Source organism: Roseibium sp. (assembly GCF_051016195.1).
Lineage (GTDB): Bacteria > Pseudomonadota > Alphaproteobacteria > Rhizobiales > Stappiaceae > Roseibium.
Genome location: NZ_CP134616.1, coordinates 173,015 through 287,932, shown reverse-complemented (window position 1 = coordinate 287,932; position 114,918 = coordinate 173,015). Strand labels below are relative to the sequence as shown.

Annotated in this window: 108 protein-coding genes, 1 tRNA gene and 1 pseudogene (2 of these 110 only partly in view); 68 read left to right on the top strand and 42 right to left on the bottom strand. The window is 59.6% G+C overall.

Translation table 11 applies throughout. The features are described 5' to 3' along the window. A protein-coding gene (locus RDA78_RS01335) for an SDR family NAD(P)-dependent oxidoreductase (protein WP_434053576.1) crosses the window boundary here: on the bottom strand, positions 1–503 show its 5' portion. 256 nt of this gene lie to the left of the window's left edge; 503 of the gene's 759 nt are visible here — the first part of the coding sequence; it begins with the start codon at positions 501–503; its stop codon lies beyond the left edge, outside the window. A 125-nt stretch (positions 504–628) separates the two neighbouring features. Here RDA78_RS01335 and RDA78_RS01330 point away from each other — a divergent pair, with 125 nt between their 5' ends. Further along, positions 629–871, top strand: a complete 243-nt coding sequence (locus tag RDA78_RS01330; protein ID WP_434053575.1) for a (2Fe-2S)-binding protein — start codon at positions 629–631, stop codon at positions 869–871. Between the two features lie 15 nt (positions 872–886). Further along, positions 887–1,372, top strand: a complete 486-nt coding sequence (bfr, locus tag RDA78_RS01325; protein WP_420335614.1) for a bacterioferritin — start codon at positions 887–889, stop codon at positions 1,370–1,372. A 4-nt stretch (positions 1,373–1,376) separates the two neighbouring features. On the opposite strand, the gene RDA78_RS01320 is transcribed toward bfr, so the two are convergent. The 4 genes from RDA78_RS01320 to RDA78_RS01305 form a co-directional block, all read right to left on the bottom strand. Next, positions 1,377–2,090 carry an ATP-binding cassette domain-containing protein gene (locus tag RDA78_RS01320; protein ID WP_434053574.1) on the bottom strand — a complete coding sequence of 238 codons (714 nt, stop codon included), beginning with the start codon at positions 2,088–2,090 and terminating at the stop codon, positions 1,377–1,379. A gap of 6 nt (positions 2,091–2,096) precedes the next feature. Continuing rightward, positions 2,097–3,797, bottom strand: coding sequence for an ABC transporter permease (locus tag RDA78_RS01315; RefSeq protein ID WP_434053573.1), 1,701 nt, complete (start codon positions 3,795–3,797; stop codon positions 2,097–2,099). Positions 3,798–3,801: 4 nt separating this feature from the next. Beyond that, positions 3,802–5,019 (bottom strand): ABC transporter substrate-binding protein, encoded by a 1,218-nt coding sequence (locus RDA78_RS01310; RefSeq protein ID WP_434053572.1) that lies wholly within the window; start codon positions 5,017–5,019, stop codon positions 3,802–3,804. 126 nt (positions 5,020–5,145) lie between these two features. Then, positions 5,146–5,601 (bottom strand): Lrp/AsnC ligand binding domain-containing protein, encoded by a 456-nt coding sequence (locus tag RDA78_RS01305; RefSeq protein ID WP_434053571.1) that lies wholly within the window; start codon positions 5,599–5,601, stop codon positions 5,146–5,148. Between the two features lie 140 nt (positions 5,602–5,741). Between RDA78_RS01305 and putA the strand changes: the two genes are divergently transcribed. Further along, positions 5,742–8,882, top strand: a complete 3,141-nt coding sequence (putA, locus tag RDA78_RS01300) for a bifunctional proline dehydrogenase/L-glutamate gamma-semialdehyde dehydrogenase PutA (RefSeq protein WP_434053570.1) — start codon at positions 5,742–5,744, stop codon at positions 8,880–8,882. A gap of 278 nt (positions 8,883–9,160) precedes the next feature. On the opposite strand, the gene hrpB is transcribed toward putA, so the two are convergent. From hrpB to RDA78_RS01280, 4 genes are all read right to left on the bottom strand, one after another. Further along, the gene (hrpB, locus tag RDA78_RS01295; RefSeq protein WP_434053569.1) at positions 9,161–11,632 is read right to left on the bottom strand and encodes an ATP-dependent helicase HrpB; all 2,472 of its coding nucleotides are present in this window, start codon (positions 11,630–11,632) and stop codon (positions 9,161–9,163) included. A gap of 3 nt (positions 11,633–11,635) precedes the next feature. Then, on the bottom strand, positions 11,636–12,667 hold the full coding sequence (gene glk, locus RDA78_RS01290) for a glucokinase (RefSeq protein ID WP_434053568.1): 1,032 nt from the start codon (positions 12,665–12,667) through the stop codon (positions 11,636–11,638). A 5-nt stretch (positions 12,668–12,672) separates the two neighbouring features. Beyond that, entirely contained in the window at positions 12,673–13,104 is a 432-nt protein-coding gene (locus RDA78_RS01285; protein WP_434053567.1) for a methylglyoxal synthase, read from the bottom strand. A 183-nt stretch (positions 13,105–13,287) separates the two neighbouring features. After that, on the bottom strand, positions 13,288–14,139 hold the full coding sequence (locus RDA78_RS01280) for a DUF1194 domain-containing protein (protein WP_434053566.1): 852 nt from the start codon (positions 14,137–14,139) through the stop codon (positions 13,288–13,290). Positions 14,140–14,688: 549 nt separating this feature from the next. Between RDA78_RS01280 and RDA78_RS01275 the strand changes: the two genes are divergently transcribed. From RDA78_RS01275 to RDA78_RS01185, 19 genes are all read left to right on the top strand, one after another. After that, positions 14,689–15,672 (top strand): sugar-binding transcriptional regulator, encoded by a 984-nt coding sequence (locus RDA78_RS01275; RefSeq protein WP_434053565.1) that lies wholly within the window; start codon positions 14,689–14,691, stop codon positions 15,670–15,672. 69 nt (positions 15,673–15,741) lie between these two features. Beyond that, the gene (locus tag RDA78_RS01270; RefSeq protein ID WP_434053564.1) at positions 15,742–16,740 is read left to right on the top strand and encodes a BMP family lipoprotein; all 999 of its coding nucleotides are present in this window, start codon (positions 15,742–15,744) and stop codon (positions 16,738–16,740) included. An 88-nt stretch (positions 16,741–16,828) separates the two neighbouring features. Beyond that, the gene (locus RDA78_RS01265) at positions 16,829–17,824 is read left to right on the top strand and encodes a BMP family lipoprotein (RefSeq protein WP_434053563.1); all 996 of its coding nucleotides are present in this window, start codon (positions 16,829–16,831) and stop codon (positions 17,822–17,824) included. Positions 17,825–17,890: 66 nt separating this feature from the next. Further along, positions 17,891–19,441, top strand: coding sequence for an ABC transporter ATP-binding protein (locus RDA78_RS01260; RefSeq protein WP_434053562.1), 1,551 nt, complete (start codon positions 17,891–17,893; stop codon positions 19,439–19,441). Next, a complete protein-coding gene (locus RDA78_RS01255) occupies positions 19,438–20,544 on the top strand; it encodes an ABC transporter permease (RefSeq protein ID WP_434053561.1) in 1,107 nt (368 codons plus the stop codon). The genes RDA78_RS01260 and RDA78_RS01255 overlap by 4 nt, the downstream gene beginning before the upstream one ends. 2 nt (positions 20,545–20,546) lie before the next feature. Beyond that, positions 20,547–21,515, top strand: a complete 969-nt coding sequence (locus RDA78_RS01250; protein ID WP_434053560.1) for an ABC transporter permease — start codon at positions 20,547–20,549, stop codon at positions 21,513–21,515. Continuing rightward, complete coding sequence (locus RDA78_RS01245) at positions 21,512–21,904, top strand: cytidine deaminase (RefSeq protein ID WP_434053559.1); 393 nt, start codon at positions 21,512–21,514, stop codon at positions 21,902–21,904. The genes RDA78_RS01250 and RDA78_RS01245 overlap by 4 nt, the downstream gene beginning before the upstream one ends. A 16-nt stretch (positions 21,905–21,920) precedes the next feature. Beyond that, positions 21,921–22,727 carry a purine-nucleoside phosphorylase gene (locus RDA78_RS01240; protein WP_434053558.1) on the top strand — a complete coding sequence of 269 codons (807 nt, stop codon included), beginning with the start codon at positions 21,921–21,923 and terminating at the stop codon, positions 22,725–22,727. After that, a complete protein-coding gene (deoC, locus tag RDA78_RS01235) occupies positions 22,727–23,503 on the top strand; it encodes a deoxyribose-phosphate aldolase (protein WP_434053557.1) in 777 nt (258 codons plus the stop codon). Before RDA78_RS01240 ends, deoC begins: the two co-directional genes overlap by 1 nt. A 24-nt stretch (positions 23,504–23,527) precedes the next feature. Continuing rightward, the gene (gene deoA / locus RDA78_RS01230; RefSeq protein WP_434053556.1) at positions 23,528–24,844 is read left to right on the top strand and encodes a thymidine phosphorylase; all 1,317 of its coding nucleotides are present in this window, start codon (positions 23,528–23,530) and stop codon (positions 24,842–24,844) included. A gap of 78 nt (positions 24,845–24,922) precedes the next feature. Next, entirely contained in the window at positions 24,923–26,149 is a 1,227-nt protein-coding gene (locus RDA78_RS01225) for a phosphopentomutase (protein ID WP_434053555.1), read from the top strand. Positions 26,150–26,209: 60 nt separating this feature from the next. After that, positions 26,210–27,205, top strand: coding sequence for an adenosine deaminase (locus RDA78_RS01220; RefSeq protein WP_434053554.1), 996 nt, complete (start codon positions 26,210–26,212; stop codon positions 27,203–27,205). Between the two features lie 15 nt (positions 27,206–27,220). Then, positions 27,221–28,462: a DUF1688 family protein gene (locus tag RDA78_RS01215; RefSeq protein ID WP_434053553.1), complete on the top strand. Its 1,242-nt coding sequence runs from the start codon at positions 27,221–27,223 to the stop codon at positions 28,460–28,462. Between the two features lie 352 nt (positions 28,463–28,814). Further along, positions 28,815–29,693 (top strand): DUF2306 domain-containing protein, encoded by an 879-nt coding sequence (locus tag RDA78_RS01210; protein ID WP_434053552.1) that lies wholly within the window; start codon positions 28,815–28,817, stop codon positions 29,691–29,693. Positions 29,694–29,981: 288 nt separating this feature from the next. Continuing rightward, positions 29,982–30,611: a uracil phosphoribosyltransferase gene (gene upp, locus RDA78_RS01205; protein ID WP_306141257.1), complete on the top strand. Its 630-nt coding sequence runs from the start codon at positions 29,982–29,984 to the stop codon at positions 30,609–30,611. 245 nt (positions 30,612–30,856) lie between these two features. Further along, positions 30,857–31,369 (top strand): retropepsin-like aspartic protease family protein, encoded by a 513-nt coding sequence (locus RDA78_RS01200; protein WP_434053551.1) that lies wholly within the window; start codon positions 30,857–30,859, stop codon positions 31,367–31,369. Positions 31,370–31,430: 61 nt separating this feature from the next. Further along, on the top strand, positions 31,431–32,930 hold the full coding sequence (locus tag RDA78_RS01195; RefSeq protein ID WP_434053550.1) for a phosphomannomutase/phosphoglucomutase: 1,500 nt from the start codon (positions 31,431–31,433) through the stop codon (positions 32,928–32,930). A gap of 64 nt (positions 32,931–32,994) precedes the next feature. Then, on the top strand, positions 32,995–33,993 hold the full coding sequence (locus RDA78_RS01190) for an aldose epimerase family protein (protein ID WP_434053549.1): 999 nt from the start codon (positions 32,995–32,997) through the stop codon (positions 33,991–33,993). Positions 33,994–34,060: 67 nt separating this feature from the next. After that, complete coding sequence (locus RDA78_RS01185) at positions 34,061–35,089, top strand: histone deacetylase family protein (protein WP_434053548.1); 1,029 nt, start codon at positions 34,061–34,063, stop codon at positions 35,087–35,089. 12 nt (positions 35,090–35,101) lie between these two features. Here RDA78_RS01185 and RDA78_RS01180 read toward each other — a convergent pair whose 3' ends face one another. Further along, the gene (locus RDA78_RS01180) at positions 35,102–35,734 is read right to left on the bottom strand and encodes an HAD family hydrolase (protein WP_434053547.1); all 633 of its coding nucleotides are present in this window, start codon (positions 35,732–35,734) and stop codon (positions 35,102–35,104) included. Positions 35,735–35,823: 89 nt separating this feature from the next. Between RDA78_RS01180 and RDA78_RS01175 the strand changes: the two genes are divergently transcribed. Continuing rightward, entirely contained in the window at positions 35,824–36,753 is a 930-nt protein-coding gene (locus tag RDA78_RS01175; protein WP_434053546.1) for a phosphate/phosphite/phosphonate ABC transporter substrate-binding protein, read from the top strand. Between the two features lie 17 nt (positions 36,754–36,770). Here RDA78_RS01175 and RDA78_RS01170 read toward each other — a convergent pair whose 3' ends face one another. The 5 genes from RDA78_RS01170 to RDA78_RS01150 form a co-directional block, all read right to left on the bottom strand. Continuing rightward, positions 36,771–37,934, bottom strand: a complete 1,164-nt coding sequence (locus RDA78_RS01170; RefSeq protein WP_434053545.1) for an acetate/propionate family kinase — start codon at positions 37,932–37,934, stop codon at positions 36,771–36,773. Positions 37,935–37,936: 2 nt separating this feature from the next. After that, positions 37,937–39,349 (bottom strand): bifunctional enoyl-CoA hydratase/phosphate acetyltransferase, encoded by a 1,413-nt coding sequence (locus RDA78_RS01165; RefSeq protein ID WP_434053544.1) that lies wholly within the window; start codon positions 39,347–39,349, stop codon positions 37,937–37,939. Positions 39,350–39,467: 118 nt separating this feature from the next. Next, positions 39,468–40,082: a TadE/TadG family type IV pilus assembly protein gene (locus tag RDA78_RS01160; protein ID WP_434053543.1), complete on the bottom strand. Its 615-nt coding sequence runs from the start codon at positions 40,080–40,082 to the stop codon at positions 39,468–39,470. Next, a complete protein-coding gene (locus RDA78_RS01155) occupies positions 40,066–40,578 on the bottom strand; it encodes a TadE/TadG family type IV pilus assembly protein (RefSeq protein ID WP_434053542.1) in 513 nt (170 codons plus the stop codon). The genes RDA78_RS01160 and RDA78_RS01155 overlap by 17 nt, the downstream gene beginning before the upstream one ends. A gap of 68 nt (positions 40,579–40,646) precedes the next feature. Further along, positions 40,647–41,024 carry a pilus assembly protein N-terminal domain-containing protein gene (locus tag RDA78_RS01150; RefSeq protein WP_434053541.1) on the bottom strand — a complete coding sequence of 126 codons (378 nt, stop codon included), beginning with the start codon at positions 41,022–41,024 and terminating at the stop codon, positions 40,647–40,649. 527 nt (positions 41,025–41,551) lie between these two features. On the opposite strand from RDA78_RS01150, the gene RDA78_RS01145 reads away from it, so the two are divergent. The 10 genes from RDA78_RS01145 (at position 41,552) to RDA78_RS01100 (ending at position 51,627) form a co-directional block, all read left to right on the top strand. Continuing rightward, positions 41,552–41,800 (top strand): Flp family type IVb pilin, encoded by a 249-nt coding sequence (locus tag RDA78_RS01145; RefSeq protein WP_434053540.1) that lies wholly within the window; start codon positions 41,552–41,554, stop codon positions 41,798–41,800. A gap of 142 nt (positions 41,801–41,942) precedes the next feature. Continuing rightward, positions 41,943–42,458 (top strand): A24 family peptidase, encoded by a 516-nt coding sequence (locus tag RDA78_RS01140; protein WP_434053539.1) that lies wholly within the window; start codon positions 41,943–41,945, stop codon positions 42,456–42,458. Positions 42,459–42,917: 459 nt separating this feature from the next. After that, positions 42,918–43,685, top strand: a complete 768-nt coding sequence (gene cpaB / locus RDA78_RS01135; RefSeq protein WP_434053538.1) for a Flp pilus assembly protein CpaB — start codon at positions 42,918–42,920, stop codon at positions 43,683–43,685. 38 nt (positions 43,686–43,723) lie between these two features. Continuing rightward, on the top strand, positions 43,724–45,133 hold the full coding sequence (locus RDA78_RS01130; RefSeq protein WP_434053537.1) for a type II and III secretion system protein family protein: 1,410 nt from the start codon (positions 43,724–43,726) through the stop codon (positions 45,131–45,133). Between the two features lie 10 nt (positions 45,134–45,143). After that, the gene (locus tag RDA78_RS01125; RefSeq protein ID WP_434053536.1) at positions 45,144–45,857 is read left to right on the top strand and encodes a CpaD family pilus assembly protein; all 714 of its coding nucleotides are present in this window, start codon (positions 45,144–45,146) and stop codon (positions 45,855–45,857) included. Positions 45,858–45,865: 8 nt separating this feature from the next. After that, a complete protein-coding gene (locus RDA78_RS01120; protein WP_434053535.1) occupies positions 45,866–47,173 on the top strand; it encodes an AAA family ATPase in 1,308 nt (435 codons plus the stop codon). 30 nt (positions 47,174–47,203) lie between these two features. Then, positions 47,204–48,727: a CpaF family protein gene (locus RDA78_RS01115; protein WP_434053534.1), complete on the top strand. Its 1,524-nt coding sequence runs from the start codon at positions 47,204–47,206 to the stop codon at positions 48,725–48,727. A 7-nt stretch (positions 48,728–48,734) separates the two neighbouring features. Further along, positions 48,735–49,754 (top strand): type II secretion system F family protein, encoded by a 1,020-nt coding sequence (locus RDA78_RS01110; protein ID WP_434053533.1) that lies wholly within the window; start codon positions 48,735–48,737, stop codon positions 49,752–49,754. A 9-nt stretch (positions 49,755–49,763) separates the two neighbouring features. Continuing rightward, positions 49,764–50,747, top strand: coding sequence for a type II secretion system F family protein (locus tag RDA78_RS01105; RefSeq protein WP_434053532.1), 984 nt, complete (start codon positions 49,764–49,766; stop codon positions 50,745–50,747). A 181-nt stretch (positions 50,748–50,928) separates the two neighbouring features. Continuing rightward, on the top strand, positions 50,929–51,627 hold the full coding sequence (locus tag RDA78_RS01100) for an RraA family protein (RefSeq protein ID WP_434053531.1): 699 nt from the start codon (positions 50,929–50,931) through the stop codon (positions 51,625–51,627). Between the two features lie 53 nt (positions 51,628–51,680). Here RDA78_RS01100 and RDA78_RS01095 read toward each other — a convergent pair whose 3' ends face one another. Further along, positions 51,681–52,463, bottom strand: a complete 783-nt coding sequence (locus RDA78_RS01095) for a tetratricopeptide repeat protein (protein WP_434053530.1) — start codon at positions 52,461–52,463, stop codon at positions 51,681–51,683. A 184-nt stretch (positions 52,464–52,647) separates the two neighbouring features. Here RDA78_RS01095 and RDA78_RS01090 point away from each other — a divergent pair, with 184 nt between their 5' ends. From RDA78_RS01090 to RDA78_RS01080, 3 genes are read left to right on the top strand one after another with little or no spacing between them, the layout of a single operon-like run. Beyond that, positions 52,648–54,042, top strand: a complete 1,395-nt coding sequence (locus tag RDA78_RS01090; protein ID WP_434053529.1) for a leucyl aminopeptidase family protein — start codon at positions 52,648–52,650, stop codon at positions 54,040–54,042. 60 nt (positions 54,043–54,102) lie between these two features. After that, positions 54,103–54,453 (top strand): MarR family transcriptional regulator, encoded by a 351-nt coding sequence (locus RDA78_RS01085; RefSeq protein WP_434053528.1) that lies wholly within the window; start codon positions 54,103–54,105, stop codon positions 54,451–54,453. Positions 54,454–54,484: 31 nt separating this feature from the next. Then, entirely contained in the window at positions 54,485–55,375 is an 891-nt protein-coding gene (locus RDA78_RS01080; protein ID WP_434056086.1) for a C40 family peptidase, read from the top strand. Between the two features lie 34 nt (positions 55,376–55,409). Here RDA78_RS01080 and RDA78_RS01075 read toward each other — a convergent pair whose 3' ends face one another. Beyond that, positions 55,410–56,600: a DNA recombination protein RmuC gene (locus RDA78_RS01075; protein ID WP_434053527.1), complete on the bottom strand. Its 1,191-nt coding sequence runs from the start codon at positions 56,598–56,600 to the stop codon at positions 55,410–55,412. A gap of 125 nt (positions 56,601–56,725) precedes the next feature. On the opposite strand from RDA78_RS01075, the gene def reads away from it, so the two are divergent. From def to truA, 5 genes are all read left to right on the top strand, one after another. After that, positions 56,726–57,244, top strand: a complete 519-nt coding sequence (gene def, locus RDA78_RS01070; RefSeq protein WP_434053526.1) for a peptide deformylase — start codon at positions 56,726–56,728, stop codon at positions 57,242–57,244. Between the two features lie 21 nt (positions 57,245–57,265). Then, positions 57,266–57,898 carry a MarC family protein gene (locus RDA78_RS01065; RefSeq protein WP_434053525.1) on the top strand — a complete coding sequence of 211 codons (633 nt, stop codon included), beginning with the start codon at positions 57,266–57,268 and terminating at the stop codon, positions 57,896–57,898. A 108-nt stretch (positions 57,899–58,006) separates the two neighbouring features. Further along, positions 58,007–58,945, top strand: coding sequence for a methionyl-tRNA formyltransferase (gene fmt / locus RDA78_RS01060; protein WP_434053524.1), 939 nt, complete (start codon positions 58,007–58,009; stop codon positions 58,943–58,945). 23 nt (positions 58,946–58,968) lie between these two features. Continuing rightward, positions 58,969–59,508: a GNAT family N-acetyltransferase gene (locus RDA78_RS01055; protein WP_434053523.1), complete on the top strand. Its 540-nt coding sequence runs from the start codon at positions 58,969–58,971 to the stop codon at positions 59,506–59,508. Positions 59,509–59,523: 15 nt separating this feature from the next. Further along, positions 59,524–60,351, top strand: a complete 828-nt coding sequence (gene truA, locus RDA78_RS01050; protein ID WP_434053522.1) for a tRNA pseudouridine(38-40) synthase TruA — start codon at positions 59,524–59,526, stop codon at positions 60,349–60,351. A gap of 23 nt (positions 60,352–60,374) precedes the next feature. Here the strand turns inward: truA and RDA78_RS01045 are convergent, their stop codons facing one another. The 3 genes from RDA78_RS01045 to RDA78_RS01035 all read right to left on the bottom strand — a co-directional run bounded on the left by RDA78_RS01045 (position 60,375) and on the right by RDA78_RS01035 (position 64,274). Next, entirely contained in the window at positions 60,375–60,833 is a 459-nt protein-coding gene (locus RDA78_RS01045; RefSeq protein WP_434053521.1) for a hypothetical protein, read from the bottom strand. 111 nt (positions 60,834–60,944) lie between these two features. Continuing rightward, on the bottom strand, positions 60,945–61,724 hold the full coding sequence (locus RDA78_RS01040) for a DUF2189 domain-containing protein (RefSeq protein ID WP_434056085.1): 780 nt from the start codon (positions 61,722–61,724) through the stop codon (positions 60,945–60,947). Between the two features lie 306 nt (positions 61,725–62,030). Beyond that, entirely contained in the window at positions 62,031–64,274 is a 2,244-nt protein-coding gene (locus tag RDA78_RS01035; protein ID WP_434053520.1) for a mechanosensitive ion channel family protein, read from the bottom strand. A gap of 230 nt (positions 64,275–64,504) precedes the next feature. Here RDA78_RS01035 and RDA78_RS01030 point away from each other — a divergent pair, with 230 nt between their 5' ends. From RDA78_RS01030 to RDA78_RS01020, 3 genes are read left to right on the top strand one after another with little or no spacing between them, the layout of a single operon-like run. Further along, positions 64,505–64,930: a DUF805 domain-containing protein gene (locus tag RDA78_RS01030; protein ID WP_434053519.1), complete on the top strand. Its 426-nt coding sequence runs from the start codon at positions 64,505–64,507 to the stop codon at positions 64,928–64,930. A 46-nt stretch (positions 64,931–64,976) separates the two neighbouring features. Continuing rightward, positions 64,977–66,158: a succinyl-diaminopimelate desuccinylase gene (gene dapE, locus RDA78_RS01025; RefSeq protein WP_434053518.1), complete on the top strand. Its 1,182-nt coding sequence runs from the start codon at positions 64,977–64,979 to the stop codon at positions 66,156–66,158. Positions 66,159–66,163: 5 nt separating this feature from the next. Next, complete coding sequence (locus RDA78_RS01020) at positions 66,164–66,748, top strand: hypothetical protein (protein WP_434056084.1); 585 nt, start codon at positions 66,164–66,166, stop codon at positions 66,746–66,748. 51 nt (positions 66,749–66,799) lie between these two features. On the opposite strand, the gene dapD is transcribed toward RDA78_RS01020, so the two are convergent. Beyond that, positions 66,800–67,651, bottom strand: coding sequence for a 2,3,4,5-tetrahydropyridine-2,6-dicarboxylate N-succinyltransferase (gene dapD, locus RDA78_RS01015; protein ID WP_434053517.1), 852 nt, complete (start codon positions 67,649–67,651; stop codon positions 66,800–66,802). A gap of 261 nt (positions 67,652–67,912) precedes the next feature. Here dapD and RDA78_RS01010 point away from each other — a divergent pair, with 261 nt between their 5' ends. Then, a complete protein-coding gene (locus RDA78_RS01010) occupies positions 67,913–68,818 on the top strand; it encodes a DMT family transporter (protein WP_434053516.1) in 906 nt (301 codons plus the stop codon). Between the two features lie 14 nt (positions 68,819–68,832). On the opposite strand, the gene RDA78_RS01005 is transcribed toward RDA78_RS01010, so the two are convergent. After that, on the bottom strand, positions 68,833–69,882 hold the full coding sequence (locus tag RDA78_RS01005) for an alcohol dehydrogenase family protein (RefSeq protein ID WP_434053515.1): 1,050 nt from the start codon (positions 69,880–69,882) through the stop codon (positions 68,833–68,835). A gap of 65 nt (positions 69,883–69,947) precedes the next feature. Here RDA78_RS01005 and RDA78_RS01000 point away from each other — a divergent pair, with 65 nt between their 5' ends. Next, entirely contained in the window at positions 69,948–70,478 is a 531-nt protein-coding gene (locus RDA78_RS01000) for a TetR/AcrR family transcriptional regulator (protein ID WP_434053514.1), read from the top strand. Here the strand turns inward: RDA78_RS01000 and RDA78_RS00995 are convergent, their stop codons facing one another. The 5 genes from RDA78_RS00995 to RDA78_RS00975 form a co-directional block, all read right to left on the bottom strand. Beyond that, positions 70,479–71,351 (bottom strand): LysR substrate-binding domain-containing protein, encoded by an 873-nt coding sequence (locus RDA78_RS00995; RefSeq protein WP_434053513.1) that lies wholly within the window; start codon positions 71,349–71,351, stop codon positions 70,479–70,481. Between the two features lie 921 nt (positions 71,352–72,272). Further along, positions 72,273–73,016, bottom strand: a complete 744-nt coding sequence (locus RDA78_RS00990) for a pyrimidine 5'-nucleotidase (RefSeq protein WP_434053512.1) — start codon at positions 73,014–73,016, stop codon at positions 72,273–72,275. Continuing rightward, the gene (argB, locus tag RDA78_RS00985) at positions 73,013–73,900 is read right to left on the bottom strand and encodes an acetylglutamate kinase (RefSeq protein ID WP_434053511.1); all 888 of its coding nucleotides are present in this window, start codon (positions 73,898–73,900) and stop codon (positions 73,013–73,015) included. The genes RDA78_RS00990 and argB overlap by 4 nt, the downstream gene beginning before the upstream one ends. Before the next feature lie 106 nt (positions 73,901–74,006). Further along, the gene (yihA, locus tag RDA78_RS00980) at positions 74,007–74,654 is read right to left on the bottom strand and encodes a ribosome biogenesis GTP-binding protein YihA/YsxC (RefSeq protein WP_434053510.1); all 648 of its coding nucleotides are present in this window, start codon (positions 74,652–74,654) and stop codon (positions 74,007–74,009) included. A gap of 9 nt (positions 74,655–74,663) precedes the next feature. After that, positions 74,664–75,344: a CatB-related O-acetyltransferase gene (locus RDA78_RS00975; protein ID WP_434053509.1), complete on the bottom strand. Its 681-nt coding sequence runs from the start codon at positions 75,342–75,344 to the stop codon at positions 74,664–74,666. Positions 75,345–75,708: 364 nt separating this feature from the next. Between RDA78_RS00975 and RDA78_RS00970 the strand changes: the two genes are divergently transcribed. Then, positions 75,709–76,704 carry a hypothetical protein gene (locus RDA78_RS00970; RefSeq protein WP_434053508.1) on the top strand — a complete coding sequence of 332 codons (996 nt, stop codon included), beginning with the start codon at positions 75,709–75,711 and terminating at the stop codon, positions 76,702–76,704. An 81-nt stretch (positions 76,705–76,785) separates the two neighbouring features. On the opposite strand, the gene yidC is transcribed toward RDA78_RS00970, so the two are convergent. Genes yidC through rpmH form a run of 3 tightly spaced genes read right to left on the bottom strand, consistent with a single transcriptional unit; the run spans position 76,786 to position 79,237 of the window. Further along, positions 76,786–78,633 carry a membrane protein insertase YidC gene (gene yidC / locus RDA78_RS00965; protein ID WP_434056083.1) on the bottom strand — a complete coding sequence of 616 codons (1,848 nt, stop codon included), beginning with the start codon at positions 78,631–78,633 and terminating at the stop codon, positions 76,786–76,788. 9 nt (positions 78,634–78,642) lie between these two features. Next, positions 78,643–79,044 (bottom strand): ribonuclease P protein component, encoded by a 402-nt coding sequence (gene rnpA / locus RDA78_RS00960; RefSeq protein WP_434053507.1) that lies wholly within the window; start codon positions 79,042–79,044, stop codon positions 78,643–78,645. Between the two features lie 58 nt (positions 79,045–79,102). After that, entirely contained in the window at positions 79,103–79,237 is a 135-nt protein-coding gene (gene rpmH / locus RDA78_RS00955; RefSeq protein WP_006934271.1) for a 50S ribosomal protein L34, read from the bottom strand. A 324-nt stretch (positions 79,238–79,561) separates the two neighbouring features. Between rpmH and RDA78_RS00950 the strand changes: the two genes are divergently transcribed. The 4 genes from RDA78_RS00950 (at position 79,562) to RDA78_RS00935 (ending at position 83,736) form a co-directional block, all read left to right on the top strand. Continuing rightward, complete coding sequence (locus RDA78_RS00950) at positions 79,562–80,383, top strand: TVP38/TMEM64 family protein (RefSeq protein WP_434053506.1); 822 nt, start codon at positions 79,562–79,564, stop codon at positions 80,381–80,383. Between the two features lie 52 nt (positions 80,384–80,435). Continuing rightward, positions 80,436–81,866, top strand: a complete 1,431-nt coding sequence (locus RDA78_RS00945; protein ID WP_434053505.1) for a dihydrolipoyl dehydrogenase family protein — start codon at positions 80,436–80,438, stop codon at positions 81,864–81,866. Between the two features lie 97 nt (positions 81,867–81,963). Further along, on the top strand, positions 81,964–83,436 hold the full coding sequence (locus RDA78_RS00940) for a sensor histidine kinase (RefSeq protein WP_434053504.1): 1,473 nt from the start codon (positions 81,964–81,966) through the stop codon (positions 83,434–83,436). Positions 83,437–83,659: 223 nt separating this feature from the next. Beyond that, positions 83,660–83,736, top strand: a tRNA-Arg gene (locus RDA78_RS00935). A gap of 16 nt (positions 83,737–83,752) precedes the next feature. On the opposite strand, the gene RDA78_RS00930 is transcribed toward RDA78_RS00935, so the two are convergent. Then, positions 83,753–84,760, bottom strand: coding sequence for a LacI family DNA-binding transcriptional regulator (locus tag RDA78_RS00930; protein WP_434053503.1), 1,008 nt, complete (start codon positions 84,758–84,760; stop codon positions 83,753–83,755). Positions 84,761–84,876: 116 nt separating this feature from the next. On the opposite strand from RDA78_RS00930, the gene RDA78_RS00925 reads away from it, so the two are divergent. Together RDA78_RS00925 and RDA78_RS00920 are read left to right on the top strand one after the other, a co-directional pair. Next, positions 84,877–85,770, top strand: coding sequence for a phytanoyl-CoA dioxygenase family protein (locus RDA78_RS00925; RefSeq protein WP_434053502.1), 894 nt, complete (start codon positions 84,877–84,879; stop codon positions 85,768–85,770). Positions 85,771–85,898: 128 nt separating this feature from the next. Beyond that, complete coding sequence (locus tag RDA78_RS00920) at positions 85,899–86,555, top strand: HAD-IA family hydrolase (protein ID WP_434053501.1); 657 nt, start codon at positions 85,899–85,901, stop codon at positions 86,553–86,555. A gap of 152 nt (positions 86,556–86,707) precedes the next feature. Here RDA78_RS00920 and RDA78_RS00915 read toward each other — a convergent pair whose 3' ends face one another. Further along, positions 86,708–87,580: an NAD(P)-dependent oxidoreductase gene (locus RDA78_RS00915; protein WP_434053500.1), complete on the bottom strand. Its 873-nt coding sequence runs from the start codon at positions 87,578–87,580 to the stop codon at positions 86,708–86,710. 197 nt (positions 87,581–87,777) lie between these two features. Between RDA78_RS00915 and RDA78_RS00910 the strand changes: the two genes are divergently transcribed. The 5 genes and pseudogenes from RDA78_RS00910 (at position 87,778) to RDA78_RS00890 (ending at position 94,807) form a co-directional block, all read left to right on the top strand. Then, a complete protein-coding gene (locus RDA78_RS00910) occupies positions 87,778–90,450 on the top strand; it encodes an AsmA family protein (RefSeq protein ID WP_434053499.1) in 2,673 nt (890 codons plus the stop codon). Positions 90,451–90,683: 233 nt separating this feature from the next. Further along, on the top strand, positions 90,684–92,381 hold the full coding sequence (locus RDA78_RS00905) for an amidohydrolase (RefSeq protein WP_434053498.1): 1,698 nt from the start codon (positions 90,684–90,686) through the stop codon (positions 92,379–92,381). Between the two features lie 48 nt (positions 92,382–92,429). After that, on the top strand, positions 92,430–92,942 hold the full coding sequence (locus RDA78_RS00900) for a hypothetical protein (protein ID WP_434053497.1): 513 nt from the start codon (positions 92,430–92,432) through the stop codon (positions 92,940–92,942). Positions 92,943–92,994: 52 nt separating this feature from the next. Continuing rightward, positions 92,995–94,281: pseudogene (locus RDA78_RS00895) on the top strand (agmatinase family protein). Further along, positions 94,262–94,807 (top strand): DUF3299 domain-containing protein, encoded by a 546-nt coding sequence (locus RDA78_RS00890; protein WP_434053496.1) that lies wholly within the window; start codon positions 94,262–94,264, stop codon positions 94,805–94,807. Before RDA78_RS00895 ends, RDA78_RS00890 begins: the two are co-directional and overlap by 20 nt. 48 nt (positions 94,808–94,855) lie before the next feature. On the opposite strand, the gene RDA78_RS00885 is transcribed toward RDA78_RS00890, so the two are convergent. Both RDA78_RS00885 and RDA78_RS00880 read right to left on the bottom strand, forming a co-directional pair. After that, complete coding sequence (locus RDA78_RS00885) at positions 94,856–95,800, bottom strand: helix-turn-helix domain-containing protein (RefSeq protein ID WP_434053495.1); 945 nt, start codon at positions 95,798–95,800, stop codon at positions 94,856–94,858. Positions 95,801–95,874: 74 nt separating this feature from the next. Further along, positions 95,875–96,030: a hypothetical protein gene (locus RDA78_RS00880; RefSeq protein WP_434053494.1), complete on the bottom strand. Its 156-nt coding sequence runs from the start codon at positions 96,028–96,030 to the stop codon at positions 95,875–95,877. A gap of 185 nt (positions 96,031–96,215) precedes the next feature. Between RDA78_RS00880 and RDA78_RS00875 the strand changes: the two genes are divergently transcribed. From RDA78_RS00875 to RDA78_RS00855, 5 genes are all read left to right on the top strand, one after another. Further along, positions 96,216–97,967: an amidohydrolase gene (locus RDA78_RS00875; RefSeq protein WP_434053493.1), complete on the top strand. Its 1,752-nt coding sequence runs from the start codon at positions 96,216–96,218 to the stop codon at positions 97,965–97,967. A gap of 57 nt (positions 97,968–98,024) precedes the next feature. Then, entirely contained in the window at positions 98,025–98,876 is an 852-nt protein-coding gene (locus RDA78_RS00870) for a hypothetical protein (RefSeq protein ID WP_434053492.1), read from the top strand. 30 nt (positions 98,877–98,906) lie between these two features. Next, positions 98,907–99,674 (top strand): DUF3299 domain-containing protein, encoded by a 768-nt coding sequence (locus RDA78_RS00865; RefSeq protein ID WP_434056082.1) that lies wholly within the window; start codon positions 98,907–98,909, stop codon positions 99,672–99,674. 133 nt (positions 99,675–99,807) lie between these two features. Continuing rightward, on the top strand, positions 99,808–101,142 hold the full coding sequence (locus RDA78_RS00860) for a serine hydrolase domain-containing protein (RefSeq protein ID WP_434053491.1): 1,335 nt from the start codon (positions 99,808–99,810) through the stop codon (positions 101,140–101,142). Positions 101,143–101,178: 36 nt separating this feature from the next. Further along, positions 101,179–102,483, top strand: coding sequence for a carbohydrate porin (locus tag RDA78_RS00855; protein WP_434053490.1), 1,305 nt, complete (start codon positions 101,179–101,181; stop codon positions 102,481–102,483). Positions 102,484–102,524: 41 nt separating this feature from the next. On the opposite strand, the gene RDA78_RS00850 is transcribed toward RDA78_RS00855, so the two are convergent. Next, positions 102,525–103,550 (bottom strand): AraC family transcriptional regulator, encoded by a 1,026-nt coding sequence (locus RDA78_RS00850; RefSeq protein ID WP_434053489.1) that lies wholly within the window; start codon positions 103,548–103,550, stop codon positions 102,525–102,527. Between the two features lie 468 nt (positions 103,551–104,018). On the opposite strand from RDA78_RS00850, the gene RDA78_RS00845 reads away from it, so the two are divergent. Both RDA78_RS00845 and RDA78_RS00840 read left to right on the top strand, forming a co-directional pair. Continuing rightward, positions 104,019–105,371, top strand: a complete 1,353-nt coding sequence (locus RDA78_RS00845; protein WP_434053488.1) for an aspartate aminotransferase family protein — start codon at positions 104,019–104,021, stop codon at positions 105,369–105,371. Next, on the top strand, positions 105,368–106,453 hold the full coding sequence (locus RDA78_RS00840) for an anhydro-N-acetylmuramic acid kinase (RefSeq protein ID WP_434053487.1): 1,086 nt from the start codon (positions 105,368–105,370) through the stop codon (positions 106,451–106,453). Before RDA78_RS00845 ends, RDA78_RS00840 begins: the two co-directional genes overlap by 4 nt. Positions 106,454–106,487: 34 nt before the next feature. On the opposite strand, the gene RDA78_RS00835 is transcribed toward RDA78_RS00840, so the two are convergent. After that, positions 106,488–107,024, bottom strand: coding sequence for a winged helix-turn-helix transcriptional regulator (locus RDA78_RS00835; protein WP_434053486.1), 537 nt, complete (start codon positions 107,022–107,024; stop codon positions 106,488–106,490). A 40-nt stretch (positions 107,025–107,064) separates the two neighbouring features. Here RDA78_RS00835 and RDA78_RS00830 point away from each other — a divergent pair, with 40 nt between their 5' ends. The 3 genes from RDA78_RS00830 (at position 107,065) to RDA78_RS00820 (ending at position 109,387) form a co-directional block, all read left to right on the top strand. Continuing rightward, positions 107,065–107,436 carry a VOC family protein gene (locus RDA78_RS00830; protein WP_434053485.1) on the top strand — a complete coding sequence of 124 codons (372 nt, stop codon included), beginning with the start codon at positions 107,065–107,067 and terminating at the stop codon, positions 107,434–107,436. A gap of 233 nt (positions 107,437–107,669) precedes the next feature. Continuing rightward, entirely contained in the window at positions 107,670–108,677 is a 1,008-nt protein-coding gene (locus RDA78_RS00825) for a YncE family protein (protein ID WP_434053484.1), read from the top strand. 92 nt (positions 108,678–108,769) lie between these two features. After that, positions 108,770–109,387, top strand: a complete 618-nt coding sequence (locus tag RDA78_RS00820) for a GntR family transcriptional regulator (protein WP_434053483.1) — start codon at positions 108,770–108,772, stop codon at positions 109,385–109,387. Between the two features lie 33 nt (positions 109,388–109,420). Here the strand turns inward: RDA78_RS00820 and RDA78_RS00815 are convergent, their stop codons facing one another. The 6 genes from RDA78_RS00815 to aspT form a co-directional block, all read right to left on the bottom strand. Further along, positions 109,421–110,008 carry a pyridoxamine 5'-phosphate oxidase family protein gene (locus tag RDA78_RS00815; protein ID WP_434053482.1) on the bottom strand — a complete coding sequence of 196 codons (588 nt, stop codon included), beginning with the start codon at positions 110,006–110,008 and terminating at the stop codon, positions 109,421–109,423. Between the two features lie 24 nt (positions 110,009–110,032). Beyond that, positions 110,033–111,232, bottom strand: a complete 1,200-nt coding sequence (locus tag RDA78_RS00810; protein WP_434053481.1) for an aminotransferase class I/II-fold pyridoxal phosphate-dependent enzyme — start codon at positions 111,230–111,232, stop codon at positions 110,033–110,035. After that, entirely contained in the window at positions 111,229–111,867 is a 639-nt protein-coding gene (locus RDA78_RS00805; protein ID WP_434053480.1) for a helix-turn-helix transcriptional regulator, read from the bottom strand. Before RDA78_RS00805 ends, RDA78_RS00810 begins: the two co-directional genes overlap by 4 nt. An 87-nt stretch (positions 111,868–111,954) precedes the next feature. Then, positions 111,955–112,371, bottom strand: a complete 417-nt coding sequence (locus RDA78_RS00800) for an MAPEG family protein (protein WP_434053479.1) — start codon at positions 112,369–112,371, stop codon at positions 111,955–111,957. Positions 112,372–112,512: 141 nt separating this feature from the next. Then, complete coding sequence (locus tag RDA78_RS00795) at positions 112,513–114,102, bottom strand: bifunctional aspartate transaminase/aspartate 4-decarboxylase (protein ID WP_434053478.1); 1,590 nt, start codon at positions 114,100–114,102, stop codon at positions 112,513–112,515. An 18-nt stretch (positions 114,103–114,120) separates the two neighbouring features. Then, a protein-coding gene (aspT, locus tag RDA78_RS00790; protein ID WP_434053477.1) for an aspartate-alanine antiporter crosses the window boundary here: on the bottom strand, positions 114,121–114,918 show its 3' portion. The gene runs 912 nt beyond the window's last position; 798 of the gene's 1,710 nt are visible here — the last part of the coding sequence; its start codon lies off the right edge, out of view; its stop codon occupies positions 114,121–114,123.

Genomic DNA, 114,918 nt, shown 5'->3' with positions numbered 1-114,918 from the left:
TTGGAGGTTGCATAGGCGGTTCCCGCGAAGGGGTGAACATGCATCCCGGCGATCGAGGTGACATTGACGACCGATCCGCCAGCGGCCTTCAATTCTTCGAAGAGCCCCCGTCCCAGCATGATAGGCGCAAAGAAATTGACCTGGAAGACGGTCCTCCACGCATGCATGGTTGTGTTGATCGAGTTCAGACGCTCGCCCTCCGATCCCTTCGGACTGATGCCTGCATTGTTGACCAGTGCTTTCAGCTGTGAGCCGTTGGCTTCGAGCCTTTTTCGGATTTCCTGGATGGCGAATCCCAGGTTTTCGGCGTCGGAGAGGTCAACCTGAATATGATCTTCCGGCCCCATGGGCCAGGGGCATTTGTCCGAAAAGGCTTGTCGCGAGCAGGTGATCACGCGCCAGCCTTCCGCAGAAAACCGCTTCACGGTTGCATGTCCGATGCCGCGGCTTGCGCCGGTCAGGACGAGTGTCGGGCGGGTGTCGGAAGTGTCCTGGCCGCTCATTTCGGTTTCCTGTCATTTGATGGACGAGTCGGAAAAAGTTGACTCTTATAGTAGGGTTTCGTTATTGCGCATGAAACCCCAAATGCCAATACGGTCGGATAACCGGACCCTGTGCGAACCCTACAATGATCGTTTGCTCCTGTAATGTCCTTTCTGAGAAGCAGCTTCGTGAAGCGGCTGAGGAAATGCGCGCCGACCCGAACGGAAAGGTGCCGACGCCCGGCGCAGTGTTCCGTCATCTGGGCTGTCGGCCGAGATGCGGCAGCTGTTTTCCGTCCGTGATTGACATCATTCACGAAAAGGGGTCTGAAGAGACAGGTGGTGCCAAGGCCGAACCTGCAACCTTGAAACGCGCCGCGGGCCGATAGGAAGAGGAGAGCCTGATGAAGGGTGAAGCACAAGTAATCGAATACCTGAACAAGGCTCTGCGTCACGAACTGACCGCGGTCAACCAGTATTGGGTCCACGCACGCCTCCTGGCCGACTGGGGTTTCGGCAAGCTTGCAGACAAGGAACTGGAAGAAGCCGATGAAGAGCGGCAGCACGCCCAGGACCTCATGGACCGGATCATTTTCCTGGAAGGTTTGCCCAACCTTCAGACCCTTGATCCGCTCCGGATCGGGCAGAACGTCAAGGAATGTCTGGAAGGGGATCTGGCAGCGGAATATGTTGCCCGGGCTCTATACCACGAAGCGCGCGAAATCTGCCGTGATCTCGGTGACTACGTGTCCATGGCGATTTTCGAAAAACTGCTTGCTGACGAGGAAAGTCACATCGATTTTCTGGAAACACAGCTCGATCTGATCGAGCGCATCGGCATCGACAATTATTCACTCTTGCAGTCGAAATCGGCCGATCAGGCAGAGTGACCCGTCAGCTCTGAGCTGAGACCGGCTGCGGACGGATAATGCCCGAGCAGCCGGCTTCCTGATCCCTGCCGTCCAGGTAGTGGATCATGCCACCGGCTGCCGCGGCGTCTTCCTGATCATGGGTCACCAGCAGGACCGGCAGGTTTTTCTCCCGCGCAAGACGGAAGACCAGATCCCGGACGTCGGCTCTGCGGGTCTGGTCGAGGCTTGAAAAGGGTTCGTCGAGGAGCAGCGCCCTGGGATCGGCCAGCAGCGTTCGCATCAGTGCGACGCGGGTTTGCTGACCGCCGGAAAGCGTCGCCGGATCGCGCCCGGCGAAACCCGCAAGTCCGACGTCTTCAAGTGCTTTCTGGGCAATTTCCGCTCTCTGAGACCGCGAGCGGATCGAGGCCGGAAGCGCAAACAGAAGATTTTGCAAAACCGACATGTGCGGAAAGAGCAGGGGTGCTTGAAACATCAGTCCGATATGCCGCTCCTGTGCGGGCCGCTCGGTCAGGTCCTCACCGTTCAGCAAAAGCCTGCCTTCCGCTTGAAAGTCCGGCTTCAGGAAGCCGGCGATAAAATCCAGCAGACTTGATTTTCCGCTGCCGCTTTCCCCCATGATTGTCAGGATCTGTCCGGGTGGGATCTGGCAGTCGATGCTGATGAGCGGCTTGGCTTCCAGCCGCAGGCAGACCGAGTTCAGAACGAGGCCGGATGTATCTTCGTTCACGCGCATCCGTTGTTACCTTTCCAGCCGCATTGCGGCACGGTTCCTGAATACCAGAGAAGGCACCACGGCCGCGAGTACAAAAACGGCAAGCGGAATGGCCAGCTGGAGGACTGCATAGAGCGCCGCAACCTGACGATTGCCACCGCTTGCGAGCGCCACGCTCTCGGTCGTGACGGTGACGACACGTCCGGCGCCGATCATGAGCGTTGGCAGGTACTGCCCGACGGAAACGGCGGCGGCCACCGCGAATGTCACCAGGACAGGCCGGAGCAGAATGGGAAGCCGGATCTGCCAGAACACCCGGAACCTGGATGCGCCCACGGATGTGGCCACCTTGGCATAGCGCGGGTCCAGCCGGTTCCAGGGGTCGCTCAGGGCAAGAAAGGCGTAAGGAAACACGAACACCAGGTGTGTAAGCAGGACCGCCATGAAGGTCCCGCTTAGCCCGCCGAAAAGAAACAGCATCTGCAGCCCGAACAGGAAGCTTATCTGCGGAAGCAGCAGGGGCAGAAAAATCAGGAAGTTGAGCTTCCCCTGTGTTGACAGGTTGCGCACGCTGCGTTCATCGAGAAGCCACAGGGTAAGTGCCGTGGCGATGCCTGCGGCGGCGAATGCAAGAGCAAGCGTTGCTGCCAGTGCAGGTGCTCCCATGCCGAAGGCATCTGCCATGCGTCCCAGGCTCCATTTCTGCGGCAGAACGGCTGGAAACCACCAGGACCTTGCCACCGTCCACGTGGCAAGCAGCGCCATGGACAAGATCATGACCGCGATGATGAGGATCATCGGGTAGAGGCCTGCCTGCCGGGCAGCAACGTCGCGCCGGCGGCGGTGTCCGCTTGCGTATCGCGAGGTTTGCCAAAGTCCCGCGAGACGTTCGATGCCCAGATAGGTCAGCAAGGCGGATGCACTCACGAGAAGCTGCAGCAGGGCACCGGCGGAGGCCATGAGCCGTTTGCTCAGATCGGGATCGTTCATCCAGGCGACAAGACGCGGCGCGAGCGGCGGCGGTGTCGTGGGCCCAAGGATCTGCGCCACGTCGACCACCGAGGTTGAATAGGCGATCACCGCCAGCATGGGCAGGCGGATCAACGGGTAGATCTGTGGCAGGACCACCTTGAAAAAGACACTCATCCGGCCATAGCCGAGACTCGCACCGGCCTTGTAAAAGTCCTTGATATGCGGCCTGTTGAGCGCCGCGAGCGTCATCAGGAACAGGAAGGGGACTTCTTTTGCAACAAGCCCGAAGGTCATGGCGAGGCCAGCCGGATCGTTCAGAATGAGGAGATCCGGAGGCCGGGTCCAACCGGTCGCCCAGGGTGAGAACAGACGGACAAGAAAGCCGGAAGGCGCGATCAGGAAAGCAAGCCCGATCGCTGCCGCGGCATGCGGAACGGAAAGAAGCGGAGACAGGAAGCGCGTCAGACGCTGAAAAGTCCGGGTCCCGGACCAGCCTGCCGTGAAGACAAGCACAATCGAAAGCGACAGGATCGATGCTGCCAGTCCCGTGCCGAAACTGAGCAGCACCGACTTCAGAAGTCCGGGCATCTCGAAAAGACTGCGCAGCGGATCGAGAGAAAGCGATGTGTAGCCCAACACTGGAAGGTAGCCAAAGGCGGGCAGAAGGGTGCCGGCAAGTCCGGCAAAGACCGGGCCTGCCAGCAGGATCACCACGAGCAGTGTTGGTAAATCGGGTCTGCGGCCTTGCGCCGGCAATGGCTTATTCGCTGCCTGCGCCGTAGCGCGCGGTCCACTTCTCCTCCAGTGCGGCAACCCAGCTTGGATGCGGTTCCGGCAACACCGGTCCGAGATCCTCGGGTGCGAGTGTCGCGGGCCCCAGATCCATTGCATCGAACAGCGCTTTTTCATTCTCGGGCAGCGCCGCGACATTCAAGACGGTCGGATCGCCCCAGATTTCCGGTTCCTGTTTGCGTGTTTGAGCCATCGGGCTCAACAGGAAATTCGCATAGACTTTGGCGCCCGCCTGGTTGGAACTGTTGAAGGGGATGGCGACGAAATGGGTGTTGCCGATCGTGCCGTCCTCGAAAACGAACGTGCGCACTGTTTCAGGCAACTCGCCGTTCGCGATCGCGCCCGAGGCGTCACCCGGATTGAACGAAAAGGCGATATCCAACTCGCTGTCGGCGAGCAGTTGGCGCATATCGGCGGCGTTCTTCGGAAAAGCCTTCCCTTGTCTCCAAAGATGCGGATGCAGCTCGTCCAGAAACGCAAACAGCGGTGCAACCGTGTCCTCGAATTTGCTTTCGTCCACCGGAGAGGACAGGGCGCTCCGGTCTGCGACCGTGTCGGCAAGAGCCTGTTTCAGGAACGTCGTGCCGTAGAAATTCGGCGGCTGCGGGTATGAGAACCGTCCGGGGTTGTCTTTTGCATAGTCCAGGAGCTCCTTCAGATCGGACGGCGGCGTTTCCAGTCTGGCGCTGTCATACATGAACACGAGCTTGGCCATACCCCAGGGACTTTCCTGTCCATCGGTCGGAACGGTGAAGTCGATGGTGACCGTTGGCTTGTTTTCGATGTCCACATACTGCCAGTTGGGCAGGGTATCCGCCCAGCCCGGCGCGGCCAGCAGCCCGTTTTGCTTCATCGACGCGAAATTCTCGCCGTTGATCCAGATGAGGTCGACGGCACCGCCGTTCTCCTTGCCAACCGACTTCTCCGCAAGCACCTGGGAAACCACATTGGCCGTGTCGCTCACCTTTACATGGACGACACGGACGCCGTGGTCGCGCTCGACTTCACGCGCAGCCCACTGGATATAAGCGTTGATGCGCGGTTCCCCTCCCCAGGCATGAAAATAGACGGTCTGTCCTTTCGCCTCTTCAAGGACGGTCTGCCAGCCCTGATCCTGTGCGTGTGCCGCAAGGGGTGAAAGAAGTAATCCGGCAAGGCCGGCAGCGGTGGATAGAAGTCGCTTCATCCAAGTCCCCAGTTTGGTTCTTTTTTGCTGACAGTTCCCTCGCGCATCAGCCCCGCCACGGTCAACACAAGGCTTTGTGAATAAGGCATGTCGAAACCGCGCTTTCGGGTGCGCTTCGCGGGTATCTCAAACCGGCAGTATATGTGTGTCCTTGATTTCTTCCATAACGGCATACGTATGTGTTTCGCGGACGCCGGGAAGCGCGAGAACCACGTCGGATAGAAACGCTCTGTAGGCTTCCATGTCCTTGACGCGGCTCTTCATAAGATAATCGAACCCGCCGGCCACCATGTGACACTCAAGGATATCGGACGCGCGTTCGACCGCACGCTTGAACGCGTCGAAGATCTCCGGCGATGTTCTTTCAAGGCGGATCTCGACGAACACCAGAAGGCCACGCTCGATCTTCCGAGGATCGAGCGTGGCCGAGAAGCCTTCGATGTAGCCTTCGCGGACCAGACGCTTCATGCGCTCTGCTGTTGCAGTCGGCGAAAGGCTGACCCGTTCGGCGAGGTCCGTGTTGGTCACGCGTCCGTCTTCCTGGAGCACTTTCAGGATTCTGCGGTCAGTCGCATTCAGCATTGTTAAATTCTCTACAAAATTCTCATTTAGGAAGGAATAAACTAAAGTAATGCCAAAAAACAGTGAAAATAACCGATCAATTTCCATTATTCTAGAGAAATAGTCTGATTACGCTTGATAAAGCGTTTTGGGAGGTGCTCATGCCCGCCGCTGCTGCCGCAATGACAACGATGAACGATGCAGACCTGGTGCCGTTCCGGTCTGCCTATGCTCCGGATGAACGTAAAACGGTCGAGGCGCTTCTGAAGGAAGCAGCGGGTGATCCGGTTGTCGAGAAACTGATCGATCAACGTGCGCGCGGCTACATCCATGACATGCGTGCCGTACAGGTCGGTCTGGGCGGGGTTGAGGACTTCATGCGCGAGTTCGGCCTGACCACTCGCGAAGGTCTCGCCATGATGGTTCTGGCCGAGGCACTGCTGCGCGTACCGGATGCCGGTACCGCAGACAAGCTCATCGAGGACAAGCTTGCCGCTGCCCGGTTCGATGATCCGTCCGGCCACAAGTCCGATACCTGGCTGGTGTCCGCATCGTCTTGGGCGCTGGGTGTGACTTCCCGCCTGCTTCACCCGGGCGATACGCCGCAAAGCATCCTCTCCAGTCTCGTCAAACGCATGGGCATGCCCACCGTGCGTGTCGCGACGCGAAAGGCGATGACTCTTCTCGGACATCAGTTCGTTCTGGGCGAGACGATCGAAAAAGCGCTTGAGCGGGCGAAACTGCAGGAAGCCAAGGGCTACCGGTATTCCTACGACATGCTGGGTGAGGGGGCCCGCACGGCCAGGGACGCGGAGCGCTACTTCCAGTCCTACGCGAATGCCATCGCGGCCATCGGCAAATCGGCAGGTGATGAGGATCTGCCGAACCGGCCCGGGATCTCCGTCAAGCTTTCCGCCCTGCATCCAAGATACGAAGCTGTCAACGGCGAGCGCGTCCGGGACGAATTGCTTCCGAAGCTGCGCGAACTCGTGCAGATGGCGAAGGACCGCAATCTCAATTTCACGGTCGATGCCGAGGAGGCCGATCGCCTGGAGATTTCACTCGATGTGATCGCGGCGCTGCTCGCCGATCCGGTTACCGAGGGCTGGGACGGCTTCGGCCTTGCGGTGCAGGCCTACCAGAAGCGCGGGCCCGACGTGATTGACTGGCTTGTTGGCGCCGCCCGCAGAACCGGGCGCAAGCTGATGGTGCGTCTTGTCAAGGGCGCTTACTGGGACACGGAAATCAAGCGCGCCCAGGAAGAGGGTGTCGACGGATATCCGGTATTCACCCGCAAGACGGCGACCGATCTTTCCTATCTGTGCTGCGCCAAGCGGATGCTCGCGGCCAGGGACGTTCTCTACCCGCAATTTGCCACGCACAATGCCCTGACGGTCGCGCAGATCATCGAACTCGCCGGCGGGTCCTCCGAGGGCTACGAGTTTCAGCGCCTCCATGGCATGGGCGAAAGCCTTTACAGGTCCGTGTGCGAGCGTGACGGCTTTCCGACCCGCATCTATGCCCCTGTTGGCGGATACAAGGATCTCCTGGCTTATCTCGTGCGGCGTCTTCTCGAAAACGGTGCCAATTCGTCCTTCGTGACGATTGTCGGCGATGCGTCCGTTTCCGTTGAAACGATGCTGAAGCGCCCCGCCGAGATCCTCGACAACGGCCATCACGCAGTCAATCGTTCGATCCCCATGCCGGTCGACCTTTATGGGGACAGCCGCCGCAACGCCGAAGGGGTCGAATTCGGCTGCGCCGCCGAACGCACTGCGCTCGTCGACGGCATGGCCCGGACACGCGCACCGTTCACGGATGCCGGCCCGCTCGGCAAGGGGCTGTCCGCGACGGGCGAGGCGCACCCGGTTTTCGCGCCTATGGATGGAACCACGAAGGTTGGCACAGTTCGCTTCGCCGACACGCAGACGGCGCTGAGGGCCATCGAAGAGGCGCAGAAGGGCTTCGAAACATGGTCACGCAAACCTGTCAACGAAAGGGCGGCGGCGCTCGAAAGGCTCGGTGACCTGCTGGAGGAAAACCGGGACCGGCTGATGATGATCCTGTCGATGGAAGCCGGAAAGTGCCTGCCGGACGGCATTGCCGAAATCCGCGAGGCCGTCGACTTCTGCCGGTATTACGCCAGTGAAGCCAGAACGCTGTTCGGTGAAGGCCGGCTCATGCCGGGACCGACCGGCGAAGAGAACCGCTACCGCTATCGCGGCCGGGGTGTTTTCGTCTGCATTTCACCCTGGAATTTCCCGCTCGCCATTTTCCTTGGACAGATCAGCGCCGCACTTCTCGGCGGCAATGCGGTTGTCGCGAAACCGGCGGAGCAAACGCCGCTGATCGCCTTTGAAACCGCCAGACTGATGTACGAGGCCGGGATACCCGAAGATGCGTTTTTCCTCGTACCCGGCGAAGGCGATATCGGCGCGGCGCTGACATCGCACCCCGCCGTTGCGGGCGTTGCCTTCACCGGGTCCACCGAGACGGCCTGGGCCATCAACGGAACGCTTGCGGCCAAGCGCGGCCCGATCGTGCCGCTGATTGCCGAGACCGGTGGCATCAACGCCATGCTGGTGGATGCGACCGCTTTGCCGGAACAGGTTTGCGATGACGTCATGATGTCCGCCTTCCGCTCCGCCGGTCAGCGCTGCTCGGCGCTTCGCCTGCTCTATGTTCAGGAAGATGTCGCCGATACGTTGATCGCGATGCTCGAGGGCGCGGCAAAGGAACTAAGCCTGGGAGACCCGCGGCAGCCGTCCACGGATATCGGGCCGGTGATCGATGACGAGGCACGCGACAACATCATGTCTCACATACACGACATGAGCGACAGCGAGACACTACGCTTTGCCGGCAAAGTACCGGATGGAAGCCTTGCGAACGGCTCCTGGGTGGCACCGCACATCATTGAGCTCGACAGGGCGGAAGCGCTGACCCGCGAGGTTTTCGGTCCGGTGCTGCACGTCGTGCGCTACAAGGCGGGCGACATCGACAAGGCGCTCGACCAGATCGCCTCCACCGGTTACGGGCTGACGCTGGGTGTTCACAGCCGTATTGACGCAACGGTGAAAAAAGTCGTCGACCGGCTTTCCGTTGGGAATGTCTACGTCAACCGCAACACTATTGGTGCCGTAGTCGGGACCCAGCCGTTCGGCGGCTCGGGTCTTTCCGGAACCGGTCCGAAGGCAGGTGGTCCGATCTATCTGACCCGTTTCGCGCTGGAACAGGTGGTTTCCATCAACACCGCCGCCGCCGGCGGCAACGCCAGCCTCGTCGCCGCATCGGACGATTGAGAGGTCTCTGACCGGGGCCGGTTACCTCTCCCTTGGGAGAGGTCGGCGCGCATGCGCCGGGTGAGGGGACAAACTCCGGTTAGACATGCAGACGTCTGATCCCTCACCCTGACCCTCTCCCAACGGGAGAGAGGATTGTCGCTTCAGCCGGAAAGACGCGTCACTTGACTTGAGATCAGTTCAAAAGATCCATTTTGGACAAACCGAGCAGCTCTGGGTCAGATCCTGCATGACGGGCATCGTAGTTGAACCGGTCCTTTCGAGTGTTGCCTCCTCGCTCACTTCCCTCTTGGCTTCGCCCGCCTTGTCGCTTCTGCTTCCGTCGGATCGTCCGGCCAGGGGTGCTTGGGGTATCGGCCTTTCATGTCGGCTTTGACATCCGCCCACGATCCCGCCCAGAAGCCGGGGAGATCCCTCGTGACCTGGATGGGCCGTTGCGCGGGCGAGAGCAGTTCCAGGATCAGCGGGAGCTGTCCGTCGCAAACGCTCGGATGCTCTTTGAGGCCGAACAGTTCCTGTACGCGGATCGAAAGGGTCGGTCCGGCTGCTGCACCGTAATCGATTGGGACCTTGCTGCCGGTCGGGGCGCTGAAGTGCGACGGGGCAAGCGCGTCCAGCCGTACCGATGCGTCATAAGGCAGAAGACCGGCAAGCGCGTTCCCGAGGACTGCGGCATCGACGGCGCTGATCGTCGTCAGCCCGGACAGATAGGGCTGCAGCCAGTCTTCAAGTGTTTCGAGGAGGTGCCGGTCACCGAGCTCCGGAAGATCGGCTGCACCGTTGTCGCGCGCATAGGCGACCCGTTTGCGCAGGCGGGCCTGTTCCTTGCTCCAGGGCAGACGGGCCATGCCGCGGCGGCGGACCTCCTTGAGAAGCGCGGCCACGACGGCTTCCGGTGCAGCGGACTTGATCGCAGAGGCCTGAAGTTCCACTGCCTTGTAGCGGGTGACGCGCCGGGCCTTGAGCGCGCCGTCCGGCGTGAGCTGAACATCCTCCTCCTCGACGATGTCTCCGGCAAAGAGGTCCTCGATCTCTTCTTTCGAAATCGGTACGCACAGCTGAATGCGGCCACTCGCTGCCTTCCCCTGAATATCCGCAACAACGAGGAAACGCTCGCCGGCAAGGGCGTGTTCCTGCTCCAGCTCCGCTCCGCGTCCGTTGGCAAGCCGGAACCGGCCGGTCTGACCGCGTGCCTGTGCGACCCGGTCCGGATAGGCGAGCGCGAGCAAGAGCCCTGCGCTTTCAATGTCGGTTTCGCTTCCGCTGCCACCGGCCTGGTTTAGCCATCTTGCGGCAAGCGCCCGGCCATCTTTTGCACGTTGTCCCCTGTCATGTCGCAAGGCGCGCAGCCGGGTGCGCAGATCCGGATCGCGTCCGCCAAGTCCGGGTTCGGAGAGGCACAAGGCAACGAGCGCTGCCGTGAAGCCGAGGCCCCGATCAACGCCCGCAATGACCATATGCGCCAGTCGCGGGTGAAGCGGCAGTTTTGCAAGGGCCTTGCCCTCGCGTGTCAGATGACCGGCCGCATCGAGTGCATGAAGATCCGTCAAAAGGGATTTCGCCTCATTCCAGGCGGCCGCCGGCGGTGGGTCAGCGAAGGTCAGGCTGGCCGGGTCGAGGGTTCCCCACGCCGCGAGATCGAGAACGAGGCCGGTCAGATCGGCTTCCAGGATTTCGGGAGCCTCGGCAGCTGGCAGGGCCATCGTCTGGGCTTCGTCCCAAAGGCGGTAACAGACACCGGGCTCGGTCCTGCCCGCCCGTCCCCGCCGCTGATCCGCGGAGGCGCGCGAGACGCGAACTGTCTCAAGGTGGGTAAGACCGGTCTGGGGCTCATATCTCGGCACGCGGGCAAGGCCGCAGTCGATCACCACGCGAACGCCCTCGATCGTGAGCGACGTTTGCGCAATGGCGCTTGCCAGCACGATCTTGCGCGCTCCGTTTTCAGCAGGCCGGATGGCTTCGTCCTGGGCTTTCGCGTCAAGGCCGCCATAGAGCGGAGCGACCTTGCAGTTTGCGGGGATCTTGCCGGACAGAAGATCCGCGACCCGCCGGATTTCACCCTGCCCGGGAAGAAACACCAGCAACGATCCCGTCTCTTCCTGGAGTGCCTTGTGGATGGCGTTTGTGATCTGCGGTTCGATCCGGATCTTCGTATCGCGGCCGAGATAGTGCGTTTCAACCGGAAAGCTTCGCCCCTTGCTTTCCAGAACAGGGGCGGCGCCCAGCAGCTTCGAAATGGAGGCAGCATCGAGCGTTGCCGACATCGGGAGGAGACGCAGGTCCTCGCGCAGAGCTGCTTGAACATCCAGCGCCAGCGCCAGTCCGAGATCTCCGTCGAGCGAGCGCTCGTGAAACTCATCGAACAGGATGGCCGCGATGCCGGTCAGCTCCGGATCGTCGAGGATCAGCCGGGTGAACACCCCTTCGGTAATGACCTCGATTCGGGTCCTGGAACTGACCTTGGTTTCCATACGGACCCGGTAACCAACCGTGTCACCCGGCTTTTCGCCAAGCTCGCTCGCCATCCGCCGCGCTGCCGCCCGTGCGGCAAGCCTGCGCGGTTCCAGAACCAGGATCTTGCCATCCCGCCGCCAGGAAGCGTCAAGCAGCGCAAGGGGAACGCGCGTCGTTTTGCCCGCGCCCGGTTCCGCCACCAGGACAGCATTTGTGGTTGCCTCGAGCGTCTGCAGGAGATCCGGGAGGACCGCGTCTATGGGAAGGTTGGATGAAAATGTGCGGGACGCAGCCATCACCTAGCCTTTGGGCGATGCGCTGTCCGCTTTCCACTGACGTCCCTGCATGTCGACCGCAAACGAATTCGGTTCACGCGCAAAGGAGGCCAGCCCTTCGAGCGCCGGATCAGGATGGCGCACGATGAAGGTCGGTATCTTGCCCATGAGTGTTTCATGAGGCGATTTGGCCTCGAAAGCGGACCGGAAATCGCCGTCTGTCAGAAAACGTGTGATGCGGGGCGTAATGCCCCCGGTCAGGTAAACACCGCCCCGTGCAAGCACCGTAAGCGCGCAATCCCCGGCAACACGCCCCAGGCTTCTGGCGAAAATATTGAGCGTCTTCACGGCAACGGGATCATTGTTTTCCGCGGCCTGCGTGATTGTGGCAGGTGTGTCGAATGCCCGTTCGGCGTTCATCCATACGCCCACTGCCCGGGCCAGTCGTGGCAGGCCCGTGCCGCTGAGTAGCTGCTCCGCGCCGATGCGGCCGCCGACCCGTTCGATATGCGGCCAGATCTGGACATCCTCTTCGCTCACCGGCCCGAGTTCGACATGTCCGCCCTCGCCGGGAACGGGAACCCAGGTTCCGGCCGCGAAAATCATCGCTGCCGCGCCGAGCCCGGTTCCCGGACCGAGAACGAATTTGGCGCTGTTGGTGCGGATGGAACCGGTGCCGACCTGTTCGATATCCGCACCGCTGTATCCCGGCAAGGCGAGAGCCTGCGCTTCGAAGTCATTCAGAACAACGACTTCCTCAAGCCCGAGATCGGCAATCATCCTCAGGGGCTCGATCACCCAGGCCGCGTTGGTCAGGGGGATAGCGTCGCCGGTTACCGGGCCGGCGACTGCGATAATTGCAGTGCGGGGTTTTGCCTCGGCCTCGGGAAAGACAGCTGCGCGGATCGCGGAAGAAATGTCAGGGTGATCTGCCGTCGCGGTCTTGCCGCACATGCGAGTAGGCGCATCGCTGCTGTCGACCAGCGCGAAACGGGCATTGGTGCCGCCGATATCGGCGACGAGAACAGGATAGGCGAAGGATTTGGAACCTGGCATGCAAGTCATGACTTGGACGTACCGACCTCAGGCGTATCGGATGTTGTCTGAAGGCCCTGCAGGCGCGCGGAGCGAAGCAAAATATCTGCCGTGGACTGGTTGAGCGCCATCGGAATGTCGTAAACCAGCGCCAGCCGCATGAGCGCCTTGACATCAACGTCGTGCGGCATAGGGGAAAGAGGATCAGCAAAGAAAAACAGGCCCTGCAATTCCCCTTCGGCGATCATGGCACCCAGCTGTTGATCGCCACCCAGAGGACCGCTCTTCAGACGCGTGAGCGTGAGTTCTGGGCAAGCCTCCAGAACACGGCCGCCGGTCGTCCCCGTGCCGACAAGGTTGAATGCCGCGAGTTTCTCGCGGTGGCGCAAGGCGAAGTCCACCATCGCATCCTTTTTGGCATCATGCGCGACTAGGGCAAGTGTCGGGGTGGCTGGCATTCGGGATCCTCTCGCGGCAAGACGGACGGGCGGCTTGGTTATTAGCCGCAAACTCGGCACTACGCAAAGGGGGAAGCGCCAGAAGTGTGCGGAAAGGATCGTTACAGGCGAAAAAATTCGAGAGACAAAAAAGCCACGCCCCCTGTGGAGCGCGGCAGTCGATAGGGAGAAGACGTGGCTTGCTTAGTCGAAAAGGTTGCACCGGACCGGTTCGCGGCCTGAAACCCTCCGAAAATAAGGATCGGGTTCCTTCAGATGCAGTCCGGCAATTTCCAGGACGAGTTTCATGCGGATGGCATCCGCGAAACCTTCCTTCGACCGGACGGGAATGGCAAAGGAGCCCGGACCGCCGATCACGCAATCTTCGTAGTAGTGATCGAGGTTGAGCATCGCCTGCCAGGAGTTCTTGTTCGTCTTCATCATCAACGGCAGCCCGTTGATCGTCACGCCCGCAGCAACCATGCGATCCCGCATCTCGGTGACGGAGCCACCCTGGTTGTTCGGCCCGTCTCCCGAAATGTCGATAACACGGCGCAGCCCCATATACTGGTTGGTCTGAACCAGTTCGACGGATTTCTCCAGAGCCGACACGATGGAGGTCCGCTGTACTTGTCGCAAGGGAGCCTCGGCAATCTTGGAGGCAAAATGCGAAGCCGTGGCCGCGTCCTTGACGACGGTCCAGTCGGCGACGATGAAGTGTTCATCGACACCACCCCATTCCATATAGGTGACGGCGACCCGGCCGATCGGACCAATCTGAATGGCATCGATGAATTCCCGCGAGGTGAGAGCTGAGACATAGCCGGCCCGCTGGATTTCCTGTTCTTCGGTGTCCATGGATTGTGAGATGTCAACCGCGAGTACGAGTTCCACGTCGACCTCGTTGGCCGGATCGTATGAGAGATTTGCGGTCGAAGGCATCGCCGGCCGCAGGTCCCGGGCTTCGGCGGGAAGGATAAGCAGCATGGCTACTGCTGGAAGGGACAGTATCTTTGCAACTGTCAGTGCACAGTCTTTTATTATGTCGAGACGCATTGGTTTCTCCTTATTCCGGTCTTGCGACCGTGTTGCCACGTCTCCCCAGTGTTATTTTGTTGTTCTGCTACTCGTCTTTACAGTCCTTGTGATTCTTGCTGAGGCGCATGAAACGCCTTTGGTTAGCATCAGGATTTACTTAGCAAGCTACGTGCCAAACCTAGCTGAAATCAATTTAACTGGCAAAATCAAATGTGCACGGAGTGCGTATATTCCACAGATAGGAATTTTCTGCCGGATTACTAGGCAAATTTTGCCGGGCGCCGTCACATTTCCGACATCAAACGGCAAAATGTGCCGGGGCGGATTTTTCGGTTTATGCTGAGCCGATGCCCTGAAATGAAGCAGTCTGCTTAAAATTCGGGAGCTTTTTCTGTTGACGAGCGCGCCCTCGCTGGTCATGATCTGAATAAATTCTCACTAGGTGAAGAATTTTTCGGGATGAATTGAAGTGTCATGCCGAAGGACAAGAAGGGCTCGTTGAACGAGCCGGTTTCGTTGGCGGGTTCGGAGCATCCCTGATCCGGCCCTGGGAAGGTGTCGACGTATATGCAGGCGCACGAAGACGACTGGACATCCTATATGGCCATCCGCGCGGCGTGGCTGTCTTTCGTGGGCGGCCGCACCCAGGGTGAAATCGCATCTCAGCTCGGTGTATCGCCAGCCAAGGTGCATCGTCTGATCGCCCACGCCCAGAAGGCAGGTTACGTAAAGTTTCAGGTCGACGGCCGGCCAATGGAATGCCTGCAGCTGGAAAAGGAACTCTCGCGCTTTTTCGATCTCACCAATTGCATTATTGCGCCCGATCTTGGTGGCGGCGACGATGAGGGTGTTTTGCGCGCGGTCGCCGTCTCGGCGTCACAGTTCCTGACCGGTCTGCTGTCGGGGCCGAATGTCAAGCGTCTTGGCGTCGGCATGGGCCGCACAATGAAGGCGTCCGTGGAGGCTCTGCCCAAGACCGCGCGTCAGGATTTGGAGATCATGTCGATCTGTGGCTCGCTCACGCGCACGCTTGCCGCGAACCCCTATGACATCGTGCAGAAGATGCAGGAGCGCACGGGCGGCATCGGCTACTATCTGCCCGTGCCGTATTTCGCTGAAAGCCCCGATGAGAAAGCCATGTTCCTGACGCAGCGCAGTGTCCAGGACCTGATGGCGCGCGCGCGCCAGTCAGATGTCTTCCTGATCGGCATCGGCTCGGTCGAGAATGAGGGGCACCTGGTTCAGCGCGGCATGATCTCAAAGCAGGAACAGGAACAATTGATGTCTTGCGGTGCCGTCTGTGATTTGATGGGCCGCTTTTTGACGATTGAAGGAAAACTGGCTCCCAATTCTCTCGGCGATTGCGCCGTGGGTCTGCACTTCGACGAAGTGCGCGGGCGCCGCGTTATTGCGCTGGTGGGTGGGCAGAGCAAGGTGGATGCAACCCTTGCCGCACTTCGCACTGGTGTCATTACCGACCTTGTCACGGACGAGACCCTTGCGAGGGCCCTGAGTGCGCGGGTCGGATTGCAACTGGCACAGTCCGCATGACGCGGCTGGGTCACGAGGGGAAACGGGTCTGAAAGAAAAGCAGGCCCCCGCATGTCGGAGGACATAAACGTGAAGAAGCTTCTAACCATCGGCACGGCTCTTGCCGGACTGGCCCTTACCGCCGCGGCCGCAGCGGCTGACACCAAACCGGCCGTGCTTTACGATCTCGGAGGACGGTTCGACAAGTCGTTCAATGAAGCCGCCTACACTGGTGCTGAGAAATTCAAGCAGGACTACGGCATCGAGTACCGTGATTTCGAAATCCAGAACGACAGCCAGCGTGAACAGGCCCTGCGCAACTTCGCAAAGCGCGGCATGAACCCGATCGTCGCCATCGGCTTCTCGCAGGCTAACGCGGTTGAGAAGGTCGCCGCGGAATTCCCGGACACGCAATTCGCGATTGTCGACATGGTCGTCGACCTGCCGAATGTCCGTTCCATCCTCTTCAAGGAGCACGAAGGCTCCTACATCGTTGGCCTGTTGGCCGCCATGGCGTCCGAGACAGGCAAGGTCGGCTTCGTCGGCGGCATGGACATCCCGCTCATCAGCAAGTTCGCCTGCGGCTACAAGCAGGGCGTGGCTGCGACCAACCCGGATGCCGAAGTGTTCGAGAACATGACTGGCACAACCGGCGCTGCCTGGAACGACCCGGTCAAGGGCGGCGAACTGGCCAAATCCCAGTTCGACCGCGGCGCGGACGTTGTCTATCACGCAGCCGGCGGCACCGGTATCGGTGTTCTTCAGGCGGCGGCTGATGCAGGCAAGCTCGGCATCGGCGTTGACAGCAACCAGAACGGTCTGCATCCGGGCTCCGTTCTGACCTCCATGCTGAAGCGTGTCGACATTGCCGTCTATCAGGCGTTCGAAGATGCGGAAAACGACAGCTGGTCGTCCGGCTTTGAAGTCCTCGGCCTCAAGGAAGGCGGTGTCGACTGGGCGCTGGACGACAACAACGCGGAACTCGTGAATGACGAGATGAAAGCTGCCGTCGAAAAGGCGAGCCAGCAGATCATCTCCGGCGAAATCGTCGTTCACGACTACATGTCCGACGAATCCTGCCCCAACTGAGGGTTCTCGAAAATCAGCCTTCGCGCCGGGTGCGCGGAGGCTTCCACCTGATATCACCTGCCGCCCAATCGTTCTGCCGGGGGATCGGATGATCAGCTTGAAATCTGGACTGTTTACCGCGGCCTTGGCCGCAGCATTCGCCACATCCGCGGCATTGGCGGATCCCGCGATCGTTTATTCGGTTGGCGGCAAGTTCGACGGTTCCTTCAATGAAAGCGCCTATACAGGCGTGAAGCGGTTTCAGGAGGAAACGGGTGATCGCGTCCGCGAATTTGCGCTGGAGCGTGATTCCCAGAGCCTGCAGGCCTTGCGGAACTTCGCAAACCGTGGCGGCGAACCGGTGGTCGCGATCGGGTTCAACCAGGCCAACGCGCTTGGACAGGTCGCGCCGGACTTCCCGGAGACCGACTTTGCAATTGTCGACATGGTCGTCGATCAGCCGAATGTGCGCTCCTACGTTTTCAAGGAACAGGAGGGGGCCTACATCGCAGGGCTTCTTGCGGCCATGGCAACGAAATCCGGAACGATCGGCTTTGTCGGCGGCATGGACATACCGATCATTCAGAGGTTCCTGTGCGGCTACAAGCAGGGCGCGCAGGCTGCAAACCCGGATGTCAGCGTCATCTTCAACATGGCCGGCGACACGCCGGCCGCCTTCACCGACCCGGTGCGCGGCGGTGAACTCGCGATCGGTCAGATCCAGCGCGGTGCCGACGTGATTATCCAGGCTGCCGGCGGAACGGGGCTCGGCGTGCTGCAGGCGGCAGCGGACGCTGATATCCTGGGCATCGGCACGGATAGCAACCAGAACGGCCTGCACCCTGGTAAGGTTCTGACTTCGATCCGCAAGAGGGTCGACAATGCGGTCTTCGACAGTTTCAAATCCGCAAATGACGGAACCTTCACACCGGGCATTCAGGTGCTCGGACTGGCCGAGGGCGGTATGGACTGGGTGTTGGACGAAAACAATGCGGATCTCATCTCGCACGACATGAGAGCGGCAGCCGACAAGGCCGTCTCAGACATATCCGCGGGCCGCGTCAAGGTGCATGATGTGGTGACCGAAGGCGCGTGTCCGCTCTGATCCGGAGCTGCGCTGACAGGGGGCAGAAAGAATGACAGGGAACAACCGTCGGGCCTGGGGGAAGGCATGAGCGAAACGCCGGCAATCGAGCTCAGAAAAATAAACAAGCGTTTCGGCCCGGTTCACGCGAACAAGGACATCGACCTTGTCGTGAAGAAAGGGTCGATCCACGGCATCATCGGGGAGAACGGCGCGGGCAAATCCACGCTCATGTCTATTCTCTACGGCTTCTACCACGCCGATGATGGAGATATTCTCATCGACGGGAAAAAGCAGACGATCCCCGATTCCAAGGCGGCGATTGCCATGGGGATCGGCATGGTTCACCAGCACTTCATGCTGGTGGACAATTTCTCCGTTCTTGAAAATGTCGTGCTTGGCGCGGAAGACAGCCAGCTTCTTGCCGGAAGCCTCTTTCACGCGCGTTCCGAGTTGAAGCGCCTGGAGGAAGAATATGAACTGCGGGTTGATCCCGATACGCTGATCGAAGATCTTCCCGTCGGCCTTCAGCAGCGTGTCGAGATCCTGAAAGCCCTTTACCGCAGCGCCGAGATCCTCATTCTCGATGAGCCGACAGGCGTGCTGACACCGGCGGAAGCGGACCACCTCTTCAAGATCCTCGAAGTCTTGAGAAACGAAGGCAAGACCGTTCTCCTGATCACGCACAAGCTGCGCGAAATCATGGCAATCACCGATGCGGTCTCGGTCATGCGGCGCGGTGAGATGGTCGCGACCGTGGAAACGAAGGACACCTCCATGGAACAGCTCGCCGAACTGATGGTCGGCCGGTCGGTGCTGCTGCGCGTGGACAAGAAACCTGCGGAACCGAAAGCACCGGTGATGGAAGTGTCCAACCTGACAGTGACCGACAGCCGCGGCGTTCAGGTCGTCATGGATGTTTCATTTTCGGTTCGGGCCGGCGAAATCGTCGGCATTGCCGGAGTTTCCGGCAACGGTCAGTCCGAGCTTCTGGAGACGCTCTCCGGCATTCGCCGTGCGACCACCGGAACTTTGAAGATCCACGGTGAAACCATCGACCTGAGTACAAGCACGCTTGATGCTGCCGACATGCGCGAGAAGAGCATGGGGCACGTGCCCGAAGACCGGCACCGCATGGGGCTGATCAACAGCTTTACGGAATACGAGAATTCGATCCTCGGATATCATCGCGACCCGGCCTATTCGAAAGGCCTTTTGATGGACCTCGGAACCATCAAGAAAAACGCCGTTGCCGAGATCGAGAAATACGACATCCGCCCGCCGAACCCGATGCTGAAGACCGCGAATTTCTCGGGCGGCAACCAGCAGAAGATCGTATTGGCGCGCGAGATCGAACGGGACCCGGAAGTGCTGCTTGTCGGTCAGCCGACACGCGGCGTTGATATCGGCGCGATCGAGTTCATCCACCGGCGGCTGGTGGAGCTGCGCGATGCGCAAAAGGGCGTGTTGCTGGTCTCGGTTGAACTGGACGAGATCCGGGCGCTTTCCGACCGCGTCCTGGTGATGTTCGACGGCAGGATCGTCGGGGAACGCGGCGCGAACGCGGAAGAAGGCGATCTCGGGCTGCTGATGGCCGGCGTCGACAATACCCAGTCCGTCCGGGGAGGTGTGCAATGACAGCCGGTCAGCTTCCACGCTGGGTCGATCTCGGCCTTATTCCCTTCCTCAACCTAGCCGCGGCGTTTCTGGTGTCGGGCCTCGTGGTTGTCCTCATTGGCGAGAACCCGCTTGAGGCGGTTCAAATTCTTGTCTGGGGATCGCTCGGCTACGGTGAAGGCATCGGGTTTACACTGTTCTACGCGACCAATTTCATCTTCACCGGGCTGGCAGTCGCCGTCGCCTTCCATGCAGGTCTGTTCAACATCGGCGGCGAGGGGCAGGCCTATCTGGGCGGGCTTGGGGTTGCGTTCGCGTGTCTTGCACTCGACAGCGTCGTGCCCTGGTACATTACCTTGCCGTTCGCTGTCATTGGCTCGGCCCTGACGGGGGCTGCCTGGGCTTTCATTCCGGCCTGGTTGCAGGCAACCCGCGGCAGCCATGTCGTCATCACCACGATCATGTTCAACTTCATCGCGTCGTCGCTGATGGTCTATCTGCTCAACGGCATGCTGAAGGAACAGGGCTCCATGCAGCCGGAGACCAGAACCTTCGAAGACGGCGGACGCCTGCCCTTCCTGAACGACATTTTCCCGTCCTTCGGATTTGGGTATGCACCGGTCAACCTGTCGCTTTTCCTGGCGCTGGCCGCCTGTCTGCTTGTCTGGCTCCTGATCTGGCGCACGAAACTCGGCTTTGAAATCAGGTCGTTCGGCGCGAATGCCACGGCAGCAGTCTATGCCGGGATTTCACCGGTACGCACGATTGTCATCACGATGCTGATCTCCGGTGGCCTTGCCGGCATGATGGCGATCAACGAGATCATGGGGTCCCAGCACCGTCTCCTCATCGACTTCGTGACAGGTTACGGTTTTGTCGGGATCGCCGTTGCCCTGATGGGCCGCGCCCATCCGGTCGGTATCATTCTGGCAGCCATTCTCTTCGGGATGCTGTATCAGGGCGGGGCCGAACTTTCCTTCGAAATGCCCAACATCACCCGTGACATGATCATCGTCATTCAGGGCCTCGTGATCCTGTTCGCAGGGGCTCTCGAGTATATGTTCCGGCCCGCGATCATCAGGTTGTTCACGCCTTCCCAGGCACTCAAGGCAAAGGAGGCGTGATCATGTTTGAAGATTTCATCCTGATCCTCGATTCGACTGTTCGCCTGTCCACGCCGCTTTTGCTTGCCTGCCTTGCAGGGCTTTATTCGGAACGTTCCGGCGTGGTCGACATCGGCCTGGAAGGCAAGATGCTGGGTGCCGCATTCGGGGCAGGGGCAGTCGCCTACATCACCGCCAATGCCTGGCTGGGCCTGCTCGCCGGTATAGGTGTTTCCGTGTTGCTCGGACTTCTGCACGGCTTCGCGTCGATCTCGAACCGCGGCAACCAGATCGTCTCGGGCGTTGCCATCAACTTTCTTGCCGCCGGTCTGACGGCGCTTCTCGGCCAGACCTGGTTCCGCCAGGGCGGACGAACGCCGGCCCTTCCCGAGGGAGGCCGCTTCACCGATGTCGCCTGGCCAATGTCGGAGCAGCTGCGCGATGTCCCGGTGATCGGTCCGATCTATGCCGAGCTCCTGTCCGGCCACAACATCCTCGTCTATGCGGCTTTCCTCGCGGTGCCGCTGACATGGTGGATCCTCTTCAGGACCCGTTTCGGTCTGCGCCTGCGTGCCGTCGGTGAAAACCCGGCGGCGGTTGATACGGCGGGGATCTCGGTAACCTGGCTGCGCTATCGCGCGGTGATTGCCTGCGGCATCCTGTGTGGCTTTGCCGGGGCCTATCTCTCCATCGCGCAAGGTGCCGGCTTCGGGGTCAACATGACCGCCGGCAAGGGCTTCATCGCGCTCGCCGCGCTGATCTTTGCCAAGTGGCGCCCCGCAAGTGCGATGCTGACATGCCTCCTTTTCGGTTTCCTTGATGCTGTCGCGATCCGCATGCAGGGTCAGGAACTGCCCGGTGTCGGCGAGATCCCGGTCCAGTTCTTCCAGGCTCTGCCTTACGTACTGACAGTCATTCTGCTGGCCGGCTTCATTGGCAAGGCGATCCCGCCGAAGGCTGCCGGCATTCCTTATCTCAAGGAGCGGTCATGAGCGAACTGGACGCGCTTTTCGAGGCTGCGAAGGCAGTTCGCGAAAGGGCCTACGCACCCTATTCGAACTTTCTCGTAGGGGCTGCCTTCAGAACGCCTGACGGGACGGTATTCACCGGCTGCAATGTCGAGAATGCGTCCTACCCTGTCAGCGTCTGCGCAGAGGGCGGCGCGGTCAGCGCCATGATTGCGGGCGGTTACACGGAGATCGAGGAGGCCGTGGTTGTCGGCGACGCGGCCCTTTGTACGCCGTGCGGTGTCTGCCGCCAGCGTTTCGCCGAATTCGGCACGGACAATCTCGTTGTCCATGTCGCGGACCTGAATGGCATCAAGCGCAGTTTCACTCTGGAGGAACTGCTGCCTGCCGCTTTTGAACTTGAGCACAAGTAAGAAGGACTGACCCACCATGAGTGGTTACGGCCGTGAATGCGCTGACATCGTCCGTGCGGCCCGCAAGGGTTCCTACAAGATTGGCATGATCCTCGGTTCGGGCCTTGGCGCTCTTGCCGAAGAAGTCGAAGATGCTGTTCGCATACCATACGGACACCTGACGGAGTTTCCGGTGTCCACCGTGACGTCTCACTCCAGCGAACTCGTCGCCGGAACGCTCGCCGGCGTGCCGGTCGTGATCCTGTCCGGCCGGGCGCATTATTACGAAAGCGGCGATCCGACCGTCATGCGCACGCCGGTGGAGACCCTCAAGGAGCTTGGCTGCGATATCCTGCTGGCAACCAATGCCGCCGGGTCCCTCAGGGAAGAGGTCGCACCCGGTTCGCCGATGCTGATTTCCGATCACATCAACTGGTCCGGCAAGAACCCGCTGATCGGAGAAGAAGACGAAAAGCGTTTTCTGGATCTGAGTGCCGCCTACGACAAGGACCTGCAGGCCGCGATGAAGAAGGTCGCCGCCCAAACCGGTGACCCGATTGCAGACGGTGTCTACATGTGGTTCTCCGGCCCCTCGTTCGAAACGCCGGCGGAAATCCGCGCTGCAAGGACGCTGGGAGCCGATGCCGTCGGCATGTCGACCGTGCCGGAAGTCATTGTTGCCAGGTTCCTGGGACTGCGCGTGGTCGCCATGTCGATCATCACCAACTACGGCGCCGGCATGCAGACCCACGAACTGTCCCACGACGAAACCAAGAGCGTTGCGCTCACAGGCATGGAGCGCATGAAACAGCTGGTACGCGCATTCGTGAAGGAGGTCGGCTGATGAGCGACAGGATTGAAAACGCCAAGCGGGCCCTGGGTCTGGTCGACCTGACCAACCTGAATGACGATTGCACGCCGGACGACATTTCAAAGCTGACGGAACGCACCGTGACCGATCACGGCTCGGTTGCCGCTGTCTGCGTCTGGCCGCGTTTCGTCGCGCAGGCGGCAAAGGAACTGACCGGAACGGGCGTGAAGGTCGCAACGGTGGTGAACTTTCCCCAGGGCGGCGTGGACACGAGCGCTGTGGTTGGCGAAACGCTGAAAGCCATCGAAGACGGCGCCGACGAGATCGATCACGTGATGGCCTACGAGGCCTTTGTCGCCGGCCGCAAGGGGTTCGTTGAAGAGCAGATCATCAGGGTCAAGGAAGCCATTCCCGAAGCGGCGATCCTGAAGGTCATTTTGGAAACGGGCGAAATCAGGGACCCGCTGCTGATCCATGCGGCCTCGAATGTTGCCTTCGCCGCCGGGGCGGACTTCATCAAGACATCGACGGGAAAGGTCAAGGTCAACGCGACGCTGGAGGCGGCAGAGGTGATGCTCACCGCGATCGAGGAGGCGCGCCGCGACAATGCTGAGCGCGTGATCGGCTTCAAGCCCGCCGGCGGCATCAGGACAAGCGAGGATGCCGAGGCCTATCTCGCGCTTGCCGACCGGATCCTTGGGCACAACTGGGCCTCAGCCTCCACCTTCCGTTTCGGGGCGAGTGGCCTCCTGGACGCGCTGATCGCAACGATCGAGGGCACCGAACCCGCACCCACTCAGGGCTACTAACGGCACCAAAAAGGATTGAACAATATGCTGCCGCAGGAACTCATTCGGAAGAAACGCGACGGGGGTGCTCTCGACGCGGAGGAGATCGCGTTTTTCGTCAAAGGCCTCGCAGATGGCACTGTTACGGAGGGGCAGGTGTCCGCGCTGGCCATGGCTGTCTTCTTCAAAGGGCTCAGCATCGATGAACGCGTCGCACTCACGCTCGCGATGCGCGACAGCGGCGACGTCATGAACTGGCAGGAAATCGAGGCGCCGGTTCTGGACAAGCATTCGACCGGCGGTGTCGGCGACAACGTATCGCTGATGCTGGCTCCAGCGCTTGCCGCATGCGGCGCTGCGGTGCCCATGATTTCCGGGCGCGGTCTCGGACACACCGGGGGCACGCTCGACAAGTTTGACACGATTCCGGGCTACCAGACACAGCCCGACAACCTGCTGTTCAAGAAAGTGGTGCGGGACATCGGCTGCGCGGTGATCGGCCAGACGGGCAATCTGGCACCGGCGGACAAGCGGTTTTACGCCATTCGCGATGTCACGGCGACGGTCGAGAGCATTGATCTGATTACTGCGTCCATCTTGTCAAAGAAACTGGCCGCCGGCCTTCAAGGTCTCGTGCTGGACGTGAAATGGGGAACCGGTGCCTTCATGGCGTCTTTGGATGAAGCACGGGCGCTCGCGGAGAGCCTCGTTCTTGTGGCGAACGGGGCCGGGTTGAAAACGACCGCGCTGCTGACGGACATGAACGAACCGCTTGCCTCGGCTGCAGGCAATGCCGTTGAGATGCAGAATGCGGTCAACTTCCTGAAAGGCACGTCTGTCGACAATCGCCTGTGGGATGTCACCGTTGCCCAGGGTGGTGAACTTCTGGCGACCGGTGGCATCGCGCCGACGGCGGATGCCGGGGCGGAAATGATGCGTGAGGCGTTCGACAGCGGCAAGGCAGCGGAAAAATTCGGGCAGATGGTGCACGCCCTTGGCGGCCCCGCCGACTTCATCGAAAAAAGCGAACTCTACCTCGCCAAAGCGCCGGTCCAGGCGCCGGTCTACGCCGACACTGACGGCATCGTGACGGCGATCGATGCGCGCGCCGTCGGCGTCGCGGTGGTCGCCCTTGGCGGCGGTCGCAGGGCCGCGGCCGATGTGATCGACCCGTCTGTCGGTCTGACCGACCTTGCGGGGATTGGAAACACCGTGGATGCCGATGCGCCGCTTGCGATTGTGCATGCGCAAACCGAAGAAGAGGCCGAAGCGGCGGCAATTGAAGTCCGGAATGCCTATTCGCTCGGTTCGGCCATGGACGTTGAAGATCATCCGAGCGTCGTTGACCGCATCGCGCCCTGATCAACTGCTTGCCGGTTTTTTGTCCCGGCACCCCTCCGGTTCCGTTGACCGGCAAGAGAGAAAACTGAGGAGACACCCATGCCTCGAGCAATCCTGTGTGTGCTGGACAGTTTCGGCATCGGCGGCGCGGCGGATGCTGCGGCGTTTGGTGACGCCGGATCCGACACGCTGGGTCACATTGCCGAACGCTGTGCGCGCGGCGAAGGCGACATGGAGGGGTTGCGCAGAGGGCCGCTGTCCGTGCCCAACATGGATCGTCTGGGACTTGGTGCCGCCGGGCGGCTTTCAACCGGCAAGGACGTGCCGGGGCTCGACTATGCCGGTGACCCCGAAGCGCTCTGGGGCTATGCCGCCGAAGTATCGAACGGGAAGGACACACCGTCCGGGCATTGGGAGATTGCAGGTGTTCCGGTGCGCTTCGACTGGGGCTACTTTCCGGACACCATCCCGACATTCCCGGCCGACCTGATTGACCCGGTCTGCGCGGCAGCGCAGTTGGAGGGCGTTCTTGGCAACAAGCACGCTTCCGGAACTGAAATCATCGCGGAACTCGGCGAGGAACATGTCAGAACCGGAAAGCCGATCTTCTACACCTCGGCTGACTCCGTTATTCAGATCGCTGCGCATGAAGACCACTTCGGCCTGGAACGGCTTTTGAAGCTGTGCGAGACGACGCGGGAATTCGCCGACCCCTACAACATAGGCCGCGTCATTGCGCGCCCGTTCACCGGTGACAGTGCGCAGACCTTCGAACGCACTCCCAACAGGCGCGACTATTCCGTTCTGCCGCCCGAACCGACGCTGCTCGACCGCCTAACCGAAGCAGGACGCACCGTGATCGGCGTGGGCAAGATCTCCGATATCTTTGCGCATCAGGGTGTTGCGAAAGTACTGAAGGGAGCAGGCAACGATCAGCTTTTCGACCGGACACTTGAGGCGATGGAGATGGCCGAGAACGGGGACCTCGTCTTCTCGAATTTCATCGATTTCGATTCGCTCTACGGTCACCGGCGGGACGTGCCAGGCTACGCGGCCGCGCTTGAGCATTTCGACCGGCGGCTGCCGGAGATGATCTCCAGGCTCAAAGACGGCGACCTGTTGGTGCTGACCGCAGATCACGGCTGCGACCCGACATGGACCGGAACGGATCATACGCGGGAACATGTTCCGGTGATCGCCACCGGTCCGGGCCTCGCTGGCCGGAGCATCGGCGGCAGAAAGACCTATGCGGATATCGGCGAGAGCATTGCCGATCACCTTGGAATTGCGATAGGTCCTCATGGGTCGAGTTTTTTGAAAGCCTGATAACGGCAGGCAGGCCTGGCTCAAAAGGTCATGTCCCGATCTTCCGGAGATGAGTGAAACGTGAACGTTCCAAAGGCTGAATTGCATTGTCACATCGAAGGGGCGGCCCCGCCGAGCCTGGTCCGCAGGCTGGCCAGGCAGCATGAAGTCGATGTGAGCGAAATCATCGACGGCAAGGGAAGGTATGTCTGGTCGGACTTCACGAGTTTTCTGAAGGCCTACGACGTCTCCAGTTCCGTCTTCAAGACACCTTCTGACTATGCGCTGCTTTCCGAAACCTATTTTCGAATGCTCGCGGCCGAAGGCGCGATCTACGGTGAAATAACGATCTCGCCGGACCATGCCCAGGCTGCCGGGCTCTCCTACAGGTCGTATGTCGAGGGACTCGCGAGCGGCATTGAGCGGGCCAAGACGGAAACCGCGATCGAAGGACGCATGATCGCGATTGGCGTGCGCCACTTTGGCTCGGCCTCGGTGGAGCGTGTCGCAAAGGAAGTGATCGCGAACCCTCATCCGCTGGTGACCGGTTTCGGTCTTGCGGGAGATGAGCGTTCGGGCCATCCCGCCAACTTTTCCAGGGCCTTCCGCATGGCCGCAGACGCGGGACTGGGGACAACCGCGCATGCAGGTGAGTTCGGCGGGCCCGACAGCGTCATTGCGGCTCTGGAGTTTCTGCGGGTCAAGCGCATCGGACATGGCGTCCGGGCAATCGAGGACAAGCAACTGGTCAAAAGGCTGGTCGACGAGGAGATCGTGCTCGAGGTCTGTCCCGGGTCGAACGTAGCGCTCGGTGTCTTTTCTCACCTGCGCTTTCACCCGGTGAACATTCTGCGCAGGGAAGGAGTGAGGACTACCCTCAATTCCGACGACCCGCCGTTCTTCGGCACGACGCTCGGCAAGGAATACAGCTCCGTCGCGAAAACCTTCGGCTGGTCGTTCGAAGACCAGATCGCCGTTACGCGGACCGCGCTTGAAGCTGCTTTTTGCGATCCCGCCACCCGGAACCGGTTGCTGGTGAGACTGGACAGCGCCGCACGCGAAGACGGCGAGAACTGACGGAGGCGAACGCATATGACGAAGGAGAGTTCGGTACTGGCAGTCTTTGATCCGCGCGAAATTCGCCGCCGCGCGCATCATCTGCTCGATCTTGCCACCGACATGAAACTCAAGCATGTTCAGGTGGACTTGTCGCGGCTTGGCGATGCCCTGTTGACGCTGCTCGAAACCACCAAGGGTTCCTATCCCGATTTCCATATCCCGCCCTATGGTGTCTGGCGGGATTTCGAGGCGGGCGGCATCGACCGCTGGGCCGCTCTTGCGGATGCACGGGCGTTCGAAGGGGCGGAGCACATGCTGACCGCCGCCGCCGACCTTGCGATCCTGACCGCTTACATGAAAACGATGCACCCTCCCGGTTGGTTGTTCGAAGATCCCATGACGGGAACGCGCGTCTCCGGCAAACACGCATCGGCGCTCGCGGCGTTCCACATGTTCACCGCCGGGTCATTTTCGAGCGAAATGACGGACCCGTTCCGTGTTGATGCGGAAACGCTCATCCGCATGGAAAAGGACGAACTCGCATCCGGACTGCAATGGGACCTTCAGGACGACACGGATCTGTTGGAGGCCATGCAGACGCATCTCAAGCGCCTCGGAGAGGCGTTGGCGCTGCGGTCCGATCTCTTTTCGGAAGGCTACTTTACGCGACCGGGCCTGCTCATGGTTCGGGCAGCAAGAGAGGCGGACGGTGCTGTCAGCGCACAAAGCCTTTTGGACAGGCTGCTTGAATCGCTTGCACCCGTCTGGCCGGGCGGAGCGGAAAGCGGCAAGATCACGCTGGGAGACAGCTTTGCGCATTCGCCGCTGACGGGAGCAGATGGTGCGGTCGTCTATCCGTTTCATCTGGCGGCCCAGGAAATGGTCTATTCGCTCGTGGAACCCTATGCGTGGGCTGGTCTGGAGGTCGCGGATCTCGAGCTTCTGACGGCACCTGCGGACGACATGCATGCCGCATTGTTTGTCCGTTCAGGCGTGTTGAAGATCAAGGACGGCCCGGAAGCCCCGACGGAGGATGGCGTTCGCGACAGGATGGTTGAAATCCGCGGCGTGACCACAGCCTTGACCGACAGGCTCGCGGATCTCTTGAGGGCGGAGCTTGAGGTGCCGGAAGAGCAATTGCCCCTGACCTGCATTCTCGAAGGCGGAACAAGCCGTGCCGGCGAACGCGCCCTGCAGCAATCTGACGGGGAGTTGCAAAAACTCGGTCGTTTCCTCAATCCCGGGGGTGTTTTCTGGTTGCCCTTCGGGTCGTAGGTCCCCAAGACGGTTTGTAACGGGAGTGCTCCCGCTGACGGCGGGTTTTGTGCTGCCGGCAACAAGTCTCCCGTCACCGTATTTGCGTGTCACCCACTTGAGGTTTGCGCAGCGAGACGTGTCGGTCGGAATTTGCAGACAGGCAAGGCTTTCGCACGTCCGGCCGGCACGTTGACATGCAGTCTCCCGACGATCCGGGTTTCAGGCGTGTTTCTTCCTTAAATCGTGCCGCACCGGTTTCTTGGTACTTTTGGAGTGTCCCGCATCACAGGGAAACCGAGCCCTTATCGCACAGATTGACCTCAAGGACGGCAATTTGTCTGCCGCGTTGAACACCGACGAGGACATTCTGATGCGACCAGCACCTATCAGCTTCGCCAATTCTAGCGTTTTCATGTTGCAGAACCTGGCACCCAGGCAAAACGTCTTGCGGATCTTGGCGGCTCTTTTGCTGCTCTTCTGCCTGGTTTTCGCAGCCTTCATGATCTGGAAAATGGTCTTTTACGTTGGGTGGCAGTTGGGTGCCCAGGTAGAGGAAACTTTTCCACTTGTCTACGGAACGTCCATGTTCCTCAAGATGGCTGCGGCGCATCCGAAACTGCCTTTTTTTGCGCACGGTATTGCAGGGATCGTCGCCATGGTCAGCGGCGCCGTCCAATTCCTTCTGTTGCTGCGTGGAGGTACATCGCGCTGGCATGCGATCCTTGGAAAGGCCTACGTGATCGCGTCCGCTATCGCGTCTACGACGGCGGTCCCGCTGGCATGGAGCCTGCACCACGACATGCTGTTGACCAGCATTGCCTATACGGCCGGCGCTGCCGGTTGGTGCCTTGCAACCATCGTTGCCGTTCAGGCGATCATGTCCGGTGATCTGGAGCGGCACATTGCCTGGATAATTCGCAGCTATGCCTACCTTGCCATGGTCGTGACGGCGCGCCTTTTGCTGGCGTCCGGCGCAATTGCCGGATCGGCCGAATGGAGTTTTGAGGCCATTTCACTTCAATACGCCATCACAATTGTCGCGACATTCCTCATTAACTGGGGCATTGGCGAGTGGATCGTGGCGCGGGTGAGAGACCGAAGAGAAAGAACGTCCGCGCAGACAATCAGGACGCCGACGTCTGCAAGGCACCCAAGGGAAACGGGATACCCCATGCGGGCGATAAACCGCTCGCGGCAAGCATACTTTGCAATCGGCGAGCGGACACGGGTTTTGGGTTTTCGCGGATAGCGGTGCGGCCCGGTGATGTTCACCGGGCGCATGAGCTTTTTCACAGCTTGGGCGATGAGTTCCGTTTGCTGCTTTTTGTATTTTCTTTCCTCGTGCTACCAAGGTAAGAACGGCTTTATAGGGGTAGCTGTTGAAACTGCGGTCCGATACGCGCCAAGGTCACGTCCAACGGGTCGCTTTCGGCAATCGCAGGGGTTGCCAAAAGCAAAAAACAAAGCCGGAAAGCCATTTGACATCAATCTCTTGAGTTCGCAATTGGCGGCAAAGTGTTACGAAAGGTCTGCTTCTATGTCCGGAGCCAATGTCATCAGTCATCCGCTGGTCCAGCACAAACTCTCCATCATGCGCAACAAGGGAACGTCGACCCAGGGGTTCAGACGTCTTCTGCGCGAGATCTCAACGCTTCTGTGCTACGAAGTCACCCGTGATTTGCCGCTGGTTCGCCAGACCATCGAAACGCCGCTTGCCGAGATGCAGGCGCCGACCCTGGCCGGTAAGAAACTCGTCTTCGCCTCGGTTCTGCGTGCAGGCAACGGCTTGCTGGAAGGCATGCTGGAACTCGTTCCCTCGGCGCGGGTCGCGCATATTGGCCTCTACCGGGATCCCGACACGCTGCAGCCGGTCGAGTACTACTTCAAGGCACCGGAAGACCTGAACGAGCGCCTGGTGATCGTTGTCGATCCGATGCTGGCCACCGCAAATTCCGCGATCGCCGCGGTTCAGAAACTGAAGGAACGCGGCGCCAACAATATCCGTTTCCTGTGCCTTCTCGGGGCACCGGAAGGTGTTGCAAAATTCAACGAGATGCACCCGGACGTGCCGATCTACACAGCGGCGATCGACGAAAAGCTGAATGAAAAAGGCTATATCGTTCCAGGTCTTGGTGACGCTGGCGACCGGATGTACGGCACCAAGTAACCGGGCGGATCGGTCATGATCACGGTCTTTGGCTCCATCAATCTGGATCTCGTCGTGGCAGTCGAGCGTCTGCCGAAGGCGTGGCTGCGGGCGCGCTGGCCTGTACCGCGACCGGCGCATAGTCGAGCGCGCCGCGCCGCGAAGACATTCAAGGCCTCGCAGATCAAATCGTCTGAATTGGCTTTACAGGCCGCTAAGGAAACTGTGGTAAGCCGGGCGTCCGTTGGAAGGACCCTGGTTACCTCATGCTGCGATACCTCGTCATTCTGCTGTTGCTCGTCGGATTGGCACCCGTGGTGCCGAGCCTCGTTGAAGCGCGGCTCGGAGCTTCCGACCGGACTAAGCACGCCGAACGGGAGCGCGAAGACGAGGAAGAAAGCGCCGGCCCGAGACGCCACCGGATTTCCGTCGATCGACGCGGACACTATGTCGCCGACGCCTATCTGAACGGGCGCGGGGTGGATATGCTTGTCGATACCGGCGCGACCTTGACCGCCCTGCCTGCCTCGGTTGCCAGCGACATCGGAATTTTCCTGTCGTCATCCGACTACAAGCATCCGATCGGCACGGCAAACGGAACCGTTTACGGCGCACGAGCCGTTATCGACAAGATCAAGATTGGCGCTATCCGGTTCCGCAATGTCGATGCTATCGTTCTGAAGGACGACAGTCTCGGAGTGCCGCTGCTTGGCATGTCTGCGCTGGGCCAACTGAAGCGGTTCGATATTTCCAGTGGTACTCTCGTGCTTGTCCAGTGATGCTGCCCGGACGCCAGCATGCAGGTGCCGACCATAGTTTTTAATGCAATGTGAGGAATTGATGTTTCCCAAACCCCTCCCGAGCCTGACGCCGAACACGCTTGAATATGAAAGCTTGCCGATGGTGAAGCCGACGGGCTTTCGTGAATACGACGCGCGCTGGCTGTTTGAAAAAGAGATCAACCTGATGGGCATGCAGGCCCTGGGGATGGGGATCGGCACCCTTATTCACGAACGCGGCGTCCGTCCGGACATCGTTGTCGGTCACGATTTCCGCGGCTATTCCGCATCGATCAAGATGGCGGTCATAAATGGTCTCCTTGCTGTGGGCGTCAACGTGCACGACATCGGTCTCGCCTTGTCGCCGATGGCCTATTTCGGCCAGTTCGCATTGGATTTGCCTGCGGTTGCCATGATCACGGCCTCGCACAACGACAATGGCTGGACGGGTGTCAAGATGGGGATCGACCGGCCAATGACATTCGGGCCGGAGGAAATGGGTCGGCTGAAGGAAATTGTTCTGGAGGCGGCTTTTGATCTCAAGGGCGGCGGCAGCTACCGCTTCGTTGACGGGTTTGCCGATATCTATGCCAGGGAACTCACGGACCGGCCGAAGCTCAAGCGCCCGATCAAGGTCGTGGCGGCCTGCGGCAACGGCACAGCGGGCGCTTTCGCACCGAACATCCTGGAGGCGCTCGGTGCTGAAGTCATTCCACTCGATGCCGAACTCGACCATACCTTTCCGCGCTACAACCCCAACCCGGAAGACATGCAGATGCTGCATGCCCTGCGCGACAAGGTGTTGGAAGTCGGCGCGGAAGTCGGATTGGGGTTCGATGGCGACGGCGACCGTTGCGGTGTGGTCGATAACGAAGGTGAGGAAATTTTCGCCGACAAGGTCGGCGTCATGCTCGCGCGTGACATTTCTGCGCTTCACCCCGGAAGCCAGTTTGTCGTTGATGTGAAGTCGACCGGCCTCTTCAACACCGATCCCGTTTTGCAGGCCAACGGTGCGAAGACCGATTATTTCAAGACGGGACATTCCTACATCAAGCGCCGTGTCAACGAGCTTGATGCAATCGTCGGCTTCGAGAAATCGGGTCACTATTTCTTCAATGCGCCGATCGGGCGCGGCTATGACGATGGTCTGGTATCGGCAATCGCGATCCTGGACATGCTGGACAGGAACCCCGGCAAGTCGATGGCGGACCTGCGCCGTGCTCTTCCCAAGACCTGGGGCTCGCCCACCATGTCGCCGAAATGCGCGGACGAGGTCAAATACGATGTCGTCGACCGGGTCATTTCCCGTTTCAAGCAGATGAAGGAAAACGGGGAAACGATTGCAGGCAGGGCGATCACCGATCTGATCACCGTCAATGGCATCAGGGTCGTGAGCGACGACGGAACCTGGGGCCTGGTGCGTGCGTCTTCCAACAAGCCGGAGCTGGTCGTCGTCGTGGAAAGCCCGGTCTCTGAAGAACGCCTCCATGAGATGTTCAAGGCCGTGGACGGAATTCTTCGAGAAAACACCGAGGTCGGCGAATACAACCAGACGATTTAGGACTTGCTTTGCACTTCGGTCGCGGTCACTTTGCGGCGGGCAGACGGGTTTCCCGGGAGAATGCATGATCAGTGAATTCGGCACGTTGCCGGACGGCGCACCCGTTCGGGAAGTCACCTTGAAAAAGGGGCAACTCGAGGCTTCCGTGCTGACCTTCGGTGCGATCATTCGCGATCTGAAAGTCGATGGCCAGTCTGTTGTTCTCGGCTTTGAAAACCTTCAAAGCTATCTTGATCATTCCCCTTATTTCGGCGCGGTCGCAGGCCGGTGCGCCAACCGCATTGCCGGAGGCCGGATGGCAATTGACGGGACGGCGTATCAGCTGGACCTCAACGACGGCGGACAAAACCACCTGCACGGTGGAGCATCCGGTTTTTCGAGCCGGAACTGGCAGCTGGAACAGAGCGACAAGGCGAGTGTCTTGCTGAAACTCGTTTCTGAAGGTGGTGAGATGGGGTATCCCGGGTGCGTCGAGGCCCTGGTGCGATATACATTGACCGGAACGGGCGCGTTGCGGGTGAAGTTTACGGCGACCACCGACATGACCACGCCTGTCAACCTGACCCAGCATAGCTATTTCAATCTCGATGGCGGGCCTGATGTTCTGGGTCACAGTCTTGAAGTTGCCGCAGAAAACTATCTTCCGGTCGATGATGCCCTGATCCCGACGGGTGAGGTCCGGAGGGTTGAGTGGACGCCTTATGATTTTCGGGATGGGCGCAGGTTGAAACGCAGATCGGGCGAGGAGGATGTCGTTTACGATCACAATTTCTGTTTGGCGAATGAACCGCGGCAAGGTGTCGAGTTTGCAGCGGCTCTTGAGGACAAGGACGGCGAGCGACGCATGGAGGTCTGGACGACAGAGCCGGGACTACAGCTCTATGACGCTGCGCGCCTCGACATCCCCGTGCCCGGCTTGGGTGGCAAATCCTACGGAGCGCATGCCGGATTGTGCCTCGAGGCGCAGAGGTGGCCGGACAGCATAAACAGGCCGGATTTCACGCCGGTCCTGCTGCATCCGTCCGAAACCTACACGCATGTTACGGAATTCCGTTTTTCCTGAGATGGGTTACATTGAACCTGTCTGAGGCAGTGGCACACCGAAAAGTTGGCAACAGAAGGGACAGATCATGAAAACGGTTTTTTCTGACCTTCAGCTTGCGCATGCACCGCTGCAGGAAATCTCGGATGGCGAACTCAAACCGGCGGTCGAAATACCCTCCCGGGCCGAGTTCGTTCTCAAGGCGGTGCAGGAGCGCAACCTCGGTGAAGTCGTCCCTCCTGAAAACTTCCCGATGCGGTGTCTCCATCGGGTTCATGCCCCGCATTATGTTGCTTTCCTTGAGAGTTTCTGGGGCAAATGGACGGATGCAGGCCGGACCAAGGAAGCGTTCCCCTTCGTGTGGCCCATTCGAAGCCTGCGCCAGGATGTCGAGATCGAGCACATCGACGGACTGCTCGGCCGGTACTCGATGGATGCCGGAACGCCCCTGGGCGCGCACACCTTCGCCGCCGCCAGGGCTTCGGCGGATACAGCGCTGAGCGCGGCGAAACTATTGCTGGAGGGCGAAAGTTCTGCGTTCGCGCTGTGCCGTCCGCCGGGTCATCACGCAGGTTTCGACTTCTTCGGCGGCTATTGTTTTTTCAACAATGCGGCCGTGGCGGCCCAATATCTGCGTGACGGCGGAATGAACCGGATCGCCATTCTGGATGTCGATTATCACCACGGAAACGGCACGCAGGCGCTCTTTTACGATCGGCCGGACGTTCTGTTTCTGTCCATCCACGCGGACCCGAAGGTGGAGTATCCTTACTTCCTGGGATATGCCGACGAAACCGGCGAACATGCCGGAACAGGCTTTACCCGCAACTGGCCCTTGCCGCACGGAACACAATGGGAAGACTATGTTCCGGCATTGGAAGAGGCCTGCCGCTGGCTGCTGGTTTACAAACCCGATGCCATGATCGTCTCACTGGGACTGGACTGTTTCGAGAAGGATCCGATCGCCGGCTTCAGGTTCAAGAGCGACGACTTCTTCCTGCTCGGCCAACGTCTTGCGAAAGTGGGCGTACCAACCCTGTTCGTCCTTGAAGGTGGTTACGCCGTCGATGAACTCGGGACGAACTGCGTCAATGTGCTGGAAGGCTTTTCGGATTGAGAAAGCCGGGCTTCAGCCGGCTTCGCCGGCGGGCAGCAGTGCAAGCTGTCTGAGTTCATCCTCGAGCGCCGCTGCTGACTGGAAGTGGTGCACTGCCATGCCGACGCTCCGCGCTGCCTCGACGTTGGCGAGTGAATCGTCGATGAAGAAGCAGGTTTCCGGCACCAGCCCGTTGCGCTCGAAGAGCACGCGGTAAATCTGTGGATCGGGTTTCACAAGCCGTTCCTCTGCCGACACGACGATGTCCAGAAAGCTCGATTTGAGGAACGGAAACCGGTCCTGAGCCTCTACGAATTTTTCAGACGAGAAATTCGTGATCGCGTAAAGGGGTGTGCTGGCTGATTTCAGCTCCACAAGCAGTTTTCTGACGCCGGGCACTTCTCCCGGTACCATTTCATGCCACCGCTGTGAGTAGGCGGAGATCAGGTCAGCCTTGTCGGGATGCTCGGCTGACAGGGACTGGACTGCGTCCTCCCAGGTGCGGCCGAGGTCCTGCTGCAGGTTCCAGTCGGCGGTACAGACGGTATCGAGAAACAGCTTTCGGGCTGACGCGTCGGGAATGAGTTTCCGATAAAGATGTTCAGGATTCCATTCGAGCAACACATTACCTATATCGAAGACAACCGTCGTGATAGAATTGTTCATAAATCGATCCAATTTAGTGCTGTTTGAGTGAAAGACCGTACCGGGAATTTTTCGCAACTTACTCAAAGGTTTATGACAGGACTGTGGCCTTGCTGACCAGGTTTGTGAAAATTGTTGCAGTGATTCTTTGCACGTTTGGCTGGGCAAGTGCCGCAATCGCCGAGTCCCCCGAGGCGATGCCGGAACGTCTGCGTCTCGGAATTGTGGTAGCCGCTGATGAGACCGCGCGCGAGCGCGTGGAACCCTTTCGGCTTGCCATGGAAAACATCGTTGATCTGCCCGTCGATCTTTTTTTGCTGTCAACACTGGGAGATGCGATCGAGAGTATAGTCGATGGAAAGATCGACTATGTCCGTCTGTCACCGTCCGCATACGCGGCCGCGCACAGGATCTGTGAATGTGTCGAACCGCTCGTGACCGCCGGACCCGATGATTTTCCGGCTCGCTACTACGCAATTCTGGTCAGTCGGCGCGGTTCACAGAACACGTCGCTTGAAGCCCTGAAGGGAACGCGGCTTGCCGTCGGCCACAAGCATGCGGTGGCTGCCTATCGGGTCCCGCTTGCAAATCTGGCCGCGGATGGTGTGAACGCGCGCGCGCATTTTCAGACCCTGGTTGAAGTCCAGAACCCGCTTGACGGTTTGCGGGCGATCCTTGACGGTCGCGTTCAGGCCGCGCTTGCCTGGTCAAGCCTGGCGGGTGAGGCCAAAAACGGGTTCACGGCGGGAACGTTGAACGACTATTACGTGTCAGGCGCAAAGGGGTTCAGTGAGCTTGAAATCGTCTGGCGGTCACCACCCATCCCTTACTCGGCGCACGTGGTTGCCAAAAACCTGCCGGATGCGCTCAAGCGACGTCTTCGCGCCGGCCTGATGGATCTGCGCCGCGAAGCGCCCGACGCCTACCTTGCCATCGAACCGGATCTGCCCGGAGGGTTCGAACCGGTCGTGCACGCAGACTACAGGCCCGTGCTCAGAACCTACGAGGACGCATTTGCCAAGGTGCTCGCGCGCGATTGAGACCACGCCGCCAGCCTTTACATCAGTCTTTCGGTGTGCCTGCGGATCATTTCCTCCTCGTTCGTCGGAATGACAAGCACGTTGATGCGCGAATCGTCCGTACTTATGTCGATCTGGTTTTCGTCGTTCTTGCTTTCATCCAGTGCCATTCCGAGCCAGTCCTGATCCGCACACACGCGTGAGCGAATGTTCGCGGCGTTTTCGCCGATGCCGCCCGTAAAGACAAATGTATCGAGGCCGCTCAGAACCGCGGCCATGGCGCCGAGTTCCCGGCGGATGCGGAACACGAAATAGTCGATTGCTTCCTTGGCGCGCGGCTCGCTGCTCTGCGAGAGCTCGCGCATGTCCTGACTGATTCCGGACAGACCTTTCAGGCCCGAGTTCGTGTAAAGCAGGTCCGAAACCTCGTCCGGCGACATGCCCTTGGTCGTCAGCAGATACAGCACAACGCCCGGGTCCAACTGGCCGCAGCGTGTGCCCATGGGCAACCCGTCCAGCGCGGTGAAACCCATGGTGGAGCCGACGCTCTGGCCGTTTCGGATGGCGCACATGGACGCGCCGTTGCCGAGATGGGCGACGATGACCTTGCCGCTGTAGGCGTCCTTATCGGTTCGTTTCAGATAGTCGCAGATATATTCGTATGAAAGGCCATGGAAGCCATAACGCCTGACGCCTTCTTCGTAATACGATCTGGGGAGGGCGAATGTGTCGTTCACCCAAGGGTGCTTGCGGTGGAAAGCGGTATCAAAACAGGCAGTCTGCACCGCCTCCGGAAAGGCGTCCTGGGCAGCAAGAATACCGGCGATGTTATGCGGCTGATGCAAGGGAGCAAGAGGTTCGAGCTTTTTGAGCTCGTCAAGTATCTCCGCATCGATGCGCACCGGCTGGGTATGGCGCGTCCCGCCGTGCACGACCCGGTGACCGACGGCATCGACATGTCGTCCCTTCAGCGCCGCCTCCAGAAGCGGCAGCAATGCGGTGAGGGCATCACGGTGGCTGCGGCCCACGTCGGCGGCAAGTTCACGGTCAATTGACAATGCCGCAACGTGCGACTTGAGGCTGAGACGCGGGGTCGCACCAAGCCCGGAGACCTGACCCGACAGTTCCGTTCGTGTTCCGGCGTAGAGGTTGAACTTGATCGACGATGACCCGGAATTGAGGACAAGGATGACCGGGGCCATGTTCAGTCTGCCTCGCGGTCCAGGATCCCGGCGGGGCCGCCGGTTGTCTGCCAGTGCATGTAAAGCATTGCGAGTGCACACGAGGCAAGGCGCGCCCGCCCGTCGTCGGCGCGGCTGGTCAGCATCACGGGAACCTTGGCGCCGATCACCAGACCGGCGGCCTCCGCGTGTGCGATGAATGTGAGTTCTTTCGCGAGCATGTTGCCGGCCTCAAGGTTCGGCACGATCAGAACTTCCGCGTGGCCGGCGACGAGCGACGTAATGCCCTTGGTCCGCGCGGCCTGCACGTCAATCGCGTTGTCCATGGCCAACGGGCCATCCACGATCGCGCCGGTGATCTGTCCTCTCTCGGCCATTTTCGAAAGCACGGCTGCGTCGAGACTGGAGGGGATAGCCGGATTGACCGTCTCGATCGCAGACAGGATACCGACACGCGGCGTCTCAAGTCCGATGGAAAGCGCTGCGTCGATCGCGTTCTGAGTGATGTCCACCTTGGTGTTCAGATCAGGTGTGATGTTGATTGCGGCATCGGAGATCAGAACCGGTGTCTTGCGGCCCGGTATGTCCATGGCGAACACGTGGCTGATGCGGCGTTTCGTGCGCAGGCCGCCGTCGCGCTTCACGACGTGATGCAACAGGTGGTCCGTATGAAGATGACCCTTCATCACCGCCTTCACCTTGCCTTCATGCACAAGTGCCACGGCGCGGCCTGCGGCCTCCATCTCGTCTTCGATATCAATCAGCTCGTAGGCGCTGATGTCTTCACCGAGTTCTTTCGCCGCATTTTCGATCCTGTCCTTCGCACCGATCAGGATCGGGTGAATCAGACCTTCCCGCGCGGCCATCAACGCGCCATCAAGCGAGTTGGGGTCGTCGGGTGCCGCGACCGCGGTCGGCAACGCGGGAAGCGTTTTCGCGAGCTCGATCATTTTGTTGAAATGGCGATGCCGCTGAACCAGCAGGGCCGGGATGTTGCTCGAATCGAATTCGATGGTTTCGCTCGGAGCCTTGACTTCGGCAACGCCTTCCACCAGCCGGACACCATCGCCACGGGTAACCGTCAGATCGAAAACAATAATTTTGTCCGGCCTTTTTTCCGTGACCGTGACCTTGACGTGCAACTGATCGCCAACGGCGGCGGCACCGAGAAAACGGAAGGACTGGGAGCGGTAGACGGTGCCGGGGCCGGGCAAAATGTTGCCGAGAACAGCCGACGCCAGGCAACCGACCCACATCGCTGGTGCGACGGGCTTGTCGACTACTCCGTCGCCGGTCCAGTCGGTGTCAGGCAGGTGGATCGGATTGTGATTTCCGGAGGCATGCGCAAAAACCAGCAGATCGTTGCTCGAGCACTCGCGCACGATTTCCGCGGTATCGCCCACATTGATTTGTTCAAAGGTCTTGTTTGTCGGCATCGGTCGTCCCACTCAGGCTGTCGAAGGAATATTGCAGCGCAACATTCCTTGGTGAGATTAACCTGATTGTACGACGATACAAACACGCAAGTTTCGTTATCGGCGGATAACGCTCAGCTCAACAATTGCTGCAGGTCACCGTGCCGGTGATGCGCGGCGAAAGATAATAGGTGTCGCTGAGATCGAGCGCAGACGGGCTCCAGTTGAAGATTCCTGTGAACAAACCCGTAAAACTCGGTGTGTAGGTCAGGTTCGTCTGGCCCACAACGATGGAGGAGTTTGGAACTGCAACGGTCCCTGGAAGCGTGATCGGCGGCACGGCTCCCGAGGACCATGGCTCTGTACCGGCCGTGTCCCGGCTCCAGTCGACAGTGGCATCGCCATCTTCATCGAACGTGATGCTCGCCACGATGACCTGCAGATCGTCTGCGGGGTAGGGATCGAGGATTTTCTCGCCGATCACAAGCAGGGAGTCCAGGTCTCCGGTCGAAACGCCTTCTTCCTGGGCAATCAAGTCGGCGATTGAGTTGGCGATGCGGCTGACTTTCCGATCCTGGTTCAGCGCCTCTGCCAGTTCGGTCATGCCGATCAGTAGCAGGAACATGAAGGGCAGGATCATGGCGAATTCCACCGCGGAAACGGCGCTTTCGTCCTTGCACAGCCTCTTCGTGGTGCCGGATGCGATTTGCTTCGTGTCAAGGAAGCCTTGTCTGACATCATTCCCAGGGTTCATTGCGGAATACCAACGTTGAAGTGAGATAGCGTTCAGTGCCGTTGTCATCCAGCGCAAGGTTCAGCGCCGAGGTCATCATCGGCCACTTGTAGATCACCTTGACGATGACGATGTTTCCGGCGCCGCCGATGTTGTAGGCGAGATCGTCGTCATCCTTGAGGTTGCCGTCGGCATCGTAAAGGCTGTCGGTTGATCCCGCGTCAGCAAACGACCCGACGCTGTCGACTTCGATGACGATGCGGTCGGCATCGCACATGAACGACGGCATGAATTCGCAGATCTGGGTCTTGAATTGCTCTGCCGTCAACCCGCTGGTCTGCGCCTGGCCGGTCCTGATCAACCGGGCGGCGCTGATGACGGAGTTGTCGACCATACGGTTCACGAACATCGACACGCCGACTTCGATGATGCCGAAAACGATGATGAAGAATGGCAGAGCCACCATGGAGAACTCGACTGCGGTCACACCGTCCCGGTCCTTCGCGAAAGACTTCATCTTTCTTTTGCCGGGGAGGAGCATGTGTCTCAGTCTGCCAATCATCGTTCTCTCACGTTTCTGGGCGGTTATTCGACGCCTGCAGCCTCGGCCGCCAGCGAGTTCCTGTTGGTCGCCTGGTCAGCGGCGTTCTTGAAGGCTTCCAGGCCATCACCAAGTCGCAACGTCGGTTCGCAGCTTGGGCTGCAGGAAAGCGATGTGCGCATGGATTTGCGGTAAACGGCGACCACGTCGTCGTCCGCAGCGCGTACTGTTATGACTTCATCGACGATCGGTTTGCTGTCGGCGTCCAGGATGACGAGATTGGTCGTGCCGTAGCTCTTGCCGGTGACGACGACCGTGGTGTCGTCGAACAGCGAGACGTCCGCTATGAACGGGTTGCCGACAATCACGGCAGACGCCCCGTCTTCAATGCGGAAGATCTTGGCGCGGTCCACTGTAACCATTACCGGTCCATCCTGAGCCATTGCGGTGCTTGCTTGAACTGCCAACACAAGCACGCCAGTCCATCTGATTAGGTTCATAAACATGCTTATGAATACTCCATTTGAGTCGGGTCTTTCGAGATGATGCCGCAAACGTGGTGAACGATGTGCTAACGCGACGAAAATTGGAATTTGCGCGCAGGAGTGTGCAGATGCATGGCGTGTTCGAATTGTTTTGAGATGATTTTCGAAACAGATCCGAAAGAAATACGATCAAACGCGTGAATCCGATTCCCTATTCGTGTGGGGCTTTAATATTCAACACGTGACGCCTGGAGGAAATTTGAAATAGTAATCAGAAAGCGGGTTGGAAATAGAATACATGAAGAAAAAATTAAAAAGATTTACGGGAATACTTCTAGATCATGCATGCCTTAACTGTTTTTTATCTATACCAATTTTTAACTATAGTTAAACATATCACGATTAATGCCGGTTTCTGAGGTCACTTTAACTGGTTGGAAAGCTCTGAGCCCTAGGGTGAGTTCATGTTCGAACGGACCAAAAAAAGATCTGGCGAACTTGAAGCTGTCAACTCAGTGGTACTTGGAGCAAATACAATGAAATCTCTTATGAACCGTTTCGCAAAAGACGAATCTGGCGCAACTGCAATTGAATACGGCCTGATCGCTGGTCTTCTGTCCATCGTCATCATCGCCGCTGTTGCACTGGCCGGTACGTCCCTGACTGCCGTATTCAGCAACATCGCTGGCAAGCTCGACGAATCGATCAAGTAATCGTCGGCAGACTTTGCGGCACCATGTCAGGTGCTTTGAAACGAAAACGGGCGGTTTACCGCCCGTTTTTTATTGACCTGTCCGTCTTTCGTTAACCTGGCCCAAATACAATCGTCCCGTTGAAACAAGAAACGGGTGCTTCATGCTCGAAGCTGCACTTTTGGTCGTTTATCCGATGCTGGTCGCGTTCGGCGGCGCCTCGGATCTGCTGACAATGACCATTCGGAACCGGGTGTCCATTCTTCTTATTATGGGGTTTGTCCTTCTTTCCCTTGCGAGCGGCCTGCCGCTGGCAGCTTGGGGGACCCATGCACTCGGAGCACTTGTTGTTTTTCCGGTCTGCTTCTTGTTCTGGACGCTTGGCTGGATGGGAGGCGGTGACGCCAAATTCCTGACTGCGATCGCTCTCTGGATCGGGTTCACACCGGAACTCGCAGGTTTTGTGCTGCTCGTATCGGTTTACGGGATGTTCCTGACGATGGGGCTGCTCTATATGCGCACCAACGTCGTCTTGCCCAATCCGCTGGCAAGGCAGGAATGGATCGTTCGTCTCCATGACCGCAAGAGCGGGATACCCTATGGGATAGCGATTGCAATTGCCGGCCTTCAAATCTATCCGATGACGGCCTGGTTCCAGATGATCGGGTCTGGTCTTTAGAATCACCCCACAGGCTGATTGCAACTGCTGACAAGGCCTGTCCGTGTTGACTGAGATGCCTTGCAGGCGAATCATCAACATGAAATTCCCATGAAATGAAGCTGCTTTCGCACTGTCATCGCATCGGCGGCAGGCTTGCAGGTGCGGCATTCCGCAGGAATTGACGTTGTGAACATGCCGTTGAGGCACTTGACGCAAGTGTCACGCCCCCGGCTTTGCCCTCGCAGCGTTGCCTGACTGTTTTCCCGAAAAAGTGCCAAAGATGGCAGTTCATCGCTTCTGCGTATTCGATCCCGAGCGTCCAGTTTTTCGCAAATTGAAAGCGATTTAGATGATTTTTAGTAAAGTTAACGGAAATTAACCAAAAACTTCTACTCCTGATTAACCATGTTTTGACCAATTACCCGTCATCCTGTCCTCACGAAACGCAAATGCGCACAGGATCATTGGGTTTTTGCCATGAAATTCGCTCGAATCTTAGTACTGGTCGTCGCGGTGGTAGCAGGTCTGCTGGCATTCCGCATGGTCATGTTGTCTGGTGGCGGCGAACCCGCTCCCCAAATCGTTCAGGCTCCTGTCGAGACATCGAAGGTGAAGGTTCTCGTCGCGGACGTCGACATTCCGCTCGGCGGGAAACTGACCAACGACAACTTCGCCTGGGCCGACTGGCCTGAAGAGGCTCTCCCGCGGGGGTCCGTTACCAAGAAATCCGACCCGACTGCGGAGAAGGAATTCGTGGGCCGTATCGCCAAGGCGCCGATTTTTGCCGGCGAACCGATCCGGCCCGAGCGGCTGATCAACACCGACAAGGGCTTCATGTCGGCGATCCTGCCCAAGGGCAAGCGCGCGATTGCGGTCAGCGTGGAAGAGGAAACGACCGCCGGAGGGTTCATTCTTCCAGGCGACAAGGTTGATCTCATTCTGACGCGGAACCTCGACGATTTCGTCTTCAGCGAGACCATCCTTGAAAACAAGCGGGTCCTGGCGATCGACGCGACCACGGCCGGCGAGCAGGACCAGAAGAACCTCTCGCCCAAGAAGACGGCAACCCTGGAGCTCACGCTGGCGGAATCGGAAGTCGTCGCGCAGGCACAGCAGACAGGAACGATTTCCCTGGCACTGCGCAGCGCACAGGATTCGGCTGACGACGCCGAAGAAGACAAAGGCCGCCGTAACGATGTGAGTTACGTGAAGTACGGCATCACCAGCAAGAAGGTCTCGAGATGAAAGCGGATCGGACGAAGACCTCAAGCATGAGGGGCGCGATGAAAAACCTTGTTCTCAGACTTGCGGCAGCAGCTGTGATCGTGGCGGGCTCGCTATCGTTGACAGCACCGGCAGCGCAGGCACAAAGCAACTTTCCGAGTCAAGTTCATGTGGCCTCTGGAGAACGCGTAAGCGGGCGGATACTCAATGTCGGCATTGGCCGTTCGGTTGTTATCAATTTGGCCGAAGACGCTGCGGATGTTCTGATTTCCAACCCGGAAATCGCCGATGCGGTGCTCAGGACACCCCGGCGGATCTTCGTTCTCGGAAACACGGCCGGGCAGGCCAGGCTGGTCCTGTTCAGTCGCAGTGGCCGTGAGCTGGCAAGTTTTGATATCCGCGTGGAAAGCGATACATCGGACCTGGCCCGGATCATTCGGAAACTCATACCTGGTTCGAACATTTCAGCTGAATCGGTCAACGGCAACGTCATCCTGAGCGGCACTGCCAGAAGCACGCTGGAGGCGCAGCAGGCCGCCGACATCGCCGCGCGTTTCCAGGGCGACGACAATGCAACCGACGTCGTCAATCTCATTACCGTCGAAGGCAAGGATCAGGTTCACCTGAAAGTCACGGTGGCCGAGGTGGAGCGGTCGATCATCAAGCAGCTCGGCGTCCAGTTCAACGGAAGTGTCGGCACCGGCAACTTCACGCCGAGCTTCAGCAACCAGCCGGGTTTCAATGTCAATCCGTCGATCGTCAACCAGGCCACTGCAGGGGTAAGTTTTCTGAGCGGCGCCGCCTCGATCAACGCGGAAATCGAGGCCCTTCAAAGGGAAGGCGTCATCCGGACGCTTGCAGAACCGACGCTGACGGCTATCTCCGGCGAAAACGCAAGCTTCCTGGCAGGTGGCGAATTCCCGATCCCCATCGCCCAGGAAGACAACACGGTCACCGTGGAATTCAAGAAATTCGGTGTCGGTCTGGACTTCACGCCTGTCGTTCTTTCGGAAGGCCGCATCAGCCTGCGGGTCCTGACGGAGGTCAGCGAGCTCAGCAACGAAGGTGCGGTGAGTGCAGGCGGGATCACCATTTCCGCTTTGAAGGTCCGGCGGGCTGAATCAACTGTCGAGTTGCCGTCCGGCGGTACGCTCGTCATGGCCGGTTTGCTGCAGGAATCCTATCAGCAGTCGATCGAGGGCATTCCCGGACTGATGCAGATCCCGATTCTCGGAGCACTCTTCAAGAGCCGCGACTTCCTGCGCGATCAGACCGAGCTGACGGTTTTCGTGACGCCCTACGTGGTCCGGCCGATCGCACGGAACAAGGTCGTACGGCCCGACAAGAATTTGCTGCCGCCCTCTGACGCGGAAACCATCTTCTTGAACCGGTTGAACAAAATCTTCAATCCGACAGGTGACGTGGTTCAAAGCGAATACCACGGCCAGGTCGGCTTTATCTACAAGTGAGGACGGACGGATGAAGACGAAAAAGACAGTCCGGTTATCTGCCGTATCCAAATCCCTCCTCCTGTTCGCGGGATGCCTGGCTGTAGCAGGCTGCCAGAACAGGAACCAGAGCAACGCGGAGCTGCTCGCCTCGCATGACTACCGTTACAGGCACCCGATCGTCATTACCGAGGAGCCTGAGACGCTGGATCTTCCGATAGGGCAGAATACGCGCAATCTGTACGGCCCGATCGAAGGGACGATCACCGCATTCGCGGTTGAGTCCCGCAGAAAGGGAAACGGGTCTGTTGAAATTCTCGTGCCGTCGGGTGGTGCCAACGAAGCCGCCGTCCACGCGGTGACCGGTGACATCAGGCACGCTCTCCAGCGCGGTGGTGTCAGCAAGTCACGGATCTCGACACGAACCTACGCGGTGCAGGATCCCAAGGCAGAAGCGCCGATCCGCTTGTCTTACGCGGCGATGCAGGCGACCGCCGGGCCTTGCGGTGCCTGGCCGAAGAACATCGGCGGCGGCGTCGGTGAAAACACCGAATACGAAAACTTCGGTTGTGCGACGCAGTCCAACCTTGCGGCAATGGTCGATAATCCCTCGGACCTGTTGACGCCCAGAGCGTCAACACCGGCTGATCAGGCACGGCGCGCTGTCGTGATCGATAACTACCGCACGGGCTCCGACACGACCAGCACATACACGCAAGGTGTCGGGGCTGAAGTCTCAGAATAGGTGGAAGAATGAGCACGAACGCAGAATTACAGGACACGCCGGGCTATCTCGATCCTATGTCGGAACCTGCTGAAAACCAGTATGCGGGTACCGAGGAATCGGCGAATATTGGGTCTGTACCGAGGATCACCGTTCACGGTTTCTGTCTGACCGATGCGACCATGCATGTTGCCGAAACGGCCATGGAAGACCGCCGAATGGCGAAAGCGCATCTTAAGCTGGAAATGGGTGGCATACCCGCTGCAGTCGATGTTTTTGCGCAGGCGCCAACTCCCAACCTGATCATCGTGGAGACCAACGGCCAGCGCGAAGAGCTGCTGACGAGCCTCGACCAGCTGGCTGAGTATTGCGACGCAGGCACGAAAGTGATTGTGGTCGGCAACATGAACGACGTTGTTCTCTACCGCGAGCTGATCGCACGCGGCGTGAGTGAATATCTGATAGCGCCTGTGAATGTCTATCAGCTGATCGGCGCGATCGCGGAACTTTATGCAGACCCCGAATCCGAGCCCCTGGGGCGGGCAACGGCGTTCTTTGGCATCAAGGGCGGGTGCGGATCCTCCACGATCGCACACAACTGCGCTTGGGTGCTGGGACGAAACTTCCAGAGCGAAGTCGTCATGACGGATCTCGACCTGCCATTCGGAACCGCCGGTCTGGATTACAACCAGGACCCGTTGCAAGGCGTGTTTGAGGCGATTTCGTCGCCCGACCGGCTCGATGAAACCTATCTTGACCGCATCCTTTCCAAATGCAGCGATCACCTGAGCTTGCTGGCGGCGCCGGCAACCCTGGAAAGGACATATGACCACAGCGAGAAATCGTTCGAGCTGTTGTTCGAAACCATGCGTGCAAGTGTGCCCAATGTCGTTCTCGACGTGCCGCACACGTGGAACGCCTGGATCAAGAACACGCTTTTGAATGTGGACGAGATTGTTCTTGTTGCAGAACCTGATCTGGCGAATCTGCGCAACGCGAAAAACGCCGTCGACATGTTGAAGCAATTGCGTCCCAACGATCGCGCGCCGCATCTTGTTATGAACAAGGTCAATGTTCCCAAGCGGCCGGAAATCAAGCCGGACGAGTTTGCGGCCGCACTCGGGCTGACAGTTCAGGCGGCCATTCCTTTTGAACCGCAGCTGTTCGGAACAGCGGCAAACAACGGCCAGATGATCAGTGAAATGGACGGAAAGCACGCCGTATCGCGTCAGTTCGAGGAGCTGGCGAATGCCATTTCGGGCAAGGTCCAGCCGCCAAAGGTATCGCGGTCTGGGTTGGGTGGCTTGTTTTCTAAATTGAAACGAAAGTCCGGTTAACTGGTTCGTAAGCGGAGCTGAAAGAGCGCTATGTTTGGAAGACGCGGCAATTCATCGTCTGGAGCGCAGACAGCACGTCCGGGAGGCGTTCCCGGAGGCGTGCCGGAACCGTCTGCGGAAACGCCATCGCCGGCCCCGTCCGTTGAGCCGGAAGCCCAGGCCAAACCAGTGGAGAGCGAGAAAGCACCTGCTCCCGCGCCGGCGCCTGAGCCTGCACCTGCGCCCGAAGCCAAGGCGCCAGCACCTGCACCAAAAAAGAAGAACAACGAATACTACGAAACCAAGGCGCAGATTTTCAACGCACTCGTCGAGGCCATCGACCTGTCGCAGCTGGCCCGTCTTGATGCCGAAGACGCCCGCGATGAAATCCGCGATGTTGTCAACGATATCATCGCTCTGAAAAACGTCATCATGTCCATCGCCGAGCAGGAAGACCTGCTGGAGGACATCTGTAACGACGTTCTGGGGTATGGACCGCTGGAACCGCTTCTTGCGCGCGACGACATCGCCGACATCATGGTGAACGGCGCACATACGGTCTACATCGAAACCGCCGGCAAGGTGGAGCAGACGGGCGTCAATTTCCGCGACAATGCCCAGCTGATGAATATCTGTCAGCGCATCGTGAGCCAGGTCGGCCGACGTGTCGACGACGCCAGCCCGATCTGTGACGCGCGCCTGCCCGACGGCTCTCGTGTGAACGTGATTGCCCCGCCGCTTTCAATTGACGGTCCCGCACTCACCATTCGTAAGTTCAAGAAGGACAAGCTCACCCTTGACCAGCTCACCAAGTTCGGCTCGATAACCCCGGAAGGGGCGACGATCCTCCAGATCATCGGGCGTTCAAGGTGTAATGTTCTGATTTCCGGCGGTACCGGTTCAGGTAAGACGACGCTTCTGAACTGTCTCACCGCCTATATCGAGAGCACTGAGCGCATCATCACATGCGAGGACTCCGCGGAACTTCAACTCCAGCAGCCTCACGTCGTGCGTCTTGAAACGCGCCCGCCCAACCTGGAAGGCGAAGGCGAGATCACGATGCGCGATCTCGTGAAAAACTGTCTGCGTATGCGCCCTGAGCGCATTATCGTGGGCGAGGTGCGCGGACCGGAAGCCTTTGACCTGCTTCAGGCCATGAACACCGGTCACGACGGCTCGATGGGTACGCTCCACGCCAACTCGCCCCGCGAGGCTCTTTCCAGGCTTGAATCCATGATTACGATGGGCGGCTTCTCGCTGCCGTCCAGGACACTGCGTGAAATGATCGTGTCGTCCATCGACGTGGTTGTCCAGGCCGCCCGCCTTCGCGACGGGTCCCGCCGCATCACGCATGTGACCGAAGTGGTCGGAATGGAAGGCGACATCATCACGACGCAGGACGTGTTCCTCTACGACATTGTCGGTGAGGATCCCAATGGACGCATCATCGGACGTCACCGGTCCACCGGAATCGGGCGGCCGAAATTTTGGGAACGTGCGCGTTATTTTGGCGAGGAATCTCGTTTGGCACAGGCACTCGATGCCGCCGAACTGCCTGACTATGTAGCGGAATGAGAAGCGGATGTCCGGATTTGAAGACTTTTTGACCCCACAGGTGACCGGGATTGCCGTTGCCCTCCTTGTCATGTTCGCCGTTGGTGGTTTGATTTTCAGCCTGTTCGCGCCCTCGCTCTCCGGAACAAAGCGCCGCGACCAGCGCATGATGGCTGTGGCGGCGCGGCCGCAATCCGAAAAGCAGCGGAAGCAGATCCGTGACAATGACCGCCGCAAGAAATCGATCCAGGATCAGCTCAAGGACTTCGAGGAAAGGCAGAAGGCCAAACATCACAAACAGCAGAAGGTCGCGTTGAAGGTCAAGATGGAGCAGGCGGGTCTTGGCTGGGAAATGAAGCATTTCGTCGTCTTCAGCATTGTGTCCTGCCTGATTTTCCTGGTGGTCGGTTTCATTGCCACCGGCAATATCTGGATCACCTTCGCAGCCGGTTTCGCAGGTGGGCTCGGCTTTCCGCGCTGGTATGTCGGCAACAAGCGCAAGCGCCGGTTCAACCAGTTCCTGCAAGAACTGCCCAATGGCGTGGATATCATCGTGCGCGGCGTAAAGGCGGGTCTGCCGCTTGCGGACTGTATCAAGGTGGTCGCCCGTGAATCCCGCGAGCCGGTGGCAACCGAATTCCGCAAGATCACGGAAACGCAGGTCATGGGACTGTCGCTGGCGGATGCTGTGGCCAAGCTGCCCGAAAGGGTGCCGGTCGCCGAAGCGAACTTCTTTGCGATCGTCGTTGCCATTCAGCAAAAGGCCGGTGGCGGCTTGGCCGAGGCACTTGGCAACCTGTCCAAGGTTTTGCGTGGCCGCAAATCGCTCAAAGGCAAGATCCAGGCATTGAGTTCGGAAGCAAAGTCTTCGGCCATGATCATCGGTGCAATGCCGTTTGGTGTTGGCGGCATCATCTACCTGATCGCGCCGGACTATATCAGCCTGCTGTTCACCACGACGGGCGGAAACATCATCATTGGCGGATGTCTGTTCTGGATGTTCATCGGCATCATGGTCATGCGCCACATGATCAACTTCGACTTTTAAGGGGACAGCATGGATCTCGAATCAATTGCGTCGAGCCAGTTTCTTGCGGGGTTGCTCGCAATGGTCGCGGTCACCGGTACGATCTTTTCGCTTGTCGCCCCCATCCTTTCGCGTGACACGCTGAAGACCCGCATGAAGTCCGTCGCGTTGGAGCGCGACAAGATCAGGGCCAAGGAGCGGGCCCGTTTGCAGGCCAACCAGCAACAGGACGCGCGCGCATCCCTTCGCAATCAGCCGAAGGCGCAGATGAAGAGCCTGGTCGATCAGCTGAACCTCAAGGAAATGCTGTCGGACGAAAGTACGAACGACAAGTTGAGGATGGCCGGCTATCGCGGAACGGCGCCGCTCTATTACTACCTTACGGCACGCGTTGCCATTCCGGTCGTGCTGCTGGTCATAGCCCTGTTCTATTCGCTGGTGGTAATCCCTGACTGGTTGCCGACCGTGACAAAGGTGTGTCTATCCATTGCGGTTGCCGGCGTCGGCGCGTTTCTTCCGAACCTGTTCCTCAAGAACAAGATCGACAAGCGCAAGCTCAACATCCAGCGGGCCTGGCCGGATGCTCTCGACCTGATGCTGATCTGCGTCGAGTCGGGCATGTCCATCGAAGGTGCGTTTCAAAGGGTCGCGGAAGAGGTTGGTATCCAGTCCGTCGATCTGGCCGAGGAACTGTCGCTCACCACAGCCGAGCTGTCCTATCTGAGTGAACGCCGATCGGCTTATGAAAACCTTGCCAAGCGGACAGGCGTCGACGGTGTGAAGAACGTGATGATGGCGCTTGTCCAGGCGGAACGTTACGGTACGCCGGTCGGCACCGCCATTCGCACGATGGCCGATGACACGCGCGAGCAGCGCATGCTGTTTGCCGAACAGAAAGCCGCGTCGCTTCCGCCGAAACTGACGGTGCCGATGATCATCTTCTTTCTGCCGGTCCTGTTCTTCATCATCATGAGCCCGGCCGTCATGCAGGTCATGGACCTGGAGGGCTTCTAAAGGCAGACGGAGCCGCGCACAGGCGACTGAAATCCCGAAACAAGACAACTCCGCTGGATTCTGACGTCCGGCGGATTTTTTTGTTGCTGCCGTCCTGTGTTTCACTTCAAGTGGCTTGCCAATCCGGTGGCGGAATTCGACAACAGCCGATCATGCCAAGTAAACGGCGAAGGAGATCGAGATGATCGAAGCCCCTCCAGTCCTGACGATAAAGGCGTCCATGCGGCGGCCGACCGAGCAGCAGATCGCATCGTTTCAGGGCGTATCGACCGGGTTTGTGGTTGACGCGCTTTACGGGGGAGGTGCGTTGTCCCAAACCATCACGCCCATCGGATCTGGCCGTGACCTCAATTGCGTTGCCGCGGGACCTGCACTCACCGCCGACTGCGGCGCAGCCGACGTTCTGGCGGCCTTTGCCGCACTCAGATACATCCGGCCCGGAGACGTCGTGGTTTCGTCTTTTGCAGGTCATACCGGCTGCGCCGCAGGCGGCGACGGTCTGACCGGCATGATGAAGAACTGCGGTGCGGCGGGATTTGTGACCGACGGTCCGATGCGCGACTATGACGGCATTGTAAAGGTTGGACTTCCTGTCTGGTGCGCCGGCATCACGCCGGCATCTCCGCACATGTCCGGACCCGGTTCCGTCGGCACGCCGATCCAGATCGGCGGACAGGAAATCGAAACGGGAGACATGATCGTTGCCGACAGGGATGGTGTGGTGGTCATTCCGTTCGAAAGACTGGACGAGGTCATTGCCAATCTTGAGAAGGTGCGCGCCGCGGAGCAGGCCCAGGACAACAGGGTCGCAGGCGGACTGCGCTACCCCGACTGGGTCGGGGAGCTCCTGGAAAGCGATCGGGTGGTGATCAGGGACTGAAGATCGCTTGAAGGCGAAGGCAGAACCCGAGTGTTACGCCGTGCGCGTCCAAATCAGCTCCGCTGGCGCTGTTGCATCATCGTCTGCAGATAGGCGATGTTCGCCTTCGCCTGGCGCGGATCCAGTTCCGAGGTCGCAACCTCGACGGCTTCGTCGTATTTCCCTTGAACACCCAGGACCAGGGCCAGGTTCTGGCGGACACGGCTGTCTGCGCCCGGCAGGCTGGCGGCACGCCTCAGGGTGTACTCGGCGTCCGGCAGTTTGTTGGACAACAAGTAGGACAATCCGAGATTGTTGAGCAGGCTCGGGTCATCCGGCGCGATCTTGAGCGCCTGCTTGTAGAGGCTGCGTGCTTTTTCGTGCTTGCCGGTCTGGTCATAGATCGCCGCTTCCGCCGACATGATCTTCCAGTCAGGCAGATCGGGACGCTGCGCACGGCGGAGCACGTTGAGGGCTTCGTCGAAACGACCGTTCATCGCGAGAATCTTGCCGTAGGCGGAGGAAATCTCCCGGTCTTTCTGGTGCGCGATGACACCTGCGCGAAGGACTGCCAGCGATTGTTCTATCTGGCCGTTCTGGTTGAGAGCATTGGCATAGCCGAGGATTGCAGTCCGGTTGCTGCGGTCCTTTTCGTAACTTTTGGCCCACTTGGAAACCTCTGCACGCGCCAGATTGGATCCCGGGCTGACGGTGTGGGTCCCGTTGGCGGGAGAATAGGTGCCGGTGTTGGACTTGTTCGATGCGCATCCGGTCACCAGCGCAAGTGCAGTCAAGGCTACGAGCGCCGATGCCACTCTTTTGCGGCGTGAGACGGATCCTGTTCTGGGCGCTTGCATTTTCAACATCCTTGTTGTCCGCAGCTGTGAAGGTCCTTTAGAGAAATAAATAATTAACCCTAATGGATGGTTAAGCATCGTTGCGATTTGCAAGAAAGGCCGGTGCTTTTGCACCCGTATTGCGTCTTTCGCGAAGGCGGCTTACCTCTGGAGGCAGACAATCCCTTTTCACGGAGTTTCAAACGTGCGCGAATCCCTGGCCCGCAAATCCGACTTGCCCGAGGCAACCCCGATCATAGCGGTCACGGAGGCGTCGCTTGAAAGCACTCTTTCTGAGCTCGAGGACAGTGCGGGCGAATGGTGCAATTTCAACGCGTTCACCGGAAAACCGGCGTCATCCTTGATCATCCCGCGGGCAAAGGGCGACGGTGCGGTGGTTCTTTTCGGCGTCGAAGAGGGTGGATTGCCGCATCCCTTTGCGCTTGGTGCGCTCGTGAAAAGCCTGCCGAAAGGGGACTACGTCCTTGCAGGCGGATTTCCGGATCCCGAACAGGCAGCGCTCGGGTTCGGCCTGTCGTCCTACCGCTTCGACCGCTACCTGAAACCCTCCGGCAAGGTCTCCAGGCTCGGCGTCGGCGCTGATGTCGATCTGGACCGAATCGGCGTCATTCTGGATGGCGTGCAGCTTGCACGTGATCTGATCAACACGCCCGCGAATGACCTTGGGCCGGAGGAACTTGCTGCGGCCGTCGCAGACCTGTTTCACGAAAATGGCGGCACGGGCGGCATCGTGGTCGGTGACGACCTTCTGAAGCAAGATTTCCCGATGGTGCATGCGGTCGGCCGGGCCAGTTCGCGGGCACCGCGACTGGCCGACTTCACCTGGGGCAGGGAAACCGATCCCAAGGTGACCCTGGTCGGCAAGGGGGTCGTCTTCGACACAGGCGGATTGAACCTGAAGCCGGGCAATTCCATGTCGCTCATGAAAAAGGACATGGGCGGGGCGGCGAATGTGCTCGGGCTCGCCTCGATGATCATGGCCGCCGGGTTGCCCGTGCGCCTGCGTGTGATCGTGCCATGTGTTGAAAATTCGGTTGCTGGCAGCGCGTTCCGTCCGGGCGACGTGCTGGCAAGCCGCAAGGGTCTGAGCGTGGAGATCGGCAACACCGATGCGGAAGGCAGGCTCGTCCTGGGCGACGCACTCGCGCTCGCCGACGAGGAAACGCCGGATCTGATGATTGATATGGCGACCCTGACCGGCGCGGCACGCGTGGCCCTTGGACCGGATCTGCCCCCTTACTACACCAACGACGAGAGCCTTGCCGATGACATTGCCGTTTGCGCGGAAGCGTCGGCCGATCCCCTGTGGCGTCTGCCGCTCTGGCAGCCTTACATGAAATATCTCGACAGCAAGGTTGCGGATATCAATCACATCAACACGTCGGGCACGGGTTTTGCGGGATCGATCACCGCCGCCCTGTTCCTGTCCCGCTTCGTCGAGAATACCGAAAGCTGGGTGCACTTCGACATCTACGGCTGGGCACCGGCGGACAGGCCGGGCAAGACCGCAGGCGGCGAAGCGCAAGGGATCAGGTGTCTCTTCGACGTCATCTCCGAGCGATATGCCATCTCACAATAACGGGTCCGAAACGTTTTTGTGTTTCGATAGCCATGGCCAAGGAGTAAGATCGGTTCGGTCATGGTTGTCGACATACGCGCCTCTCAGGCACTGAAATTGTTGCACGAAGTCAACCTGGCGCTGGTTCGGGACAGCGAACAGGACCTTTCTGCGCGTCAATTGACGATCCTCCTGACGGTCTATCTCGAGCCGCCGCCGCACACGGTGCGTGGTCTTGCCGCCAAGCTGAACGTGACCAAGCCGGCCATCACCAGGGCACTCGATACGCTCGGTGGTCTGCGGTTGCTGTCGCGAAAGCGCGATGAGGCCGACAAGCGCAACGTGATCATCACGCGGACGGTCGAGGGCGCTCTTTACCTCGAACAACTCGGTGATCTCGTGGTAGAAAAGGCCAAGGAATTGCCCCGATAGATGTCTCTCCGGTCTGGATGCTGATTTGGATATGAAAAACCTCTTCGACCGCCGTTTTCACCCGGTTCGTTTCGATCTGGCCGCAATGGACTACCAGGGCCGGGTCGAAGCTGAACGCTTCGCAGAAGGCGAGGTTCTTCAGGTGACGGCGGATAGCCTTGCCGTCCGGCCGGAACCGCGCCCGGACCGGTCCATCGATACCGAGGCCCTCTGCGGCGAGTGGGTCACCGTTTACGAAAAAACCGCCGAAGGCTGGGCCTGGGGACAGCTTGACACGGACGGATATGTCGGCTGGTTCTCGTCGGACGGGCTTGGCCCGGTGACGGCGGCAACACACCGCGTGCGCGCTCTCAGAACCTATCGGTATCCCGGTCCGGATTTGAAATTTCCGCCATTGGGCTTCCTGTCGATCGGGTCAAAGGTGACGGTCGTCGGTGAAGCGGAAACACGCGGATTGAAATACGCCGTCCTGAGCGACGGCTCGGCGGTCGTTGCCAAACATCTGGTCGGGCTCGACCACGTCGAGAGTGACTGGGTCCGCGTTGCGGAGGAAATGCTGGGGACCCCGTACCTGTGGGGCGGGCGCACAAGCGTGGGGCTCGACTGTTCCGCGCTGGTCCAACTGGCTGCCCAGGCCGGCGGCATCGATGTCCCGCGCGACAGCGACATTCAGGAACAAAGCGCAGGCCATGAGATCCCGCACGAGGACCCGTCGGCATTCGAGCGTGGCGACCTGGTGTTCTGGAAAGGCCATGTGGGGATCGTCTCCGGACCCAACAGGCTGCTGCACGCAAACGGCTTCACGATGACCGTGGCGTATGAGCCGCTGGACAGCGCGATCGACCGTATCGCGGCAACGGAGTGGGGTGCGATGACCGGGGCCCGCCGCCTTGAGAAACCTGCCGAGAGTGTTCAAGCTTAGGTGGCAGCTTCAACAAAATGAATGGGTTCCGAACTTAGACTTTCGGAGCTAGCGACAGCTGGGGCTCGCGCGTCTCAGGCACCTCTTCGCGCTGGGCCTCCGCTTCTCCGAGTTCCAGATCCTCGATCTTGCGGCTTCGCTTGGTGATCTTGTCGGTTGAGATCAGGATCTGGTCGATATCCTTGTTGGCCTGCGCGAAGTGGGACTGCAGCTTGCCGACCCGGTCGTTGAGGCGCCCGACATCTGTGATCAGGTGACCGACTTCCGCCTGGATGAGATGGGCCTGTTCCCGCATCTTGGCATCCCGCAGGACCGACTGGATCACCTGGATCGAAAGCATCAGCAGCGACGGAGACACGATCACCACCCGGGACCTGTGCGCCTTCTGGATCAGGTCTTCGAAACCTTCGTTCAGCTCCGCGAACACGCTCTCGGACGGAACAAACAGAAATGCCGTGTCCTGTGTTTCGCCTGGCAGAAGATATTTCTCGCTGATGTCCTGGATGTGCTTGGCAAAGTCCCGCCGGAACTGGGACCGCGCGTATTTCAGCTGTTCGTCCGTTTCCGCGTCGCGCAGAAGGTTGAAGGCCTCGAGCGGAAACTTGGCATCGATCGCCAGTGACGGCGCGCCGTTCGGCATGTGAATGAGGCAATCCGGACGGCTGTTGTTGGAAAGCGTTGCCTGGAACGAGTAGGTGCTGGGCGCCATCTGGTCCTGGATGATCGCTTCCATCCGTCCCTGACCAAAGGCGCCGCGTGTCTGCTTGTTCGACAGGATCGCCTGCAGCTGGCCAACCTGTCCGGAAAGATCGGTGATGGTCCGCTGGGCCCGGTCGATCACAGCCAGGCGTTCATGCAATTGCCTCAGGCCGTCCTGGGTTTTCTTGGTTGTGTCGGACATGGACAGGCCGAGCTTGTGCCCCATGCCGTCAAGACGCTCGTTGACCGCGCGCATCATGTCCGACTGGCGCGTGCCGAACACTTCCGCCATCGTCTGCATGCGGCCCGTCATCTCGCCCTGGGATTTCAGAAGCTGGGACAGATGACTTTCCAGTTCGTGGATCCGCTCCGTCGCGGCGTTGTCCGCGTCCGCGCGCTCGCGGATCTGGCGCATGGTCTTCAGGACCAGCCAGACGATTAGCGCCAGCAGGAACAGGCCGCCTGCAATGGCGGCCTCAAGCACCGTCACCGGACGGCCACGCAACTCAAACAGGATCTCGTTCATGAAACAAACATAGAACGATTCGCCCGCAAGGCCCATCCGCAACCGAAACCGGAAACGTTGAAAACACGCCCGGAGTCCTTGATTTCCGCGTTGACCGCCGCCGCGCTATTGCCTATGTCAGGCGCATGACAAAACGCCCGATCATAACAATCCCGGACCCGGTCCTTCGCGAGGTCTGTGCGCCGATCGCGGCTGTCGATGATGACATCCGCGCGCTCTCTGACGACATGCTGGAAACCATGTACGACGCTCCCGGGATCGGTCTCGCAGCGAGCCAGATCGGCATTCTGAAGCGCATGTTCGTGCTGGATGTCGCCAAGGAAGACGCACCCAAGGAACCGATGGTGTTCATCAATCCGGAAATCGTCTGGTCGAGCGAAGACATGTCGGTCTATCAGGAGGGATGTCTGTCGATCCCGGAGTATTTCGAGGATGTCGAACGTCCGGCAGGGGTGACCGTGCAGTTTCTCGACCGGGAGGGCGCGCGGAAGGAAATCAAGGCCGACGGATTGCTGGCAACCTGCATCCAGCACGAGCTTGACCACCTCAATGGGAAGTTGTTCATTGACTACCTGTCGAAGCTGAAGCGCGACCGGGTCGTCAAGAAATTCACCAAGCAGGCGAAACTCGCCGGCAAGATCTGACAGCGGAAGGGGAGCGGACATATGGATCAGGAACTGTTCCTGAAAACCTTTGCTGCGCTCTTTGCGATCATGAGTCCGATCGCCAATCTGCCGGTTTTTCTTGCCCTGACCTCGGATCGCGGGCCCGCGTTCGAACGCAAGGTCGCCTTCACGCTGCTGATCAGCCTGTCGGCAGGCGCACTCGTGATCGGGCTGACGGGTGATATCATCCTCAAGGTATTCGGCATCAGCCTCGATGCTTTCCGCCTCGCCGGCGGTTTCCTGATCCTCCTGATCGCACTCGACCTGATCCGCGGTCAGAGCACGCCCGTGCACCATGGGTCGGACAAGGAAAAGGCGAACATGAAGGCGCAGGACAATCCGGCAATCTACCCGTTGACCGTGCCCATACTTCTTGGTCCCGGGTCGATCTCGACCATGATCATCTTTCGCGGGCAGGTGCACGATTTCAGCCAGGAAGTCGCCTATATCGCCGCTGTTGCCGCATCGATCGCCGTCCTGATCGCAACATTCTTCTCCGCCCCGTTTCTGCAGCGGTTTCTCGGCGAAACCGCAAACAGCGTCATGAGCCGCCTCATGGGCATGATCCTCGCCGCCATTGCCATGGAAATGATGACGGACAGTCTCAAGGTGCTGTGGCCGGGACTGGCCTAGGCGCGTTCGGACGGGGGCTGGTTTGATCATTGCACACTTGCCCGCATCGGCTTAAGGGGCAATAAGAGGCGCAAATCTCGCAAATACGGTGAAGCTCAAAGGAGCCACATGTCTCTTCGCGTCGTCTTTATGGGCACCCCTGAATTTTCGGTGCCGACCCTCATGGAAATTGTCGGACAGGGGCACGATGTCATTGCCTGCTATTCGCAGCCGCCACGCCCCGCCGGCCGGGGCATGGACTTGAAAAAGTCTCCGGTCCACGAGGCCGCCGAGTCCTTTGCGATTCCGGTCTTCACGCCCGATAGCCTGAAAGATGCAGCGGAGCAGGAGCAGTTCGCGGCTCTGGACGCGGATGTCGCGGTCGTCGTCGCCTATGGCCTCTTGCTGCCGAAGGCCATCCTTGATGCGCCGCAATACGGGTGCCTCAACCTGCATGCCTCCATGCTGCCGCGCTGGCGCGGCGCCGCTCCGATCAACCGGGCCGTGATGGCCGGTGACACCGAAACCGCCGTACAGGTCATGCGCATGGAAGAGGGTCTCGACACCGGTCCGGTCTGCATGTCCGAAACCGTCGCGATAGGCCCCAACATGACCGCAGGAGAATTGCATGACCAGCTGTCGGGACTCGGCGGCGACCTCATGGTTCGTGCCCTTGCGGCTCTGTCACGCGGCGCACTCGGCGAGCAGACGCAGTCGGAAGATGGTGTTACCTATGCGGCGAAACTTGTGAAACCGGAAACCAGGATCGACTGGTCGAAGACGGCAGAAGAGGTGCACAATCACATTCGCGGTCTGTCGCCCTTTCCAGGTGCCTGGTGTGAGATGCCGCTTGGCGGCAAGCCGGAACGCGTGAAAATTCTCAGAAGTTCCGTAGTTGAAGGTGCGGGAGAGCCGGGCACTGTCATCGATACGGGCGATGTTGCCGCAGTGGCCTGCGCGTCTGGAGCCGTCCGCCTGGAGCAGGTGCAACGGGCTGGCAAGAAGCCGATGAGCGGGGCCGAGTTCCTGCGCGGCGCATCCCTTCCTGAAGGGGCGCGCCTCGACTAAGATGCATGCGACAGGAGACACGCATGAGCGATGACACCACTGCCGGCACCCTCACGATCCGCGACGTGGAGACCGGGGACGAAGCCGAGGTCCGCAGACTTGTGGCAGCTGCCTTTCCGTCCGACATGGAAGCACGGCTGGTCGAGAAACTGCGTCACTGCGGCGCGCTGGTGCTTGAACAGGTCGCGGTGAACGCAGACGGCAGGACGGTCGGCCATATCGCCTACAGCCGCGTGACGCCGGCGGCGATCGGTCCGGGGCAGGGCCTTCAGGTCGCATGCCTCGCGCCGGTTTCCGTCTGGCCGGACAACCAGCGGCAGGGAATCGGCTCCGCCCTGATCACGGCGTCGCTGAACCGGCTGAAGGAGCTCGGGGAAGATCTCGTCCTGGTCCTTGGCCCGCCATCCTATTATCCGCGTTTCGGCTTCGATCCGGTTCTGGCACGCAAGGTTCAGGCACCTTATGCGGGCGATGCGTTCATGGCGCTGGCCTTGACGGAGGCAGGGTCCCGGGACCTTCCCATAGAAGTCGCCTTTGCCACTCCGTTCGAAGAATTTGAATAGACAGAGCTTTCCGGAATGCCGCGATACAAGCTGACCGTGGAGTATGACGGCCGCCCGTTTTGCGGATGGCAGCGCCAGGCCAACGGACCATCCGTACAGGCCGTGATCGAGCGCGCCATAAAGGCATTTTCGGGCGAAGAAGTTACGATCGGCGGGGCCGGGCGAACGGATACGGGCGTTCATGCGACCGGGCAGGTCTGCCATGCGGATCTTTCCAAAACCTGGCCTGTCAGGACGATCATGGGAGCGATGAATTTTCACTGCCAGCCGGATCCGGTGGTGATCCTGGATTGTGAAGAAATGCATGAGGGCTTTGATGCCCGCTTTTCTGCCATCCGCCGGTCCTATCGTTACCGGATCCACAACCGCGTTCCACCGCTCACCCACCAACTCGGTCTTGCCTGGCACGTCAAACCGGATCTCGACGCGGTTGCGATGAACGAAGCCGCGCAGGAATTTGTCGGCCACCACGATTTCACCACGTTCCGTCATGCACGCTGCCAGGCGAAGAGCCCGGAAAAAACGCTCGAGGACTTTCGCGTGTTTCGGGAAGGCGAATTCGTCATCGCGGAATGTTCCTCCCGCTCGTTCCTGCACAATCAGGTCCGGTCCATGGTCGGTTCACTGCGACTTGTCGGTGAAGGCAAATGGGGCCCAGGAGCCATCGCGGCAGCGCTTCAGGCCCGCGACCGCAAGGCCTGCGGCCCGGTCGCACCCGCTGACGGGCTCTATCTGACACGAGTCGATTACCGCCCCGCCGAAACGGACATTGAGCTCTTGCGCGAGTGGCGGGAGCGAAAGGCCGCAACGCAGACTGCGGAGGAAGACGCGGGGCAGGCGTAGGACGGCGTCCCGTTGCTTGTGCTCTAGCCAAAGCCGCTGAAGATATCGCCGAGATGGCCCAGGATGTACCCGATGATGATCACGCCCGCGATGATCATGACCGTCCAGACAAACAATTGAAAACCGATCGCAATGCTGCCGAATCCGACGGCGGCAACGGCCACGCGCCGGTTTTCCCGCAGGACGAAACTCACGATACCCAGGATGACCGCAAGTCCGGCAAGAATGTAGGCGGCTGTCGCGAGGGTGCGGTCGAGGCTCCACGGCCGCGCCTCGGGTTCCGGCAATTCTTCTCCCCTCAACCCCTTCAGAGCAGACGAGCGGATGTCCGCTGCAATTTCGCCGATCGATTGTCCGACGGTGGGCTGCGGGTCGAGAGGCCCGGCACTGTGCAGGAACAGCGCCAGGACAAGCGCGATCGCACCCAGTGCCATACCGGTCAGTCCTGACCAGGGTGTCCTGGCTCCAATCGCTTCGCTCATGCCCGTCCTCGCGCCGCTGGTGACCTTGCATAAAGACTATACTTTGCCACGACGAGACTAAGTTTGTCTTTAAGGGAGACCTGCCAATTCGCAGATCACTGCAAACCTTCGTTAATTCGCCGTGCTTGATTGGCCCTGTTCGGGGATCACCACACACTTCTTGTAAAGATGCCAGGTCGTGTGTCCGAGTACGGGCAGAACCACGATCAGGCCGAGAAATGCCGGCACCATCGATACGATCAGCAGCGCCGTGACGACAAGCGCCCAGCCGATCATCGGGATCGGCGACGTGACCACGGCGCGGACGCTGGTGATCATTGCTGTGATGAAATCCCGGTCTTCCTCCAGCAGAAGCGGAAAGGAAATGACGGTTAGCGAGAACAGGATCAGTGACAGGATGGCGCCGACGACATGCCCGACCGCGAGGAACATCAGGCCTTCCGGAGTGGTGATGACCTCCGTCAGAAACTCCTCAAACGTCGCGAAGGACTTGAACCCGAGAAACAGGGCCAGCAGCAGCCGGACCTGGTACATCCACATGATCTGGATGAAGAGCACGACAAACGCCATCCAGGAAAGCTCACGCCCCTTTTGGGCCCACATGGTTCCAAGGATGGCGGCCCAGGAAAGCTCCTCGCCGGTCGAAAGCCGCCGGCTCACTTCGTAGAGACCGACAGCGGCAAATGGACCGATCAACACAAACCCGGCGGCAGCCGGGTAGGACAGGTAGCTCATTTTCAGAGCGGCGGCGCTCAGGATGACGAAAAGGCCGCCGGCGGCAAAGAGCGCGCCGATCGCAAGGCCATAGACCGGCGCCTTGCGGAAGTCGGCAAGTCCGCTGGCCAGGGCATCGATCACATCGTCGGCGGTGATCTTGTTGACGATCGGCATCGGCCGGAGCCTGTCCTTCGCTGCGGATCCGGATGTCCCGGTGGCAGGTGCGGCATCGGTTCCATGCTTACCCGGGGTCGTCGTATTCTCGTTCATGTGCCAGCTTCCTCCCAAAAGCCGATTAAAAATTACTGCCCTCCTGCAGACAGCCGATTTTAGGCATGGAAGGCGGCATCGCTCAATGAGGAGAAAGGCTTACATTTCCCTGTTCCGCAGACCGGCACGAGGTTTTTTTCACGACACCGCCCCGGGTCCGGTCTGCCGCGAACCGGCGGCACCGGACCGCCGGTTCGAGACTTTTCGCCGCTATGCAGGCGGTTTGCCTGTTTCCGCCGCGGAGGCCGCAGCCGCGGCGGACGCCAGCGCTTCTTTCTGCTTGTCGTCCAGGTTGGTGTTTTCCGGAAGCTGAACCCGGACCTCTTTGCGCGCGAATTGGATGTCGTTTTCTTCAAACGCCTTTTGCACGCGTTTGTAGATTTCCTTCCGCACGCCGAACTGCTTGCCGGGTTTGGTCGTGAACTTGCCGCGTACGACGATACCGACATCGTCCACGTCGGCGACACCCTGCCCTTTGAAGGGGGCGAGCAGGTCGTCCCTGAACTCTTCCATCTCCATGATTTCCTGGCCGATCTTCTTGAAGAGCTTGCGGACCTTTTCGACATCCGTATCGAACGGAACCGTGAATTTCAGCTTCATGATCACCCAGTCGCGCGACAGGTTGGTCAGTTTCGGGATTTGGCCGTAAGGAACGATATGGACCGCGCCCTTCGTGCCACGAAGCTGCAGGGAGCGGATCGAGATCTTTTCGATTGTGCCCTGGGTGCCGCCTGTATCAATGAATTCGCCGAGCCGGAAGGCATCGTCCATCAGGAAGAACACGCCTGAGACCACGTCCTGCACCAACGTCTGCGCCCCGAAGCCGATGGCAAGACCGATCACGCCTGCACCGGCCAGAAGCGGCGTGATGTTGATCCCGAGCTGACTGAGGGCGAGCAGCGCGGTGAGGGTGATGATGGTAATCTGAAGGACCACCCGCATCAGCGGCAGGATCGTGGCAAGCCGCGATTTGCCCGCGCCGCCCATTTCCGCGTCATCGTCCTGGGATTCAGCTGGAGGCGAGTCCTTTGCCAGCTGATGCGCGACCCAGAGGTTCGTGATTTCCCACGCAAGATACCCGGCTGCCAGGATCAGGAGGAAAATGACGCTGTTGCGCGCAACAGCGGATCCGTCATCTCCGCCAAGCGCAAGCAGATTGAGCCCGTAAATGCGGCCAACGACCAGAACGAGAAACGCCAGCAGGGCGACGCGCGCGATGCGGACGTAGCTGTGGCGGGTCTGCATGTGGGCCGCTTCGGCAACGGGGCCTTCACCCTGCATGGGCGGCACGATATGGGAAACGATGCCGCGCACCATCGTGTCGAGAAACGGTGCAAAGACAACGAGTGCGATCACGGCCAGCGACCGGCCCGCGGTGAGTGCGTCAACGCCCATGCTCGCGGTGAACTGCACCAGAAGCCAATTGAAGGCAATGAAGGCCATTGAGAAATAGGGCCAGAACCGCGCCATCCGTTCGAGGCCGGAAGTCGGATCGTTCTCGTCGCCGAGGATAATGCTCGTCAGCCCGTGGCGGGCCTTCCAGATCACGGCAACGATCCAGGCATTGACGCCGAAACCGACGAAGAAACGGAAGGTTCCGCCCGCATCCGTGCCGGCGCCTTCCATGAGGTTTCGAAGGAAGAAGGCAACGCCGACCACGGCAAAGAGGGTGGTGAAACTGTGGTAGAGCGACTTTGCTGTCGGATCGTCGGCGGTGACAAGGCGCAATTCGCTCCGGTTGGGTGCCAGTGCGAAACGCAATAGCGCGGCGACAAGCCTCGGCATGAACACGATCCAGAAGACTGCCCCAAGTGCATAGGACCGGGTCACGGGATCAAAAACCGCGACTCGCGCGACAATGAGCGCAATCACGGCGAAGATGATCAGACCGCCGAGATCGAGACCGGCGCGGGTGGACACCAGCTTGACGGTTTCAAAGAGGCTTTCCGGTGACTTGTTCTGGATGGAGTCACGCCGGGTGGCCATCAGGCGGTTGACCAGGAACTCGCCCGCGAAGCCCGCAGCCAGAATGATGGCGATGGCACCGATCAGGAAATGTATCGGGCCCGCGATCGATCCGGCAAAAAGCGCTCCGATCGCCGCAAAGAGACTTGTGAACAGGTCGGGAAGGTTCTGGAAGTGACCGACGACCATGCCGCCGAATGCACCGGCTGCCATCTGCAGCTGTGCGATGAGCCCGGGGCCTTCGGGAGCAGCGTCCGCCGTTTCGCCCGCTGCGGCGCTTTGTTGCAGCAGGGTCATCAGATCCGTGAGCGCTTCCACCTGTTCCGGATCGAGGTCCGACACAAGTTTCTCCATGGCATCGGGCTGAAGCGGAGGCGGCAGCTCGGACGAAGCGTCCTGTGCCATCCCGGTTGAGGGTGTCAAAACGGTTATGGCAAAAAAGAGCGTTAAGGTGCAGGCGTATATGAGTTTTTGAAAAGCACCGGTCATGATGGGGCCCCCCGGACGGTGGTGTTTTTGAATCATCCTAAATTAGACATGCTTGCGGTGCATAATCCATAAAAATTCCGCGGCGTAAATTTCTGCATGTGGACACTTTTTCCATTCTTTTGAGGGCTCCTCCTGAGTTTTGCGGATGGTCTGCGGAACGACGGCGCTTGATCCCGGGCGCTTATGCGTCTACCTCCGTGTCCGGAACTAATTTACGCGAGCCGGTTTGAATGAACACACCCCAACAGAGCGCGAACATCGCGCCAGGTCCGGTATGGGCCCTCATGAGCCCTTTCGGCCGGATTGGCAGGGAGCCTTACTGGCTCTGTTTTGCGCTTGTCTGGGTCATCATTGGCATGGCCATCCGTATCTGGTTTCTCTCGATCCCGGGCATTCCGAACCCGGAAGATGTGACGCCAAGCGCCTTCGCCGGTTCAAATCCACTATTTCCGCTCCTTTTTTTCGTGCTGCAATGGTTCGAACTGGCCATCGTAATCAAACGGTTCCAGGACATCGGCCAGAGCGGCTTCTGGGCCCTGCTCATTTTCCTGCCGGGCATCAATCTCATCGTTGTCCTGGTTCTCGGCTTCATTCCCAGCCAGGTGCAGCCGAACAAGAATGGTCCGATTCCCAACAGCTACTGGCGAAAGAGCTGACCCAATCCAAATTCCATCATAATTGTGTCGTGAGATCCTGTTCGCCATGCCGTCAAACGCCGTCTCCATCGCCCAAGACCTCATTCGCTGTCCATCCGTGACCCCTGCGGAAGGGGGCGCTCTGGCCACGCTCGAAAAGCTTCTGGGAGAAGCCGGCTTTTCGGTCTCCAGGGTTGTTTTCACGGACGAAGACACGCCTGACGTTGAAAACCTGTTTGCAACCATCGGAACAGGAAGCCCGCATTTCGTCTTTGCCGGACATACGGATGTCGTACCGGCAGGCGCGGAAGATGACTGGAGCCACGGACCGTTCAGCGCGGACATCTCAGACGGCGTCCTCTATGGCCGCGGCGCTGTCGACATGAAAGGCGCCGTTGCTGCGTTTGCCGCGGCAGCGCGGGAGTTTGTCGACGGATACGGTCCGGATTTCGGCGGTTCGATTTCCTTTCTGATCACGGGGGATGAAGAAGGTCCCGCCGTGAACGGAACGGTCAAGCTGCTTGAGTGGGCCGAGCAACACGGTCACAGGTTCGATGCCTGTATTGTCGGGGAGCCGACGAACCCGGAAAGGCTGGGAGATGCGATCAAGGTCGGGCGCAGAGGTTCACTCTCCGGCACGATAACCGTTTCCGGCACGCAGGGGCACGCGGCCTATCCCCATCTCGCCAGCAATCCGATCCCCGGGCTCGTCCGGCTTCTTACGGCTCTCGAAGCGCTGGAACTCGACGCGGGCAACGAGCGGTTCCAGCCCTCCAACCTGGAAATCGTGACGGTCGATGTCGGCAATCCGGCTTTCAATGTCATTCCGGCCCATGCCGAGGCCCGCTTCAACATTCGCTACAACGACGAATGGTCGCTGGAGAGCCTCAAGACGAAAATTCGGGAAACCCTTGCCGCCGTCACTCTTGACGATCTGAAACTCGAGCTTGAATTCAAGCGCGACGCCAGTGAATCGTTCCTGACGAAGGACGAAGCGCTGATCGAGACGCTGGGCGGCGCCGTTGAGACGGAGACCGGACTGAGACCCGAACTGTCCACCGGAGGCGGCACCTCCGACGCCCGGTTCATCAAGAATTTTTGCCCTGTCGTCGAGTTCGGGCTTGTCGGTCAGACGATGCACAAGGTTGATGAGTGCGTGAGCCTGGAGGATCTTGACCGCTTGACTGCAATCTATAAACGATTTCTCGTGAGGTACTTTTCGAAGGAACCGGGAGCGGCTCGACCTTGATCAGCATGAACGAAATCCGGGCGGCACTCGACGGCTCCTGGCTGCTGCTGCGCAACCGGCCCGAAGGGCAGGCCTATTTCGATCAGTCGCTCCAGGGTTTCTGGCGCTCGTTTCAGGTCATCATTCTGCTGATCCCGCTCTTTCTTCTCAGTGGCCAGTTCGAGAAGCATCTCTTTATCGCGGAAAACATGTTCCATCCGGAGGGCTTTCCCGACAGCGCGTTCTGGACATCAAAGTTTCTCGAGCATGGGGTCAACTGGATTGCCCTGCCGATCATTCTGGCGGCGATTGCGGCTCCCATCGGCATTTCGCAGCGATATGTACCCTTTATCGTGGTCCGGAACTGGACAAGCCTGCTGACCGCCGTTCCCTACATGATCACCTACATTCTTTTCCTGCTTGGCATTATTTCGCCAGGGATCGCGGTTCTTCTGTCGCTAACCGCTCTGCTCGTGATCCTCTGGTATCATTTCCTGATTGCGAGGATTGTGCTTCAGGCATCCATCAGTCTGGCGATAGGCGTCGTTGTTCTCGACATCCTTCTGTCACTCGTCATCGCGCAGGTGGCCGGTATTCTCTGGCGGGCATGAAAAAACCCCGCCCGGTGAGGCGGGGTTCTAGAATTGTCGCCAAGCCTTTGATCAGTCGCGCAGCAACTCGTTGATCGCCGTCTTGGAGCGGGTCTGCTCATCGACCGTTTTCACGATAACGGCGCAATAAAGGTTCGGAGCCGCTTCTCCGTTGCCCATCAGGCTGGCGGTTGGCATCGAGCCGGCGACGACAACGGAGTAGGGCGGCACTTCGCCGTAGCTGATCTCGCCCGTCATGCGGTTCACAATCCGGGTCGACTTGCCTATATAGACACCCATTCCCAGAACGGACCCTTCGCGCACGATGCAGCCTTCGACAACTTCCGAGCGGGCGCCGATGAAGCAGTTGTCTTCAATGATCACCGGCCCGGCCTGCAGGGGCTCCAGAACGCCGCCGATGCCGACGCCGCCGGACAGGTGAACGTTCTTGCCGATCTGCGCACAGGATCCGACCGTTGCCCATGTGTCGACCATGGTTCCCTCGTCGACATAGGCGCCGAGGTTCACGAAGGACGGCATCAGGACCACGCCCTTGCCGATGAAGGCCGACCGGCGCACAGTGCAGTTTGGCACGGCGCGGAAACCTGCCTGTTCGAACTCAAGCCCGCTCCAGCTGTCGAATTTCGATGGCACCTTGTCCCACCACACGGCTGCACCGGGACCACCCTTGATGACCTCCATAGCGTTGAGCCGGAACGACAGCAGAACGGCCTTCTTGGCCCATTGGTTCACGACCCAGTCACCGTCCTTCTTTTCCGCGACGCGCAACTGGCCGTGGTCAAGCAGGTTCAGTGTCGTTTCCACGGCATCACGGACGTCTCCGGTGGTTGAGGTGTCAATGGAAGCGCGGTCTTCGAATGCCGCGTCGATAATCTGGGACAGGGCGGCAAGGTCGTGGGTCATCTGGCTATGATCTCCGGGCGTTAATGATTGCGTGCGCGGACCTAAGCCGCCGAACCAAGGCCTGTCAAGCATTGCCGGGATACCAAGTGTTCCGCAGGCGACATTGCACCGCCGGGAGCCCGTTTCTGATGAGGGGCACCGCTCCTTTCGAACTTGGGTTCTATTGAGAAAATATAACGTGACCCTTGCCGCTTTCGCTAGTTTCCCCGGCAAACGAACGGCGTAAGGTGACTTGTCGTCAACTGAAGAGAGTGCGCTGGCGTGGAACTCTGGATTCCGATCACGATATTTGCAGCATTTTGCCAGAACCTGCGAACCGCGATGCAAAAGCATCTGAAGGGCAGACTCGGCAATACCGGGGCGACATTTATTCGTTTTGGATACGGCGCGCCGTTCGCTCTCCTGTATGCCGCTGTTCTGCACTTCGTCTTCGCCAGTCCTTTCCCCGAGCCTAAAGCCACGCTTTTCATCGCGGGCGCCCTCGGAGGGTTGGCGCAGATCGTGGCCACCTTCCTGTTGATCTACCTGTTCGCCTTCCGCAATTTTGCGGTCGGTACGGCTTACTCAAAAACCGAGCCGATCCAGGCGGCGCTGTTCGGACTGGTGGTACTTGGCGAACATGTCACCTGGACCGCCGCCTTCTGCATCATGGTCGGCATCGCCGGGGTCATCGTCATTTCACTTGCGCGCGTACCGCTGACAGCCTCGGCAGTACGGTCATCGCTTTTCGGCCGCCCCGCCCTGATCGGATTGGCCTCGGCAGGCTTCTTTGGCGCTTCCGCGGTCGCCTACCGCACTGCATCCCTGTCGCTGGAGGGAACCACGGTTGCCATGCAGGCCGCCACGGCACTTGTCTATGCGACCCTGTTCCAGACCCTTGTGATGACGATCTGGATGAGCATTCGCGAACCGGACGAACTGCGCGCAAGCCTCAAAGCCTGGAAAGCTGCGATCTGGGTCGGTGCGTCCGGCGTCGCCGGCTCCATTGGCTGGTTCACGGCCATGACCTTGCAGAATGTCGCCTACGTTCGGGCCCTTGCCCAGATCGAACTGGTCTTTACCTTCCTCGCGTCCTGGCTGGTTTTCAAGGAGGTGATCAACCGCTCGGAAATACTCGGGTGTCTGTTGATCGTTGCCGCCGTCATCGGCATGATTCTGTCGGGATGACCAATCCTGAGAGATTACTGGGCGACGTTGAGGACGATCTTGCCGATGTGGCCCTTTTTCCCGAATGCTTCTTGCGCGGCTGAGATATTGCGCAAGGGGTAGGTTTCGGCGACAAGCGGTTTGACCTCCTTGCGCTCGATCCGTTTGACCAGATTGCCGAAGACCTGGGGTTCCAGAACCGTGCAGCCAAAAAAGCTGAGATCCTTCAGGTAGAGCGTGCGCACGTCGAGTTCCACCAGGGGGCCGCCGATTGCACCGGACACGGCATACCGTCCACGAGGTTTCAGGATCTCGAGCAGGGAAGGCCATTTCTCGCCCGCAACAAGGTCGATCACCACATCAACCGAATTGCCGCCGAGTTCGCCGGCATAATCGGCGTCCCTGGTCAGGGTCCGGTCTGCGCCGAGCGCAAGCAGGGCATCGGATTTCGACGGACTTGTCACCGCGATGACTGCCGCGCCCCTGGCCTTTGCCAGCTGGATCGCCGCCGAGCCGACACCGCCTGACGCGCCGGTTACGAACACCGTGTCCCCAGCCTTTACGCCCGTACGCTCAAGCATGTTCTCGGCCGTGGAATAGGAACAGGGAAACGAGGCAAGCTCTGCGTCAGTCAGATCACACGCAACTGCGTGCGAATGGCGCGAGGCCACCTTGGTAAATTGGGCAAAGCCACCATTGCATTCCGACCCGAAATACCAGGGCGAAGCGAGTTCCTTGCCGTCGGCTTCCACGAGGCAGGGTTCGATCAGGACGCGTTCGCCGATCCGTGCCGGGTCGACACCCTCACCGACGGCAACGATTGTGCCGCAGACATCTGCCCCCTGAACCAGCGGCAGTTTCAGTGCAACGCCCGTCCAGGCCGCGTCCTCGGCGTCGCTGTCTCCCTTGGAATACCAGCCGATGCGCGTGTTGACGTCCGTGTTGTTGACACCGGCGGCAAGCACGCGAATGAGAACATCCCCGGGCGCAGGGCGTGGTGTGTCGAGATCTTCCCGCCACTGCAGCATGTCAGGGCCGCCATGCCCGATCAGGACGACACCATGCATTTTTTCGGGTACGGACATGGAATTCTCCGGTAGAATGTTTGTTCTACTTGCTCAGGTAGAGGATTTATTCTACCTCGTCAACCATGACCGACACGAAAACAAGGATCGCCGCAGGATTGGAGCGAGCCTTCGCGGAACATGGGTTCGCGGAGCCGAACATCGACAGCCTGCGCGAAGCCGCGGGCGTCAGCCTGCGTACGCTCTACAAGTACGTGCCTTCGCGAGAGGAAATGGTGCTGTGCGCGCTGGAGCATCGCCACCGTCGTTACATGCAGTTCGTTTTCGCGGACGAACCGGAAACGGGAAACCCGGTGTTGCATACTCTTTTTGAGAGGATATCAGGCTGGATGGCCTCGGAGGCGGCACACGGATGCCTCTTTCACGCCGCCGTCGCGGCCGCTCCACGGGACGAAAGGCTCCGTGCCTTGCTTGCAAAACACAAGGAGGAAGTGGCGCACGCGGCTGCCGAACTGTCCGGTCTGCAGGATCGGCAAGGTGAAATCACACTGATTGTCGAGGGCCTTATGCAGGACTGGCCACTTCACGGCGACATATCCACCGCGTGCGCGAAGACCCTCGGCGATCTTATGCTGAATGACCGCAGGCGTGCGTGACTAGCTTTGCCCGGCTGCTGTCTGCAGCCAATCCCGGAACGCGGCGACGGGTCGGGTCAGTGTCCTGACCGTTGACCTGACGAACCAGTAGCCGGTTTCAAGTTCCCGGACCGGCCAGTCGGGGGAGACCAGATGCCCGGCATTCAGTTCCTGAGACACGAACCGGCGGTCGATCACGATCGCGCCCATACCGGCGATTGCCGCCTGGATCGCAAGGTCGCGGCTTTGCAGAACCGTGCCGGAGTTGATGTCTGAATGCTCAATACCCGCCGTTTCAAGCCATTCTGTCCAATCGCTCCTGCGGGCGGAACTGTGCAGGAGCGGCAGGCTTTTCAGGACGGCAGGGTCAGAGGGGTTCTTGCCTCTCAAAAGGCTCGGCGCGATGGCAACCGCCAGATGTTCCTGCCACAGAAGATGGCTTTCGAGACTGGGCCAGTTGCCGGTGCCGAGCCGGATCGCGCAGTCATAGTTCTCCCGATCGAGATCCACCATCCGTGTTGAGGTGGACAGCAGCAGTTCGACGTCGGGCTGCTCGGCCTGAAACTCCGGCAGGCGCGGGATCAGCCAGCGCGTCGCAAAGGTGGAGACGGTGCTGATCCTCAGCTCCGTGCGTCCGCGTCGCCTGAAGCTGTCGACCGCTTCCCCGATCCGGTCGAAAGCGTCGCCGAGACTCAGCGCAAGCCGCTGCCCCTCATCCGTCAGGTTCAGTCCCCGCCCGTCGCGATTGACAAGCGTTGCACCCAGTTCGCTTTCGAGTTTGCGCATGAGGTGAGAGAGAGCCGAAGGGGAGACCCCGAGTTTTTCCGCCGCGATGGATGCGCGGCCATGGCGGGCCAGCAGGGAAAAGGCATGAAGGGCACGAAGGGATGCCATGTGCGGACGGGTTCCGGCTCATTGAGTTTTCCTCAATCTAGAGGAGTTTCGCCGGACTTGGTAGCGCTGCGTTCCCGCGACCCCGGATCGATCACCAAACCTTCAATGCGGACAAAGGGGCCCATCCCTGTTCGTCATCCCGGCCAAGCGCAGTGCGAGCCGGGATCGGGGAGGCAGAGGTCCGGCGATTGGTGCGATGACCCTGTCGGCGCGCCCGGGCTCCCCGGCCCCGGGTCTCACTGTGTTCGCCCGGGGTGACGAAGGGTGGGCTAGGCGACACGGAAGACAGCGCTTCCTCCTCCTGAGGAGGGCTGGCCGATTCTCCGAACCAGCGCTGGCACATTTAAAGGACGATCCTTCTCCGATCGTCATCCCGGCCAAGCGCAGTGCGAGCCGGGATCGGGGAGGCAGAGGCCCGGCGATTGGTGCGATGACCCTGTCGGCGCGCCCGGGCTCCCCGGCCCCGGGTCTCACTGTGTTCGCCCGGGGTGACGAAGGGTGGGCTAGGCGACACGGAAGACAGCGCTTCCTCCTCCTGAGGAGGGCTGGCCGATTCTCCGAACCAGCGCTGGCACATTTAAAGGACGATCCTTCTCCGATCGTCATCCCGGCCAAGCGCAGCGCGAGCCGGGATCGGGGAGGCAGAGGTCCGGCGATTGGTGCGATGACCCTGTCGGCGCGCCTGGGCTCCCCGGCCCCGGGTCTCACTGTGTTCGCCCGGGGTGACGAAGGGTGGGTTTGACGGCACGGAAGACAGCGCTTCCTTTTCCTAAGGAGGGCTGGCCGATCCTCCGAACCAGCGCCGACACATTTTTAGGGACGATCCTTCTCCGATCGTCATCCCGGCCAAGCGCAGCGCGTGCCGGGATCGGGGAGGCAGAGGTCTGGCGATTAGCAGCCGTGCGGGCAATCTCCGCGTATTTAACGCAGGGCCCCCAGAACAGCTTTCAGGAAACCGGTCAGATCTTCGGTGACGAAGTCCACATGGGGATAGGGATCTCCCTCAAGGTCCCAGCTTTCCTCAAAGACAGCCCGCGATCCCGTGGGGATGATCAAGGCAGTTCGCATTCCGAGCGTGTGGGGAACCTTGAGATTTTTCGGCAGATCTTCAAACATCGCCGCCCGGGCCGGAGAGATACCCGTCAGGCCGATGAACTTGTCATACGTTTCGCGATTGGGCTTGGGCACAAGGTCCGCGGACACGATATCGAAAATGTCCTCGAAATGGTCGGAGATCCCAAGCGCAGCCGCGGTACGCTCCGCATGGGGCCGGTCACCGTTGGTGAAGATGAATTTCTTGCCGGGCAAGGCCTCAATGGCTGTCGCCAGCTCCGGATTGGGCGCAAGCCCGGAATAATCGATGTCGTGCACGAAGGCGAGATAGTCGTCCGGGTCAATGCTCTGCGTTGTCATCAGGCCGCGCAGCGTTGTTCCGTATTCGTGATACAGCGCCTTTTGATGCACCATCGCCTCGGAGCGATTGAGATCCATGATCTTCTGGACGTAAAGGGAGATCTGCTCATCGATCTGCGAGAACAGGTCCGCTTCGTGCGGATAGAGCGTATTGTCCAGGTCGAACACCCAGGCTTCCACGCCCTTGAACACCCGAAGGTCCTGGCGGTGCGCGTGCTGGCCTTCCACGGGCAGGATGCGTTTACCGGTCACGGGCGTATCAACGTCCCTGCGCCGCCGTCGGTAAACAGTTCCAGCAAGACGGCATGGGGCACCTTTCCGTTGAGGATGACGACGCCTTCGACGCCGCGTTCAAGCGCTTCGATGCAGGTTTCGACCTTGGGGATCATGCCGCCCGATATCGTCCCGTCCGACATCAGAGCGCGGGCCTTGGCAACCGTCAGCTGTTTGATGAGGTTGCCTTCCTTGTCGAGCACGCCAGGCACATCTGTCAGAAAGAGCAGCCTCTTCGCGTTCAAGGAACCGGCGATCGCACCGGCTGCCGTATCTGCATTGATGTTGTAGGTTTCCCCGTCTTCGCCATGCGCGACGGGTGCAACCACTGGAATGATGGCTTCCTTCAGAACCAGCCTCAGGACCGTCGGGTCGACACTTGCCGGCTCGCCGACAAAGCCGAGGTCGACGACGCTCTCGATATTGCTGTCCGGATCCACCACGGTGCGATTGAGCTTGCGTGCGGTGAGGAGATTGCCGTCCTTGCCGCAAAGACCGACAGCACGCCCGCCTTCGGCATTGATCATCTGGACGATTTCCTTGTTGATCGAGCCGGCCAGCACCATTTCGACCACTTCGACTGTGGCCTTGTCGGTGACGCGCAATCCGCCCTTGAACTCGCTCACGATGTTCAGCCGCTGCAGCATCTTGCCGATCTGCGGTCCGCCGCCGTGAACGACCACCGGATTGACACCCGATTGGCGCAGAAGCGTGATGTCGCGTGCAAAGGCCTGTCCGAGCTCGGGATCACCCATTGCGTTGCCGCCATATTTCACGACGACGGTCTTGTCGTCATAGCGCTGCATGTAGGGCAGGGCATGCGCGATGATGTGCGCGCGGCTGGACATGTCAGGATTTGTCATCGAGGCTTTTTACTCAACAGTGCCTAATAAACGTTCGCAGAAGATCTCTGCTATAACCGGTTTGCCAAAGCTGCACAAATCGCGCGTTCGGGGTGCCGCGTGAACACTACTGGTTGGCCAGCAGGCAAAGCTCGGCTCTCAGTTCGTCGATCCCCATGTTTTTTTCCGAGGACGTCGCGATGATCAGCGGATGCGCGGCGATGCGCTTGGCAAGCGCTGCTTCCGTTTCGGAAATGAGTCGGGCCAACTGCGGCGGTTTGATCTTGTCCGATTTCGTCAGCACCACCTGGTAGACGACCGCTGCCCTGTCCAGCAGCGCCATTGCCTCCAGGTCGTTTTTCTTGATCCCGTGCCGGCTGTCGACAAGCAGGATCACCCGTCGCAGGTTCGGACGGCCACGCAGATAGGAAAACACCAGGTTGGTCCAGGCGTCGACAAGCTCCTTCGGCGCTTGTGCGTAGCCGTATCCAGGCATGTCCACGATCGTCAGAGGCGTATCGGGCGCAACAAAGAAATTCAGCATCTGTGTGCGGCCCGGCGTCGCCGATGTTCTGGCAAGGCCCTTCCGGCCCGTCAGCGCGTTGATCAGGCTGGACTTGCCGACATTTGACCGGCCCGCAAAGGCGATTTCCGTGCCGGACGCGTCGGGAAGATTGGACATGTCGGTCACGCTGGTCAGAAAGTCCCAGGGGCGGGCAAACATCAGCCGGCCCGCTTCCAGGTCTTCCTGCGAAAAGGTTTGTTCGTCGCTCATGGGCTGCTTTTAGCTTGCCTTTGATGTTGCGTCGAGGCCGTCTTCGCCTTCGCAGGCGGCTCGTTCAAGCGCGTCGATATCCGCGCCCCAGATCGCCTTCAGATGTCGGGAGACTCTTTCGATGGGCCAGTCCCACCAGGATATGCCGAGAAGCCGGTCGATCGTCGCCTCGTCGAAACGCAGGCGCACGACCCTGCCGGGGTTGCCGACGACAACCGCATAGGGTGGAACATCCGAGGCCACGACGGCATGCGCGCCGATGATGGCCCCCGAGCAGATGGTCACACCGGGCAGGACGGTGGAATTGGTTCCGAACCAGACGTCATTGCCGACGATCGTGTCGCCGCGCAGATGACCGAAAATCGTCTGCGGGTCGAATTTCTCCATCCAGTCTTCTGCAAAGATGTGGAACGGATAGGTGGAAAACCCGGTCATGGCGTGATTGGCACCGTTCATGATGAAGCTGGTTCCGCAGGCCAATGCGCAGAATTTTCCGATCCTCAGCCGATCGCCGATGTTCTCGAAATGGTAGCGGACGTTGCGGTTTTCGAAATCGAGGGCGTTGTCGAAGTCGTGATAGTAGGTGTAATCGCCCACCTCGATGTTTGGCCGGGTGATGACGTTTTTCAGGAAAACGGTGTGGTTTTCGCCGTGGAACGGATGAAGCGTTTCTGGAGAGGGGCCGTGCATGGGACCTCCGGCAAGCAAGAGTCAAGGGAAGGGGTTTTGCGTCACTGAACGCGTTCGACCTGCCGGTCGGCGGCTTCGCCTTGCGGATGAGGTCTTGCTTTATCGGATCATTTGACCACGCACTCCTGTGTTGGGCGCAAACAAAATTGCAGCTGCCCGTTGCACGCGATCAAACATGCCCGAATGCCCGCGTCAAGCGAAATGACGCGTCGAAATCCGAATCCAGATGAAGTGTCACATCGAAGCCAGCCGGATGCCGGTGGTGTTTTCGTTGTGTCCCGCGTCACAGGGCAGCGCGGCGTCTCTTCTCCATCTTATGGGTACCGGGCAGGGCGACCTGCCGAAATGCAGAGGAGAAACGGACATGCCGATCAGGACCTTGACCGAATTCAAAGCAGAAGTGGACCCGCTTAAGGCGATTTACCGGCAGGACAACAAATGGGTTGGCTGGTGGCGGAACGGGTCATGGAACCATGAATACGTCATGGAGGCCTATATCCGCGCAGCCTACCAGCTCTATAAGGCCACGTCGGAAAACCGCTTGAACTTTGTTCTGCTCGGCGGAACCTCGATCCGCATGTCCCGGGAGCTCATCATGAATTTCGGCGTGACCGCTGCCAACGGGATTCAGGACAGGAAGACGGAACTTGCCGTCCAGCAGGTACGGGCAGACCGGGAAGCGCCGCGACCGACCGTCGACGAACATGGGGCACCGATGCCCGCGCCACCCAATCCAGACAACACGGTGGTTCCCGTTGTTGGCGTCGGCAGCATCCTGAGCGAAGACCGTTGGACACCCATTCTCAATGATGCGCTGATCGTCGGTTCGGCAACGGCACAGCACGAATTCCTGATTGTGCTCGAACCCTACGAACTGGGTCTCTGGCGCGAGTGCGAGGCGACATTGAAGCCGGAACTGGAAAAAATGCGACAGCGCCACGCGCAAAGAAATGGCGTGATCCTCACCGATCACGCCCTGAAGAACACGGACGAGTACATCCGCATGATCTGGAGCCGCTTTTTCAACTGGAACAAGGGAATGTTCTGGGATGTCACCAGGGAGAACCCAAGGGTCCTGGCGCGCGAACTCCTTGGATTGTCCATGTTCGGCTACAGGGTCAAGCTGGCCGACAGGCAGATCGGGTTCTATCCGGATGTTGCTGCGCCGGATCCGCGTTTTGTTAACTACGTCAACGGCTTGCGCAACATCCGTTTCCATGAACGGACTGCCCGCGGGCGCATCATGCGTGCACTCTCCAGCTTTCTTTTAAACGATTCCCACGCGATCTGCTTTTCGGCGGACAGACCCGCCTTGGCAGGACTGCCGCATGTGGGGCATCAGAACATCAGGTTTGTGTAAGCATCAAATTGAAAAAGCCCCGCCGGATGGCGGGGCTTTTCGGTTCATGCCAGACGGCATGATCAAGATGAGCGGCGAAGTCTACTTCGCGCTTCCCGAACTCTCGTCGTCCGGGGCCTGTTTCTTTCGTTTGAACATGGACCCCAGATTTTCCCAAAGTTCGACCTTGGCACCCTGACGCCGCATGATCACGTATTGCTGCGTGATCGACAGGAAGTTGTTCCAAGCCCAGTAGATCACCAGTCCGGCCGGGAACGAGGCCAGCATGAAGGTGAACACGACCGGCATCCAGGTGAAGATCATCTGCTGGGTCGGGTCCGGCGGCGCCGGGTTCATTTTCATCTGGATGAACATGGTGATGCCCATCAGCAGCGGCCAGACGCCGAGCATCAAGAGTTGCGGCGGATCCCAGGGGATCAACCCGAACAGGTTGAACAGCGATGTCGGATCCGGCGCGGACAGATCCTGGATCCAGCCGAAGAACGGCGCATGTCGCATTTCGATGGTAACGAACAGAACCTTGTAGAGCGCAAAGAACACGGGAATCTGGATCAGGATCGGCAAACAGCCTGCAAGCGGATTGATCTTTTCCTTCTTGTACAGCTCCATCAGCGCTTGTTGCTGCTTCTGTCTGTCGTCCTTGTAGGTTTCCCGGATCTCCGTCATTTGCGGCTGCACGAGCTTCATTTTGCTCATGGAGACATAGGATTTGTTCGCAAGGGGGAAGAAGATCAGCTTGATGATGACCGTCACGACGAGGATGGCGACGCCGAAGTTTCCAAGCAGGTGGAAGAAGTAATCGATCGCGAAGAACATCGGCTTGGTCAGGAAGTAGAACCAGCCCCAGTCGATCAGGAGTTCGAACCGGTTGATGCCGATGGATTCCTCATAGGCGTCGATGAGTTTCGTTTCCTTGGCGCCGGCAAACAGATATGAACTTGTTTCAGCGGTCCCGCCAGCCGGCACGGCCACACCGTTGCCCAGGTAGTCTGCCTGGAAATTGCCGGTGACGTTGGAAAAGCTGAAACTCGGCTGAAACTCCTGTCCCGGAATCGGGATCAGGGTCGCGGCCCAGTATTTGTCGGTGATGCCAAGCCAGCCGTTATCGACCTTGGCCGGGCGGTTCATGCCCTCTTCCTCAAGGTCGGAATAGTCGACCTCCAGAAGTCCTTCTTCACCGAAGACGCCGAGCAGGCCCTCGTGAAGGATCCAGATGCCGGTCGTTTCCGGGATGCCCTGCCGTGCGATCAGGCCGTAGGGGTAAAGCGTGACGGCCTCGGCGGAGCTGTTGTCGATGGATTGCGCGACGGTGAACATGTAGTTCTCGTCGACGGAAAACGTGCGCTTGAATACCAGGCCAGCGCCGTTGTCCCAGCTCAGTGTCAGCGGTGTTGACGGTGTGAGGGTAGCGTTGCCCTCTGCGGTCCAGACGCTGTCTGGTCCCGGAAGTGCGATTTCCGATCCCGGATCTGCAACCCATCCATAGTCGGTATAGTAGGGTTGCGGACTGCCCTTGGGCGAGAACAGGGCGATCGTCGGGCTGCTCTTGTCGACGGTCTCGTGGTAGTCCTTGAGCCGCAGATCATCGAGGCGGGCGCCGGTGAGATTGATCGAACCCTCCAGGCGCGGCGTGTCGATGACGACACGGTCACTGGCGGCAACGGCCAGTTCCCGGCTTCCGAAAACCGCATTCTGACCCACGGACTGCGCAGGAAGTGCAGCATTCCCGCTCGACGACGCCGAGGGTTGTGGCGCATCGGGGTTGGCACCGCCTGCGGTGGCGGCCTGGCGCGCGGCATCCGCTTGTTGCTGTGCCTCAATGGCTGCCTGTTGGCGCTCCAGTTCCGGAGTGGCAACGAAATACTGCCAGGCGAGCAGAACGATCAGGGACAGAACGATTGCCAGAATCGTGTTTCGGTTTTCGGAGATCAACTGGTATTACCCCTGTTTCCTGCGCGGTGTCGGTTGAGACGGTCGGGTCCCCCGGCGCGGTTTTCCCCGTCCGCGCGGTGTCTCCGGATCCAGCACTTGGCTTAGGCCTGACTTAAGGTCTGCAACGAGTTTTTGAAAGGGAAGAGTGAGCGCGGAATCGCGCGCGACAAGCACAAAATCCGCATTTTGCGGAACATCGTCCTGGCAAAGCGCGGCAACCGCTGCCCGCAGCCGCCGCTTGATGCGGCTGCGCATGACGGAGTTACCGGTCTTCTTGGTGACGGTATATCCCACCCGCGGTGCTTCGTCCGTGGTGCGCTTCAAGCCCTGAACGACGAAAGCGCGCCGACCCAATCGGCCGCCTTTGGCAACCGCGAGGAATTCGGAGCGCTTTTTCAATGTGTCCATGGCAGCGGAATGGTGTTGGCAGCAGCCGCCAACCCGGCGCACTGCCACAGGTTGCCAATCAGGCGCTGAGGCTCTTGCGGCCCTTTGCACGGCGGCGTGCGAGCACCTGACGACCGTTCTTGGTTGCCATACGTGCGCGGAATCCGTGGCGGCGCTTGCGGACAAGACGGCTCGGTTGATACGTACGCTTCATCGTTCTTACCCGCGCGGTTCGAGCGCGGCCCTTTTCATTTTTAAATTCTTTGGTGGAAGCACTCGAAGCGCTGGAAGAGCGCGGCTCACAACAGCCTTGGGTCCGAATGCATGTCCCAGTCGAGCGCGCTTATAAGCGCCGCGCCGCCTCAAGTCAACGTTACGCGCCAAGATTCTCAGGCCGCAAATGCGTTCACGCACAGGTGAACGGCTGACACCATGGCGTCACTTATCGGTGAAGCATGCTTCTTTTTAAGCAGTTTAAGGTACATCTGGCAGAAAGACCATTACGGCGTCATCAAGAATCGCCACTAACGAACTGCTGATGGGACGTGACATGCTGGGGGAAAAGGCTGACCGAATGACCGGGCCGAAGGAAACGGAGCAGGACATCGAGACTACGGCAAAACCGCCCGCCTCCGGCAAATTCAGGAAATGGTTGCCCCTGATCGTTCTGGTAGCGCTGATGGCTGTTGCCTTTTCCCAGGACCTGCACAAGCAATTGACCCTGTCCAACCTGATTATGCAGCGCCAGGAGCTGATCGGTTTTGTCGACCAGAACCTGCTGGCGGCACTCGCCGTGTTCTGCCTTGCCTATATCGTCTGCGTCGCTCTTTCCTTTCCCGGAGCGTCTCTCCTCACGATTGCCGGGGGCTTTCTGTTCGGCTGGATCGCCGGTGGAACCGTGACGGTTTTCGGCGCGACCATTGGCGCATGCGCTGTTTTTCTCGTTGCCCGTTCTTCCTTCGGAGAGGTCCTGACCAAACGGGCTGGCCCGTTCCTGTCGCGTCTTGCCGAAGGCTTCCGGAACGAGAGTTTCAGTTATCTCCTGTTCCTGCGTCTCACGCCCGTCTTTCCGTTCTGGCTCGTCAACATCGCCCCAGCGATCTTCCAGGTGCGGCTTCCCACTTACGCGCTGGCGACTTTTGTCGGCATCATCCCGGGGACCTTCGCATTCGCCTTCATCGGGTCCGGTCTCGACAGCGTTATCGAAGCTCAGGAAGCTGCAAACCCGGGATGCGCGGCCGCCGGAACCTGCGAAATCGAGATATCCGCGCTGGTGACGCCCCAGCTTCTGGCGGCTTTCTTCGCGCTCGGGATCGCAAGCCTTATCCCCGTCGTCCTGAAGAAGGTCCGCTCGGCCTGACGCCGGCGCCCGGAACCTCGCCCCGCTTCATTCACCGCAACCGGAGCCCTCAATGGCAATACAGCTGACCCCCGACATATGCGTGATTGGCGCCGGCTCCGGCGGCCTCTCCGTTGCCGCTGCCGCTGCCGCCTTTGGCGTCGAGGTTGTCCTGATCGAGAAAGGGCTGATGGGGGGGGACTGCCTGAACTACGGCTGCGTGCCTTCCAAGGCTCTGCTGGCCGCCGCGAAAGCCGCGGCAGGCAACCGAAACCAGGACAGGTTCGGTGTCCACTCGGAAAGCCTCGACGTTGATTTTGCAAGGGCCAACGATCATGTGCGCAGCGTGATCGCGGCAATCGAGCCGCATGATTCCCAGGAGCGCTTTGAAGGTCTCGGCGTCACGGTGCTCAGGGACACGGCCCGTTTCACCGATGAAGCGACGGTGGAGGCCGGAGACTTCAGGATTAAGGCGCGCCGCTTTGTTGTCGCAACCGGATCGACCGCACTGGTTCCACCCATTCCCGGCTTGGACGAGGTGCCTTATCTCATCAATGAGACCCTCTTTGAGCTGCGCGAGACGCCGGACCACCTCGCGATCATCGGCGGCGGTCCGATCGGGCTGGAAATGGCGCAGGCACATCGCCGCCTGGGTGCCAGGGTGACGGTGTTCGAGGCGGCAAAGGCGCTCGGCAAGGACGATCCCGAACTCGCCGGGATCGTGATCGAAACACTGAAAGCCGAAGGCATCGAGATCCTGGAGGAGACAGCCGTTGAGCGCGTCGAGGCAACTGGCGGCGGAATAAGGATCATCGCGAAAACCGCAGACGGAACCAGCGTTGAAACGGAGGCCAGCCATCTGCTTGTTGCGGCCGGGCGGGCACCCAATGTCCAGGACCTTGGGCTGGAAGAAGCCGGCATCAGGTTCGACCGCAAGGGCATCGAGGTTGATCAGGGTCTGCGCACCACGAACCGCAAGGTGTACGCGATCGGTGATGTCGCCGGCGGATTGCAGTTCACCCATGTCGCCGGTTACCAGGCGGGTCTTGTCATTCGTTCGATCCTGTTCCGCATGCCGGTGAAGATGAACAACACCCTCGTTCCCTGGGTAACCTATACATCTCCGGAAATCGGGCACATCGGCATGACCGTTACCGAGGCCAAGCGGGCCTATAGCGGTGCCGTGAAGGTACTGACCGCAGAATATGCCGGCAACGACCGGGCCCAGGCGGAGGGGGTGACCAAGGGACGCCTGAAGCTGATTGTCGGCCCGGGCGGCCGTCTGGCCGGTGCCGACATTGTCGGCGCGCAGGCCGGCGAAATCCTCAATCTTCTCTCGCTGGCGCTGTCCAGGAAAATGAAGATGAAGGATCTTGCCGGTTTCATTGCACCCTATCCGACCCTCGGAGAACTGGTGCGGCGTGCGGCAATTTCGTACTATGCGGACGCGCCAAAGAATGTTTGGTTACGCCGGTTGCTTGCGATATTGCGCAAGTTCGGATGAATGTTAGCCGTTGTTGCGACGGTATTAGGTCATACTTTCAGACCATTGCTGCTTATTTTGTGAGCGTGTAACAGAGTGATTCTTGGGACGGACGGACATGAAGCATGAGGGCGCGCCGGAAGGCGCAGCGGTCCCTGCAGACGATACGGGAAAGCGACCCCGGGCGATCGAACGCCCGGAACGCCCCCGGCTCGGCGGCCTGTCGGGCAAGCTCCTGCTTTTGACGGTCGTCTTCGTGATGCTGTCGGAAGTCTTCATCTATGTTCCTTCCATCGCCAACTACCGCAACACCTGGCTGATGGACCGGCTGACGACGGCGGGCGTCGCCGCGTCCGTTCTGGCGGAAACCAGCACGATCGCGCCGAGGCTGCAGGAAGAACTGCTGCAGACGACGGGCGCGGTTGCAATTTCGCTCGATCAGGGCTCCCGGCGCAGCCTGATTGCCATGAACGATGTGCCGGGCGAGGTTGATTTCGTGGTCGACATGGCCAATGTCTCGGCGCTTTCCTCGATCATCGGCAGTTTCCAGATCCTCACCTACAGCGGCGACGGCGTCATGCGCGTGATCGGTGTCGGCCAGATGGGCCACACGGAGCGCGTCGACGTGGTCCTGCCCGTCGCGCTGCTGCAGCAGGACATGCTGGCCTTTTCCGGCCGTATCCTTGCCCTGTCTCTGTTCATTTCCGTCATCACCGCAAGTCTCGTCTACATCACGCTGCGTGCCCTGTTCATCCGCCCGCTGCGCCGTCTGACCCGCTCCATGGAGCGTTTTGCGGAGAGCCCGGAAGACACCAGCCGCATCATCACCGTCTCCGGACGCCAGGACGAACTGGGCGATGCGGAAATCCGCCTGGCCGCCATGGAAGAAGCCCTGGCGCGCGCGCTCCACCAGAAACAGCGCCTGGCCGATCTCGGGCTGGCGGTCTCCAAGATCAACCACGACCTGCGCAATCTCCTGGCCTCCGCGCAGCTGTTCCTGGAGAGGCTGGAACATGTTCCAGATCCCACGGTCAGCCGTCTCGCACCGAAGATCCTGGCGACCCTCGACAGGGCGGTCGGCTACACCCAGGCGGTGATGTCCTACGGCAAGGCCCAGGAACGCCCGCCCCAGCGGCGCCTGCTCGCCCTGCAGCGGGTCGGGGACGACGTTGCCGACGTGCTCGGGCTTCAGGATCACGACATGGTCGATTTCGAGAACAACGTGCCGGAGCACATCGAAATCGACGCGGACCCGGAACAGATCTTCCGTGTCCTGCTCAATCTCGTGCGCAACGCGCTGCAGGCGCTGGAATCGGAAAAGGACGAGACGCTTGTCCGCCGGATTACCATGGAAGCGATGCGCGACGGCGAGTGCGTGCACGTGGTGATTTCCGACACCGGGCCCGGTATTCCTGAAAATACCAGAAAGGCCCTCTTCAAGGCGTTTCACAGCGGCTCCAAGAAAGGGGGCGTCGGGCTCGGCCTTGCCATCGTTGCCGAGCTTTTGAAGGCCCATGGCGGCAGCATCCATCTGGACGAGACCAGGCCGGGTGCCTGTTTCCGCCTGCGGGTTCCCGACCGCCGGTCCTGAGCGGCATTCCCGAAGTGGCGTTGCCGCTGCCTGCCGCCAATTCCTTGGCTTTCCTGAGGGATTTGGAACCGTGTGACAATTCCTTGAAAAAAAGTTCAAAAAGTTCCTTGCATTCCCTCCCGGGGCACAGTAGGTAAGCGCCCTGTCCGGGGCACACGCGGCCCCGCTGCGCAGGACCGTTATTCGCGTCAACATCATCCGGATAACCGTCCCTGCACCCGAAGCACCGGTAGCTCAGCTGGATAGAGCACCAGACTACGAATCTGGGGGTCGGGGGTTCGAATCCTCCCCGGTGCGCCATTCTCCGATATTGTCACTAAGTCGTTCCGCGCACGGCCAGCTTGTAGCCGAGGTCGATGACCTTCGCGCTTCTTGCGGCTTCGGGATCAAGAAGCGCCTTGGCTGAAGCAACGCCGATGGCGTTGCCGGGAACCTCGATCGTGGTCAGGTCGAAGCCGGATGCCTTCGCCAGTTCAAACCCGCCAAAACCCGAAACGGCGAGGTCACCGGGCACGGCCAGATTGCGTCTCCTCGCTTCACAAAGAACACCCACGGCGACCGTGTCACTCACGCACATGACGGCGTCGGTGTGCGGATTGGCCTTCAGGCATGCGTCGAAGAATGCGGTCCCCATTTCAATGTCCGAGGGCATGTTCCGGTCTTTGCCGGGCCACGTGACCGGGGTCATGCCGGCAGCGCGCAGCGCGGCCAAGTAGCCCTCGCGGCGGCGGCGGCCGCGCTCGTCCAGCAAGCCACCGCCTCCCAGAAAGGCGATGTTCTTCCGGCCGCTGCCGATGAGATGACGCGCCATGTCATGTCCGGCCTGAAAATTCGAAAAGCCGACCGCGATGTCCACGGGGGCGGATGGCAACTGCCAGATCTCGACGACGGGGATCCGCAAGGATCTGATCAGCTTCGAGGTGCCGTCAGAATGAGATGTGCTGGTCAGAACGATCCCGTCGGGCCGGCGCGCCAGCAGCGCGCGCAATGCATCTTCTTCAACGTGTGGATCATATCCCGTGCTGGTCAGAAGCAGTTCATATCCCGCAGCCCGGAGCGTGCCCGACAAACCGTCGAGGGTTGACGCGAACACCGAGTCGCTGATCGTGGAAACGATCGCTCCGAAAACGCGGCTCCTGCTGGAAGACAGGGCACCGGCGGTGTTGTCGGGGACATAGCCGAGTTCCTCGATTGCCTTTTGCACGCGCAGCCGTTTTTCGTCAGACACTTTCTCGGGCGTTCGCAAGACGCGGGAGACCGTGATCGTGCCGACCTTTGCCAGATCGGCGACATCGCGCATCGTGACCCACTTGTCTTTACCCAAAGCTCGACTCCCGCACTGGAACCTCGTCGCGATTGACGGGTTCACTAGACGGTGGTATCGATACCAAATCAAGCATGGTATCGATACCAAAATTCGTTTGCCGGGGAGAAACAGCGATGCTCACGATCGAACAGACCGCGTTTTACGTCGAGAACGGCTACCTTCTGGTCGAAGACGTGGTGACACCGGAACAGCTCAAGCGGATGCAGGACATCACGCACGATTTCATCGAACGCTCGCGAAACGTGATCGAAAGCAATGATGTCTACGATCTCGATGAAGGCCATGGTTTCGAGACCCCGAAGCTGACCCGGATCAAGCTGCCGCACAAGCAGCATCCCTTCTTTTGGGACATTCTGAAAAACTCCGGGATCACCGAGGTTCTGCGGCAGCTGATCGGACCAAATGCGGTTCTGCAAACGTCGAAACTCAACGCCAAGGCGCCCGGCGGCGGGGCTGCGGTCGAGTGGCATCAGGACTGGGCGTTCTACCCTCACACCAACGATGACATGCTGGCCTTTGGCGTCTTCCTGGAAGACGTCACGGAGGACAACGGGCCGCTACAGGTCATTCCGGGATCCCACAAGGGACCGATCCTGAGCCACAACAGCGCAGACGGCGTTTTCTGCGGCGCTGTCGACCCGGACGATCCGGATTTCCAGATCGGGAAGGCTGTAAAGATAACGGGCAAGGCGGGAAGCATGTCGATCCACCATGCACGGACCCTGCACGGCTCGGCTCCGAATGTGTCCGATCGCGCCAGGCTGATGCTGTTTTATGAATGCTGCGCGGCAGATGCATGGCCGCTCATGGGTGGCTCGGCCTACATCCAGCGCCTGTCACAGCAGCAGCAATGGGACGACCTTCAGGACAGAATGATCATCGGAAATCCTGTCCTGCAGCCGCGCATGAGGGAGGTTCCGGTACGCTTGCCCTATCCGCCGGCCTCCGATGTCAGTTCGATTTTCAAGGTTCAGAAATCGGGAGGCGCGAAAAGCGCTTTTGGCTGACATGCAACGGCTGGGGGCAACTCGGTGAGTGCACGGCTTGCGATCATCAGACTTCTGTCTTGGTTCCGTGCCGGCAATACGGTTATGAAGGGCTGTTGGCGGTCCAATAAGGTGTCGAAATTCTTCAGATGACAGAAACCTGCGTCATTTTTGATCTGGACGGGACGCTCGTTGACAGCGAAGTCCTGTGCAATCAGGCCTTCGTTGATCTTCTGCCCGAACTCGGCGAAACGGCAGAGCAGCTGGTGCGCCGCTATCGGGGCATAAAACTGGACCTCACGCTCGCCGACCTCGAGAAACGGATCGGGAGACCACTGCCCGGCACGTTCGAGGCGACCTATCGCGAACGCGTCGCGCAGCTTTTTGCAGAGAGGCTACAGCCGGTGCCGGGTGCGGCTGCCATGCTGGACAGCCTGGACCGGCCCAAATGCATCGCTTCGAGCGGCCCACCGCAGAAAATCGCCCATTCGTTGAAGATCAGCGGCCTGGCGTCGCACTTCGGCCCAAACATCTACAGCTCCTACGTCGTCGGTGTCTGGAAGCCCGAGCCCGGCTTGTTTCTGCACGCCGCCCGAGACATGGGGCACGAACCTGAGACCTGCATCGTCGTCGAAGACAGCGACGTTGGCGTTCAGGCTGCAATCGCAGCCGGCATGGCGGTTTTGCGATACGACCCGCATGCCGCGCATGCCGTTGAAGCTACCGATGACAGGGCCCTTGTCTTCAATGACATGTCCCAATTGAAGGCATTGGTCGAGGGGCTGGTGGCGGGGCGGGCAGGCTAGGTGATGGACCCATAAATGAGGCGTCAATGGGTCCATCACCTAGCCCGCCTTGTTTGGACCCGGGCACGGCGCCACACAAAACCACCCGCGTGATTCCTCACACGGTGGTCTTTCTCAACGCATGCACGCTTTGCGGCTTGAACCGCGAAGCCTCAGTCCATCTTGCGCAGACGCTTGACGAGGGACGAGGTGTCCCAGCGGCCGCCGCCCATTTTCTGGACGTCCTTGTAGAACTGGTCGACGAGGGCGGTCACCGGCAGGCTGGCGCCGTTTTCGTTTGCCGTGGCCAGGCAGATGCCGAGGTCCTTGCGCATCCAGTCGACGGCGAAGCCGTGATCGAAATGATCGTCGAGCATGGTTTCGTAACGGTTGACCATCTGCCAGCTGCCGGCGGCACCACCGCCGATCAGGTCGATGACAGCGCGCCCGTCAAGCCCGGCCTTCTCGGCAAAATGCAAACCTTCCGACAGCCCCTGCACGAGGCCGGCGATGCAGATCTGGTTGACCATCTTGGTGAGCTGACCGGCACCGCTTTCTCCGAGCCTGACGCATTTCTTCGCATAGGCATCGATGAAGGGTTCCGCTGAGTCGTAGGCCGCCTGATCGCCGCCGCACATGACCACAAGCTGACCGTTTTCAGCGCCTGCCTGCCCGCCGGAAACAGGTGCGTCTACGAAAGAGATGCCGCCATCCCGGGCGACGTCGTAAAGCTCGCGTGTGACCTTGGCCGACACCGTGGTGTGATCGACGAAGATGGAGCCGGAGGCCATGTCCTTGAACGCGCCGTCGTCGCCGAGGCAGATCGAGCGCAGGTCGTCATCATTGCCGACACAGGCCATGACGAAGGCGGCACCGGCAGCTGCCTCGCGCGGCGTAGCGGCAAAACCGCCGCCAAATTCGGCCACCCATTTTTCCGCCTTGGCCGTCGTGCGGTTATAGACCGTCACATCGTGACCGGCCTTCTGTAGGTATCCGGCCATCGGGTAGCCCATGACGCCAAGCCCAAGAAACGCAACCTTTGCCATTGAAAGTCCTCTTTTTCCAACCCGTGTCTCGTGCGACCTGACTTAAAGGTCTTGGCGCGCGCGTGCAACCGGGGCAGCGGTGGACCTGACGCGGATTTTATGCCGTCCTGTCGAATGCCGCGTTCATTCGCCGCTGAAACGTGCGTAGACTGGGAACAACGGCATCCGTGCAATTGAACTGAAGAGAGGTCGGCAGTTTGAGCGGCAAGGCGGAAGACAGAACAGGTGGACTGGTGCGTCTGCTGCGGATTGCCGCCGTGGCGGTGGTGACGATGCTGGTTGCCGGTCTGGCCGTTGCCTATTCCGTTGCGACCCTGGACCTTTATTCTTCCATCCGGCAGGAACAGGCCGCGCAGGTTCTGAGCCGGATTTTCGACCGCCCCGTGGAAGTGCGCGGGCCGGTTGTTCTAACCCCGGGACAGCGTCTCGGCGTGAAGATCGAGGACACCTATATCCAGCGGTCTTCGGGTTCCGCACGTGGGGAGGGGCGTGTCTTCGACACCGTTGAGTTCGACGCACCCTACGATCTCCTGCGCGGTGATGTCTCCGGCATCCGGAACTTCCGCATGAGCGGTGCCGATATCGAGTACCGTGCCGATCCGTCCGGCGAACGCCGCCAGGTCTGGTCGTTTGAACTGCTCTCGGTCCTTCTTAACAATCCGGTCTTCGACAACCTCGAACTCACCGAAGTCGAGTTCCACTTCATCAACGAGGCCGATGGCTGGAACGAGGTTTTCAGGATCGAGTCCTTCAAGCTGGAAACAACCGACACATCGCCGTCGACGGAAGTCAGTATCGAGGCAACCATAAACGGCACGCCGCTGAGTGCATCCGGCGTGGTGCCCTCATCCACCTGGGTGCGCGACAATGACAGCCGGGGGCCGTTCGACATGACGTTTGCGCTTCCCGGCCTGGAAACGCGTCTCAGCGGCACGGTCGATACTTCCGCGAAGGTCGCAAGCATCGACGGCAACATGTCGGCAAAATCCGGTTCCGTCACCAAACTGCTTGCTTCGCTTGGACTGGAAAGCGCGGTCGAGGGCAATGCAACGCTGACATGGCAGTCGAGCGGCCCGATCGACAGCTTCGACATTGCCGGTTTGACGTTCGATTTTGACGGTGACGACGGTGATGTCATCCATGTTCAGGGAACGGTCTCGGACGTTTTTCAGGGATCCGTTTTCGATCTGGACTTCACGTCGAAACTCGCGCAGCCCGAAGCAGTCTCGGGCTCATCGCTTGCGATCAATCTGAAGGAGATTGCGGGGCGGGTCAGTGGCCCGGTGGAAGCCCTTTCCATCGACCGGACAATCGTGACAACGAACGCGCTGCTGCTGGAGTTCGACGAGATCGGGCCGATATCGGTCGGGCGCATCATCAAGGGCGACGGCAACCGGATCGGCCTGAAGGACATAACCATTCTCGATGGACCGGAGGGGACGCCGTATCTTGTCATGAAGGGCGACGTGTATGACATCCTGGCGCTAAGGGGCGTGTCGCTCTCCGGTACATTCGAACTTCCCACTGCCGTGTTGCTGAACCGGCCTGCAGACAACGCGCCGGGGCTTGGCAAGGTCAGCGGCACGATCGTTATCGGGGAAACTTCAGGGGCGCTCGGGCTTGAGGAACTGCGCGGAAATACGACCGGAACCAACCTTGTGGATCTTGGTTTCGCGCTTGCGATACCGGAATTCAGGGTGCTTGACGAACTGGATTTTTCGACCGAACTGACGTTGCCGAAACCGGAGGCGGTGCTCGCGGAGCTCGGCATTCAGACCAACGAGTCCTTTCCGGAAATTCGCTTCTCCGGCTCCAGCGGGCTGTCTTCCAGTGGGGCGAATTTCAAGGGTGATCTGGTCTCCGGCGCAACCCAGGTGAATGCGGATCTTAAGATGAGTGCGGCCGAGGTTGACGGCAAATGGATGCTCACCGGCGCAATTTCGTCGCAGGAAATGGACTTTACCGATCTGGCCGCGCTCTCGGACTTCGCACAACTGGGCGTGACCGGCGAAAGGAACGGCAAGGATATTGAACTGACGAAGGAATTCGAGGCCGCCTTGAGTGCGAAGGTCGAACTGAACGTGAAGAAGATCGTTTCAGGGAACAAGCACGCCGGCAACCTGACCGGTACTCTGGAATATGACGCCGATCACCTGAAACTTGCCGGGCTCAAGCTGGATTACATCGGCGGCACGGTCAGAGGCGATTTCGGGGTCAATCTGGGCAAGGACAACCACCCGGCGCATGCACACGGACGCATGGAAAAATTTCCCCTCAGGAGCCTGATGCACGAGGTCGGATTGACAGCTCCGATTTCCAGCACGGTTTATGCCAGCTTCGATGTGACCGGCAATGCCCGGTCCGAGGAGGGCTTTTTGAAGACGCTGTCGGGCAACGTGTCGGCGTCGCTCTGGGGAGGAACGCTGCCGAACCGCCTGCTGGATTTGACGGGGTTGAACGTCTTCACCTGGCTGGTGACCAGCAACAAGGAGCACACCAGCAAGCTCGTCTGCGCGGTGCTGCCCCTCCATTTCAAGAACGGTGTCGCGACCTCGAAACGCATGATTGTTGAAACGGAAAATGTCCAGCTTGTCGGCGCGGGCACCGTGAACCTGAGATCGGGCGCGCTCGACCTTTCCTTTGCCCCGCGCGCAAAGCGCAAACAGCTTGTCGAAATCGTGTCTCCGTTTGAAATCCGCGGCACGCTCGGCAAGCCTGATGTCACCGTCAAGGATGCCGGGCCCGGAAGGGCCATCGGCGAAGTCGTCTCGCTGCCGCTCAACCTTGTCAGTCATATTTTCCGGGGGTCGGGTCCAATCAACGAAAAGGCACGCCCCTGCACCCTGCCGAAAAACTCCGGTCCCAAGTAAGCCGCACGGGCGCAGGGAACCAGTCAGGTCAGCGCGTCTTCTGTTCCGTTCTCTGCGGCGTTTGACGGCGCTATCCATGAAGTGCGCGAAAAGATCGGCACAGACCTTGTCAGGATTGACACCCTGACAATCGCACCGGGATGTGTGACGCTCCATGCATCTAAGGCATTGGGAACGAAGCGTAATTTTATAACATTTTACGGTCGTCGGGTCATCGCGCTGGGGAGAACAACATGCGTTTTGGAATCTTGATCACCTTGACGGCGGCACTTTTGATGAGTGCGTCCACGTTCACTTTTGCACAGAATCCGTGGGCAAACCCGTCGACCGACTTTGCCCTGATCAATGGTCAGATCCACATGATGGACGAAGACGGCACGGTTGCGGAGGCCATTGCGGTTGAAGGCGACGAGATCGTCTATGTCGGCGATGCGGAGGGTCTCGGCGACGTCATCGGCCTGGGGACGGACGTGATCGATCTGGAAGGCAAGATGGTCCTGCCGGGTTTTGTCGAGGGGCATATGCACCCGACAGCCGGCGCGCTGATCATGCGCGGTGTGGACCTTCAGGTCGACAGTATCGAGGGAATCCTTGAGCGCGTGCGCGCCTATGCCGAAGAAAACCCTGACCTGCCAATTATCCACGGATACGGGGTGCGGCTTCATCTTTGGGAGGATGGCTACGGAACCAAAGAGATGCTGGACGAGATCGACTCCGAGCGTCCGATATACCTCTGGGGTGTGGACGGCCACCAGGCCTGGGTGAATTCGAAAGCGCTCGAGATCGCCGGGATCGACGAAAACACACCCGAAACCGTGCCCGGTTTTTCATACTTTCGCAGAAATGAGGATGGCACGCCCGCCGGCTGGATTGTTGAGATCCCTGCGCAGTTGCAGGTGCTCTCGAAACTGATTGATCTGAACCTTGAGTATACCGAGGCCGGGGTTCGCGAGTGGTTGCTACGATTTGCGGCAGCCGGGATTACAACGGCGCATGACTACGGCATTCAGGGCCTTGGCATGGAGGAAGGCTTCCAGATGATGACGGATCTGGCCGAGGCCGGTGACCTTCCGATCCGTGTGCAGGGCAATTTCTATTGGAATGATCCGGACATCGATCCAATCCCGCTGATTGAGACCATGCGGGAACAATTCAACTCAGAGCTCGTGTCTGCGCGTGGCCTCAAGATTAATATGGACGGTGGGGATGATGCCTATAGCGCTCTTTATACCGAGCCATATAGTGACGATCCTGATGCCGACCCAGCCCCCATCATCCCATATGACATCCTGAACGAGACAGTGCTGCGCGCGGATGCAGCCGGGATCAACGTCGTTTGCCATTGCTTCGGGGACGCGGCCGTTCGGGCCGTCCTCGATGCGATCGAAATGGCCATCGAAAAGAACCCGCCACGGGATCGGCGAAATGTGATCAGCCACGCCTTGCTGGTTCATCCTGATGACATATCACGCTTTGGGAAACTTGGCGTGACGTGGGACTCGACCGGTGCCTGGATGAGCCGTGATCCATCGTTGGCAAGTATATCTGTTTCGCGCCTCGGTGAAGAGCGGATTCAGCGCTATGGCCCAATGAAGGCGATTGCAGAAGCGGGCGGAAACGTGTCTCTTGGGTCGGACTGGCCCGCCGCAGGCTATATCTCGGAATACCGTCCGCTGGTGGCGATCCGGACAGCGGTCATGCGGCAACTTCCCGGAAGAGACGATGTGCCTCCGCTCGGTGGCGAAGCAGCACGTGTTCCGGTCGACCTCGCAATCCGTGCAAACACGATCAATGCCGCTTACGGCATGGGACGCGATCACGAAGTCGGCAGCCTGGAAGTCGGCAAAAAAGCCGACCTCATCGTGCTGTCCGAGAATCTGTATGAGATCGACCCGAGCACGATCCTGAGGTCGAGATCCTCTACACCATGATGGGCGGAAAGCTCACCTATGACAGCTCGGCGGAATAGGGGGGCGGAGATGCGCATTTTTCTCGCAGCCCTGATCCTGACATTCGGCACAACGGCCGGCTCCGCCTGCGGCAACCCGTTGCTCTGGGCAATGCTGTTCGCCAAGGTGCCGGAGGCCAGGATCGTGTACGAGGCAGAACTTGCCGCGCGCGCGGACGGTCTCATCAGCGCACGCGTTTACAACGCCAGGCCAGGTCAGGCCTTTCACCTCTGGTCGAAGGCCTGGATCATGGATCTCGCGAGGGAAATGCAGCCGACCGTCGAGAGCAGGTTGGGGCGGGAGCAGTCCTTGACCATCCTGCTCGCGGACGAGGTCGCCGCGATCCGTTTCTCCCGTGATTCAGGTGTTGAATTCGTACCCGCCGCAGGTCTCGGCCGGATTGAGCACTACGACCTGATCACCAGCACAAATGCACTGAAAAGCGTCTGGCGCGACGGGTTGAGCTTCGACGAGATGCTCACGTTCGACCTTGCCAGAACACAGAAAAACGAAAGCGATCAGTTCCTGAAGGCTTTCTTCTGAAGGACCCGGGTCGTACCGGGAAACCGTTCTGAAAACATGCGTGGGGGGAAACATGCTCAAAAACACCAATATCAGAACCGTGCTGCCGGTCCTGGCCGCAACCTGTGCCCTGTTGCTGTCCTCGGCCGTGTCCGCTCAGTATTTCGGCCACGAATACGAGGGCAAGCAGGCGCCGATCCGGGAGGGTGAGCAACCGGTCGTGCCGCTCGACACCGAGGACCCGACCTATAATGCTTGGCGCACGCCGCTCCCCAGTTATGAGGGCGAGAAAGAGGGCCGCACACCCGGGCTGGTGGATCCGGCGCGGTTCTATGGCCAGGGATACGCCCAACTGCCGACCTTTCTGCACCAGCCGCTTGCATTCACGCCAGAGGATCTCGCCGCCGCTGAAGTCGATGTCGCGATCATGGGGGCTTTCACCGACATGGGCAGCGGCGCCCGGGGCGCTTCTCGTGGTCCGAACGCGGTGCGCAATTCGTCGATCTATCTCGGCTACGGGGCCCGGCAGCCGCACATGCATGTGATGGTCGACCCGCTCCAGGACATGACCGTCGTGGATTACGGCAACGCCCCGAACGACATGATGAGCACCGAACGCACCATCCATGCGGTACGGTCTTTCGTGCGCCAGGTCGCCGAAGTGGAGCATGCGGACGGCAGCCGCGTGATCCCGTTCATCATCGGCGGTGACCATTCGCTGATGTATCCCGATGTCGCCGCCCTGACCGATGTCTACGGCAAGGGCAATGTCGGTGTGGTGCATTTCGACGCCCATTACGATGCCGGCAAATATGGTTTCGGCCACCTCATCAACCACGGCATGCCGGTTTACCGCCTGATCGAGGAAGGTCTTGTTGACGGACGGAACTTCATCCAGGTCGCCCTTCGTGGGTAATACCCGGACGAGAAAGCCTTCGAATGGATGCGCGAAAACGGGTTTCGCTATCACACCATGGCCGAGATCGAGCGCCGCGGGTTCGACGCGGTCATGGAAGACGTGATCGAGGAGGCAAATGACGGGCCGGAGTATATTTTCGTCTCCTTCGACATCGACACGCTCGACCCGGCCTTTGTGCCCGGAACGGGAACGCCGGAACCCGGTGGTCTGATGCCGCGCGAGGTCTTTCCGATCATTCGCCGGCTTTGCGCGGAATCGAACGTGGTCGGCTTCGAACTGGTAGAGCTCGCCCCCCTGATGGACCCGACCTACGTCTCTGCCCTCAACGCCAACCGGGTGGTCAGGGAATGTCTGACCGGTATTGCCATGCGCAAGCAGGGGCTGACAGATCCGCATTACCTCAGCCCGCTGACGGTCACTCATGGTCAAGATAAGGACTGACCGGCTGGTCTTCGGCGCATTGGTGATGACGGGGCTCTTCCTCGGGTCTGCTGCCGCGGACCCGGTAACGCTGTCCTGGGCGGACCTGCGCGCAAACCGTCCGGCGTCCTGTGCCGCGTTTCTCGACAACTATCTGAACCAGCCGAAATGCGCGCAGCAGGCGGGCTCGGCGCGATTGCTGTCACGCCGCTACGAAGCCTGCGCGCCGGGCACCGAAGGCCTCGACGGTGTCTCGGTGCGGATCGCCGGATATGCCCACCCGCTCGAGTTCGAATTCCGGGATGTGAAGAATTTCCTGCTGATCCCGCCGCTGCGCCAGGACTGCAATCACCCGCCGCCGCCCCTGCCGGACCAGGTGATTGCTGTTGATTTTCCGGACGGGCTGGACGTCTCCGCGGACCCTGTCTGGGTGACCGGTGTGCTGCGGCTGCAGCAAAGCAAGACCCATCTGGCAACGACCGCCTACACGCTTCAGGCAATCGAAGTCACGACGGCGAATGTCCCGGATGTGTCCGGCGGGGACTGACGCCTGGCGAGGCGTCAAGCGCCTACGGATGACAATGCCGATGAGGACTCACGAGAGCTTCTCCCGTCCTCGAGACGCGGTTTCTTTCGGGTATTCGTGGAAAAGTTCGCTGTATCGCCGGGCCGTCCGGCCAGCGTTGGTGAAGCCGAATTGGGTCATTGTGTCGGCAATCCTCCCGCCTTTGTGGCTTTCGGATTGCAGATGCCGTCTGAGGGCATGGAGACGAAGAAGTTCGATGTAGCGCGCCGGGCTCATCCCGATCTGGCTTTCGAATACCCTGTAGAGTCGACGCTCCGAAATGCCGATCCGGCGCGCGAGTTCGAAATTGGCCAACGGTTTTGTCATGCCGGCTTCTCGCAAACTGTCCTCACACAGGAGCAGTACCTCGAAATCCGACGTATCAACCTGGACATCTTGGTTGTCGGGATCTGCGCCCATCGCCGGAAAGAGCATCTCACGCAAGAGCCGCAGCACCGCATTCCGATGAAACAGCGCGTTTTGCGCATTGTCTTGGCTTTTTCTTGAAGCGACGAGACTTTGGCAATATCGCGCGAGTCTTTCTCGCGGCCCGGCGGCCACTTCCACATGCCCGTTTCTCAGCTCATTCCAACCGAGGTCTCGCATGAGATGTTCACCGATGTCGATGTAGATCGCCTGCATGTGGGCGCCAGTGACAAAGTGCTGCTCCTCTCCGGTTCCCTGCACCACGATGTCTTGTGCAGACATTTCCCGGCCCCGCCACCGGACCTCACCGGAACTTTGCAACGGAATGAAAATGGCCGTGACCGGGATATGGGGGTATTCGCACCAGCGCAGTGACCGCGTGTGCATGTCGATGAAGATTTTGAGACCCGGGAGCGTGACCGACAGGCCCCTGTATCCGAATCTGCCCGCCTCCATCTGGGTGATCGTGTGCGTCCAGCCGTCGAAGAGATCGCTGTAGTCGTCGACATCTTCGCACGCAAGTCTTTTGATGAAAGGGTGGATTTCCAAACCGTCTCCCCAAGAAAGCAAGCCTCTCATGCTTTTGCAAAGAGGATATCCCGGACGAGGCCACATGCAAAGGTTCACCTCTGTGTCTTCTTTGGCTGTTTGGCGCGAGTTTTCATCTGCACTGCAGGATCGGCAGCGCTGGCAGAAATAACAAGAATTTCAGCATCCAATTTTTCGGTGCTGCGTTGCCAGCCAGGCAAAACTTCGAAGGAGTTTTTAAACAGATCCACGCGACAATACTTTTTTGTTCATAAAAGCAACAAGTTATGCGGAAGTCGGCTCCCGTTCGCGTTTTGGCAGGATTTGTCCTTTCGGGAGCTTCCATGGCCTTTGTAACTTGTCCGGGAAAGGTCGGCAGGCAGATAATTTCACCCTGAACGCTGCAACAGCTCTTTGCTTCGAACCGGTGAAAAACATGATCAAACCTTTGCTTCCATCCCTGTTGTCGCTCTTGCTCACCTGCTCCGCGTCCTTCGCCGTGGCGCAGACCGCTGACATGGTCTTTACCAACGCGTCGGTTCTGACGATGAACGATGATAATCCGACTGCTGAGGCGGTTGCGGTGACTGGCAATCAGATCACCTATGTCGGCGATGCCGCGGGCGCCGAAGCATTGGTGGGGGACAACACCGAGGTCTTCGACCTTGGCGGGGATACTCTGTTACCGGGATTTGTCTCCGGGCACGATCACATCGTCGCTTCGGGTTGGACGTCTCGCGGCGTCAGCTTGATGGGAATTGACTCTCTTGAAGAAGCCAAAGCCGCGGTCAAAGAGTACGCGGATGCCAACCCGGATGAGGAATTGATCCTGGGCTTCGGGTTCAATCAGGTCAGCTATGGCGGTTGGCCGACCAAGGAGGATCTTGACGAGATCGTTCCGGACCGCCCCGTGTTCATTCTGGACTTTACCATCCACGACGTCTGGATGAACTCCAAGGCGTTTGAAGTCGGTCAGGTTTCTCCCGATGAAGAGGACCAGGTGCCCGGCGTAATGTTCTGGCAACGTGATGTAGAGGGAAACCAGACAGGTATTGGCATTGAATTCCAGTGGGCTTCGGCCTTCCGCGCGGCCGGTGCGTGGAATCCCGCCGCCGAGATCCCGGATATCCAGCGTGATCTTTACGGGCAGTCTGTGAAAACCGGAATCACTGCCGTGCATGTGCCCCTGATGGCGATGCCGACCGTCACTGATCTGCCTCTGGTCAAGGAGGACGAGAAACTCGCGCTCGCGCATTTGCACGAACTTGAAAAAGCTGGCGACCTGACCATCCGCACCTTCGTTGCCACGGGCTTCAAGGACCCGACAGCCACGGCGGAAGACATCGTCTCGCATACGCTCGAACTTCGGGAGCAATACGATAGCGACATGCTGCGCGTCTGGGGCATCAAGATCCATCCGGAAGGCAACTGGAGTTCCAAAACAGCGTGGATGCTTGCCGACTACGCAGACGGCTCGAACACCCGGGGCGCTGCTGCAATCGAAGGGCCGATGATCACCTCTGTCTATCTGGAGGCAAACAAAAATGGCTTGCCGGTCGGCACTCATGTGGATGGCTCGCAAACGGTCCGTAACACCGTGAATGCGATCCTCACGTCCCGTGGTGCAGGCTACGAAGTTCCCAACAACCTGCTGCATCATTATTTCTGGGTGTCGGATGAAGACCATCAGGCCGTGATCGACAATGAGATCATGGTGAACACGACACCGCTCTTTCACGTTGATTGGGAATCACAGGATGTGAACGCATTGGACCTGCTGGGCCGGGCTCGCGTCGAAGCGACTTATGGGCGGTATTCGTCCTTGATGGCGCTTGATCACAACGTTTCGTTGTCCGCAGACGTGCCGTCTTCGCCGATTGATCTGATTGCGCCTTTATTGAACGTCGAAATCGCGATGACGCTCCAGGACCCAATGAACCCGGATAGCAAACCGTTTCCGCTCTCGCGCAAACCTGCCACGCTCATGCAGTCATTGAAGGGTGTGACCATCTATCCGGCAGCGCAGCAGGCGATGGAAGACAAGATCGGCTCGATCGAAGTTGGTAAGCTTGCGGATCTTGTTGTGCTTGACACGGACATCACCACCGTTGCACCGCGCGATATCTCTGACATCAAGGTCCTTGGAACGGTCATGGATGGCCGGTTCACGCATCGCGACGGACTTTGAGGGTGGCTGTGCGGTGCATGTTTGCGCCGCACCCTGACTGTCGATTGGGGGGCAAAAATGAAGAAAGCCATATTGCACAGGATGATCGAGATACGGCTAACAATTGTAGCCATCCTTGCCTTCTTGTTGGTTCCTGGGCCTGCGTCTGCCGAAGACTGTGACGCCGAGTGCCAGGCGCTCCGCAACGCGCAGGACCCGCTGGCGGATGTCCGGGCGATCATGACGGACAACACGATTTCTTTCGGAACAGCGGATGAGCAGACCGGATATGGCTTTCAAGTCCAGCCTGTTTATTCGATCCCGACGGAAAACGGATTCAATTTCATTGCACGGGGCGTCATTCCGATTGTTGGCGTTCACAATGGCGCCGCTTTCCCGAAGCTCGGACCGGACCAGATTGGTGGAACTGGTTATACCTGGGGCATTTCGGACATCATCCTTCAGGGTTTTATTGTTCCGCAGATCGAGAATGCGCCGATCAAGTTCGGTTTCGGCCCACAAGTGTCGCTGCGCAGCCGTACCGATGATGCGGTCGGGGGGCCGGGCTGGGGAGGAGGACTTGCGGCCGTTGCCTTTGGATTTGCGGGAAATCTCTCCTATGGCGGCATCGTCGGGCACCATTGGGGTGAAGACAATTTCAACCTGACCACGCTTCAGCCGATCGTCTTCTACAACACCGAGTTTCTGGGTGGTTCGTATATCGGCTACAACAATTCGATCACCTACAACTGGACGGCCAATGCAGGCGACCGCTGGCAGGTGCCGGTCGGTCTGACCGTCGGCAAGACGTTTCTTCTGGATGGCGGCTTCGCAGTTGACGCCAATCTGGGCGGATACGCGCTTGCCGCGCATCCGAACGGCGGCGCGGATGCGCAAGTCAAGTTCGGTGTGTCGGTGTTCTTTCCTTAAATGGCGAAACGGAGAAGCAAAGTGTCCCGGATGCTCGTACTGGCGTTTTTCTGCGTCACGGCAGCCCTGTTTTCAACGGCTGGCGTCGCTGGCTCGACCGAAAGCTTGAGAGACCGGGTCACCACGTTTCAAACGCCTTCCGGCTCGCTTCCGTTTTCCAGATCGATGGCAACCGCAGCGCCCGCTGCCCCGGCCAGCGCGACAGATGCCAACACACTTGACTGGACCGACCTGCGGCCGGTCGCGAAGTCGCTCGAGGCACCCTTTGCATCCCTTCCGGAGCCGCTTCTGGAAGCCATGCGAACGCATGTCCGGTGGAGAACATCGAAGCGCAATGCCCGCTCGGACGAAGCATTCATTGCGGAACACGAGGCGGCAATCGCATTGCTCGACGCGCATGAAATTGATGTTGAAGGGTTGATGCGCGAACGCCGGAAGATCATCGCCCGCAACGGACGCGTTGCACGTGGGGCGAATCCGGACATCCTGGGAGCCACTATCCGCCTGCCAGGCTACGTGGTGCCTTTGGCGTTTGATGACCGGGCTGTCACGGAATTCCTGTTTGTGCCGGTCGCGGGAGCGTGTGTCCACACACCGACACCGGCCCCGAACCAGATCGTTCACGTCAAGTATCCGGAAGGGATTGCGTTTTCATCGATCTTTGATGCTTTCTGGATCGAAGGCGAATTGGCTGCGGAAGACACGAAGAGCGATGTTCTCTTTTATGATGGCGCGGCAACCGGCGTTCAGGCGAGCTATGCGCTCAAGGCGGAAAGGGTCGTGTCTTATGTCAACTGACCGGTCAACGAGCGGGCCCGGCACGAGGGTCGGCTGAATTCCGGTTCAGATGGCGTATTGCTGAAAGTGCCGATTGAAGGCAGGCACCTTTCACGCGAGAGTGCATGACGAAAACAAACAAAAGGGGGAAGAAATGAAACGGGACAAGTATCAGACCATGGTCCTGAAGGGGCTGGTGTCGGGATGCCTGGTGTTTTCGGTTGTTTCTCCTCTTTCTGCCGCGGATGACAATCCCTATGCGACCGCTGACGAACTTGGCCTCATGGAAGGGTTTCCACCCGCTCCGGACAAACAGGTTACCAAGGAAAACGCGCTCCTTACGCCGCCATTTAACCGGTGGTCCTACCAGCACATGCGGATGATCTATCCGTCCGCGCCGATCGGCTCGGCCCAGTATCCCGTGCATCTCGATCGCAGGATCAACGGCTCCATCGACGGGGTTGATGTCAAGCATCCCGAGACCGGCGCAATGCTGAGCATGGCCGACGCGCTGGAGCAGAGTTTCACTGACGCGATCGTCGTCATTCACGGGAACAAGGTCGTCTACGAAAGGTACTTCAACGGCATGAATGCCGACCAGCCGCACCAGATGATGTCGGTCACCAAGTCCTTTGGAGGCCTTCTTGGTCTGATGGCGGTCGAGGCCGGCAAACTCTCAGAAGACGATCCGGATACCGAGCATGTTCCGGAACTGACGGCATCCGGTGCCTTTGGCGAGGCAACTTTTGGCCAGGTTCTGGACATGACCAACTCCATGGATTTCACCGAGGACTATGCCGATCCGCAGTCGGGCGTACGCAAATACGGAGCGACACTTGGTTGGACTGAACCGCTGCCGGATATCGAATACGAGTCCAATCTCTATGACTATCTCGTGACCCTGCCTATCGACAAGGACCATGAACACGGCGAGATTTTCCATTACCAGACACTGAAGACCGATGTCGTCAACTGGGTCACCAACCGGGTCAATGGCCAGTCTTTCCAGGACGCGATGTATGAGCAACTCTGGTCGAAACTGGGAACGGAAGGGGAGACCTATGTCCTGCTCGACAAGAATGCGACACTGGTTGCCGGTGGCGGCCTGAACGCGACCCCGAACAATCTCGCCCGCTTCGCAACGATGATGATCAATGATGGCGTTTTCAACGGCCAGCAAGTCGTCGCGAAGAGCGTAATCGAGAAGCTGGCTGCGGGTGGCGATGTCAACGCCTTTGCCAAAGGACCGGATGCGGACAGCAATCACCCGGCCGGCGAATGGAGTTACAGGGCGCAATGGTGGGTGAAACACACGCCCGGCAAGGAGGCCTTCACGGCGATCGGCATTCATGGTCAGTGGATCTATCTCGACATCAACAATGACATCGCGATTGTCAAACTGTCCTCTCAGCCTGCGTCAAACGGCGACCCGTATGACGGCCTCCATCTCAACACGTTCTATGCAATCATAGCGCACCTTGTGGAGTGATACGTGTTGGCCGGGAGTTGCTCACGGCGGATGAAGATGAAATGGCCTTTGGCATTCGGGATAGGTGAAACGAAGGTGCAGGCAGTTGCGCTCGCGGCAGCGCTCAGCGTGCTTGCTGCCACGAACGGGTTTGCCCAAGCCGTGGTCCCGGACGACGACGGCTTCCGCAGTGCGGATGACATTCCCAACATTATCGAAAGCGCCAACACGCCGAAGGAGAGCCGGCTTGACCCGCCCGTTTCGCAGAGCTTCATGGAGCGGTGGGGCGCTTTCAAGAAGAGCCTCGACGCCGCCGCCGGGATCAAGTTTTCGATTGCCTACACGCAGGTTCTTCAGGCTGCGTCGAGCACCAACCGATGGCAGACCGGGTCGGGTGCGCAGGCCGAGTTCGATTTCACCTGGGAACTGTTTGGACGGAAAGGCACCGGACCGAAGGGCCTGATTGGCGGCAAGTTTGAAACCCGGTTCAATCTTCTAAACGCGACCGTGCCGCAGTCCGTTGCACCGGCCGCCGGGTCGATCTGGTCGGGCGCGATCGGCTACGGCGAACAGGACCCGTCCCTGTCTCAGCTCTGGTATGAGCAGCACCTGATCCGGGACAGGGTCCTGCTGCGCTTCGGCAAGATCGCGCCGTTCACGGTGTTCGACTATTACAAGTACAAGAGCCCGCGCGTCGCTTTTCTCGGACAGCCGCAGAATTTCAATCCGACAATCCCGTTCCCACCGTCTGCCCTCGGCTTTGGTGCAGCGGCGCGGCTGACCAATGGCGGCTATGTCGTCGGTGGCGTGTTCGATGCGAACGGATCGCCGATCCGGCCCGGCTTTGACACTTTGTTCGAGGATGGGGAACTCTTTTCCATCGCCGAGGTCGGCTGGGCCCCGGATTTCGTATTCGGCCTGGAACCTGGCAAGGATTTCCGGCCCGGCAATGACGACTACCACCTGACCGTCTGGCATTCCGACGCCCGGGAAAAGATCGGCCGTCCCGAAGGCTGGGGCTTTACCGCCTCAGCGCAAAAGGGCTTCGGCAATGTCGTGCCTTATGCCCGTTACGGCTATTCGAATGGCGGCGCGACAACACTAAAGCAGTTCGCGAGCATCGGCGCCGGTTTCGAAAATGTCTTCGGCTACGACGCGGATGTCATCGGCATCGGCGTCAGCTGGGGAGATCCCTGGAATGCGGCACTCGACAACCAATATGCGGTGGAGGCGTTCTACCGCATGCAGCTGACGCCGCAATTCGCCCTGACACCGGACGTCCAGGTCATCGTTGATCCGGCGACCGACCCGGCGAGCGATCTCCTGGGCGTGTTCTCGCTGCGAGGCAGGATCGCGCTGTGACTTGAAGATAACTGCGGCTTTGCCGCACCTTCAGAAAAACCTCACCCCGCTTTCAGGCCCCGCACCTCCGAGGCGCGGGCGCCGGGGGTAACGCCGAACCAGCGCTTGTAGGCGCGGATGAAGGCGGGGGAATCCGAGTAGCCCAGCAGGTACGCGATTTCGGGCAGGGAGAGGTCGCTCTTGTGCAGGTACTCTTCGGAGAGGTTTCGCCTCACGTCCTCAAGGACTTCCGAAAATGTCGTGCCCTCGTCCGCAAGCCGCCGGGCGAAGGTGCGCTCTGTCATGCCGAGCTTTGCCGACACCGTGCTTGCCGAACTCTGGCCGCGTGGCAAACCTTCGATGATGTGAAACTCGACATTGGCAAGAAAGGACTTGGGGGCGGAACGTCTTTCCGCCAGCATCCTGTCGGCAACGTTCGACATGAGCGCGAGCAGATCCTTGTCGGAATGCACCAGCGGCGTTGCGAGGTCCGAGGAGTGGAAGACGATCCCGTGCATGTCGCTGCCGAAATAGATCGGGCAGCCGAAAAAGAGCTTCATCTCCGCAGGTGCTTCGGCGCGCTGGTGATGAAAGTGGATCTCGGCCGGTCGCAGGATCCTGCCCGTGCCGAACCGGTAGTTCGACAGGATCGCAGCCATGCCGGCTTCATTGGCCTGCCGTTTGAAATAGGAACTCCGGTCGACCTCCTGGTAGGAGAGTTTCGCGGTCGTGTCGGTCTTGGCGAGCGAGAGCCGGTAGCTGTCGACGAAGATATTCACGTATTTCACGTGGTTCCGGATCGCCTGTTCAAGCGTTGCCGCTGAGATGCCGAGATAGGCGATCACGCCGAACGTGCCGGTAGGCGTCGCCTTGCCGACATCGAAGCCGAACAGATCGTCGTCGAGATATTGCGCTGCCTGTTCCAGAAAGGCATCGGACTTCTTGAGCGGGACCCGGCGGTCGAAGCCTTCGAGGTCTTCGGGCGTGAGCCCGGATGCCGCAAGCGCATCTGCATAATTCTCGCCGCGGTTTTCCATCGCCTTCACAGCGGCCCGGATCAATGCGGCATCGACTTCAGCTTCGCTCAAAACGGCCTCCCCCAGGCTATTTGGCACGAAATGACAGCATATTGGCTGGCGCTGACAATCGAAAGCGCGATTGTGCGCCCAAATTAGAATTGTACAGACGGTACTGATAAAACAAAGAAATTCCGCACGAAAAAAACCGTCGGTAAATAACAATTTCGTCGCGGAAAGACTGCCTACTCTGGCCATACGGTTGTTCATCGCACCTGTTCTGCCCCCCCATCGGCCGCGATGAACGGGCTATGGTTCCCGGCCATGGCTGGCCGTCGGCCACTTTGACCGCGCTTCGGCGCGGTCTTTTTGTTTTTCCCGAGCAAATTATGTTGCGCCGGAGACCGGTTACCGGTGTGGGGCAAAAGATTCTCGTTGTACTGCGCTCTTGGCGGCACTAGCGTGACCATTGCCGGGACGCAGCACGTGTGGCTGCCGGCCGGTTCATCTTCCATCCAGCCAGTTCACATGAGGCGTTTCATGGCGCAGTTGCCGAATTCTCTCGAAGCCCGCGATATCGCTGTTCAACTTCATTCCTATGCCGATGCCCGCCGCCAGGAAGACACCGGATCGCTTGTCATCGACAAGGGTGAGGGCATCTATGTGGAAGACATCAACGGCAAGCGTTACATCGAGGGCATGGCAGGCCTGTGGAGCGTGGCCGTCGGGTTCGGCGAAAAGCGCCTTGTGGAAGCCGCGACCCGCCAGATGGAAAAGCTGCCCTACTATCACACGTTCACCTACAAGACCCACGGCCCCTCCATCGAGCTTGCCGAAAAGCTGATCGAGATGGCGCCGGTGCCCATGTCCAAGGTCTATTTCACCAATTCGGGCTCGGAAGCCAACGACACCGCGATCAAGCTGATCTGGTACCGCTCCAATGCGCTCGGCCAGCCAGAGCGCAAGAAGATCATCTCGCGCATGCGCGGCTATCACGGCGTGACAGTTGCCTCCGCCAGCCTGACCGGCCTGCCGAACAATCACCGGTCGTTCGATCTGCCGCTGCCGCAGATCCTGCACACGTCCAGCCCGCATTACCGCACGATGAAACAGGACGGCGAGAGCGAGGCGGAGTTCGCACAACGCTGTGCAAAGGATCTGGAAGACCTGATCCTGGCCGAAGGGCCTGAGACAATCGCCGCCTTCTTTGCCGAGCCTGTCATGGGCGCCGGCGGCGTCGTGGTGCCGCCCGAAGGGTATTGGGAAGCGGTCCAGCCCATCCTGAAGAAGTACGGCATCCTGTTTGTCGCCGACGAGGTAATCTGCGGGTTCGGGCGCACGGGCAACATGTTCGGCACCGAAACCTTCAACCTGCAGCCGGACATGATGACACTGTCGAAGGCGCTGTCGTCGTCCTACCAGCCGATCTCGGCTCTGCTGATCAACGACAACGTCTATGAGCCGATCGCCGACGAATCTCACCGTATCGGCGTGCTGGGGCATGGCTATACCGGCAGCGGGCATCCGGTCGCGGCGGCCGTTGCCCTGGAAAATCTCAAGATCATCGAGGAACGGGATCTGGTCGGACACGTCAAGGAGATTGCTCCAACGTTTCAGGCGCGGTTAAAGGGTCTTGCAGACAACCCGCTTGTCGTGGAAACGCGCGGCATCGGTCTGATCGGCGCAGCTGAACTGCATCATCCGGCCCATTCGGACACGCCCGGATCTCTCGGAGCATCGGCCAATGTTGTCTTCCATGAAAACGGCCTGATTTCACGCGCGATGCTCGACGCCATGGCGTTCTGCCCGCCGTTGATCATCACCGAGCAGCAGGTCAATGAAATGTTCGACATTGCCGAGCAGAGCCTGAAGAAAGTGGCCGACACCCTATGACCGAATGGTCGATCGTCGGAACCATCAGTGGGACCTCCGCAGACGGCATTGATCTGGCGGAGATCGGCACGGACGGCCACACGATCGGCCGCTTCGGTCCGGCGGAGACGATCGCTTACCGGCCGGCAACGCGCGAAAGCGTCCTGGAGGCGGCCGGACGGAAAGGCGAGCGACGCGAGGACTGGCCGCGGATCGCCCGGGATGTCACCGAGGATCATGCCGGTGCCATTCGCGCGTTCATCGAACGGCATACGCTCAAACCGGATGCCGTCGTTTTTCATGGCCAAACGGTCTGGCACGACCCGAAAGCCGCTGAGACAGTCCAGCTTGGTGATCCGCAAGGATTGGCGGACACTCTGGACTTGCCGGTTATCGGCGATGTCCGTTTGGCAGACATGAAAGCGGGCGGCGAGGGCGCGCCGCTGGTGCCGGTTTATCACCGGGCACTCGCCAAGACGCTTGTCGGAACGGACCGGGAACCGCTCTGCTTTCTCAATATCGGCGGTGTTTCCAATCTGACCTACATCGACGGCGACGGCCTGCTGGCCTTCGATATCGGTCCCGGCAATGCGCTCCTCGACGACTGGATAAGACAGCATGGCGCGGGTGACTTCGACGCGGGCGGCGCGATCGCAGCGAAGGGCATGGCGGATGAAGCCCGGTTGTCGGAAGCCTTGACGCATCCGTTCTTGAGCGAGCCCGGTCCAAAGTCGCTCGACCGTTACAGCTTTTCAGGCAGCTTTGTCGACGGCATGGGACTTGAGGATGGCGCGGCCACACTCATGACCTTCACCGCAGAGGTGATCGCAAAGGCCGAAGGGCTGTTGCCCCGCAAGCCGTCCCTGTGGCTCGTCTGCGGCGGCGGCAGGCTGAACCCGGTCCTGATGCAGGCCCTGCGCGACCGCCTTTCCGGAGACGTCGTCTCGGCGGATGATTTCAGGATCGACGGGGATGCACTGGAAGCGCAGGCGATGGCGTTTCTGGGCGCACGGCTGAAAGCCGGATTGCCGACGACATTCCCGGAAACGACGGGTGCCGGCCAGCCCGTCATAGGCGGGAAAGTCTATCTTCCGGTAGCGTGAAGATAAAGACTGCCTATGGCCTCCTCCGGGTCCGTCAGGCACCAAGGCCGATCGCCCGGTTTATGTCTCTGCCCGCGTTTACGGCAAGATAGGTCGGGTAGGGCGCGCGCTGGCTCACGTCGATGTCCCGTTTCAGCCAGTCCCGGTCCTCCAGGAGACACAGGGACTGGGACAGAGCCCGGTCGGTGATCTGTCCGATACCCGACTTGATGGCCGAGAATCGTTGTGGCGTCTCGGTCACGGCGAGGATCGGAACAGCCCAGCTTCGCTTCAGAACCGAGAACGCGTCATCATCCGGCACACTTTTCAAAATACGGCTCGCCATGGCTGCGACGATGGCCCCTTCCGCCGTCAGGCGGAATTCCGGCCGCAACGGATGCCCGTGTCCGGGGTTCTTCTCGATCATGTTCAGTCGGATCAGATGCTCCAGACTGTTTGAAAAGGACGTGCGGCTGGCGCCCGTTGCCGCGACCAGCGGCGCCTGCCGTCCGGGAACACCGTCATTCAGGAGTGCCAGGATCTTCAGCGACCACGCCTTGGATGTGAGCTTGACAAGCAGGTTCAATTCCATAAAGTATATTTAATATATTTTAGCTACACAGGAAAGTATCATGCCGGTCGTTTCTTTGGAAAACACAATCACTCTGGCCCTCTCGGTGCGCGACAGGCATGCCAGTGCAAAGTGGTACGAGGACAATCTTGGTTTTCAGGTGCTGTATCACGCGGACGAGGCAGGCTGGAGCGAGTTGCAGACCCTGACCGAGGGCGTCACGCTCGGATTGGGAGAGCAGGTTGAACCGGCACCGGGGAACATGGTTCCGGTGTTTGGGGTCGCCGACATTGCGACGGCACGCGCAGCATTGGAAAACGCCGGCGTAAAATTCGACGGCGACACGGAAACGATCGAAGGCATGGTCAGCACCGCAACATTCTACGATCCGGACGGGAATGCGCTCATGTTGGCGCAGGATCTCTCAAAATAGACATCAGATTTGTCAGTATAATAATTGAATTTTCATCAGTTGACACGTCACTCTAGAATATAGAACGAATAAAATCATTTCTTTGATGAATTTATTCATAAAAGATTCTGTTATTACTGAAATTTAATTAGGAAAAACGGAAATCGAAATCAAATAAATCTCCAGGATGTTTCTTTGATCTGAATATCACAAGGGGTGTCTGTCAAAGAACTGCAACAGACTGGAGGTTGAATATGTCTTTTACGAAAAATGTGATCTGCGCCGCGTCCGCGATGTGCCTTCTGGCCGGAACGGCCCTTTCCGCAAGTGCGGCAACCCTGATGGTTGGCAACAAGTACGCCGGAACCGTCAGCTTCATCGACCTGGATACAGGCCAGGAGATGCAGCGGCCGATCGCGGGCGGCTCACCCCATGAGCTGGCCGTGTCTCCGGACGGCAACAAGGTTGTTGTCGTGTCCTATCTCGAAGACGGCTATATCGGCCGCGAGCTCAACGTATTTGATGTCGCAACGGCCGAGCACCTGAAGACGATCGACATTTCACCTCATATGGCGCCGCACGGAATTGCCTGGCTTGGCGACAGCAACAGCGTGATCGTGACCACCGAGGAAACACGGGACGTGATCACGGTCGACGTTCAGAAGGGCGAGGTGACCGGACAAGCGGAGACGGGTCTGATCGGAACGCATCTTCTTGCGATGTCGCCTGACGACTCAACGGCGTTCGTCACCAGCCGCGGATCGGACAAGGTCTCGGTGATCGACGTCAAGACGATGGAGACCATAAGCACGGTGAAGGCGGATATCGGTCCGGAAGCCGTTGACGTCAGCCCGGATGGAAAATCCCTTTGGGTCGGCAACAACCAGTCCGAAACCATCATCGTGTACGATATCGATACGATGGAACGCAAACACGTGGTCGAGACCGGATTCCTGCCGATCCGTGTGAAGTTCAATCCCGCCGGGACGATGGCCGCCGTTGCTGATCTCAACGGAGACCGCATCGTTGTCTACGACCGCTCTTCCCATGCGATCGCGGCGGAGGTGGATCTTGCTCCGCATGGCGCGCATGGGCCTGCGTCCCTGTTGTTTTCACCGGACGGCAAGTCGCTGTTCACCGGCGCCCAGGATGGTGCGCGGGTCGCTGAAATCGATACGGCTTCCTGGACCGTGTCGCGCGTGTTCGAAACCGATGAGGGCGCGGACGGCCTCGCCTTCAGCGATCTGAAAGTCGGCGTATGAGCCCTTGGGAAGGAGGTGTTCAAACCCCCTTCCCTCCAGCGCAGAACCTAACCTCACTTGCTTAAATCCTGTCTTGCCGCTAACCAGACCCTATGAACGGATCTGAAATCTACAAGCGCCTGATCGGTCTTATCGAGGACAGGGTGCTGAAGCCGGGCGACCGCCTGCGGGAAGCCGATCTCGCTGAGGAGTTCGGCGTCTCGCGGACGCCGATCCGCGAGGGCCTGAAGCGGCTTGAGGCGCAGGGACTGGCCGTTCACGAGCCCAACCGGGGAATGGTCGTGCCCACCCTCGACCACGGGCAGATCAACGAAGTCTATTTCATGCGCGAAATGCTGGAAGGAACGGCCGCCGGGCTTGCCGCCAAGCACGCCTCCGCGCCGGAAGTCGAAATCCTGCAGGATCTCGTCAAGGCGGACAGGCAGCGCATCGCAGACAAGGACAGTCTCGTGCGCTCCAACCGGGACTTTCACCGGCGCCTGTGCCTGGCGTCGCATAACCGGTACCTGGTTGACCTGATCGAGCACCTGCGCCTGTCGCTGATCCTGATGGCGGGAACCACGCTGGATACGCCGGAGCGCCGGGAAACTGCGGTCGAAGAGCATGCCGCCATCGTGGAAGCGATCGCGAAGGGCGACAGTGAAGCCGCCGAGGCGGCCGCGCGCCTGCATATCTCACACGCGCACAAGACACGCCTTCAGCAGATCTGAGCGATGCATGGCGGGCAGTATGGGCTCTCGCCGTCAGGGTGCCACCCAGCATGCGCGGTCCAGTTCGCCATCGTCGCCGTAGGAAAATCTGGCCCTTAGATTGTTATGCCGTTCCAGGCGGCACCAGTCCAGGGAGCTTGCCTTGAAGAAAAGAACCCCGAACCTGTCCTTGCCGGTCTCCGCCTGCCGGCTGTCCTGATCCTGAGAGACCGCGTCATCTTCCGGCCGAAGTTCGTCGCCGGGCGGACCGCCCTGATAGGTGGCCCTGGTATGCGGCGGCAACCGGCTCCAGACCTGCTCGGCCTGAAGCGAACCTGGAGGCGCCAGTTCCATTTCACCGCGCAGACGCAGCTGCAGTTTCAGGACGTCCGAGTATCCGAGGATCGTCGTGTTGCCATTGTCCTGCAGCTCCTGCCATTTCGGGCTTCGCGTGTCGGTATGAAACTCCAGGACACGTGTCGAGATGTCCACGGACCGAAGCACGACGGTGCGCGCTTCGGGGAACTGGCACCTGCCGAGGGACGCAAGGGTCAGGTAGCGGAACGGCTTTTGTGGGTCGGCGGCGGCTTCGCCAAGCCCGTCCCAGGCTTCCCGGTCGATCATGGTCAGGTCTTGCTGCACTGCGCGTCCTCTATTGGGCATCGCCTACTTGCGGAATCCCGGGTAGGTCTTGTCGAGATGAGCTTCCATCGCCTTCAAGCCTTCCTTGAAGACCCGGTCTCGTCCGATGCCGATACGGAAATGGTCTTGCGGCGTGTCGCCGAGTTCGCTGGAATAGATGGACGAGGGCAGGAGCAGGACACCGCTGTCCTCGATCAGTTTTCGCGAGAAAATCTCAACGCCGTCCGGGCCGAGATACCTCGGAAAGGCAACGCAGCCACCCATGGGGCGTTGCCACTCGAAGAGATCCGGATACGTGTTGAACAGGCCTTCGAGTGCGAGGGCATTTTCCATCATGATCGTACGATTGCGCGAGAGGATTTTCTGCCTTGCCTTCAGTGCGATCAGGGCCAGGATTTCCGATGGACCGGAGTTGCAGATCGACAGGTAGTGTTTGAACCGTTCCGTTTTTTGCAGCAGGTCACGATCCTGCGAGGCGATCCAGCCGATCCGCAGGCCCGGCAACCCGTAGGCCTTGGACATCACGTTGAGGGAGACGCCCCGTTCGTAGATGTCGGCGATCTGCGGCATGCGGTCATTTTCGTCCAGTTCAACGCCGCGATAAACCTCGTCGCTGAGAACGTAGATACCATGCTCTCGCGCGATCGAAACAAGGGCTTCGATATCTTCGTGCGGCAACAGGTATCCTGTCGGATTGTGCGGGAAATTCAGCGAGATCAGCTTCGTGTTCGGTCTGATGGCATCCTTCAGGCGGTCGAGATCGAGACACCATCCGCCGTTGACATCGTCACCGGAAGAAGCCGGTGCATAGTCCATCGGAACCCCCGTCACTTCGCAGATGGACAGCGGAATTGTCTCCGAGCCCTGGTAGTTCGGGGTCGGCACGATGGCGTGGTCGTCCCGCATCAGGAGAACGTGCGGAACAGCGTAGAGGCCCTCGCCAGCACCTGCCAGGCACAGGATGTCGTTGTCTGTGAGCCGGTCATAGGTGCCGACAATTTCCCGCCGCAGCGCGGGGGCGCCCCAGGTTTCCGTATATCCCAGCCAAAGGTTTTCAAAGGCTGATCGGTCTTCATCGGATGCGAACGTCAGAAGCTCGGACAACGACATGCTTTCAAGGTCCGACGCGGTCATGTGGTGCCGTGCGGTGAACTCCCACCTGGAGAAGAACACTTCCAGTCCGAAGTCCCGCATCGGGCGCTGGGTCGTTGCAGTCAATGTCATTCAGACGCTTCCTTGTCGGTACTTTTTATTTCCCGGAGCATGTCGTAATAGCTTGCCCGGGAGATCCCGAGCGCCTTCGCGGCATAGTCGCCGGCCCCTCTGGCGGAAAGGATATCAGCGCGCATGAGCCGGCGCATGATCTCGATTCGGCCAGGCCGGCGCAGTTGACTATGCGCGATCCTGAGCTCCCTGAGCGTGTCCTCGATGACTGTGTTTGCAAGTTCCCGCCAGTCGTTTTTCACGATCGAAGGCGGCGGTCCTTCGTCGAGGCGGCTCATGGTATTCAACAGTGCCGACACGGTCTCCAGATCTCCGGTCTTGAAATTGAGGCACAACAGCCCGACCGGCTGGCCGTTCGTGTCCCGGCAAACCGCTGAAACGGATTTCAGGCGGGAGCCGTCGGGGCTGGACTTCCGGTAGGGTCCGATAATCCCGTCTGCATCAAGCTCTGCGGCGTAGTTTTCGGTTTCCAGAAGCGAATTGTCGCCGACATTGCGTGCGGAAAAGCCGTTCTCGATATGGGCGATCGTGTTGGTCTTGAGATCGTGAAGCACCACCTCGACCATCTCAGGCATGAGGAGCGAGATCGCCTTGCAGACCGGTTCGAGAGATTGCAGGTCAGGATTCTGGATCATCTGGACTTTTTATCCAGAAAAAGAAAATTTGTATAGGTGGTGTGCGCAGGTTCGAAACGGATTTTCTGAACGGGTGAACCTGCGGGATCAGCCGATCCGCCCGACCGTCATGAGCGTGTCGAGTGCGAGCACAAGATTGGCCAGCGCCGCGACGCCGATCACCGTGAAGGTGAGCAGCATGCCCGTGACCCGGAACGCCATCGGTTCCGGTTCGCTGCTGACACCATAGGCATGAACACTTCGTCCAACGAGCAGGAAAAGACCCAGCCCGTAAAGCAGCCAGTGCGCGCCGCCCAGAAGTTCGAGCATGAGGAGCAGCAAAAGCGCAAAAGGCGTATATTCAGCGAAATTGCTGTGGACACGCATGCGTCGCAGCATGAGATCATTGCCCCGGTCACCGAGACTGATCCGTTCCGTGCGGCGCGCGCCAATCACCCGGATGCTCAGAAAAACATAGAGCAGAGCCAAAAGGCTTGCGACAACAGGGGTGATGACGATGGTCACGATATTCTCCAGCACCCGGCAGCTTTTGTTTTTCAGCACCGGCATCGGCCGGCAGCCTGCAGAATATACGCTGAACCGGCAGGACCGGTTCAGCTTGTGTCATTCGTCAACTGGTGCTTCTGGCTGCTTCAGCCAAGAGCACTACTGCTTTGTGTACTCATCGTGATACTCCGAGATCACCTTGCGTGCAAAGGCACCGATCTTTGCATATTCGGCTTCGGTCAGGTTCGCGAGAGAGACCCGAGCAGAGGCATCGACCACTTCGAACCCTTTTCCTGGCAGAAGAACAACGCTCGTTTCCTCCGCCAGGCGGAACAGGAAGTCGTAGCCTTTCTTGTTGGCAACGAACCAGTCCGAGAACGCGTCTCCATAAAGACGCCCGCTCAGGTGCTGAAGATTGATGAGCGTGTAGTAATTGACATCATTGGGCTCGCGGTGGGGTGTCACGCCCATGTTCAGTTCAAGCGTGTTGAAGCGCTTCCGGATCAGGCTCTTGGCCGCATCCTTGTAGCGATCGTCCCGGTCGAGCAGACCGGAGAGCGCGAACAGCATCATCTGGATTTGCTGCGGCGTCGATGCGCCTGCCGTGTGGTTCAGCGCGACCGCCCGGCTGTCTGCAACCAGTCTGTCGATGAACCTGATATCGCGAGGGGTCGTGGTGAGTGAGGAATAGCGCCCGTCGAGTACGCGCTTCGTGTCCTCCGAAAGCGCCGCGAGCGCCGCGTCGAAAGCGTTATCCTCGTGAAGCGCGATCACGCCGAGCCGCCATCCGGTCGCCCCGAAATACTTCGAGAACGAATAGACGCACAGCGTGTTGCGCGGACACTTGGCAAACAGAGACACGAAATCGTCGGCAAAGGTGCCGTAAACATCGTCGGTCACCACGAAGAGGTCGGGGCGTCGCTCGTTGATCACCGCTGCGACCCTGTCGAGATCTTCGGGGGAAAGTTTGACAGAAGGCGGATTGCTCGGATTGACGATACAGAACACCTTGATATCGGGGTCATCAAGCTTGGCGAGTTCCTCGTCGCTGAATTGCCAGTCGGCGCCTTCTTCCATGCGGATATCGACGATCGGCATGTCGTATTCCGGTAGCGGTGGGATTTCGAGATAGGGCGAGAAAATCGGTGTGCCGAGCGCGACCTTGTCCCCGGGCTTGACCAGTCCGTTCGCCTTGAGCGTCTGGAAAATATAGGTCATGGCCGCCGTGCCGCCTTCGGTTGCGAAGACCGAGAACGGGCCATGCTGCGGCTCGTTGCCGAACATTTCCTTGGCCAGGTACGCACCGACAATCTGTTCCGCATGAGTGAGCATGCGTGGCGGCACCGGGTAATTGCAGCCAAGAAATCCCTCGACCATTTCGTGAAGTAGCTCGTGCCGGTGAATGCCAAGCTGATCCTTGGCATACGAAAGCGCTGCGCGCAGGAATGTGGTCCCGTCACGGTCTTCGTGCCGATGGATGAAGTTTTCGAACCGCAGCAGCATGCCTTCCTTGTCTGGAAGACCGCCGAAGCCGCTGTCGAGATAGGAATAGGAACGCTCGGCTTCCTCGACCGCAAAGTCCCCGAGACGCAGAAAGCCCCGGCGCGGATGCGTCGCCAGAAAGTTCGGATTGCCCCGGCCGGCATTCAGCATCATGCGCTGGGCTGCCGAAGAGGCGATCTCGATAAGCTTGTCCTTGAGTTCGAACGGGCTGAGTTCCTGATACTGGGAATAGTCTTGTGCACTCATCGGAAATCTCCCGGGTGATTACTGGGCCGGATTGGTGGAAACGAGGCCGACGATCAGCGGACCCCACAAGGTCAGCAACACGTTGGCAACGGCATAGGTGACTGTGAAGGTGACGACCGGGGTCGCGTTCTGCGCCTTGCCAAGGAGCGCCGCGAAAGCGGGATTGGCGCTGCGCCCGCCGGCGACACAGGCAAGCGCCTCGATCGGGTTCTGGATGCGCAGAACGTAATAGGAGAAGAAAAAGCCTATGAACTGCGGGATCAGCGTGACGCCGATACCAAACAGGAAGATGCTCATTCCCTGTTCCTGCAATGTCGTCAGCACCTGTGGGCCCGCGCTGATGCCGACGACGCCGACGAAAACGGCGAGACCGAAATCCCTGAGGAAATTGACGGCACCGGTCGGCAGGGCGGCATAGCGTGGATGCGTGCTTCGGAGCCAGCCGAACAAAAGACCTGAAAGCAGGCACCCGCCGCCACTGCCGACGGAAACGGGAACGCCGCCGATCTTGAATTCGATGAGCCCGAGCAACAGCCCGAGCGTCATGCCGATGCCGAAGAAAATGAAATCGGTCACCGCGGCGGACGTGATCGGATATCCGAGGGATTTCTGAACCGCGTTGAGGTCCCGCGGGCTGCCGGTCAGTTGCAGTTCGTCGCCCTTGTGAATTTCAAGGTCCGGCAACAGCGGCAGATCGCGCCCCATGCGGTTGACGCCGGTAACGAAGACGTCGCGCAGAGCGTTGGATCTAGTGTGGTCGTGAATGCCCTGGAGCTTGTTGCCTGCATAGTCGGGATTGGTCAGTACGATGTGCCG

Coding starts and splice junctions, on each gene's coding strand:
- RDA78_RS01100 (WP_434053531.1), top strand. CDS start 50,929: ATGATCGAAGCCCCTCCAGTCCTGACGATAAAGGCGTCCATGCGGCGG.
- RDA78_RS01280 (WP_434053566.1), bottom strand. CDS start 14,139: ATGCGTCTCGACATAATAAAAGACTGTGCACTGACAGTTGCAAAGATA.
- RDA78_RS00900 (WP_434053497.1), top strand. CDS start 92,430: ATGCGCATTTTTCTCGCAGCCCTGATCCTGACATTCGGCACAACGGCC.
- RDA78_RS00845 (WP_434053488.1), top strand. CDS start 104,019: ATGGCGCAGTTGCCGAATTCTCTCGAAGCCCGCGATATCGCTGTTCAA.
- argB (WP_434053511.1), bottom strand. CDS start 73,900: ATGACAAATCCTGACATGTCCAGCCGCGCGCACATCATCGCGCATGCC.
- RDA78_RS01005 (WP_434053515.1), bottom strand. CDS start 69,882: ATGTCCGTACCCGAAAAAATGCATGGTGTCGTCCTGATCGGGCATGGC.
- RDA78_RS00840 (WP_434053487.1), top strand. CDS start 105,368: ATGACCGAATGGTCGATCGTCGGAACCATCAGTGGGACCTCCGCAGAC.
- RDA78_RS01170 (WP_434053545.1), bottom strand. CDS start 37,934: ATGGCCCCGGTCATCCTTGTCCTCAATTCCGGGTCATCGTCGATCAAG.
- RDA78_RS00915 (WP_434053500.1), bottom strand. CDS start 87,580: ATGGCAAAGGTTGCGTTTCTTGGGCTTGGCGTCATGGGCTACCCGATG.
- RDA78_RS01330 (WP_434053575.1), top strand. CDS start 629: ATGATCGTTTGCTCCTGTAATGTCCTTTCTGAGAAGCAGCTTCGTGAA.
- rpmH (WP_006934271.1), bottom strand. CDS start 79,237: ATGAAGCGTACGTATCAACCGAGCCGTCTTGTCCGCAAGCGCCGCCAC.
- RDA78_RS01030 (WP_434053519.1), top strand. CDS start 64,505: ATGAACACACCCCAACAGAGCGCGAACATCGCGCCAGGTCCGGTATGG.
- dapD (WP_434053517.1), bottom strand. CDS start 67,651: ATGACCCACGACCTTGCCGCCCTGTCCCAGATTATCGACGCGGCATTC.
- RDA78_RS01180 (WP_434053547.1), bottom strand. CDS start 35,734: ATGAACAATTCTATCACGACGGTTGTCTTCGATATAGGTAATGTGTTG.
- RDA78_RS00795 (WP_434053478.1), bottom strand. CDS start 114,102: ATGAGTGCACAAGACTATTCCCAGTATCAGGAACTCAGCCCGTTCGAA.
- RDA78_RS00855 (WP_434053490.1), top strand. CDS start 101,179: ATGAAATGGCCTTTGGCATTCGGGATAGGTGAAACGAAGGTGCAGGCA.
- RDA78_RS00835 (WP_434053486.1), bottom strand. CDS start 107,024: ATGGAATTGAACCTGCTTGTCAAGCTCACATCCAAGGCGTGGTCGCTG.
- RDA78_RS00830 (WP_434053485.1), top strand. CDS start 107,065: ATGCCGGTCGTTTCTTTGGAAAACACAATCACTCTGGCCCTCTCGGTG.
- cpaB (WP_434053538.1), top strand. CDS start 42,918: ATGAAATTCGCTCGAATCTTAGTACTGGTCGTCGCGGTGGTAGCAGGT.
- RDA78_RS00925 (WP_434053502.1), top strand. CDS start 84,877: ATGCTCACGATCGAACAGACCGCGTTTTACGTCGAGAACGGCTACCTT.
- RDA78_RS00890 (WP_434053496.1), top strand. CDS start 94,262: ATGGTCAAGATAAGGACTGACCGGCTGGTCTTCGGCGCATTGGTGATG.
- RDA78_RS01115 (WP_434053534.1), top strand. CDS start 47,204: ATGTTTGGAAGACGCGGCAATTCATCGTCTGGAGCGCAGACAGCACGT.
- RDA78_RS01305 (WP_434053571.1), bottom strand. CDS start 5,601: ATGCTGAATGCGACTGACCGCAGAATCCTGAAAGTGCTCCAGGAAGAC.
- RDA78_RS01000 (WP_434053514.1), top strand. CDS start 69,948: ATGACCGACACGAAAACAAGGATCGCCGCAGGATTGGAGCGAGCCTTC.
- RDA78_RS01160 (WP_434053543.1), bottom strand. CDS start 40,082: ATGAACCCTGGGAATGATGTCAGACAAGGCTTCCTTGACACGAAGCAA.
- RDA78_RS01255 (WP_434053561.1), top strand. CDS start 19,438: ATGACAGCCGGTCAGCTTCCACGCTGGGTCGATCTCGGCCTTATTCCC.
- RDA78_RS00810 (WP_434053481.1), bottom strand. CDS start 111,232: ATGACATTGACTGCAACGACCCAGCGCCCGATGCGGGACTTCGGACTG.
- RDA78_RS01240 (WP_434053558.1), top strand. CDS start 21,921: ATGAGTGGTTACGGCCGTGAATGCGCTGACATCGTCCGTGCGGCCCGC.
- RDA78_RS01065 (WP_434053525.1), top strand. CDS start 57,266: ATGGATCAGGAACTGTTCCTGAAAACCTTTGCTGCGCTCTTTGCGATC.
- bfr (WP_420335614.1), top strand. CDS start 887: ATGAAGGGTGAAGCACAAGTAATCGAATACCTGAACAAGGCTCTGCGT.
- RDA78_RS01055 (WP_434053523.1), top strand. CDS start 58,969: ATGAGCGATGACACCACTGCCGGCACCCTCACGATCCGCGACGTGGAG.
- RDA78_RS00870 (WP_434053492.1), top strand. CDS start 98,025: ATGAAGAAAGCCATATTGCACAGGATGATCGAGATACGGCTAACAATT.
- RDA78_RS00820 (WP_434053483.1), top strand. CDS start 108,770: ATGAACGGATCTGAAATCTACAAGCGCCTGATCGGTCTTATCGAGGAC.
- rnpA (WP_434053507.1), bottom strand. CDS start 79,044: ATGGACACATTGAAAAAGCGCTCCGAATTCCTCGCGGTTGCCAAAGGC.
- RDA78_RS01075 (WP_434053527.1), bottom strand. CDS start 56,600: ATGAACGAGATCCTGTTTGAGTTGCGTGGCCGTCCGGTGACGGTGCTT.
- RDA78_RS01110 (WP_434053533.1), top strand. CDS start 48,735: ATGTCCGGATTTGAAGACTTTTTGACCCCACAGGTGACCGGGATTGCC.
- RDA78_RS01150 (WP_434053541.1), bottom strand. CDS start 41,024: ATGGTTACAGTGGACCGCGCCAAGATCTTCCGCATTGAAGACGGGGCG.
- RDA78_RS01310 (WP_434053572.1), bottom strand. CDS start 5,019: ATGAAGCGACTTCTATCCACCGCTGCCGGCCTTGCCGGATTACTTCTT.
- RDA78_RS01190 (WP_434053549.1), top strand. CDS start 32,995: ATGATCAGTGAATTCGGCACGTTGCCGGACGGCGCACCCGTTCGGGAA.
- RDA78_RS00805 (WP_434053480.1), bottom strand. CDS start 111,867: ATGATCCAGAATCCTGACCTGCAATCTCTCGAACCGGTCTGCAAGGCG.
- dapE (WP_434053518.1), top strand. CDS start 64,977: ATGCCGTCAAACGCCGTCTCCATCGCCCAAGACCTCATTCGCTGTCCA.
- RDA78_RS01245 (WP_434053559.1), top strand. CDS start 21,512: ATGAGCGAACTGGACGCGCTTTTCGAGGCTGCGAAGGCAGTTCGCGAA.
- RDA78_RS01125 (WP_434053536.1), top strand. CDS start 45,144: ATGAAGACGAAAAAGACAGTCCGGTTATCTGCCGTATCCAAATCCCTC.
- RDA78_RS01155 (WP_434053542.1), bottom strand. CDS start 40,578: ATGAAGTCTTTCGCGAAGGACCGGGACGGTGTGACCGCAGTCGAGTTC.
- RDA78_RS01185 (WP_434053548.1), top strand. CDS start 34,061: ATGAAAACGGTTTTTTCTGACCTTCAGCTTGCGCATGCACCGCTGCAG.
- RDA78_RS00825 (WP_434053484.1), top strand. CDS start 107,670: ATGTCTTTTACGAAAAATGTGATCTGCGCCGCGTCCGCGATGTGCCTT.
- RDA78_RS01130 (WP_434053537.1), top strand. CDS start 43,724: ATGAAAAACCTTGTTCTCAGACTTGCGGCAGCAGCTGTGATCGTGGCG.
- RDA78_RS01195 (WP_434053550.1), top strand. CDS start 31,431: ATGTTTCCCAAACCCCTCCCGAGCCTGACGCCGAACACGCTTGAATAT.
- RDA78_RS00975 (WP_434053509.1), bottom strand. CDS start 75,344: ATGCACGGCCCCTCTCCAGAAACGCTTCATCCGTTCCACGGCGAAAAC.
- RDA78_RS01020 (WP_434056084.1), top strand. CDS start 66,164: ATGAACGAAATCCGGGCGGCACTCGACGGCTCCTGGCTGCTGCTGCGC.
- RDA78_RS01035 (WP_434053520.1), bottom strand. CDS start 64,274: ATGACCGGTGCTTTTCAAAAACTCATATACGCCTGCACCTTAACGCTC.
- RDA78_RS01285 (WP_434053567.1), bottom strand. CDS start 13,104: ATGCCAGCCACCCCGACACTTGCCCTAGTCGCGCATGATGCCAAAAAG.
- RDA78_RS01275 (WP_434053565.1), top strand. CDS start 14,689: ATGCAGGCGCACGAAGACGACTGGACATCCTATATGGCCATCCGCGCG.
- RDA78_RS01120 (WP_434053535.1), top strand. CDS start 45,866: ATGAGCACGAACGCAGAATTACAGGACACGCCGGGCTATCTCGATCCT.
- RDA78_RS01085 (WP_434053528.1), top strand. CDS start 54,103: ATGGTTGTCGACATACGCGCCTCTCAGGCACTGAAATTGTTGCACGAA.
- RDA78_RS00905 (WP_434053498.1), top strand. CDS start 90,684: ATGCGTTTTGGAATCTTGATCACCTTGACGGCGGCACTTTTGATGAGT.
- putA (WP_434053570.1), top strand. CDS start 5,742: ATGCCCGCCGCTGCTGCCGCAATGACAACGATGAACGATGCAGACCTG.
- fmt (WP_434053524.1), top strand. CDS start 58,007: ATGTCTCTTCGCGTCGTCTTTATGGGCACCCCTGAATTTTCGGTGCCG.
- yihA (WP_434053510.1), bottom strand. CDS start 74,654: ATGAGCGACGAACAAACCTTTTCGCAGGAAGACCTGGAAGCGGGCCGG.
- RDA78_RS01210 (WP_434053552.1), top strand. CDS start 28,815: ATGCGACCAGCACCTATCAGCTTCGCCAATTCTAGCGTTTTCATGTTG.
- RDA78_RS01215 (WP_434053553.1), top strand. CDS start 27,221: ATGACGAAGGAGAGTTCGGTACTGGCAGTCTTTGATCCGCGCGAAATT.
- RDA78_RS01225 (WP_434053555.1), top strand. CDS start 24,923: ATGCCTCGAGCAATCCTGTGTGTGCTGGACAGTTTCGGCATCGGCGGC.
- RDA78_RS00860 (WP_434053491.1), top strand. CDS start 99,808: ATGAAACGGGACAAGTATCAGACCATGGTCCTGAAGGGGCTGGTGTCG.
- RDA78_RS01080 (WP_434056086.1), top strand. CDS start 54,485: ATGAAAAACCTCTTCGACCGCCGTTTTCACCCGGTTCGTTTCGATCTG.
- RDA78_RS01040 (WP_434056085.1), bottom strand. CDS start 61,724: ATGCCGATCGTCAACAAGATCACCGCCGACGATGTGATCGATGCCCTG.
- RDA78_RS01250 (WP_434053560.1), top strand. CDS start 20,547: ATGTTTGAAGATTTCATCCTGATCCTCGATTCGACTGTTCGCCTGTCC.
- RDA78_RS01265 (WP_434053563.1), top strand. CDS start 16,829: ATGATCAGCTTGAAATCTGGACTGTTTACCGCGGCCTTGGCCGCAGCA.
- deoA (WP_434053556.1), top strand. CDS start 23,528: ATGCTGCCGCAGGAACTCATTCGGAAGAAACGCGACGGGGGTGCTCTC.
- RDA78_RS00945 (WP_434053505.1), top strand. CDS start 80,436: ATGGCAATACAGCTGACCCCCGACATATGCGTGATTGGCGCCGGCTCC.
- RDA78_RS00920 (WP_434053501.1), top strand. CDS start 85,899: ATGACAGAAACCTGCGTCATTTTTGATCTGGACGGGACGCTCGTTGAC.
- RDA78_RS00995 (WP_434053513.1), bottom strand. CDS start 71,351: ATGGCATCCCTTCGTGCCCTTCATGCCTTTTCCCTGCTGGCCCGCCAT.
- def (WP_434053526.1), top strand. CDS start 56,726: ATGACAAAACGCCCGATCATAACAATCCCGGACCCGGTCCTTCGCGAG.
- RDA78_RS00865 (WP_434056082.1), top strand. CDS start 98,907: ATGCTCGTACTGGCGTTTTTCTGCGTCACGGCAGCCCTGTTTTCAACG.
- RDA78_RS00970 (WP_434053508.1), top strand. CDS start 75,709: ATGCCGATCAGGACCTTGACCGAATTCAAAGCAGAAGTGGACCCGCTT.
- hrpB (WP_434053569.1), bottom strand. CDS start 11,632: ATGGCTGCGTCCCGCACATTTTCATCCAACCTTCCCATAGACGCGGTC.
- truA (WP_434053522.1), top strand. CDS start 59,524: ATGCCGCGATACAAGCTGACCGTGGAGTATGACGGCCGCCCGTTTTGC.
- RDA78_RS01105 (WP_434053532.1), top strand. CDS start 49,764: ATGGATCTCGAATCAATTGCGTCGAGCCAGTTTCTTGCGGGGTTGCTC.
- glk (WP_434053568.1), bottom strand. CDS start 12,667: ATGCCAGGTTCCAAATCCTTCGCCTATCCTGTTCTCGTCGCCGATATC.
- RDA78_RS00940 (WP_434053504.1), top strand. CDS start 81,964: ATGAAGCATGAGGGCGCGCCGGAAGGCGCAGCGGTCCCTGCAGACGAT.
- RDA78_RS01165 (WP_434053544.1), bottom strand. CDS start 39,349: ATGCCGACAAACAAGACCTTTGAACAAATCAATGTGGGCGATACCGCG.
- RDA78_RS01260 (WP_434053562.1), top strand. CDS start 17,891: ATGAGCGAAACGCCGGCAATCGAGCTCAGAAAAATAAACAAGCGTTTC.
- RDA78_RS01045 (WP_434053521.1), bottom strand. CDS start 60,833: ATGAGCGAAGCGATTGGAGCCAGGACACCCTGGTCAGGACTGACCGGT.
- RDA78_RS01140 (WP_434053539.1), top strand. CDS start 41,943: ATGCTCGAAGCTGCACTTTTGGTCGTTTATCCGATGCTGGTCGCGTTC.
- upp (WP_306141257.1), top strand. CDS start 29,982: ATGTCCGGAGCCAATGTCATCAGTCATCCGCTGGTCCAGCACAAACTC.
- RDA78_RS01145 (WP_434053540.1), top strand. CDS start 41,552: ATGTTCGAACGGACCAAAAAAAGATCTGGCGAACTTGAAGCTGTCAAC.
- RDA78_RS01095 (WP_434053530.1), bottom strand. CDS start 52,463: ATGCAAGCGCCCAGAACAGGATCCGTCTCACGCCGCAAAAGAGTGGCA.
- RDA78_RS00875 (WP_434053493.1), top strand. CDS start 96,216: ATGATCAAACCTTTGCTTCCATCCCTGTTGTCGCTCTTGCTCACCTGC.
- deoC (WP_434053557.1), top strand. CDS start 22,727: ATGAGCGACAGGATTGAAAACGCCAAGCGGGCCCTGGGTCTGGTCGAC.
- RDA78_RS00950 (WP_434053506.1), top strand. CDS start 79,562: ATGGGACGTGACATGCTGGGGGAAAAGGCTGACCGAATGACCGGGCCG.
- RDA78_RS01200 (WP_434053551.1), top strand. CDS start 30,857: ATGCTGCGATACCTCGTCATTCTGCTGTTGCTCGTCGGATTGGCACCC.
- RDA78_RS01320 (WP_434053574.1), bottom strand. CDS start 2,090: ATGCGCGTGAACGAAGATACATCCGGCCTCGTTCTGAACTCGGTCTGC.